Raw genomic sequence first — 115,343 nt, 5'->3', positions numbered from 1 at the left:
AGGAACCGCAGCACCAGGTTGCCGATGTTCATCCCGCCAAGCCAGCCATCAATGACCAGATACGGCGCTTCGATGCTGATGAAAATGCTCAGGGTGATCAGCGAGAAGATGTAGAAGACATCCCGGTTCTCGCCGCGCAGGGCGCTGGGGATTCGTGCGAGGGTAATCGCGAGGCAAACAACCAGCGTGACCCAGGGCAGGACAGCCGTCATCCGAGGTTCTCCCAAATTCTTTCAGTACGTTCGTGGTCTTGTTCTTGTCGGCGCAGTGTCTTACCGAGTGCCAGCAGCCGGTCGCCGGCCAGGGTCACCAGTGAACTCTGGGTCATGGCGTCCAAGGCTTTCCGCCGGGCATCCGGTGGCCACCCGGCCTCCGCTTCGGTGATGAGTCCGCCGGCCACCAGTCCTCCCGCGGGCCCCACCCCGGCAGCGCGGGAGGTTGCGACAGCGAGTTCGGGCGGAAGCCTGTTGGCTGTCAGGTGCGCCGAAAAATTCTGGGGAGCGATCCCGGTGGCGACACTGACGCGGTGCCGCAACTCGCCGTCGTCGATCGCGTCCACCCAGTTCCGCACGGACGTGGGGTGCGGTGGCTCCGAAAGGTGCGGGGCGGGGGCGGAACCTGGTTCGCTTCGCTCCACCACGGCCCGCAACAAGTCGATGGTGGCCACCTGGCTCACCAGTTCGCAGGGCGTCGGTGGGACGGGGTCGCCACGAAGATCGGAGTAGAGGTCGAAAGTCGAGAGCGCCTGTACCGGGTTGATATGGAAACCGCGACTGATGCTGACCAAGGTGGATTCGGCCACCTTGCCGCGAACCAGCTGCTGGGCAAGGGTGGTCCTCTTGATGCCGGCGATCCTGCAGACGTCAGCCGTGCTGGCATCGGGCGCAACGCCGTGAAGCCAGCGCTGGAACGCCTTGGACTGTAATGGCATGTGGAACTTTCAGGAATGTGTCGCAGGGGCGGCCCGGTTTCGCTCGGCGGGAAACCGGAAGTGGGAGTACGAATCGATTTTACGCTGACGCCACATTGAATTATGCTTGATGATTGAACCCGTTGGTCCGTACACCCCCCAAGTCCGGACCAACGGGTTTTTCCATGCCTGCGGGAATCGCAGCCTGATTCCCTGCGTTTCCTTGCTGGAGGATAGACACAATGACTGCAACCTTGGTAGCCAAGGATCTTGCCGGTGGTCACGGCCACCGCACACTTTTTTCGAAGCTTTCCCTCACCGTGGCGCCAGGCGACGTCGTTGGTGTGGTGGGCGCGAACGGCGCGGGTAAATCGACGCTGCTGCGCATCCTGGCCGGGGTCGACCAGCCGCAGGAGGGGACCGTCAGCCTCGCGCCGTCGGACGCTTTCGTGGGCTGGCTGCCGCAGGAACATGAACGTACGGAAGGCGAAACCATCGCCGCGTACATTGCCCGCAGGACAGGCTGCGCCAAGGCCACAACCGAGATGGAATCCACCGCCGAAGCGCTCGGATCCGGTGCTCCCGGGGCCGACGACGCCTACTCCCTTGCGTTCGACCGGTGGATGGCATCCGGTGCCGCTGACCTTGAAGACCGCATCCCGGCAGTCCTGGCCGACCTCGGCCTGGAACTGGGCACCGACGCGCTCATGACGGGGCTCTCCGGCGGGCAGGCGGCCCGCGTGGCATTGGCCGCGCTGTTGCTCAGCCGTTTCGATGTGGTCTTGCTGGACGAACCCACCAACGACCTCGACCTGGACGGACTGGCCCGGCTTGAGTCGTTTGTCCAAGGCCTGCGCGGCGGCGTGGTGCTGGTCTCGCACGACCGCGAGTTCCTGGCCCGGTGCGTCACCGCCGTCGTGGAACTGGACCTGGCACAGAACTCCGTTGCCGTCTACGACGGCGGGTACGAGTCTTTCCTTGAAGAACGCGCCATCGCCAAACGCCATGCCCGCGAACGTTACGAGGACTACGCAAACACCAAGGCGGACCTCGTTTCCCGTGCCCGCACCCAGCGTGAATGGAGCTCCCAGGGCGTCCGGAACGCCATGAAGAAGAACCCGGACAACGACAAGATCCGTCGTGCCGCCAGCACCGAATCCTCCGAGAAGCAGGCCCAGAAAGTCCGCCAGATGGAGTCCCGGATCGCCCGCCTCACCGAGGTGGAAGAGCCCCGCAAGGAGTGGCAGCTGCAGTTCAGCATCGGCCAGGCGCCCCGCTCAAGTGCCGTCGTCGCCACCCTGCGCAACGTCGTCGCGCGCCAAGGCGACTTCACGCTCGGGCCGGTGAGCCTCCAGCTCAACGGCGGTGAGCGGATCGGCATCACCGGCCCCAACGGTGCCGGTAAGTCCACTCTGCTCCGGCTGCTGCTGGGGACACAGGAACCGGACGATGGCGATGCCTCCATGGGTGCCTCGGTGGCTGTCGGCGAGATTGACCAGGCCCGCGGACTGCTCGACGGCGGCAGCAACCTTGGGGACGCGGTTGAAGCTGTGCTGGTGGACTGGAATGCTGCGGACGTCCGCACGCTCCTGGCCAAGTTCGGCCTGAAGGCTGACCACACGTCCCGGACAGTGGATTCGTTGTCACCGGGGGAGCGGACCCGTGCCGCGCTCGCATTGCTGCAGGCCCGCGGAGTAAACCTGCTGGTGCTGGACGAGCCCACCAACCATTTAGACCTTCCTGCGATCGAGCAGCTTGAAGAGGCACTGGAAAACTACGAAGGGGCGCTCCTGCTGGTCACCCACGACCGCCGCTTGCTCGAAAACGTACGGCTCGATTCGCGTTGGCACGTGGACAATGGCCACGTGCAGGAGCTCCATCACACCCCAAGCCAGGAGAAGTAACCATGAGCATGGACCGCGTGGCCTGGAGCTCGCTGTACAACATCACCACTGCCAAGTCCGGCTCCAAGCCGTTCTCGAAGGAAACACTGAAGCGGGTGATGGCTTTTGCCGCCCCGCATAAGGGCAAGCTCATTGCCTTCGTCATCGCTTCGATCGCCGGAGCGTTCCTGGCTGTCGCTACCCCGGTCCTTGCCGGCCAGGTGGTTGACGCGATCATTGCCAACGCCGGGGTGGGAACCGTCATCTGGTTGGCTATCCTGATTGCGATCGTGGCCGTTGGCGAAGCAGGCGTAGGTCTGCTGACGCGCTGGTTGTCGTCGATCATTGGCGAGGGCGTCATCGTGGACCTGCGCACCCGGGTCTTTGACCACGTGCAGCGGATGCCCATCGCATTCTTCACCCGGACCCGGACGGGTGCGCTGGTGAGCCGCCTGAACAACGACGTCATCGGGGCCCAGTCTGCCTTTGCGGGCACCTTGTCCGGCGTGGTCAGCAACGTGGTGGCGTTGGCCCTGACATTGGCGGTCATGCTCAACACCTCCTGGCTGGTCACTGTGCTGGCCATGGTGCTGCTGCCGATCTTCCTGATTCCCGCACGCCGGATGGGCTCCAGGCTGGCGGATCTCCGCCGTGAAGCTGCCGCCCACAACGCCGCCATGGGAACCCAGATGACGGAGAGGTTCTCCGCGCCCGGAGCCACTTTGGTGAAGCTCTTTGGCCGCCCGGATGAAGAGTCCCATGAGTTCGCCGCACGTGCCGGACGCGTCCGGGACATCGGTATCCGCACCGCGATGCTGCAGTTCACGTTCGTCACAGCTCTGACGTTGGTCTCGGCGTTGGCCCTGGCCTTGGTCTATGGCCTGGGCGGCTGGCTGGCGTTGGGAGGCCAGTTGGCTCCAGGCGATGTTGTGGTCCTGGCGCTCCTGCTGACCCGGCTGTACGCTCCGCTGACGGCCTTGTCCAATGCTCGCGTGGAAATCATGAGTGCTTTGGTTAGCTTTGAACGCGTCTTCGAAATCCTGGACCTGAAGCCCCTTATCACCGAGAAGCCGGACGCGGTTTCCGTGCCGGCTGGTCCGGTTGCGGTGGAGTTCGACAACGTCCGCTTCTCCTACCCGTCCGCAGATAAAGTCTCCCTGGCCTCGCTCGAAGAGGTTTCCACGTTGGACACCCGCGGTGGCGAGGAAGTCCTGCACGGTGTCAGTTTCCGTGTCGAGCCCGGCCAGACGGTGGCGTTGGTGGGTTCCTCAGGCGCAGGCAAGTCCACGGTGGCACAGTTGTTGTCCCGGTTGTACGACGTCGATTCCGGTGCTGTCCGGCTTGGCGGCCAGGCTCCCGGGACAGGCGTGGACGTCCGTGACATCCGCTTCGATTCACTGCGTGACACGCTGGGCATGGTCACCCAGGACGGTCACCTGTTCCACGAAACCATTGCATCCAACCTTCGCCTTGCCCGTCCCGACGCCACCGAGGACGACATGTGGGATGTGCTCAGGCGGGCCCGCCTGGAACCGATGATCCGATCACTGCCCGACGGCTTGGAAACAGTGGTAGGGGAGCGGGGGTACCGGCTCTCCGGCGGCGAACGGCAGCGGCTCACGATTGCCCGGCTGCTCATCAAGCAGCCGCGCGTCGTCATCCTCGATGAGGCAACGGCTGCGCTGGACTCCACCAACGAAGCCGCCGTGCAGGCGGCCTTGGGCGAGGCGCTCGAGGGGCGTACCGCCGTCGTTATTGCGCACCGTCTGTCCACCATCCGGGCAGCCGACGCCATCTTGGTGGTGGAGGACGGCAGGATCGTGGAGCGTGGCACGCATGCCGAGTTGCTGGCCGCCGATGGCCGCTACGCCGAGCTGTACCAAACCCAGTTCGCCGAAGCCACGGCGGTTGCCCAGGAAGCCGTCCCGGAGTTGTAACGCCTCCCGCGCCTTGCTTAGCTGCGACCTGCTTAGCTGCGACCTGCTTGGGCTGCGGCAAGGGCGGGGAGCACGTGGTCGGTCAGAAGCGGCGCAAGGTCCCCGGGCAGCGGCGCATGGAGGTCCAGCCAGCGGATCTCGGCGATCTCCGCCGAAGGGTGTGCCAACCAGGTTCCGGGGGCCGTGAACACGGTGGCTTCAATGGTGGTTTCAGCCTCGTTGGCGGCCGCAGCGAGCCAGACACCCACGGGTTTGAGCTCCTCGGGCGGCACGTCGATCCCGACTTCCTCCAACAGCTCGCGGGAAGCAGCCTGCGCCGCGGTTTCGCCGGCTTCGGGCTTGCCGCCGGGGTGCATGAACTTGTCTGTTCCGCGCTTCCGGACGGTAAGGAGGTGCCCGGCTTCGTTGTAGACGCAGACGGCGCTGACAATGATCAGGTTCATTTTTGCCTCTTCAAATGCGATTCGAGCAGCAGATCCTTCGCAGGACCACGGACATCCCAGGCGAAACTGAACGAATCCGGCCCCTCGTAGCTGTAACTGACGCGGTAGTCGTCGGGATCGCACCAGTGCTCGTCCTCATGGCCCTGCTCGGAGAAGCTCATGGTGTGGAAGGGCCTGCCGTCCGGGAAAAAGACATCCATCCGCTCGGGCGAGGTGCCAGGCTTCAGGAGGTATTCGCGGAATGCCGCGCCCGAATGGGTGGGCCAATGCATGGTTCCGTCTTCACGGTAGTCCAGGCCGCCGTCGGGGTTCTCCGTGTAACGCACGACGCCGGTAAAGGTACCGCGGGTGCCGGAAGCCCGGTCCAGGAGGGTCCGCTCCACGTGCCAGCTGCCGGCCAGGTAGGCCTGCAGGTCCGGGGTGGGCTGCTGGTGGTTCAAGTGCCCTCGATTGGAATCGAACCAACGACACCGGCTTTAGGAGAGCCGTGCTCTATCCACTGAGCTACGAGGGCCTGCGTCCATGGCATGAAACCCATTGCTGGAGCTCAGGGCCCGGACACGACTACAAGCATACAAGCTGCCGGGGCCGTGCCTGAACACGGCTAGGCTGGCGACCATGAAAGGGCACCTGACCACGGCGGCTCCCGCCGGATCGTTCCTACCCGATGTGCGAAGCGTCCGCGCGACCATTGGAGGCTGGGCGCAGCTGAGCGTCGTCCAGTACTTCGTGGCGGAGGCCGCGGTGATCCAGGCCTGGGCTGGTCCGGAGCCCTACAGCCGGGCAACCGGGTACATCAGCGACCTCGGGGCGGTGTCCTGCGGTGTCTACGAGGACAGGGCGGTGTGCTCGCCGTTGCATCTGCTGATGAACGCATCCTTTGTGGTGCAAGGCCTGGGGCTGGTCCTTGGTGCACTGTTCCTGACTGCCGGGCTCCTGTACGTCGCTGCGCGTCCGGGAATGCCTGCCCGCCGATTCCGGGACGCACCGAACACCCCGGCTCCCGTCCGCGTGCTGACTGTACCGTGGCTGTTGTCGGTCGCGGTCAGGGTCCTGACAGGGGTGGCCGGAGTGGGAACGGTGGTTGTCGGCCTGGTACCCGAGGACCTGGGTTCTCCGTGGCATTTTGCGGGGGCACTGATGTTCTTCATCGGCGGCGGGTTCACCCTGATCCTGCTTGCCGTCCTGTGGTTCCGGCAGACTCCGGTGAGTTGGTTCCTCGGCGCCTGCGGGCTGGTCTGCCTGGGGGCGCTCATTGCTGGGGGGATCACCCGTATGCATGTGCCCCAGCCCGGAACCCTGGAGCGGCTGATGGGCTATCCCGTCACGATTGGGTTGGCGGCGGCGGGCCTGGTGATCGCCCAGCGCGTGAGGCGGCACCGAAGGGAGCTCAAGGCGCGAGGTGTGCTGGGCGCCGGGCCTCGCACCCTTTCGCGCTGATCGCACCCGTCATCCCTGGTGCGCGTGGCGGGTAGTGGTGCGCCGCCGGCGAACAGGTGGTGCGCTGGGCGGGCAGGAGCGCGGAAAAATCAGGCGGGCTTGGCGTTCTTTCGCCCGAGGAACACCGCAGCCACGCCGCAGACGAGGCTCACCAGGAAAAGCACCCACGACGCGACCGTCACTGCGGAAGCCAAAGCCACCGCACCGGCGTCGGGCGTTTCGGCGGCAAGCATGGAATCGATGGCCACGTTCGACCACAGGTGGGCCACCGCGAACAGCAGCGGAGCGGCCCACATGGCCCAGCGCCAGGACTTGCGGGCCACGTTGGTGCCGATCAGCAACAGCCAACTGAAGCCGAAAATCAGCGGGAACAGCGTGCCGGCGGTCTTGTGGACATAGTTCAACTGGCCCCGCGCGGAGTCGTCCATCGCGGCGCGAAGCTGCGACACGTAGTCCTGCGAGAACCCGCCGATCAGCGAATCCGGCATGGCAAGGCCACCGGAGAGCTGCGTCATCTGGTTCAGGGTCAGCAGGTGCAGGTACCAGAACAGGAACAGGCTGGCCACGACGCCTGCGATCACAATGAGCTTGGAGTTGCTCTGGGCCTTCTGCGGGGTGCGCTGGGTGGTGGTGTTGATCACTGGCGGCAATGAGTGGTCCGGGACCGCCGCCTTTGCTCCGTGCTTCCTGATGCGCTGCGCTGGTGTCTTGGCCATGTCATTCATTATCCCGCCACATAAGCTGGACCCATGACCACCGGCAGGCACACCGCAACTGAACTCGATCCCGCACTCGACGATTACCAACTGGCCAGCGCCCTGGTCCGCGAAGCAGGCCAACTGGCGCTGCTCATGCGGATGGGCGGCCTGCAGGGTGAACGGAAGACGTCGGTGTCCGACGTCGTCACCGCAGCAGACCACGCGGCCGAGGCCTACGTCCTGGAACAGCTGCGGCGCTGCCGCCCGGATGACGGCATCCTCGGCGAGGAAGGCGCATCAGTGGCCGGCACCAGCGGCCGCACCTGGGTGATCGACCCCGTGGACGGAACGTACAACTTCCTGCACGGCTCCACATACTGGTGCTCGGCCATTGCGTTGAAGCGCGACTCGGGGGACACCACCGTGGATCCCGAGGTTCTCTTGGGTGCCATCTTCCAGCCGGAACTGGACAAGCTCTGGGTGGGTGGCCAGGAACACCCGGCAACCCTGAACGGGGAGCCGATTTCCGGTTCCGGGGACCGACTTGTCGGCGAGATCTGCGCGGCAACCTACATCCACCCCACCTGGCTGGCAGACCCCCGCACGGCCATGCCGTGGCACGCCGCCGCCATCACCGCCGCGTCCCTGCGCATGTTCGGTTCCGGTTCCTGCGACCTCGGCCGGGTCGCGGATGGCGAACTCGGATGCTGGTTCCAGCACAGTTGCCCGGAATGGGACTGGCTCCCCGGCAAGGCGATCGTCCGTGCGGCCGGCGGGGACACCGCCGTCGTGACAGTCAACGGAATGAACTGGTTCGTCGCGGGAGGCCCGACGGCGGTCCGCGACTTAAGCGCGGCCCTCACCTCAGTTCCCCAGTTTGCCTAGGAGCCCTATAGGGCGTTAACCCCTTCGGGTACCCCTGCGAACCGCCACCGTTTGCCCTTGTTACTTTGCACCGGGGGCGACTGCCCCCACGGTCTCAGCTGCAGAACAGCCCTGTCCTGCAGCGTTCGCAAGGGGGAAGTACTTGAACAGCAAGAGCAAGCTGTGGCCCACAGCCGTCGGCGTTACTGCCGTCTCGGCTTTGGCCATCGGCCTCGTCGCCGCACCCGCGGCAAATGCAGCACCCACTGACGTGATTTCGCTCGGCAGTGGACAGATCATCGATGGTTCCGTCCTGGCCATCCCGAACTTCGCCAACCTCGCCGCCAACGGCGCCGCAACCGCCCAGCAGGTAGGCACACCGCCTACCGGCCCGGCGGTCATCGAAGCCACCGACCCGCTGGACCTCAGCGCCGTCTTCGGCGTCGTCAACGTCGGTGCGGGCAACATTCCGCTGCTGCAGAACAACGGCATCATCCAGGTTGGTGCGGTCAGCCAGTACGGCAAGGCCGTCAACGATGGCTCCTCGGAAGCTTTTTCCGGCACCGTCAGTGGTGCTCCGGGACTGGTCACGCTTCCTGCGGGCCTCCCGACCTCCGGTGACCCGGCCATCCCGGCAGCCCGAATCACAGCCGGAACTGCCGCCATCCTCGGTGGCACCAACCTGGTGGACCTCACCATGGACATCTCCACCCTTGCCGCAGCAGCCAAGAAGGACCAGGGCGCTTCACCGCAGGGCGCCTACGCCGTCGCGGGCGTTTCGGCCAACGTTGGCGGCACGCTGGTGGGGGGCGTCTCCACAGCACTCACTCCGTTGCTGAACACCGCCAACGTGGCCTTGTCCGCTGTTGGCCTGCCCATCACCAACCCACTCGCCAGCGGCGTCATCCAGATCACCGAGGCTGACCTGCTGGCCGCGGCGGGTGTCGCAGACCTGAACTCGCTGCCGGCCGGTACCGATCTGGTCTCCTTCCTGCCCGCGGCAGTGTCCACCAAGATCCAGAGCATCCTGGCAACCACCTTGTCCAGCACCCGCGCGGCTGTTCAGGCACTGCCCGACACTCTTCCGCCCCTCGGATTGCCGAACGTCGCCAAGACTACTGCCTTGCTGGCAGTCACCACCCTGGAAACGGCAGTCAACGGGTTGGTAGGTGGCCTGAGCACCAGCCTGGTTACTCCGTTGGGCAACGCGTTGACGGCTTTGGTTTCGGCCAAGGTCAACATCCAGGAAACAGCACCCTCGGGTGCCTTCACCCAGCGCGCCTTGCAGGTTGGAATTGCCGGTGGCTCCATCGCCACTGTCAACCTCGCCAGCGCCACAGTTGGTCCGAACCTGGACGCAGCGGCCATCCCGCTGGTCAACACCGACACCATGGCCATCAGCGGTGGAGTGGCACTCCTGGCACTGCTCACCTGGCTGTTCGTTCGCTCGCGCCGCCAGACTGCGGTAGCTGCTGCCTGATCGCTGTGAGCGCATCAAGCACCAGCGAAAGGAGAACGCCTTATGTACGGCCATAACTGGACTGCAGGCGGCACGGCAGCCGGGGGCACCGCCCTCGCTGCTACCGGCGCCCCAACCCTCGGCTGGGTCATCCTGGTGGGTGTCGCACTGCTGATTACCGGCTTCGTGGTCCTGCGTAACAGCAGGCTCAAGGCTGCGAAGCGGGATACGGGCCCCAACCCGTAGCACTACCGGCGGGACGGCTCCTGCAAGGGCCGTCCCGCCACCCTGTCCTCCCATCCTGGCCGATCGGCCAAGCCCTAAGCATCGGAAATTCATGTCGGTACTCGAATCCGCCCAAGCATTGGCTTTTGTGCTGCTGGTGGTTTTTCTGTCGTACATCCTGGTGATCCTGGTCCCGTTCCTGCGGCGAAAGCCTGATCCCGAAGGCGATCCCGGCACCTTCTCCTGGCACGTCTTCATTCCTTGCCGTGACGAGGAAGTGGTGATCGGCAAGACCCTTGAACTGCTCAGGGCGCAATTCCCGCAAGCCCACGTCTGGGTTGTCGACGACGACAGCGACGACGCGACCGCGGAACTCGTCAGCGCGGCCTCCCGCCACGACGACATGATCCACCTGGTCCGCCGCCGGCGTCCGCTTGCCCGCACCGGCAAGGGCGACGCCCTCAACGCCGCATACCGCACCTTGGATTCCTGGCTGCCCGCCGGCGTCGACCGTTCTTCGGTGATAGTCCTGGTGGTCGACGCCGATGGCCACCTTGCTGACAACGCCTTCCGGCAGGCGGCCGGTCCGCTCGCCTTCGGCGACCCCGAAGTAGGTGCCGCACAGACAGCGGTCTGGATGTCCAACCTGGACGATCCCGATCTTCAGGGCGGCGCAGGCCGGGAACGGATCAGGCGCACGTTTGGCCGCTACCTGGTCCTGATGCAGGACATGGAATTCAGGACCACCATCGCGGCGATGCAGTCCCTGAGGCGGCACACGCTGACGGTTGGCCTGGGTGGCAACGGCCAATTCACCCGGCTGTCTGCTCTCGACGCGATCGCCAGGACCTCGGGCCAACCGTGGCACGGGGCATTGCTGGAGGACTACGAACTGGCCATCCACATCATGCTGGGCGGCTATAAGACGGTCTACATGCATGACACCCACGTTGCCCAGGAAGCGCTGCCGGACCTGCGCCGGCTCCTGACGCAACGGACGCGCTGGTGCCACGGCGGCATGCAGTGCAGCACCTACCTGAAACGGATCTTCGAGTCGCCGTACTTCAGCAACGTTGGCGCCATCGAATCCAGCTACTTCCTCATTCAGCCCTTCATCCAGATCATCGGGCTGGTGCTCTGGCCCACGCTGTTCATCACCATGGTGGCGCAGGGCGCCCTGACCATGGGCAGCTTTGTTGCGTGGATCTCGGCAGCGTGGTTCATCATTCCCTTGATCATCGCGACGGGCGTCCTGCCTTTCGCCCTCTGGGGGCTCGTGTACAGGCGGCACGTCGCTCCGGAGAAGAACTTCATGACCGGTATCGCGTGGGGCCTTGGCTATTGGCTTTACATGTACCAGAACTACGTCACCGTGCTGAGGGCCACGTACCGCCTCATCACCGGCCGCCAAGGGTGGGCGAAAACACGCCGCAACCATGAAGCCGACGTCAAACTACTAGCGAAGGAAGCCTAGTGGCTGCGAGCGCCAACCTCAGCGACATCAACGTTCCCCGGGGGCCGCGGGCCATCCCCGTGCAGAAGGCCCGTGGCGGAGGTGTGCTCGGGTTGCTGTTCCTGGCCGCCGCCACGGTGGCCATGCTGCAGCAGGAACACATCAGGGCAGCGGAAGCATGGCTGATGGCTGCGGTTTTCGATGGGATCCTGGGCGGGGCGTCCTACAGCGTGGACGACATCATCTTCCACAACGTGGGGGCAGGCCAGCCCTACGCCCTCATGGTCACCGGACTGTGCTCCAGCGCGGTCCTCCTCACTCCTATCGCCGCGTTGGCGGGGGTCCTGTTCCTGATGGGGCGGATTCCTGTGTCGCGGCTCATGCCTGCCACCCTGATCGCCCTGGCTATCGTCTGCCTGAGCAACGCAACCCGGTATTTCATGATCGCCGCAGCCCAACAGAGCTGGGGACAGCAGGGCTTTGACCTCATGCACCACTTCCTGGGTTCGTTCGTGGTGATCTTCGGCTTCGTGGCCGCCATCATCGTCCTGGTGCGCGCCGCCGTCGTCCGCAAGGACCGATCCGTTGCCAAGCGGAGGGGCCGGCGTGCGTCCTGAACTGCCGGCCGTGCTCCCGGCGCTCGCCATCGCTGCGGCTTTGATCCTGACCGGCTGCGGTGCCGGTCCCGCTACCGATGCGGAGGTTGGTGCGGTCTCCGGGGACAACGCAGTCCGCGTGGGCCAGTGCTACCTCATTTCAACACCGGAAGAGTATGGTGCCAGCAGCCATACGGGTCCGGCGGTTGCCTGTTCCGAGCCGCACACCACCCAGACATTCCTGGTGGCTACGGTGCCTCAGCCGCTGTCCGGGCAAGCGGAGCGTCCGCTCCACGAGCAACTCCAAAACCTCACTGCCCGTTTATGCCCGGCTACGGAACTGCGCAAGTACCTGGGTGGCGCCGAGCGCGACGCCACCACCGGCATGGCCATCACCGGGTACTATCCCACCCGCGCCGCCTGGTCGGCCGGGAGCCGGACTGTCCGCTGCGACGTCCTGACCACCAGGGCTGACCTGGCGCCCAGGGAGACCAGGGCCGATCTCAAGGACGCCCTGGCGAGGCCGGAATCCGCCCCGATCCGGCTTTGCTACACCCAGGAGATCACAGACGGCGTGCTGGGTTCCGAAGGCACTGACACCCCCTGTTCCGAGCCGCACACTACCGAGGATGTCAGTGCTTGGTTCGGGCAGGACGCTTCGCTGGTGCCTTTGGCGGCGCAGCAGGAACGCTGCCTTCCCTTTGTGCTCGACTTCCTGAAGGTGCATGTTCTGCCGGCGGATGTGGAAGTCCGGCCGATAGTCAGGATCGACGGCGGGGCCCGGGCTGTCCGCTGTGGCGTGGCACCGTTGCAGGGATCGGGGCCGGAGCCCTGGACCGGGACCCTTGCCCCTGGTGCCGGCTCTGTGAGTGCGGAGGCCGCGAATGGTTGAGACGACGGTTGGGAAATCAGCCACGATCGAGGACGCTGGGGAGTTCGCTCCTGTTCCCGTGCGGTCCGGCGTGGGCCCACGGCAGGGTGCCCTGCGTCTGGCAGGGAGGTTCCTCGCACGGACGTTCGGTCCCGGAGAGTTGTCACTGGGCGGGGTCCGTACCCCGGCCATCGTTGCTGGCTTGGTGTCCGCCCTGGCGATGCTGGTGCGGTTGTTTGTGCCGGGCCCGGTGGGTGTGGCCGACCAGGGCGATGGCAACGGCTTGGTCTGCTCGCTGGGCGTCAGTAACGTCCGGCCTTGGGACTACGCCGATTTCACGCGGTTCATTTACCCCAGCTGGACACCCCACCCGCTGGTGGGTGAGGCGTGCGGTGCTGCCGGATCCGGTGAGCCGGTGTACTCGTCCCAGCTTGCCTTCCTGTGGCTGGGGAAGCTGGTTACCCCGCTCTTTGGCTGGGGTGAGGGGCTGGATATGCGCGCAGTGGGCATCATCTGCTGCCTGGTTTTCGGCTTTTTGATCGCCGGGCTCGTTGTTGTGCTCCCGGGCCGTGCGAGCTTCCGGATCCTCATCGCCGCTTTGGTGACTGCGGTAATGGCGGATGGCGTCTTCGCTGATTTTTTCATCTCTCCCTACCCGGAGCCCGCAGCCTTCCTGGGAACGCTGGGTTTGTTGGTGGCCCTCTTGAACTACTGGAACGGGACCCGGAGCCGCTGGGTGACCATCCTGCCGGTGGCAGGTGCTGGCATCTTCACCATCGCGGCCAAGCCCGAGATGGTGTCGTGGCTGCCAGTGCTGGTCCTGGCCTTGCTGTGGTTGCCGCAGCGGACCGCTCGACGCGCAAGCCGCCGGGCACCGGAAGGCGGCACTTGGCATCGGTTTGCCCTGCCGGTGGTGGCGATAGCGGTCATTGCGGCTTTCGCGGTGGCTTTCATGGCCGTGCAACCGAAGCGCACCGCCGAGCTGAACCTCTACAACGCGGTTTTTGCTGAACTGCTACCGCACAGCCCCACCCCGGAGGAGGACCTGACCTGGTTGGGGCTCGATCAGGGATTTGTTGCTGCGAGTGGCACTACCGTCGCGTCACCGAGGTCGGCTGCCTTGAACCCGAAATTCCACGAGTTCCAGGAAGAGATGGGCGCCGGCAAACTTGCAGGTTTCTACCTCATCCACCCTGAACGGCTGATTGGGATGGGCGAACGCGGGATTACCGCCATGCTGACGCCTGAACTGGGCTACGTCGGTTCGTTCATGGAGGGACAGGGCCACGAGCCGTTCGCGAAGGACCACCGCTTCCCGGTTGTCTTGGGCCTGTTGACGGCACTGAAGGCGGCGCCCGTTGCTTTGGTGGCAATGCAGCTGCTGACGCTGCTCCTTGGACTCGCCGTGGCCTTCCGCAAGAAGGCCGCCGTAGGACGCCTGGCGGTGGTGGTGGTCGTGGCAGGGTGGCTGCAGTTCTGGGTGGTGGTGCTGTGGTCCGGGCAGCCCGAGATCTATCGGCAGCTACTGCTCTCAGGTTTCCACGCGGCTTTGTGTGTCCCGTTGCTGGTTGCACTGATCAGCATCCTCGCATCCGGGCCGGAGCGGGGACAGCAGCAAACGGCTTCCCAGGCCACGCCCGGATTACGTGATCCAGCCGTCAGCGCTTAGCTGATTCCGCAGGCTGATCACGTTGCTGAGCCTGATCCCGGCGGCCGCATACCGCTGCCTGATCCGATGCAGGTGGGCCTTGACGGTTTGTTCGCTGATGCCCATGGCATCAGCCACCCCACGCACAGGCAAGGCGTCGCTGCCCAGGTAGAGTTCGGCGAGGCGTTGTTCACGAAGCGACAGCTTGATCCGTTCCGGTGCCGTGTCCACCATGACCGCCGCGACTTCCGGGGGCACATAAAGCTTCCCGGCGGCCACGGCACGGATGGCGTGCTCTATATGCTGGGGCCCCGCGGCCTTTGGGACATACCCAAGGGCCCCAGCGGTACAGGCCGCCCCCGCGTCCCATCCGTCCAGCACAGCGGCAAGGACGACGACGCGAAGGCCCGCCCGTACCAAATGGCGCACGGCCGGTAGCAGGTCCTCCTGGCTGTCCAAGGTGCCCAGCACAGCAACCTCGATCTCTTCCGCGGCCCAGCCACTGCCCTGCTCGCTGGGCAGAAGGGCGGTGGAAGTTGCCTTGATCACCAGGTCCGGCGCGTTGCAACGGAGCCAGGCATCCAGTGTGTCGATCATCAATTGGTGGCGGTCCACCACCAGCACCCGGGTCACCATTGCCGGGGCGCTTTCATATGGACAAGGATGCTGGCACCGCCAGGATCCCTTTGGACTCGGGTGTCTCCCAGGGTTTCCAATTCGCTCCACAGGGCCGGGGTGCAGCGGCTGGGATTGAGGTTGCGCACCCTCCACGTGATGAGGATGCAGTCTTCCACGTCGGGTTCAAGAAAGACCTGGAGCTTACGATCGCCGTCCGCACCCCCGACCGGGGTGACACTGCCGTCGACGCTCCCGACCGGGGTGACACTGCCGTCGACGCTCCCGACCGGGGTAGCCAGGAGCATGGTCACTGCCAGGACCGCCGAACGCTTCGCTTGGGGGATGCGCTCCGCCAGGTCCGGCTGGGCCGCCACAGCCACCGTGGATTCCATCCGGGCCAGGCGCAACGCGGCGACGAGCCACGTGCCCGATTGCAGCAGCATCAACTGCCCCCTGAGTTGTGAGGCCAAAGCCTGCGCTTCTTCGGCCACTTTTGGATCCAGGGCAAGCTGTTGGTTCCTGGCCACCTTGGCGAACAGCTCCTGGATTTGGTGGTGCGTCTGTGCCAGCAGATCGGACGGCGAGAACACATCGGACGGCGAGTCGACGATTGGATCAGCGGGTGGTTCCTGCGGAGCGGGTAATGCGTCGCCTTGCCGGGACGCGGCCAGTTCCATACGACTTTGGATACTGATGACCGCCAAGGCTCCCAGAAGGCCCGGAATGAGGGTGATGAAGAAGATGAGGAGCCCTTCACCGGACCCAAAACGGGGCGTCGTAGCGTAATAGACGGCGCTGAGGACCGCGTTGACTCCCACCAGGACCAGGAAACCCATCAGGTCCCACCGCATGCTCAACAGAAAAACCAGGGCCGCCCCCATGAGGACGTTGAACGCCAACGCGGCGTAGCCGGAGTCCGCGGTGACCGTACTCGCCGTGGCAAGTCCGGAGGCGATGGACGTGCCGAGCCAGCCCAAGCGCAGCCAGGGCAAACGCGACGCCCTGGTCTTTGGATCCGAAGCGAACATCGCAAGAGTGAATCCCAGCAGGTCGAAGGCTTGTGCGCCCAGTCTCATGATGTCCCGGTCGCTTCCGTCCAGGGAGTTGGCGGAGGTGACAAAGGAGATCGACCAAACGGTCAGGGTCCCGGCCAAGAGGATGCTGCGGGACAGGAACAAGGGACCGGCTTTGCCCGAAATGTACGGATGTTCCGCCTTCATGCCGGGTCCGCGTTTCATGGTGCGTCCACGTCCAGGACCACGGTGGTGCCGCGGCCGGCGGCGGACAACACCCTGGCGTGGCCGCCCACATCGTTCATGCGCTGCACCACTGATTGCCGTAGGCCGAAGTGCTCCGCTGGCACAGCGTCTGCGTTGAAGCCGGAGCCCGCGTCGCTGATCAGCACCGAAACCGCTGAGCCCGACCGGGAGACGAGGACATCGACGTGGTCGGTGCCGGCATGCCGGGCAGCGTTGACCATGCACTCTTCTGCCGCGTCAACGAGAGCGCTCTGCAGGTTCTCCGGCAACGCGCCGGCCTCGCCATAGACCTCGACCGTGAAAAGCTTGCCGCTTTGGCGGGCGGCCCGGTCCCTCAGCACCTCGGCCAGTTCGGGAACCCCGGAAGGTTCGACGACGGCCATCCCCGCCTGGGTGCGCGGCCCGCCGTCGCCCCGCACTGCTGGGGCGACTGCGGCGTTAGGTGGGGTTGGCCCGGTAACCGGCCCGCCGGCGTCGTGCGTGGCGGAGGCCAGCAGGGCACGTAACTCGTCAGGATCGGCCCCGGCCCCGCCGCGGGCGAGCACTGTCAGCGTCCTCAGGGTCGTGTCGTGGAGGAGCCTGGCCTGGGCCATGGCGGCGTCGGCCGCATCCCGTGCCTGGGCCTGGGCGGTGGCGGATTCCTGCCGGATCGCCTGGTCATCGCAGTGGATGGCCACTGCCTTTGGTGCTGAATGGCGGATGACGAGCATGACGAACCAGGCGCCCAGGACCGTCAACGCGGTGGTGGGGCCCAAGCGGTGGATCACGGACACAGCGTAGGTGTGCCCGAATACCAACAGACCGAGGAACGCGGTAAACAGAACGGAGCGCCACGTGTTCCGTAACGCCAGGACCAGGACAGAGCTTGTAGCCAGAAGAACCGAATGTGCCAGGAGCAGGGAGTCGGAGTCCTGCCGGAACGTGACCCCGGTCAGAAGCTCGGACAAAGTGATCAGGGCCAGGACGGTGACAAGCCGGACGGGCCACGCATCGGTGCGGAGCATCGCAGCAAGGCAGGCGACGAGGACAACCACAACAGCGGTGGTGGCGGGGCTTCGCCAAGCGGGCCCGTCGCTGACCGGCCCGGCGTAGATCCATGCGGCCGCGACGAAAACGAAGCTGACCACGGCCCCGCCGCGGGCCAATAAATCCGAACTACCCAGAGCCTCCCGGCTGGCCACCGGTCGGTCGATCCATGCCCCCATGAATGTCTCCCCCGAAACGTGTCACCTAATATGGTGACGACCTAGGCAGAATCATATGTGGGGAGGTCTGAAATGCTGCGCTACCCACTATCCCGACCCACCATCGAAGTGGACATCGTCGAAGACCACGCGGTCCTGCGGGAGGGCCTCGCCCAGTGGATCCAAGCCAATGCCCCAGGGATCCGGGTTGTGGGAAAGTTCGCTTCCTGGGCCGAAGCTGCCGCCCACATCGGAGCCCTCTCGGATGTCGTGGTCCTGGACGTCCTGCTGGGCGACCATGTGCCGCTGCGCGCAAAAATCCAGGCAATCCTGTCCGCCGGACCCCAAGTGGTGGTCTGCAGCTCAGTCCTGGATCCAGCTGTCATGAGGCAGGCCATAGCGGCGGGCGCCCTGGCGTACATTCCCAAGACCGTGGCGGCCGGGGTGGTGGAAAGTGCGATCCGCAACGCAGCGCTGGGAGAGCCTTACATTACGGCGGAAGTCGCGGCGGCACTGGATTCCGAACGGTCCGGGCCGGTGTTGTCGGCCCGGGAACACCAGGTGGTGTCCCTCTATCTGGGCGGAACCGCGGGAACCCTTGCCGAGACGGCCAACGTCCTGGGGATCTCCGTCGATGGGGTGAAGAAGCACCTGGCTTCGGTGCGACGCAAGTTCCAGGACGGTCCCGAACCACTGACCAGGCTCGCACTCAGGGACAGGCTGGTTGCAGGAGGCTGGCTGGTGGAGGACCCAAACCACTAGTGCAGGGAAAGGCATGTAACCGGGGCCTGTGGACAACGCGCCGCTGACTGTCAGGGGCACCGCCTAGACTGGTAGGCACCATGGATATGTTGTTCGACCCCTACGCAGACGGACCCTTCAAAGCAGGCACCAAAGCCGCAGTCAAGGCTGCCCCGGAGCTCTCCGGCTCCGGTGGAGGCCTGGGTGGCGCCCGACTGCAGGAGGGCAACGGCGGCTCATCGGGCCCTTCCGACGGGCTTGCCTCGGGAGGGTGGAGCAACAACGGTGCGTCCGGCCTGCCGTCCGCGGATGCGCTCCTTCAAGGGTTGAACCCGCAGCAGGAAGAAGCGGTCAAGCACGCCGGGAGCCCCTTGCTGATCGTCGCCGGCGCCGGTTCGGGCAAGACCCGCGTCCTGAGTAACCGCATCGCCTACCTCATCGCCACTAAGCGCGCCCACCACGGCGAGATCCTGGCCATCACGTTCACCAACAAAGCCGCAGCAGAAATGCGGGAACGCATCGAGGCATTGGTAGGTGCCCGTGCCAAGGCCATGTGGATCTCCACGTTCCACTCATCCTGTGTCCGCATCCTGCGCAGGGAAGCTGCGAATGTCGGCCTCAACTCAAACTTCTCCATCTACGACTCCGCGGATTCGCTGCGCCTGATCACACTGGTGTCCAAGAACCTGGACCTGGATCCCAAGAAGTTCCCGCCAAAAGCCATCCAACACAAGATCTCGGCCCTGAAAAATGAGCTGATCGACGCCGACTCCTTCATTTCCTCGGCCAACCACAACGACCCCTTTGAGCAGGCCGTGGCAGAGGTCTTCAAGGGTTACGCCCAAAGGCTGCGCCAAGCCAACGCCATGGACTTCGATGACCTCATCGCGGAGACCGTCTACATGTTCCGGGCCTTCCCGGCGCTCGCGGAGTCCTACCGGCGGCGTTTCCGGCACGTCCTGGTGGACGAGTACCAGGACACCAACCACGCCCAGTACGCGCTGGTCCGGGAGATTGTGGGCCTGGGAAGCGATAGCGGGGTTGAACCGAGCGAACTGACGGTCGTGGGCGATTCCGATCAGTCCATCTACGCCTTCCGTGGCGCCGACATCCGCAACATCGTGGAATTCGAAGCCGACTACCCCAACGCCCGGACCATCAAGCTTGAACAGAACTACCGCTCCACCCAGAACATCCTCAGCGCCGCCAACTCGGTGATCTCACGCAACCCCAACCGCCAGGAGAAGCGCTTGTGGACTGCGGAGGGCGACGGCGAAAAAATCGTTGGCTACGTGGGCGAGAACGAGCACGACGAAGCCCAGTTCATAGCCAAGGAAATCGACCGCCTGCAGGACGAGGACGGGCTGCGCCCGGGCGACGTCGCCATCTTCTACCGGACCAACGCACAGTCACGGTCCATCGAAGACGTCCTGGTCAGAGTGGGCCTGCCGTACAAGGTTGTGGGCGGCACGCGCTTCTATGAGCGCAAGGAAATCAAGGACGCCCTGGCTTACCTGCGCGTCCTGGTGAACCCGGACGACGACGTCAACCTCCGCCGCGTACTGAACGAACCCAAGCGGGGGATCGGTGACCGTGCGGAGGGCGCTGTTGCGGCTTTGGCGGAGCGGGAACGGACGTCCTTCATGGCGGCCGCACGCCGGGCGGACCAAGCTCCGGGAATGGCCACGCGCTCGGTGAACGCGGTGCTCGGATTCGTGAAACTGCTGGATGACCTCGCCGAAGTTGCCTCGGGCTCGGGCGCTGCGGCAGCCCTGGAAGCGGTGCTGGAACAGACCGGTTACCTCGCCGGCCTGCGTGCCAGCAACGACCCCCAGGATGAGTCACGGGTGGAAAACCTTGCTGAGCTGGTTGCCGTGGTCCGTGAATACGAACGCGACAACCCCGAAGGCACGCTCGGCGAGTTCCTGGAACAGGTTTCCCTGGTGGCCGATGCCGACCAGATTCCGGACGCCCCGGGCGCAGACATCGACGCCGCAGTGGCAGAGGCCAAGCGCATGGGCGTGGTGACACTGATGACATTGCACACGGCCAAAGGCCTGGAATTCCCGGTGGTGTTCCTGACAGGCATGGAACACGGGATCTTCCCGCACCAGCGCTCGGCCACCGATCCCAAGGAACTGGCCGAAGAACGGCGCCTGGCATACGTCGGACTGACGCGTGCCCGCAAGCGGCTCTACGTCACGCGCTCCGAGGTCCGGAGCATGTGGGGCCAGAGCCAGTACAACCCTGCCAGCCAGTTCCTCGAGGAAATTCCCTCCGAGCTGGTGGAGTGGAAGCGTGAAGGCATGAGCCGCCAGGCCGGTGGCTGGGGAAGCGCCCCTATCGGCTCCAACCGTTACGGTGGTTCGTTCTGGGGCGCGGGCACTTCCCGGGGAGCCGCAGCCAGCCCCACCGCAGGTTTCGACGCCGACGTCCCTGCCGCCGTCGCACGCAACAGGGTGCAGCCACAGAAGGAAGTCATTTCCGTGGTGGTGGGGGACAAGGTCAACCACACAAGCTTTGGCAATGGCGTGGTTCTCGGTGTTGAGGGTGCAGGGGACAAGACGGTTGCCAAGGTGAAGTTCGACGTCGGCGAGAAGCGCCTGCTGTTGCGTTACGCGCCCCTGACCAAAATCGACGCCTAGGGCCTGCACGGCATAATAGGTGGCATGCGACGGACTGTATGGGGGATTCTTGCCGCTTTGATGGTGGTTCTGGCCTCGGGTTGTTCCTTTGCCACCAAGGACCCGGACTACGTTCCGCCGGCTCCGTTGCCGCCGCTGGAGCAGCTCCAGCAGGTCCCGGTCACAGAGCAGACCACCTTGTCCGCGGGCGAGGACGTGACCGCCTTCGTCACCGCTGACCGGAACATCGTCTGTGCCATGACATCCTCCCGCGGCGGGCACCTCAACCTGCCCTATGAGCCCAATACCTACTCGGACGCGGCGAACAACAAGTTCGCCGTAGTCCCGGTGGTGCATTGTGAGTTGGCCAAATACGGCAAGCCTGATGTTGCGGACATCGCCGACGACTGCGCCGGGACCGGCCTGGGCTACCTTGGCGGGACAGTGCTGCTGTCCCCGGACAAGGCGGTCTATGGCGCGTGCCGTTCCGGCGTAACACAAATGGAGTCCGAGTTCGGTCCCAAAGGAAGCCGCAACGGACCCATTTCCAAGCTGCGCGAACTGGCTGACGGGCAAAATATCGAGCGCAACGGTCTTCGGTGCTCGGCCTACAACAGCGGGGTCGCCTGCGGAAACGTCTCCGGGGGCGTGGCGTTCTTCGTAACCAGGGATGGGTACCAGCTGATTTCCGACGGCGGCAAAACGGTCCGCGGGACCCTGAAACACACGCCGTAGCTGGCCCCAGCCAGCCCAAAAACCGCTACTTTATGCGGTTTTTCTACATCCGATAGAAGTGTAAGGTTACTCACTTAACGGGTAGTGTGTAGCTGGCGGGACTCCCTAAAGGGCTAAAGTTCCGAGAGGACCTTACGCAATGTGACCGGCTTCAATCCGGTTGTTGACCGCGTACTCTCCGCAGCTGGCTATCGCGGTCATCGCGGTTCCCGGCTGAACAGAAAACTACTTCGACGTAGAAGGACACTAAACCGTGGACCTGTTTGAATATCAGGCGCGCGATATGTTCGAAGCGCACGGTGTACCCGTGCTCGCCGGCATCGTGGCGCACACTCCTGAAGAAGCAAAGGCAGCTGCCGAGAAGATCGGCGGCGTAACTGTCGTCAAGGCACAGGTTAAGGTTGGTGGCCGCGGCAAGGCTGGCGGCGTCAAGGTTGCCAAGACTGCCGAAGAGGCGCTTGAGCACGCCACCAACATCCTGGGCATGGACATCAAGGGCCACACCGTCAACAAGGTGATGATCGCGCAGGGTGCTGACATCGCCGAGGAATTCTACTTCTCGGTCCTCCTGGACCGGGCCAACCGCAACTACCTGGCCATGTGCTCGGTTGAGGGCGGCATGGAAATCGAGCAGCTTGCTGTCGAGCGTCCCGAGGCACTTGCCAAGATCGCGATCGACCCTGCTGTAGGCATCGACCAGGCAAAGGCCGACGAAATCGTCGCCGAAGCAGGTTTCGCTGAAGAACTGCGCGGCAAAGTGGCCGATGTCATTCTGAAGCTCTGGGACGTCTTCAAGAAGGAAGACGCAACCCTGGTTGAGGTCAACCCGTTGGTCCGTACCGGCGCTGGCGACATCGTTGCCCTTGACGGCAAGGTCTCCTTGGACGAGAACGCTGGCTTCCGCCACGTGCACCACGCCACGCTGGAAGACAAGGACGCAGCTGACCCGCTGGAGGCCAAGGCAAAGGCGCAGGACCTCAACTACGTCAAGCTCGACGGCGAAGTAGGCATCATCGGCAACGGCGCCGGTCTTGTGATGTCCACCCTGGACGTCGTTGCTTACGCAGGCGAAAACCACGGCAACGTGAAGCCGGCAAACTTCCTGGACATCGGCGGTGGAGCTTCTGCCGAGGTCATGGCCAATGGCCTGGACGTCATCCTGGGCGACTCCCAGGTCAAGAGCGTGTTCGTGAACGTCTTCGGCGGCATCACCGCTTGTGACGCTGTTGCCAAGGGCATCGTTGGTGCACTGGCCGAGCTCGGTACCTCCGCGAACAAGCCGCTGGTAGTTCGCCTCGACGGCAACAACGTCGAGGAAGGCCGCCGCATCCTGACCGAGGCCAACCACCCGCTGGTTACCCTGGCCGCCACCATGGACGAGGGCGCCGACAAGGCCGCCGAGCTCGCCAACGCAGCTAAGTAAGGGACCCGAGAATGTCTATCTACCTCAACAAAGACTCCAAGGTCATCGTTCAGGGCATCACCGGCGGCGAGGGCACCAAGCACACCGCACTGATGCTCAAGGCCGGCACCAACATTGTTGGTGGCGTCAACGCCCGCAAGGCCGGCACCACGGTCCTGCACGGCGACAAGGAAATCAACGTCTTCGGCACCGTCAAGGAAGCCATGGCTGAAACCGGCGCGGACGTTTCCATCGTCTTCGTACCGCCGGCATTCACCAAGGACGCAGTGGTTGAAGCCATCGAAGCCGGCATCGGCCTCGTTGTTGTCATCACCGAAGGTGTTCCGGTCCAGGACTCCGCCGAATTCTGGGCCCTGGCCCAGTCCAAGGTGGACGCTGACGGCAAGCAGGTTACCCGCATCATCGGACCGAACTGCCCCGGCATCATCACCCCCGGTGAAGCACTGGTTGGCATCACCCCGGCGAACATCACGGGCAAGGGCCCCATCGGCCTGGTCTCCAAGTCCGGTACCTTGACCTACCAGATGATGTACGAACTCCGCGACCTCGGCTTCTCCACCGCTATCGGCATCGGTGGCGACCCCATCATCGGCACCACGCACATCGACGCCCTGGCTGCGTTCGAGGCTGACCCCGAGACCAAGGCAATCGTCATGATCGGTGAAATCGGCGGCGACGCTGAAGAGCGCGCAGCCGACTTCATCAAGGCCAACGTCACCAAGCCGGTTGTCGGCTACGTGGCTGGCTTCACGGCTCCTGAGGGCAAGACCATGGGCCACGCAGGCGCCATCGTTTCCGGCTCTGCAGGCACCGCCCAGGCAAAGAAGGAAGCCCTCGAAGCTGCTGGCGTGAAGGTCGGCAAGACGCCGTCCGAGACCGCCAAGCTGCTGCGCGAAGTTTTCGCCACGCTCTAGCCTTCACGACTGACTGACGACGGCGGCCCGTCACCTTCCGGATGGAAAGGTGACGGGCCGCCGTCGTACTTTAAGCGCCCGTTGTGGGGCCTCTTGTGCGCGCTTTTCGGGTGTTTTGAGGCGCAGAGTGGGCCTCGCAATGTGGGTGCGCCCGTTGTGGGGCCTGTTCAGCATCCCCACCGCCCCCTAACCTCGCAAGCTCGGCCAGGGAACCCTGGCGTTGTGGGCCCTGCTGAGGATTTCTGGCGCAGAGTGGGCCTCGCAAAGTGGGTGCGCCCGTTGTGGGGCCTGTTGAGCGCGCTATTCGGTTGTTTTGCGGCGCAGAGTGGGCCTCGCAATGTGGGTGCGCCCGTTGTGGGGCCTGTTGAGCGCGCTATTCGGTTGTTTTGCGGCGCAGAGTGGGCCTCGCAATGTGGGTGCGCCCGTTGTGGGGCCTGTTGAGCGCGCTATTCGGTTGTTTTGCGGCGCAGAGTGGGCCTCGCAATGTGGGTGCGCCCGTTGTGGGGCCTGTTGAGCGCGCTTTTCGGTTGTTTTGCAGCGCAGAGTGGGCCTCGCAAAGTGGGGCAGGGGTCCGTCCGAATCTACCCGGGCGGGCCTTTGCTGTATCTAGGCTCGAAGTAGTTTGTTAGTATGTTAGGACAAACTATTCGAAGGGAATGCAATGCCACTTGTGCGAATCGACGTGAACCAGGGCCGCTCCGCGGAGGAGTTGACAGCCCTCAGCCGAGCCATCCACGACGCAATTCTGGGCGAGTATGGAATTCCGGAGCGCGACTACTTCCACATCCTCACCGAGCATCCGCAGGGGCAGATCGTGGCGCAGGATGCAGGGCTTGGCTTTGAGCGGACGGCTGGTGTGGTGATGATCCAGATCTTTACCCAGGAAGGTCGGAGCCAGATGGCCAAGAGCTCCCTCTTTGAAGCCATCGCGAGCCGTTTGGCGGCAGTGGGGGTCCGTGGCGAGGACGTCTTTGTGGGCTACGTCGAAAACACTGCGGGGGACTGGTCCTTCGGCTTCGGGCGCAGCCAGTATGTCACCGGAGAACTGGCTGTTCCGCGCAAGTAAAAGCAGTCTGTGTCATGTTGTAAATATGTCAGTACAAACCTTTGACAGGACATGAAATCTGGTGCAAAGTAGTCATGTGGCCCCGCTCACTGAGGGGTGGCAAGGCATCGGGGCCCAGCGCTCAGAGGTTCAGAGTTCACAAGAGAAAGGTCAACGATCATCGTGACCCACGAACTGCTCACAATCGGGCGCATCAGCGTTGATATCTACCCGAACGACATCGGAGTGGACCTGGAGGACGTGACGTCCTTCGGCAAGTACCTCGGAGGTTCGCCCTCCAACGTGGCTGTGGCGGCTGCCCGGCACGGACGTCGCACTGGCGTGATCACGCGGACCGGCGACGACGCATTCGGCACATACCTCCACCGGGAACTGCGCAAATTCAACGTGGATGACTCGTTCGTTTCACCCGTGACCCAATACCCCACGGCGGTGACGTTCTGCGCCATCAAGCCCGCAACAGACGAATTCCCGCTCTACTTCTACGGCCGCTTTCCCACGGCCCCGGACCTGCAGATCCAGGCCGAAGAACTCGACCTGGACGCGATCCGCGAAGCCAGGATTTTCTGGTCCACGGTGACCGGCCTGTGCCAGGAGCCCAGCCGCGGTGCACACCTCGCAGCACACCAGGCCCGCCCCCGGACCAGCCTGAAGGAAGGCCAGTTCACCATCCTGGACCTGGACTACCGGCCGATGTTCTGGAACTCCGAGGAAGAGGCGCGTGCCGAGGTCGCGAAGATCCTCCCGTACGCCACGGTGGCAATCGGCAACGACAAGGAGTGTGCCGTGGCGGTAGGCGAGGGGACGCCCGACGAGCAGGCGGACCGTCTGTTGGCAGCCGGTGTCGAGATCGCCGTCGTGAAGCTTGGCGCTGAAGGCGTGATGGCCAAGACCCGCTCCGAGCGTGTGGTCTCAGCGCCGGTCCCGGTGGAAACCGTCAACGGCCTGGGTGCCGGCGACTCCTTTGGGGGCGCGTTCTGCCATGGCCTGCTGTCCGGCTGGCCCTTGTCCGAAGTCCTGGACTACGCAAACGCCTCGGGCGCGATCGTCGCCTCCCGCGTTTCGTGCGCGGATGCGATGCCGACGCCGGACGAGGTCACCTCGCTGCTCGCCGAACGCGGCCGCCCCATTCCGGGTGCCACCTTTACCGAAGGAGCCGTGCGTTGAGCCCCAACGATGATCCCCGCCGCTACGAGCACCTGAGCCGGATCCGGCTCGAAGATCCGGACGCCGTCGCCCGCGCAGCTGCCACCCGCCGTCGGCATCCGGGCTTGAAGTACGGCCAGCAGAGCTTCATCGTCGCAGCGGACCACCCTGCCCGGGGAGCCCTGTCAGTAGGTTCCGAGCCGATGGCCATGGCTGACCGGCGCGACCTGCTTGACCGCTTGCAGATCGCCCTGGCCAACCCGGCTGTGGACGGGATCCTCGCGTCACCGGACATCATGGATGACCTCCTTCTCCTGGGTGCCCTGGAAGGCAAGCTGGTGTTCGGTTCCATGAACCGTGGCGGCCTGGCTGGCCTGGTCAATGAGTTCGATGACCGCTTTACTGGCCACACCGCCGCCGCCCTTGAGGCCCTCGGTGCAGACGGCGGCAAGATGCTCACCCGCATCTGCCTGGGCGACCCGGATACGGTTGCCACCCTTGAGGCCACAGCCAAAGCCATTGATTCGCTGGCCGAGCGCAAACTCATCGCCATGGTGGAGCCGTTCCTGTCCATCCGCGACGCCAACGGCAAGGTCCGCAACGACCTCCGCGCGGACGCCGTGATCAAGTCGGTAGGCATCGCCGAAGGTCTCGGATCCACCAGCGCCTACACCTGGATGAAGCTTCCGGTGGTGAAGGACATGGAGCGCGTCATGGCCTCCACCACCTTGCCCACCGTTCTTTTGGGCGGGGACCCGGACGGCAGCCAGGATGAAGTTTTCGCTTCCTGGCAGGCGGCCCTTGCACTGCCCGGAGTCCAGGGCCTCACTGTGGGGCGCACGCTGTTGTACCCGCACGACGGCGATGTTGCAGGTGCCGTAGCCACGGCCGCCTCGCTGCTGAACGCCCCGGCGCCCGCTGCCGCCGCCAACGCAAACGGCCATGCCTCCTCAGACCGCATTCCAGTGAAAGTATCGGAGTAAGACCAGTGGGAACAGCAACCCGTCGGATGACCGTGGCGCAAGCCGTGGTGGAGTTCCTGTCCAAGCAGTACACCGTTGACTCTGTTGATGGCGTTCAGTTCCGTGAGCGCTTGATTCCGGGGACGTTCGGTATCTTCGGCCACGGCAATGTGGCCGGCGTGGGCCAGGCCCTGAAGCAGTACCAGGCCGCGGATCCCGCGATCATGCCCTACTACCAGGGCCGCAACGAGCAGGCCCAGGTCCACCAGGCCGTGGGCTACGCCCGTCACACCCGTCGTCGCCAGACGTTCGCGATCAGCACCTCCATTGGTCCTGGCTCATCGAACCTGCTGACCGGCGCGGCGCTGGCCACCACCAACCGTTTGCCTGTGCTGTTGCTGCCCAGCGACACCTTTGCAACACGGGCTGCGGACCCCGTCCTGCAGCAGTTGGAGTTGCCGTACGCCTACGACATCACGGTGAACGACGCGTTCCGGCCGTTGTCGAAGTTCTTTGACCGGGTCTCCCGGCCGGAGCAGCTGTTCTCCGCGTTCCACCACGGCCTCCGGGTCCTGACTGATCCGGCCGAAACGGGCGCGGTGACGATTTCCCTGCCGCAGGACGTCCAGGCCGAAGCTTTCGATGTTCCCGAAGAGTTCCTGTCCGAACGTGAGTGGCGGATCCGCCGTCCCGAGGCGGAGGACGATGACATCCGCCGTGCCGTGGAGGCCATCCGCGCCGCGAAACGCCCACTGATCATTGCCGGCGGCGGTGTCCTGTACGCCTACGCAAATGACGAACTTTCCAAGTTCGCTGAGCTGACGGGAATCCCGGTGGGCAACACCCAGGCCGGCGTCGGCGTCCTGCCCTGGGACCACAAGTTCTCCCTCGGTGCCATCGGCTCAACCGGTACGACGGCGGCCAACGCCATCGCTGCCGAAGCGGACCTGATCATCGGGATCGGCACGCGCTACGAGGACTTCACCACCGCATCCCGTACGGCGTTCCAGAACCCGGACGTAAAGTTCGTGAACATCAACGTCGCGCCGATCGATGCCTACAAGCACGGCACGACGCTGCCGATCGTCGCCGATGCCCGCAAGGCGCTGGTGAAGCTCAACCAGGCCTTGGGCGGTTACCGCGTGGGTGCGGACTTGGAAGAGAAGGTTGCGGCGGAGAAGAAACGCTGGAACGCGATCGTGGACGAAGCCTTCGAAACCCGCTACACGCCGTTGCCTGCCCAGAACGAAATCATCGGCGCCACCAACAAGGCCATGGACGACCACGACGTTGTCATCTGTGCCGCGGGGTCGCTGCCCGGTGACCTGCATAAGATGTGGCGCGTCCGGGACCCGTTCGGCTACCACGTGGAATACGCGTACTCCTGCATGGGCTACGAAATCCCCGGCGGCCTCGGCGTCAAACGAGCAGCGCTGGCCGAAGCGGCAGCCGGTGGCCCCGACAGGGATGTGGTGGTCATGGTGGGGGACGGCTCCTACCTGATGATGCACACCGAACTGGTTACCGCCGTCGCCGAACGCATCAAACTGATCGTGGTCCTCATCCAGAACCACGGCTACGCGTCCATCGGTTCGCTGTCCGAGTCCCTCGGTTCCCAGCGCTTTGGTACCCAGTACCGGGTTCTGGACAAGGAGCAGCACAGCTTCGACGCCGGCGAGAACCTTCCCATCGATTTGGCCACCAATGCCGAGTCCCTGGGCGCGAAAGTCATCCGGATCGAACCGGGCGACAACGTCATCGAAGCCCTCGGTGCGGCGATCAAGGAAGCCAAGGCAGCTCCGGAGACCGGTCCGATCGTGATCCACGTCGAGTCCGATCCCTTGTTGGACGCCCCGAGCTCCGAGTCCTGGTGGGACGTCCCCGTCTCGGCAGTCTCCGAGCTGGAATCCACCCAGCAGGCCTACAAGACGTACACAGACCACAAGAGCCGCCAGCGCAAGCTGCTCGGCTGAATCCCAGACACACAGATCCCACAGACCACAAGGAAGTCCGCACATGTCGACGACGACCACACTGACCACCATCCACCACTTCATCAACGGCGCTGAAACCACGGGCGAGGGCGACCGTACCCAGCCGGTGTACAACCCGGCCACCGGCCAGGTCACCGCTGAATTGCGCCTGGCCAACGAGGCGGACCTGAACACCACGGTCGCAGCGGCCCGCAAGGCAGCCGATACCTGGGGTGACATTTCCCTGGCCAAGCGCACCGCCGTCTTGTTCAAGTTCCGTGAACTCGTCGCAGCCCACGTGGACGAGCTGGCAGAGCTCATCACTGCCGAGCACGGCAAGGTGCTTTCCGATGCCAAGGGCGAAATCGGCCGCGGGCTCGAAGTCATCGAGTTCGCCTGCGGTATCCCCACCCTGCTCAAGGGCGACTACTCGGACCAGGTGTCCACCGGGATCGACGTCTTCTCTTTCCGCGAACCCCTGGGCGTAGTTGCCGGCATCACGCCGTTCAACTTCCCGGTCATGGTTCCGTTGTGGATGGCGCCGATGGCCATCGCCACCGGCAACGCCTTTATCCTCAAGCCGTCCGAGCGCGACCCGTCCGCTTCGATGCTCCTGGCCAAGCTCTGGAAGCAGGCCGGCCTGCCCGATGGCGTGTTCCAGGTCCTGCACGGTGGCAAGGAGACCGTCGACGGCCTGTTGACGCACCCGGACGTGGATGGCATCAGCTTCGTTGGTTCCACCCCGATCGCCCAGTACGTCCATGAAACCGCCACCAAGCACGGCAAACGCGTCCAGGCATTGGGTGGGGCAAAGAACCACGCAATCGTGCTCCCGGACGCTGACCTGGACAACGCCGCCGACCACCTCGCCGCCGCCGCGTTCGGCTCCGCAGGGGAACGTTGCATGGCCATCTCGGTGGCCGTCGCCGTTGGGGACGCCGCGGACCTGATCGTGAAAAAGGTCGAAGAACGGGCTCTGGCCGTGAAGGTCAACAACGGCACCGAGCCCGACGCTGAAATGGGTCCGGTCATCACCCCGGCCTCCAAGGAACGCATCGTCAAGATCGTCACCGAAGCCGAGCAGGCCGGTGCAGCGATGGTAGTGGACGGCCGCGACCTCGTGGTCCCGGGCCACGAAGACGGCTTCTGGGTAGGTCCCACCGTGATCGACCACGTCAAAACCGAGATGACCGCCTATACCGAGGAAATCTTCGGACCCGTCCTGGTGGTAGTACGCGTCGATACCCTCGAGGACGGCATCAACCTGATCAACTCCAACCCGTACGGCAACGGCACCGCCATCTTCACCTCCAACGGCGCAGCAGCGCGGAAGTTCCAGCGCTCCGTCACCGTGGGCATGGTTGGTATCAACGTCCCGTTGCCCGTGCCGGTGGCCTACCACTCCTTCGGCGGCTGGAAGAATTCCCTCTTCGGCGACAAGCACATCTACGGCCCCGAAGGCGTCTCCTTCTACACCCGCGGCAAGGTCATCACGTCCCGCTGGCCCGAACCCACCCACGCCTCCGGCGCTTCCTACAACTTCCCCTCCAACTAAGTCCCCACCGCCGCAAAGGAAGACAACGCTGTCATGACCGACGTCGAGAACAAGCTCATCATTGGCACCGCACCGGACTCCTGGGGAGTCTGGTTTGCGGATGACCCCCAGCAGACCCCCTGGGAACGATTCCTGGATGAGGTTGCCGAATCCGGCTACAAGTGGATCGAACTTGGCCCGTACGGCTACCTGCCGAACGACCCCACACGCTTGGCTGAAGAACTCAAGCAGCGCGACCTCCAGGTCACCGCAGGAACCGTCTTCACGGCCTTCCACCGCGGTGCCGGCCAGTACGATGAAGCGTGGGAGCCGGCCCGCAAGGTCGCGGAACTGACCGCAGCCATGGGTGGAGAACACATCGTGGTCATCCCCGCCATGTGGCGCGACGACGTCACCGGCGAAGCTGTGGAGAACGGCGAACTCACGGACGAGCAGTGGGCGGACCTCTTCGCCGGCCACAACCGGATGGGCAAGGTCCTCCTGGAGGACTTCGGCCTGCACCAGCAGTTCCACTCCCACGCGGATTCACATGTGGGCGCGCAAAAGGACATCGAAACCCTGCTGGCCGCCACGGATCCGCAGTACTTGAACCTCTGCCTGGACACAGGACACGCGGAATACTGCGGAGCTTCCAGCCTGGAACTTATCAAGAACTACCCGGACCGCATCGGCTACCTGCACCTCAAGCAGATCAACCCACAGGTCCTGGCCGAAGTCAACGAGAAGAACATGACCTGGGCGGCTGCCAACCTGGCCGGCGTCATGACCGAGCCGCCGAACGGCCTCCCGGACCTGCGCGCAGTCATCGAAGCAGTCGAAGCGCTCAACCGGCCCATCTTCGGCATCGTGGAGCAGGACATGTACCCGGTAGCGTTCGATGTGCCGATGCCCATCGCCAAGCGCACCCGCAACTACCTGCTTTCCTGCGGTTCCCGTACCCGCGTCCAGTAGCACCCCACAAGAACCTCAAGAAGGATTGAAACAGTGACAAAGACTCTCCGCGTTGCCGTCATCGGCGCTGGCCGCATGGGTGCCGACCACATCAAGCGTCTCAGCACCCGCATCCACGGCGCTGAAGTGGCCGCCGTCGTCGACGTTGACCTCGCCAGGGCCCAGGCCGCCATCGAGGGTATCGACGGTGCCGTGGCACTCGCCAGCGCAGACGAAGCGCTCAACAACGGCGACGTGAATGCCGTGCTGATCGCCACTCCGGGCTTTCTCCACGAGGAAATTCTGTACAAGGCATTGGAGAAGGATTTCCCGATCCTGTGCGAGAAGCCATTGACCCCCGACGCCGAAAGCGCCTGGAAAGTTGTCCAGGCTGAGCAGGCTCTGGGCCACAAGCGCATCCAAGTGGGCTTCATGCGCCGCTTCGACGCCGAGTACTCGGCACTGGGCGCCATCATCCGCAACAGCGAATTGGGGGAGTTGTTGATGCTGCACCACCAGCACCGCAACCCCACCACGCCTGAGGGCTTCACCAACGAGATGCTGATCAACGACTCAGTAGTGCATGAGTTCGACGCCATCCGCTACTTCACCGGTGAGGAAATCACCTCCGTCCAGGTCCGTCTGGGCAAACCGACCCGCAGCGCACCCAACGGCCAGCACGACCCCCAGCATGTTCTGCTCGAAACCGAATCCGGTGTGCTGGCCGACGTCGAAATCTACGTCAACGCCAAGTTCGGCTACCAGGTGGCCACGCAGGCGTCCTTCGAGGATGGCATCGTGAGCATCGGCGGGGACAACGGCCCCTACGTCCAGGCAGCCGGTAAGTGGGGCGGCAATGTCACCCCAGGCTTTGAGGAACGATTCGGAGCAGCGTACGACGTCGAGGTGCAGGCTTGGGCGGACGCCGCCCTCCGCGGCGAAATCGGCGGACCTACCGCTTGGGACGGCTATGCCACGGCAGCATGCTGCGAGGCTGGTGTCGAAGCGCAGAAGTCGGGCGAAAAGGTCAAGGTCCAGTTGAACACCAAGCCGGACCTGTACAAGTAGGGGACTGAGCATGAAAATCGCCCTTGACCCCACACCGTTCCACCACAGCCACGGCCTGCTCGAATTCCCCCGGGTAGCGGCAGACCTTGGTTACAAATACCTGCAGATGACCCCGCATGCGGACCTCATCCCGTTCTACAACCATCCCAAGGCCGACGACGAGCTGGTAGGCAAGCTGAAAGCTGCGTGCAAGGATGCCGGCGTAGAGATCGCCTCTGTCCTGCCTGTCCTCCGCTGGTCCGGCCCGGATGAAGACGCACGCGAGGCAGCCGTCCGGTACTGGAAGCGGGCTATCCAGATCGCAGTGGACCTCGGCGTTCAGACCATGAACACAGAGTTCAGCGGCCGCCCGGAGAAGGCAGAAGAGTCCGAGCGTGCGTTCTACCGTTCCATGGAGGAACTGCTGCCGATCATCGAGCGCGAGGGCATGGACGTCCTGATCGATCCGCACCCGGACGACTTCGTGGAAGACGGATTGGCAGCTTTGCGCGTCATCCGCGGCATCAACTCGCCGAACATCGGCATGGTGTACGTGGCATCGCACACCTTCCACATGGGCAACAAGCCCCTGGAGATCATGCGGGCTGCCGGCGACAAGCTGCGGCTGGTGCACGTATCCGACACCATGGACCACCATGCGTCCCACGGCTTGCGGTACATCACCAATCCGCCGGGCAACGCGGTTCGCGTCCACCAGCACCTGAAGATTGGCGACGGGGACGTGAACTGGGATGAGTTCTTTGGCGGGCTGAAGGAAATCGGCTTCCTGGACAAGGAGAACACCGTCATGGTGTCATCCGTCTTTGCGGAGGATGAGAACGCCGAGGACGTGTCCCGGTACCAGCTCAAGACAATGATCGACTACGTCGCCAGGACAAAATGACGGTTGGTACGCTCCCCGTAACCCCAAAGAAAACCGGCAAGCCGGCCAACCCCAAAAAGTTCCTTCGCAAGGTGGCGCTGTTCTCCACGTTCGGCGGACTGCTGTTCGGCTATGACACCGGTGTGATCAATGGTGCCTTGCCGTTCATGCAGAAAGACCTGGGCCTGACGCCGTTGACCGAGGGCCTCGTCACTTCGATGCTGCTCTTCGGTGCGGCGTTCGGTGCCATCAGCGCCGGACGTTTGTCCGACCGCTTTGGCCGCCGCAGGACCATCATGGGCCTGGCCGTCATCTTCGCCGTGGCCACCGTCGCCTGCTCCCTTGCGCCAACCACGGAGCTGCTGGTGCTGGCCAGGACTGTCCTGGGCCTCGCCGTCGGCGGTGCCTCGGTGATCGTGCCGGTGTACCTGGCTGAAATGTCGCCTGCCGCGCAGCGCGGCAGGATCGTCACCCAAAACGAACTCATGATTGTGACGGGCCAGTTCCTGGCTTTCACGTTCAACGCGGTGCTCGGGAACCTGTTCCCTGAAGAGATGCACGTGTGGCGCTGGATGCTGGTCATCGCTACCTTGCCCGCCGTCATCCTGTGGATGGGGATGCTCGTACTGCCTGAGAGTCCCCGCTGGCTGGCGTCGTCGGGCCGGTTCAGCGAGGTGATGGACGTCCTGCGGCGGACCCGCGCCGCCGGTGACGTATCGGCTGAGTTCGACGACGTCCAGCGCGCCGCGCGCGAGGACTACCAGTCCCGGATGGGCACCTTCAAGGACCTGACCGTGCCGTGGATCCGCAGGATCTTCGTGGTGGGACTGGGCCTTGCCATCATCAACCAGATCAGCGGCGTCAACGCCATCATGTACTACGGCACGTCCATCCTGTCGTCCTCCGGTTTCGGCGACCAGGGCGCGCTCCTGGCAAATGTGGTCAACGGTGTGACTTCCGTGGTTGCCGTGATCGTGGGTATGTCGTTGATGACCAGGCTTCCCCGGAAGGCGATGCTCATTGCCGGGCTATCCGGTACCGCGGTGTCGCTCACAGCCATTTCGATCATCTCCGTCGCGGTTCCGGAGGGAACCCTGCGCGGGTACCTTGTCCTGCTGTTCATGGTGACCTTCCTGGCCTCCATGCAGTCGTGCATTGGTACGGTCACCTGGTTGACCCTGGCAGAGATCTTCCCGCTGCACGTGCGTGGGGTGGGAATGGGTATCTGCGTCTTCGTGCTCTGGATGTTCAACTTCCTGGTGGGCTTCTTTTTCCCGCAAATGGTTGCCTGGATGGGCGTCTCGGCGACGTTCCTGGTGTTCGTTGCGCTCCAACTGGTGGCCATCGGCTGGGTGAAACGCGCGATGCCCGAAACCAAGGGGAAGAGCCTTGAGGAACTGGAAGAGTTCTTCAAAGCCGGTTCACGACCGTAACGCAAGGCTTCAGAAGCACATAGCGAAGGCCGCCTGGAACATCCAGGCGGCCTTCGCTGTGTGGGTTACGCGCCGAACGGGAGCCGCGGATCGGTGTCCTGGCCTTCCCACGTTTGGCGGATCCAGCCGTGGTGGGGGTCGTCGCTGATGAGCCAGTCACGTACGCGGCCGGGGCCCGCCATGACGTTCAGGTAATACAGGTCGTAGCCTGGGGCGGCCATGGCCGGTCCGTGCCAACCATACGGGACCAGCACGACGTCGCCGGTGCGCACCTCGGCAGAGACGTCGATGGGACGCTCGTCGGAGGCGTAGACGCGCGCGTAGCCGATCGGATCCGTGTCCTCTGGTGCAGGGGACCCCGGGGCAACGCGGGTCTCAAAGTAGTAGATCTCCTCAAGGCTGGTCTCGCCGTCCTTCTCCTCATCGTGCTTGTGGGGAGGGTAGGAGGACCAGTTACCGGCGGGGGTGATGACCTCGCACACGATGAACCGATCGGCTTCCAGCGCAGCCGGCGTGCCAAAGTTGTGGACCTGGCGTGAGCAGTTCCCTGCTCCGCGGAGCTCCACCGGGGTTTCCTTGGCCGTGATCAGGCGGGTGGGATAGCCGGCTTTGGCGGGCGCCGTCGCAATGGCCACCCTGCCGCCGTCGTTCGAGCTGATGCTGACGGCCTTGTCGATCCCCGTGTACAGGACGTCACTTGGCCCGTGGAAAACCGACTGCCGTCCCGCGAGGCTGTACTCGCCGTCGTCGACCGTTACGGTGAAGGATCCGCTCAGCGGCACCACGATGCGCTCCTCCGGAGCGGCGGGAAGCTCGACGGCGGCACCTGCGGCGAGCGTCGCGACCTTCAGTCCCGTGTGGGCCCAGCCGTCTACGGCCAGGGTGGAGTCAGAGGTTCCCAGGGAGATGTCCCATTTACCGTCAGTGGCTGTTCCCAGCGGGTATACCCAGTTGGTCATGTGTGTGTCCTTGTTTAGCGCTGTACGAGTGTCATTTCAAAGCTGTAGGAGTCTGCGCGGTAGACGTGGTGGCCGGTTTCCACCATGCGTCCGGTGTCATCCACCGCGGTGCGTTCCATGGTGACCAGCGCCGACCCCACCTCGGCTTCGAGGAGGGGAGCCTGGTAGTCGTTGGCGATCATCGCGCCGATCCGTTGCGAGGCCAGCCGGAAGTTGACCCCGCCGCGGCGCAGGATCGCGTAGAGGCCTTCCTTGGCAAGCTGTGCCTCGTCCATGCTGGTGATGTCGTCGCGGACCCAGTTCTCCATGAGCGCCAAGGGCTTGCCACCTACTTTGCGCAGGCGGGTGAAGTGGTAGACCTTGGAACCGGCCGGCAGTTGCAGGGCTGTCAGGGTTGCCGCGTCGGCTTCAATGTGGGAGAAACTGAGGACGTCCGTGGTGGGCTTTTTGCCGTTGTTACTGAGGTCGTCATAGAGGCTGGAGAGTTCCAGGGGCCGGCGGACCTGGCTTGAAACCACCTGCGTTCCTACGCCACGCTTCCGGACCAGGAGCCCGGCCCGGACCAGTTCATCCATGGCTTTGCGCATGGTGGGGCGGGATAGGTTCAGCTGTGCCGCGAGGTCGATTTCGTTGTCCAAGCGGCTTCCGGGTTCCAGGATGCCGCTGTGGATGGCGGCCTCGATTCCTTGGACCACCTGATGGTAAAGCGGTACGGGGGACGAACGATCGATGCTGAGACTGAGTTGGTTCGCCACTGGATTCTCCTAGACGCCTGCTGAAGGCCGGCCGGGGGAGCGGGTCTGCGGCTCCTCTGCCGGATGGTAGCGTATGTCCGCTCATGTTCTCTTGATAGGACATACTGCCTTTTTCTGATGATAGCAGCCGCGGTAGGGCCGTCAAGGAAGGGGCCGGTTCGGCCTTCACGACAGCCATATTACGTTAAAACATCCTAATGTCAGGACAAACTATTGACAAAGTGTGAGGTCAGTCACCATGATCTGAGTAGCAGGTGTTCCGGATACGAGTCCCGGAAACCTGAAGCTGACATCAAAGGAGATAACGGTGGCAAAATTCTCATGGCGCAAAGCGGCGGTCGTCGCAGCAGTGGTTCCCCTGGTGGCACTGAGCGCCTGTTCAAGCCAGGGCGGCAAGCCGGCCGATAACGGCGGCGCCGCAGCCGCTGGCCAGGTGGCATCCACTGACCGGATCAAGATAGCGCTGATTACGCACGCGGCTGCCGGCGACACGTTCTGGGACATCGTCCGCAAGGGTGCCGAGGAAGCATCGGCGAAAGACAACGTTGAACTCCTCTACACCAGCGACCCTGAGGCCGGTCGCCAGGCGCAGCTGGTCCAGCAGGCCATTGACCAGAAGGTGGATGGCATCGCCGTCACCCTGGCAACCCCGGACGCGCTGAAGGATGTCCTCAAGAAGGCCACCGACGCGGGCATCCCGGTGGTAAGCCTCAACGCCGGCGAATCAGTCTCCAAGCAGTTGGGTGCCTTCACCCACTTCGGTTCCAACGAGCAACTTGCCGGCGAAGCAGTCGGCACCAGGCTCGCCTCCGAGGGGTACAAGCACCCCGTCTGCGTGATCCAGCAGCAGGGCCACGTCGGCCTTGAAGCCCGTTGCGCCGGTGTGAAGGCCAAGGTGCCCGCAACCGAAATCCTGTACGTGGACGGCAAGGACATGACTGCGGTCCAGTCCACCGCCACGGCAAAGCTCCAGGCCGCCAAGGACGCCGACGTCATCATCGGCCTCGGCGCTCCGATCACCCTGACCCTGCTGAAGTCCGTCACTGACGCCGGCAGCTCGTCGAAGGTTGCCAGCTTTGACCTCAACGCCGACCTTGCCCAGAAGATCGTGGACGGCGCCGTGATCTTCACGGTGGACCAGCAGCCGTGGCTCCAGGGCTACATGTCCGTTGACTCCCTGTGGCAGGCCAAGCGCGGTGGCTTCAAGATCGGTGGCGGCCAGCCCGTCCTCACCGGCCCAACCATCGTGGACAAGACCAACGCATCCGATGTCCTCAAGTTCGCCCAGCAGGGCGTCCGCTAGATCCAGGAACCAGGCTGCGCGGCGGCTCCCTGCCGCGCAGCCTGACCAACAAGGAGTCCTCCCCTATGGCAAACACAGCAACCCTGCCGCCGGCGCCGGCTACGGCCCCCGGCGATGAACGGATCGGGCGGCGCAGCCCCCTCCAGAAGTTCCTCGCAAGGCCCGAAGTTGGAGCGTTGGTGGGCGCGGTGGTCCTCTTCATTTTCTTCGCGTCCGTTTCGCAGACGTTCACCCAACCCAACGCACTTGCTACCGTGCTCTACGGCTCATCGACCATCGGAATCATGGCGGTAGGCGTGTCCCTGCTGATGATCGGTGGGGAGTTCGACCTCTCCACAGGTGTTGCCGTGATCTCCTCCGCACTCACTGCGTCGCTGTTCAGCTGGAACTTCTCCCTGAACGCCTGGGTCGGCGTGGGGCTGGCCTTGGTGGTCTCCCTGGGCATCGGTTTCATCAACGGCTGGATCCTCGTCAAAACCAAACTGCCCAGCTTCATCGTCACCCTGGCCACATTCCTGATGCTTACCGGCCTCAACCTGGCACTCACCCGCCTCATCGGCGGCAGCGTATCCTCGCCGTCGATCTCCAAGCTGGACGGCTTCGAATCAGCACGTGCGGTCTTCGCGTCCTCCGTCAGCATCGGCGGGGTGGAGGTCAAGATCACGGTCTTCTTCTGGATCGTCCTGGTTGCCGTGGCCTCGTGGATCCTGCTGCGCACCCGGATCGGGAACTGGATCTTCGCCGTAGGCGGCGACGCAAACGCCGCCCGCGCCGTGGGTGTTCCGGTAACAAAGACCAAGATCGGCCTCTTCATGGCCGTGGGCTTCTGCGGCTGGATTCTGGGTATGCACAACCTGTTCGCCTTCGACGCCGTACAGTCCGGCGAAGGAGTGGGCAACGAATTCCTTTACATCATCGCGGCCGTCATCGGTGGCTGCCTCCTGACCGGCGGCTACGGTTCCGCAGTTGGTGGCGCCATTGGCGCTTTCATCTTCGGCATGGCCAACAAGGGCATCGTGTACGCACAATGGAATCCGGACTGGTTCAAGTTCTTCCTGGGCTTGATGCTGCTGCTGGCCACCATCGTCAACCTCATCGTCAAGCGCCGGGCAGAGCTCAAGTAAGGGGCCGGAACAATGAACGCACAACAGATCGATCAGCAAACCCTGCTGAAAGGCGAGAAGGATCCCTTGACACACACACCGGTCCACCTGCTGTCCCTCGATGGAGTGGGCAAGCACTACGGCAACATCATCGCGCTGCGGGATGTCACCATGGCCGTGGACAACGGCCGTGTCACCTGTGTCCTGGGCGACAACGGTGCAGGCAAGTCAACCCTGATCAAGATCATCGCCGGCCTGCACCAGCACGACGAAGGCACCCTGCACGTGATGGGCGATGCCAGAAAGTTCAACTCACCAAGGGACGCGCTCGACGCCGGTATTGCCACGGTGTACCAGGACCTGGCAGTTGTTCCGCTGATGCCCATCTGGCGCAACTTCTTCCTCGGCTCTGAACTGACCAAGGGATTTGGACCGTTCAAGAGCATGGATGTCCAGAAAATGAAGGAGATCACGCTCAGCGAACTGGCCCAGATGGGCATCGACCTCCGCGATGTGGAGCAGCCCATCGGACAGCTGTCCGGCGGTGAGCGCCAGTGCGTGGCGATCGCGCGCGCCGTGTACTTCGGGGCCAAGGTCCTGATCCTTGACGAGCCCACTGCGGCACTTGGCGTGAAGCAGTCCGGCGTGGTGCTCCGCTACATCCTGCAGGCCCGCGACCGTGGCCTGGGCGTCATCTTCATCACCCACAACCCGCACCACGCTTTCCCCGTGGGCGACCGGTTCCTGTTGCTCAAGCGGGGCAAGTCGATTGGGTATTACGACAAGAAGGACATCACCCTGGATGAGCTGACGGCCCAGATGGCCGGCGGTGCAGAACTCGCAGAGCTGGCCCACGAGTTGGAGCAGCTCGGTGGCCACTCCGACGCCCTTGAGGAAGTCAAGGCCGAGGTGGCCGGTGTGGAGGAATCCGTTCCGGAAAACGCCACTAAGCGGCACTGACGCGGTAGCTGCTGAAAGTCCTGCCCGGAGCGCATGTTGGCTCCGGGCAGGACTGTTTTAGGCAAGGAGCCAACCCTAGCGAAGCGGCGCCGTGGTGCCCCGCAGGGCCAGGGTTGGCTCAATGAGCTTGCGCTCCGGTGCCAGTGTCGGATCCGCTATGCGGGCCAGTAGCCTGCGGGCGGAGTCCGCCCCAACAATGTCGCTGCGGTTGTCGATGGACGTCAGGTCCAGGAAACGCGACTTGGCCAAGGGGGAGTTGTCGTAGCCGATCACCGAAACGTCGGCAGGTACTGACAGGCCGCGTGCTTTGATGGCTGCGAAGGCGCCCAGGGCCATGGAGTCGTTCGCTGCGAAGATCGCAGTGGTGTCCGGATGGCGCTCCAGGAGCCGGCTTGCTGTCTCGTAGCCGTCTTCCTCCGACGTTCCGGTGGACTCGCTGATGACAGGCTCGACGCCGGCAGCTTCCACGGCGCGACGGTAACCGGCGCGCCGGTGTGCGGAGGCGCCGTCGGACCCTGAGACGTGGCCGATGCGGACGTGGCCCAAACCCAACAGGTGGTCGGCTGCCATGCTTCCGCCGCCGTCGTCATCATTGGTGATGAGGTCGGCGCCCTTCGGCACGCCTTTGCGCCAGCCGGCCACCACGGTGGGTACCCAGGTCTTGGCGAGCATGGCCTCGCTCGGTTCGGCGGCTATCACCAGCGCATCGACGTGCATGGCAAGCAGACCGTCTGTTGCTTCCTTGATCCGGTTTTCGCCCGGCCTGGAGTCCGCAAGCATCACCTGGTACCCAAGGTTTGAAAGGACTGATTCCATTCCACGGAGCAGGTCAACGAACCAGGGGTTCCGGTAGTCATCGATGACCAGGCCGATGCTTTTCGTGCTGCTGCTTGCCAGGGTGGTGGCGGCACGGCTCGGCCGGTAGCCCAGTTCAGTGATGGCGTCCCGGACGGCATTGCGGCGCTTTTCGCTGATTCTTTCGGGGTCTTTGAGGAACAGCGAAACCAACGACGGCGAAACGCCGGCTTGGGTGGCGACGTCGTAGAGCGTGGGGCGTCGGTTGTTGTTCAACGTATTGGCTGCCTTTCGTGTCCTCCCCCGAGGATAGTCCGTTAAGGATTGACAGGACATATAGACATGGTTACGCTCAAGTCCAGCGTAAAAATTGTAGCGCTACAAAATGCCGGACGATCCTCATGCGACGGCAGAATTTCGAAGGAGAAATCAATGGCTGAAAGCCTCGGCGTAGCCGTCATCGGAGCAGGCATGGCAGGCAAGGCCCACGCTGCCGCATACCGCACGGCATCCGCCCTCTATAGCCCCGTGCTTCCCAACATCCGCCTCGTTTCCATTGGCGACGTCAATGCCGAGTTCGGCTCCTTGGCTGCACGCCGATTCGGCTACGAACGCAACGACACGTCATGGCAGGCCATTGCCGAAGCCGATGACATCGACGTCGTCAGCGTGGTGATCGCCAACTCCCTGCACCGCGAGGTGGTTGAAGGCCTGCTCGCCGCCGGGAAGCACGTCCTCTGCGAAAAGCCGCTCAGTGACACCCTGGACGACGCCCGTGCCATGGCGGAAGCGGCACGCACCGCTGAGGCTGGTGGAGTCCTGGCACGCATCGGCTTCACCTTCCGCCGCACACCCGGCATCGCCTACATCCGCGAACTGATCCAAAATGGAGTGCTCGGAAATGTCCTGCACTTCAGTGGCCGGTACTGGACGGACTATGGTTTCAGCCCTTCGGCTCCCATGAGCTGGCGCTACAAGGGCGGACCCGGCTCCGGTGCGTTGGCCGACGTCGGAAGCCACCTGACGTATGTGTCCGAATTCCTGTGCGGCGACATCAAGTCCATCAGCGGTGGCAGGCTGTCCACTGCGATCGATAAGCGCCCGTTGCCACTGACCGCCGTGATGGGTCACGACCATGTTGCCGTCAGCGACACCTTCGAGGCCGTGGAAAACGACGACTACGCAGCCTTCAACGCCGAGTTCACCAACGGTGCCGGCAGCTTCGAAGTGTCCCGCGTTGCGGCAGGACACGCCAACAGCCTCCAATTCGAGGTCTTCTGCGAGAACGGCGGAGCCAAGTTCGACCAGCGCCGCCCCAACGAAATCCAGCTCTTCCTCAACGATGGCTCCGGCCTGCAAGGCGGGTACCGCCAAGTGATCCTGGGCCCAGGACACCCCTACATTGCTGGCGGCCTGGCCATGGACGCCCCGGAAGTCGGCTTCGGCCAAAACGATGCCTTCGGATACCAGGCACGGGCCTTCCTCGAAGAGGTCGCGGGCTTGGCCGAAGCGGACTCCCTGCCCCGTTGCGCGACGTTCGACGAAGGTGTCCGCAACATGGAACTCCTCGGCGCGGTCACTGAGTCCGCCCTGGACAACGGAAAGAAGATCACGCTATGAAGCTCGGGGTCTACAACGCGATCCTCCACGACCGTCCGCTTCCTGAAGCGCTCAAAGTCATCGCCGACCTTGGCCTGACTGGCATCGAGATCAACACCGGCGGATTCCTTCCCGCCGTGCATGTCCCCACGTTCGACCAGATCCTGGAAAGCGACGCCGCCCGCGACGACTACCTCGGGATCTTTGAGGGCACCGGTGTCTCGATTGCAGGCCTGAACTGCAACGGCAACCCCCTGCATCCCAAGCGGGAAATTGGCGAAAAGCACGCCGAAGACATCCGTCGTTCCATCCGCTTGGCCAGCCGGCTCGGCCAGGACCGCGTGGTGACCATGTCCGGGCTGCCCGGGGGAGAGCCGGGCGCCACCACGGTGAACTGGGTGGTCAACGCTTGGAACTCTGCGGCGCTGGACGTCCTGGACTACCAGTGGGGAGTGGCAGCAGCCTTCTGGAAGGAAACCGACCGGCTCGCCGCAGACCACGGCGTTAAGGTGGCCTTGGAACTGCACCCGCAGAACATTGTTTTCAATACTGCCGATGTCTACAAGCTTGTTGAGCTTACGGGAGCAACCCATGTGGGCGTTGAACTGGACGCATCCCACTTGTTCTGGCAGCAGATGGATCCCGTGGCGGTGGTCCGCGAACTTGGGCCGCTGGTCCTCCAGGCTGCGGCCAAGGACGTCCGGGTGAACAAGGACAACGCTGCGCTCTATGGCGTGCTGGACAACAGCTTCCGGCGCCTTTCCGCAGACGAGGACCGGACCAGCCTTGGTGGCGACGAATGGGCCAACGAATGGCCCAAGAACTCTGCCTGGGACTTCGTGGCCCTGGGCCGTGGTCACGACACCGCGTTCTGGACCGAGTTCCTCCGGGCCCTGCACGAGGTCGATCCGAACATGCTGGTCAATATCGAGCACGAGGACGTCTCGCTGGGTCGGATCGAGGGGCTCGAGGTCGCGGCACAGGTGCTTCGCGATGCCGACGCAGCCCTTGAGGCATCGTTCAACGTCCCTGCCTAAGAGTCCCGTGCTGCGTCCGGGGCGGCGGCTACGGCCCCCGCCCCGGACGCGCCGTTCACCGTTCCGTGTGCTGCACGCTGATGCTAGGCCTGGACCTTGACGGGGACGCCGGTCTCCAGGGATAGCTGTGCTGCGTCGGCTACCTTTGACGCAGCCACGGCGTCTTCGGGAGTGCAAGGATTCTTACTTTTGCCGAGCACAACCTCTACGAAGGCCGCCATCTCGGCCCGGTAGGCCTGGTCAAACCGCTCGGCGAACGTGGTGTGCGGAGTGCCATTCGGGAAGGTCACTGCGGGCTCGGCCGACCTCATCGCCATCTGCTGGTCCATTCCCACCAGCACTGATTGCTCGGAGCCTTGAAGTTCCAGGCGGACATCATGCCCGGCTCCGTTGTAGCGGCTGGCCGATACCGTACCCACCGTGCCGTCGTCGAACGTCACCAGAGCCAGGGCGGTGTCGACGTCGCCCACCTCACCGATGGCCGGGTCGCCGTTGTTGGAACCCTTGGCGTAAACTTCCACGATTTCCTTGCCGGTGAGCCAGCGAAGGATGTCGAAGTCGTGGACTGAACAGTCGCGGAACAAACCGCCCGACGTTTCCAGGAACTCCACCGGCGGCGGGGTCATGTCGCAGGTGACAGCCCGAAGTGAGTGGATCCAACCAAGCTCCCCGGCCTCGTAGGCCCGCTTGGCCTCCAAGTACCCGGCATCGAATCGACGCTGGTGACCGATTTGGACGATGCCCGACTTCTCGCTGATGTAGTCGAGGACGGGTTGTGACTCCGGAACATTTACGGCCACGGGCTTTTCGCAGAAGACCGGGATGCCTGCGTCCACCCCTGCGCGGATGAGTCCAGGGTGAGTGGCTGTGCCTGTCGCAATGACCAGGCCGTCCACGCCGGACGTGATGAGCTCCTCCACCGATCCCAGGAATTCGGCGCCCACGCTGGTCGCCACTGCGCGGGCATGGTCCTCTGCCACATCCGTCAGTTTCAGGCTCACGTGGATGCCGTCCGGGTTGAGGGCCTCGTTGAGTGCGCCGATGTTCTTGGCATGCATCACGCCGATCCGGCCTACGCCTACGAGGCCGAGGGTCACGTTCTTGGTCATTTCTGTCTCCGTCGGTGCAGCAGAAGGTCATCTCCTGAGAGGGATTCCTGAAGTGAGACTAGAGGTTGTCAGATTGTCCTGTCAAACATTGGGTGGGGATGTGAGTGAGCGTCTGGCTGAAGGGGTGGGGATGTGAGTGAGCGTCCGGCTGAAGGGGGTGGGATGCGGGAGAGGGTGTGGACATGGCTGACGCGGGCCGAAGAGTCTGGGGGAAAACTCCGACCCGCGCCAGGTTCATGGGGCCGGTCAGGCGATGATCTTCATCGCCTGCCAACCGGTACCGAGGCTGGTGGGTGGAACGTTGATGAACGTTCCGCTGCCCGAGCCCGGATACAGCCACAGGGTGTCTCCGATGCGGCCGAGAACGTCATTCTTGGCGTCGCCGTCCAGGTCCCGGGGCCCTGCCATCGATGTTCTGTTGTCCCAGCCCGTGGAGATCTGCTTCCACGGCAACCAATCGCTGGCTCCATCGCCGGGATAGAGCCAGAGTGCGCCGGTATCCGTGCGCCGGGCCAGCACGTCTGCTTTACCATCTCCATTAAAGTCCCCTGTGCTGAAGATTGCATTCATGACATTCCAGCCCGTTCCCACCGTGGTGGGCGCCCTGAGCCCGCCGCTGCCGTTCCCTGCGTAGAGGCGGAGGTCGCCGGTGCTGCGCCGGGCCATGATGTCGGGAATGCCGTCGCCGCTGAAGTCCCCGGGGGAGAACAGCTGGGTCATGGCACTCCAGCCGGTACTGATCTGCGAGCGCGCACCGAAGCCCCCGGCCCCGTCACCCGGATACAGCCACAGGACATCGCCTGCGCGGGCTACGACGTCGGACTTGCCGTCCTTATTGAAGTCCCCGGGGGTGATGGCATCAGTAACGGTGGACCAGTCCGAGGCTGGTATGGCAAGCTTCCTGGCCTGCAGGCCGCCAGCGCCGTCACCCGGGTACAGGTACAGGTTTCCGGTCGCATCGGAGGCCAGGACGTCGGCTTTGCCGTCACCGTCGAAATCATGGGCCGACGGCGGCCCGGCCGCTGGAACGCTGTACGTCTGGGTACCGACGGCGGAGGTGTTGCCGGCGGTGTCCACTCCGATGTATTTGAGCACCAGTGGCGAGTTGCCCATCACGATTGGAGTCGCGTACTTGAAGTTCGTGGCGCTCTCCGTTGCCGTCGGCGTGCTGCCATCGGTGGTGTAGTAGATGGTTGTCCCAGCCTCATTGGCAGACAGCGAAATGGTGGCTCCACTGGCCAACGGACGGCTGGTGGGATTGGCCGTCACTGTGGGAGCCGTGGTGTCTGCCGGGACTGTGTAGGTCTGCGAGGCGACGTCGGAGGCATTGCCGGCAGGGTCGGTAGCGAAGTACTTCAGCGTCATGGGGCCGGTGCCCGGGAACGTGATCGGAGCGGAGTACACCAGCCCGGCCGTCACCGGATCCGTGCCGTCCGTGGTGTATTTGATCACCGAATTCGTTTCATTGGCCGTCAAAGTGATCGACGTACCGGCAGCGTACGCACCTCCCGCCGGGTTGGCGGTCACGACTGGTTTGGTGGTGTCCGGTCCCGTGGAGTAGGTCTGCGTGGCCACTGCGGACGCGTTGTTGGAGCTGTCCACTGCGAAGTACTTCAGGGTCAGCGGGCCGTCAATGGTGATGCTTGCCGTGTTCGGGTAGCTCACCTTCGTTGGAGTCGACGTCGTGGGCGTGGACCCATCGGTGGTGTAGTAGATGGTCCCGGGCTCATTGGTTGAGAGGGTGACCTTCTGCCCAATGTCATAGGTTCCGCCTTCAGGTGTGGCTGTGACTATGGGGGCGACGGTGTCAGCGGTGATGTACGCCTCGAATTCGGCCAGGCCCACGTTGGTGGTGGAACTGCTGACGGCGGTGATGTTGAACCGCAGGGAGCTTACCGTCCGGGCCGGAAAGTTGACGGTCAGGCCCGAGCCGTTGTTGGGCAGTGCCGGAACCGGGACGGTGCTGCCGTCAGAGAACTGCAGGTTGCCGCCCGTCACCTGGTCGCTGGCTACCGGCCTGTCGAAGAGCGTCACGGCGTTGATGGTGCGTGCCGGGGAGAAGTTGTATTGGATCCAGCTTCCGGCCTTCCCACCGTTGGTTACCCATTCCCGGCTTGCGTCCATCGGGGATCCCCAGGCGTAGCCGTCGCGCGCCTTCTCCGGGCTCTGTGCCGAGGCTTTCTGCGAGGACGCAGACACGGTGGTGCCGGGGGACTTGGCTGCGTTGCCGGTCCACTCGATGGCGGTGATGTACTGCCGTTTGAGCCAATCGCTGTAAGGCGGGGCAGGGCATGGCGTATCGCAGAGGTATTTGTCGAAGTCGGCGAAACGGACAAACGCGTTCACCTTCGCCGTGAGCTCGGCACCGGTCACGTTCTGCGCGTACTCGTCGATGACGTAGGCGTCGTAGGCGGAGGAAGTATGCGGCCCTGTGTACGAGCGGGTTGCCAGCTGGGCGAACTTCGCTGTTGCCCAGTGGTCGCTGTGGTCATAGGGATCGTTGAAGTTCCCGGTCCAATCCTGGGTACGGAAGGTGGTGGGCCGGAAATTCTTGACCAGCGTGTTCAGCGTGGTTTGAAACTGCTCTTTGGTGTAAGTGGCAGAGCCATCCACGGGACGGATGGAGGACAACCGGCCGTCCCACAGTTTAAGGATGCTTTGGCCCCCGTACCGTGAGCTTCCTTTACCGTTGGGAAAGCCGTCAGGGAGCCGCAGGTACACCACGGAAATGGTGGGGGCATCCCTGAGGGTATAGACGCTGATGGCGCGGCCGGGAACGCCGGCGTCGGAGGTCGTCCACGAATTGGCCACCCCCGCCATCATTGCGTACGTTGCCCGGATGCCGTCTTCCAGGCTGTTCCAGTAAGCAGGCCCCTCGCCCGCTTCCCCGGCGGTTGTGTAGACGGTCTGGACGCAACGCTTGGCTTGGATATCGCGCATGAAGTCCGGGCTGATGAAGATCAGGTCGTCGTCAGTATGGGCCACGATCTGCATGGCGCCACCGGTACCCGGGCAGGGCGGAACGGCCGCAGAAGCCGGCGCGGTGACGCCAAGCATCAGGCCTGAAACGGCAACGGAAAAAGCGGCAAGCCATGTCAGTAATCGATGGCTTGCGGAAAAAAGTGGGGTCATGACACGGAAACGGGGACGGCGAAAGTGTTTTGGACGGTCCACAACCATGCTCCTTCGAGCAGATGTTGGGCCCCCCAGCCGGCGAACTTTACGACGCCCCCAGAGCGTCATCTGAATGAAGTTATGTACTCGGCCCGCTCTCGAGAGAGCCATGGGCGTCGTAATGCGAGTTACTGTACTCCTTCGGTCCGGGCATGGGTAGGGTTCAGGCCACTACGCTGAAACCATGAATCGCACCGGAGCTTTGAACCCGAGTCCGCGGACACTCGACGTCGAAAGTGTGGTCCACTTCGACCGGCTGGTGGCCGCAGGGGCCGGGTCGATGCACGGTTGGCACGCGCAGTCTTTGGACCTCCGTGGACATTCGCGTGAGCTTAAGGCCCTGGACCCCCAGGGCGCGATCTTCCTTGGCTGCACTTTCGACGACGGCGTGGAAGAGAGCCTCCGACGCCGCGGGGCGCTCATCTTTCCCAAGATGCAGGGAATCCCGTTCGACCCCTACCGGGGGAGCCTCTACTCGGCCGACGAGCTCTACCATGACATTTCCGCCACAGAGTACGAGGCCACCCTGGATGCCAGGATTTACCAGTGGAGCATCCTGCCCGGGCAGCGGAAGAGCCTGGATGCCACCCTTGCTGCCGCCCTGCACGACCATGCGATCGGTGATGCCCTGGACGAACTGTTGGATCAAGGCGCCCTGTCAGACCGCAAACTGGTGGGAGTCATGGGTGGGCATGCCGCCCAGCGCGGGACCCGCGAATTCGCCGACGCTGCCCGGTTGGGACGGCTCCTGGCCAAAGCCGGCTTCGCCGTCGCCACCGGCGGTGGTCCCGGTGCCATGGAAGCGGCCAACATGGGCGCCTACTTGAGCGGACTGCCCGACGCCGATACCGCAGCCGCGCTTGACACGCTCGCCCAGGTACCCGGGTTCAGGCCGTCCGTGACAGCGTGGGCGCGCCAGGCGGCAGCCGTCGTTCAACAGCATCCGCGAGGCACTCCGACGCTTGGCATCCCCACGTGGTTCTACGGACACGAACCTCCCAACCTGTTCGCCACCCACATCGCCAAATACTTCGCCAACGCCGTCCGCGAAGCCATCCTGCTGGAACTGTGCAATGGCGGGATCGTCTTCCTGCCGGGGGCGGCCGGAACTGTGCAGGAGATCTTCCAGGATGCGTGCGAAAACTACTATGGCGCGCCCGAAACCATCACGCCCATGGTGCTGGTGGGACGCGACCACTGGGAGCGGACCTTCCCGGCCTGGCCAATGCTTCAAAGCCTGGCCGCCGGAAAGCCCATGGAAGGCCGGATCTTCCTGGTGGACAGCGTGGAGGAAGCGCTCGCGGTTGTGACCGGGCACTGAGGAAGCTGCTCAGAAGTCCTTGCTGCAGGCGCCTGAGCCAAGTTGGGCCAGCCCGGTAAGGTCGCCGGCTGCGTACTCCCGAACCCAGGATGCTTCGTCGAACATGAGTTGGCGCGGGTCGCTGACGTGGTCCAGTCCCACAAGATGCCCCAGTTCGTGCATGATGACAGCCACGCCTATTTCCTGGCCGTGGGGAGTGTCGATGATCCCGGCGAACTGGGGAGCGTCCAGGGAGAGCGTGCCGGTGACGTACGCCTTGTAGCCGTTGCTCAGGCCAATGGAGGAGCTTCCGCCAAGGCCCACGGTCTGTCCGGCCAGGCGGGGGACCTGCTCCGGTGTGCTCCACGCGATCAGCACCGGCGCCCAACGGTCTCCGTACCTCGCGGGCTGGTACCCGGACCTGTTGGTGGAAGGAACCTCGGAGCTGGGACCGTCGTAGATAAATTTCAGTCCGGTAGCGAGGCTCACCTGCCGGATGGCTTCCTCCACCATGGCCTGCCAGGAAGCCGGCGCAAGATCGGAGTTGACCACGTAGTGGATGGGCCGGCAGGGCGAATAGGCCAGCGGGGTCCCGTCCTCCTTGACGGCCAGGAACTTGTACGAGGAGCTGGTCTTCTTCAACGGCGCAGGTTTGCCAAGGGGTGCGTCGGCTTCCTCGAGTCCGGGTGGAGGATCCTGGCGCTGCCCAAAGGGCACCACCCCGGGCCGTGGTGGTTGGCCTTGGACAAGGGGCGAGCCGGTGACGAGTTGTTGGAGTTCGCCGCTGAAGTAGGCGCCCGCGCAGACGAGTCCGAGGATGCCGAAGAAGAACAGGATGGCGGCGATGCTGCTGTGCTTGATGGGCGGCCTGACAGGCGGATCTTCGGGCGGACGCGCAACCACTGGGAGGAAATTCGGCCGGGGAGGATCATGGTCTGGCCACTTGGACGACCCAAAAGGTTCCATGGAACCCCCTGACGTAGCGGCCGCGACGGGTGGTGGGGGCGCCGCCGTCGACCGTAACCGTCAGCATAAGTCCGGCGACGCCGCGAGTCCATGGCGCGACTGCTGGAAAGCGAAGCTTGTCAGATGTCCTTGCGGCAGGGTGCCGATGCCAGCAGGTGCAAGCCGTTCAGGTCGCCGGCGGCAAGCCCGTCCGGTGCCCCGATTTCCGGGTACATGAGTTGGATGGGATCGTCCACGTGGTCCAAGCCCATGACATGCCCCAGCTCGTGTTGCATGACCGCCAGCACGTAGTCCGCGCCTCCGCTGGACATCAGCTCTGTCACCTGTGGGGTGTCCAGCTCCAAGCTGCCGGTGATGTAGCTTTTGGGGCCGTTGTTGAGGGAGTACATGGTGCTGCCGCCAGTACCGATCACTTTGTCGGCCAGGGCCGGTGCGACCTCCGGCGTCGTCCAGGAAATCAGGAGCGGAGCCCACCGGTCTCCGTATTTGGCGGGTTGGTAGGGTTCGCGGCGCTCAACCGGCAGCTCGTCGGTGGTGCCGTCGTTGACGAACTGGATGCCGGACGCAGCAGAAATGTTCGCGATGGCGGTGGTCAGCAGCGCGTCGGATCCTTCCGGTGCGGTTGCGTTGTTGACGACGTAATGCAGCGGCCGGCAGGGCGAGTACCCTACGGGAGTGCCGTCGTCGTTGGTCGCCAGGAACTTGTAGGAATCGTTGGTGGTTCCGGGCGCCGGCGGTGAGGCCAGCGGGGCGTCTGCTTCCTCAAGCCCCGGCGGCGGTGCGTCAACGGGGCGGGCGGCTTTCCCTTGCCCCTGGCTCCCTTGCTGCGGCGTGCCGGGCACACCCGCCCCGGGAAAGAGCGCTGTAATGCGGGGGTCGCCGTGCAGGTAACCGCTGACCAGGACGGCAATGACGGCCGCGACGACGGCCAGGAGGACACCGCGGAGAACACGCAAAGCAGTTCCCGTGCGCCGGTGCCTGGGCACACGCACTTCTTCCCGCTCCGGGTCCACGGCTCTCCATTCCTCACGCCCTGGTCACGCGGGGCAGCGCGGAGGACGAACCAACAGTACGGGCTGCGGCCGGAGCCGTCCAACTCAGACGATCGCTGCGCCGAAGAGCAATCCCAGTCCGTACGTGGCGGCTGCCGCTCCCAGGCCGATCGCAAGCTGCCGCAGGCCGCGGCTGAGGGGCGATGTACCGGACAGAAGGCCGACGACGGCGCCGGTCGCCAACAGCGCGATGCCCACCAGGACACCGGCCACCATGAGCGCCGCGACACCGGTCATGCCGAACAGGAACGGCAGGATGGGGATGATGGCGCCCGAGGCGAAGAAGCAGAAGCTGGACAACGCTGCGCCCCAGGCTGAGCCCACGGATTCGTGCTCGTCCTCGGCCGGCTTCTCGGGCTGCAGGGAAAGGCTGGGATCGCAATCGCAGCTGAACAATCCCATGCGTTCGGCGGCCCGGTGCTCGGCCGCTTCCTGGGTCATGCCGCGGGCCAGATACACCAGAACCAGTTCGTTGTGCTCAATGTCCAGGGACGGCGCAGCGGTAAGCGTGGCCTGCGTGGGGAGGGTGGCGTTGAGCAGTTCCCGTTGTGAGCGCACGGAGACGTATTCTCCTGCGCCCATGGAAAGGGCTCCGGCCAGCAAACCCGCCACGCCGCTCATCAACACCACCGGGCTGGGCACTCCGGTGGCGGCCATACCCATGACCAGGGAAAGGTTACTGACCAGGCCGTCGTTCGCGCCAAAGACTGCGGCGCGGAAGGTGCCGGACAACCTGTTCCGGCCACGGGTTGCGAGCCCGCGGACCACTTCTTCATGGATCTGCTCATCGGCCACCATGGCTGGCGTTGCGGCCGGCTCGGTGCCGTAGGGGGAGCGGCCTTCGGCCCGCTGCGCCAAAGCGAGCACGAACACCGATCCGAAGTTGCGGGCCAGGAAGCCCAGGAACTGGCTGCGGCCGGACGCCGCCTTGGGCATTCCTGCGTGCTCCCCGAGGAGCTTGAGCCAGTGGGCTTCGTGCCTGCCTTCGGCCTCGGCCAAGGCCAGGAGGATCTGGCGTTCTTCGCCGTCCCGGCGTTGGGCGAGTTCCCGGTATACGGCGGCTTCGGCCCGCTCGTCCGCCAGGTACTGACGCCAACGCCTGATGTCCGAGGACGTCGGCGCGGTTTGTGGTGCTTCGGCCTCTTGCGGGGCTTCGGTTTCGTTGATGGGGTCCGGAACGGGGCTCGACGGACCGTGGGATTCCTGGTGCTGTTGCACTTTTTCTCCTGTGCTGGGTGGGGTAGTTGCGGCCCCATTGCACGCCCCACACTACCGGTTATTCTCGGGGATTTTTGGCTGGTATTCCTCAACCGGAATGTTCGGTGCACCGTAATTTCGGCCCCTTGACCGGTCCGTGGGCCGGTGCTCAGATGGAATGACAGGGGCGGGGTCTCCCGCGCAAGGTCATCGGGTCGTTCGCGGCCCAAGGGACGGAGGTTGCATCATGAACACCACCGAATCACACGCCAATTACCCGGAGCGGGCAACTGTGGAGTCCGACCCGGCCTACGACTACGCGGAGGACCAGGAAGTGGACGAGCCCTGGGTGGAGGAAGTGGACGCACCGGAGGATGACGAACGGGTGGTCCCGATCGATGAAACAGACGACTTCCGGGAGGAAGACGAAGAGGATTAGGCAGCTTGCTCCGGGAAGGTAAAGTGCCTCGGCAGCCCCATGGGCTTCCCGACGGCGGCAACGGTCACCGTCAGAGTCCCTGACGCAGCGCACCATTGGGTGGGGCGGACGGCCTGCGCAAGCGCCCGGGCGATCAACCGCGGATCGGGGTGCCGGACCGTCACGCTCTTCGCTCCGGTCGCTATGGTGACGATCCCCAGGAAGAGGTCGACGGCGGGGATCACCGTAACCTTGCTGGCTGCGGGTTCGGCGGGGGTGCCGGTTTTTTGCGAGTCGGGTTTCTTCGCGCCGGTAGTTTGGGCGCCGGGTGCCGGCGACGTGGGGGCTTGGCTGCTGTCGGCGTGGTACGGCAAGGTACTTCTCCTTGGGGGAGTGCTCTTGCCCGCTCGGTTGTCTTGGGTCCGGGGCGGGCCGCTTCCTCATCCGAACCACCCGTGAACATGGGGTTGGTGTGTGGCCAGTCGGAGCTTGGCACCACATCTCTTGAAGCTGGCACAACACTACCGCACGCGGCGCTCTCGTTGTGGGGCTCGCTCTCTTTCTGGGGCGCTCTCTCGTTGTGGGGCCTGCTCTGCAGCGTTGGATGGAGTTAGAGCCCGCAGAGCAGGCCCCACAACGAGTACTTTCTGGGGGTACAGCAAAACGGCGACGCTGCCCCGTGAGGGGAGCGCCGCCGTCGGGCGTTGCTTTGTGTCGCTTGTCCTGCGTGTTCGGGTCAGTAGGCCTTATTGGAGCTGACCGGGTGTGCTTCGACCGGCAGTTCCTCGGAGATCGCACCTGCCACGCGCTTGTCCCAGGCGGCCCGGACTGCGGGGTCGGTGCGCGGCGTCAGGAGCGAGATGACCACGTAAACGAGGAATGAGGCCGCCAGGCCGTAGTAGATGGGTTCGTTCGCGTAGACGCCGTCTTCGCTGGGGATGACTCCCACGGCGAACATGATCAGCAGGGCCAGGGTCAGCACCGAGCCGACTGCCATGGACCATGCAGCCGCGATGCCTGTGCCGCGCTTCCACACCAGGCCGCCGAGGATCGCGACCAGGAGTCCGCCTACCAGGATGTCGTAGGCGATGGTGAGGGCCACCACCACGTCCTGCGCGGCCATGGAAATCAGGACCGCAACGATGCCCAGGCCAAGGACCCAGTATCGGTTTGCCTTGACGTCGTGCTCGGGGTTTTCGGTGTCGTCAGTGTTGATGGTCTTGCCGAACCAGCTGGCCACGAACGGGACGACGTCGGCGCGCGCAACCGTTGCGGCGGCGATCAGGGCGCCGGAGGCGGTGGACATCATGGCGGCGACAGCCGCTGCCATGACCAAGCCACCGATGCCCACGGGGAGGATGTGGGTTGCTACCTCTGCGTACACCACGTCCTTGCCGAGGTTTGCGACGTCGATATCCGGCAAGGCCACGCGGGCTGCCAGGCCGATCAAGGCACCTGCGATGCCGTAGAGGATGCAGTAGACACCGGCCGTGGCGCCGCCCCAGCGGGCAACGGTGGGGGTCTTGGCGGTGAAGACGCGCTGCCAGATGTCCTGGCCGATCAGGAGGCCCAGCGTGTAAACAACGAAGTACGTGATGATCGTCTGGGTACCGATGCCGTCGATCTGGAAGAAGCTGTCCTTGAGGCGCCCACGGATGCCGTCCATGCCGCCCGCAGCGTTCATGACGAACGGCAGCATCAGGAAGAAGATGCCCACGGTCTTGATGATGAACTGCACCTGGTCAGCCAGGGTGATGGACCACATGCCGCCAATGGTTGAGTAGACCAGCACGATTGCCCCGCCAACGGCGATTGCCAGCCAGCGTTCCCAATCGAAGAGCACCACGAAGATGGTGGCGTAGGCGCCAGTGGACGTGGCGCACAGCATCAGGGTGTACGCGAGCATCACGATGCCGGATGTCTGCGTGGCCTTGCTGCCGTAGCGGAGGCTGAGCATCTGGGAGACGGTGTAGATCTTCAGGCGCTGGATGGTGCCGGCGAAGAGCAGGCTCAGCAGCAGCACACCGGCGCCGATGGCCACCACGAGCCACATACCGGAAATGCCGAACTTGTAGCCCAGGCCGACGCCGCCGACGGTGGATGCGCCACCGAGGACCACCGCGGCCATGGTGCCTGTGTAGAGGAAGGGGCCAAGGCGGCGGCCGGCCACCAGGAAGTCGCTGTTGTTCTTGGTGCGGGACTTGCCCCACCAGCCGAACGCCAGCATGGCGAGCAGGTACACCACCACGATTGCGATGTTTATAGCCGAAGATTCCATGAACGGTCCTTGGAGCTGATGCACGGAGGTTGGGGATTTCGACGATACTCCTGCGAAGGGTCGAAGTCTCCGTGCTGACGATTGGAGATTGGGGAGGGTGTTGTATGCCTCACAGACAACACTTGTTGCCTCAGAGGATATGTTGTGATGGGAGTAACAGTCAAGATGCTTAAGTCATGCTTCGGCCGTTTCTGGTCCTCCTTTTGCGCGCTCCGGCTACTATTGCTCCAATGACAGGGCCACATGACAGGCCTGAAAGGTTCGTGAATGAAGGCTCTCCCCGTTGAACCAAGCAACGTTCCAGTTGCCATCGGTTCCAGAATCCGCGCAGCCCGGCAGGCGCAACGACTCACCATCGAGCAGGTGGCAGACGCTACCGGTCTGACCAAAGGGTTCCTCAGCCGCGTGGAGCGGGACCTGACATCGCCGTCGGTCGCGTCGCTTGTCACGCTGTGCCAGGTTCTGTCCGTCTCCGTGGGGGACTTGTTCGCCGCGCCGGAAACCCACCTGACCAAGCGCGACGACGGCCCCCGCATCTCCCTGGGTGGCCAAGGGATCGTGGAACGCCTGCTGACCGCGCGCTCCGAGCGTCGCCTGCAGATCCTGCAGGCCACCATCGAACCCCGCGGCCGCGGTGAGAACGAGCTGTACGCAGTGGATTGTGACGTGGATGTCCTGCATGTGGTCAAGGGCCGGATCAAGCTCATCCTGACCAACGAGGAATACGACCTCGCAGAAGGCGATACCCTTTCCTTCCCTGGCCGGGAGCCTCACACCTGGATCAACCCCACGGACGAAACCGTCGAAGTGCTCTGGGTCCTGGTGCCCGCTGCGAGCCGGTAGTTCTTTCCTCTTCGCGCGGAGCCTCTGTGCTCCTTCCCGGTTGCCTCGCTTCCGGGGGTTCCCGGTGATCCTTTGCCCTGTAATTCCGGGGTTTGCTTGGACTTACTTGCTGACCAATCGGGGAGGAGCGTTGCGCCGCCGTTCCAGCACTGCCCGGATTTCCGCTATGACCCGGCCCGGTTCGTACCAGACGGCCTCCGGCGGGTAGCGGAGGACGGAGAATCCCTTAAGCGTGGACGCGTTGTTGCGGAACAGATCCCGACGCAGAGCTGACCGGTCCGCATGGAAAGCGAAGCCATCCACCTCGACAATGAGCACTCCTTCGATCAGGAAATCCACGCGGCCGATGCCCGGGAGTTGCACTTGAGCATCGTAGGCAATGCCATGGCTTTTTAGGAGGTGTTGGGTATCGACTTCCACGATGGACTCGGCCCGTAGGTCGAGTTCTTGAAGTATCAGCAGTGATGGGCGGGATTTGTGGGCGCTGAGTTCGCCCCGCAGCAAGGCCAAAGGGACTCCGCGGAGCCGGACAGCTGAAACTGCCATCGCTGCTGCCGCATTGGGTTGGAGGCACCCCAGTGAGTGAATCACCGCATCCTCGACGCTTGCGAGCGGAAGTACAGGATCGGCGTCGAACCTTATGGTCCGGTGCCGCACGAAACCTGAGCCGTGGCCGTGATCGCAAGCCAAATGGTGTTGTTCGGGCGGGTTCCTGAGCCACAGGCCGTAATAGCTGGCTGCGCTGGCGCACGTAACTTTGGCGTTGTTCCGATTGCCGTGGCAAATTCCGGTTTGCAACCCTTGAGCATGAAGACGCCGCGTCGAGGTTGCTTGGCTCCCTGTTCTGGCAGCCGGGAAATTTCCGCGCGTGAGTAGCCTGCGGCCAGAAGTTGCCTGGTGCGGGCAACCCCTCCGATTGTCTGTAAGTACTGGATGGCGTCCATCCAGCCAGTCCAGTGGGCTCGAGGGGCATTGGGAATGCGGGAATCGCCGCATGTGGGAAACGTGGGCGGCTGTCCGGATGGTTGTGCCGGCGTTCCTCCCCGTTTGGACCAGTCCGCAGCTGCGTTCCTCCCCGTTTGCTTTGACCCAGGAGGCCCAAGGCCCCAGGGCGAGCACGGAAACCCGGGATCCATGCGTGCCCTTCCCGCCCAGCAACTGGGGAGGAGCGAGGCGCAGGCGGCGGCCAACTGGGGAGGAGCGCGGCGGGGGAGGAGCTAGCCCACGTGGACCCAGGGCCGGCGGGTGATGTCCGGCTCCGCTTCCCGCAACACTTCGCGCGTTACGGGCGCGATTTCGCCCTCGCCGAAGAACAGGAACTTGCTGAGGTTGGAGATCGGGTTGCCCTCGGTCCAGCGGAAGTAGATGTGCGGCATCAGGCCGGTGACATCGCGAATGTGCAGCAAGACGGCGGCCAGGGTATTGGGCACGTTGTTGCTGTGCACTTCCAGGATCTTGAAGCCGTGCCTCTCCTTGCCCACCACCTGCAGTTCCTGCTCAAAGTCGGAGCTGTCGTCCACGATGATCTCGATGAACACTGCGTCGCAGTCGACGGGAAGGTGGTTTGCCTGTTGGGCGTGCTGGAGCTTTTCCCGGTAACGGTCCGCGCTCACGTGCTTGGGTTCGTGGGCGATGATCCGGACCGGCCCCTCGGCATGGTTGGCCGTGAACTCCAGCGCTTTCTCGTCCAGCTTGATATGCGTAGCCCGCAGTTCGAACGCCCGGCGCATGCGGGAGATGAAACTGACCACCATGATGCCGACGATGAAGAGGGCCGCGATCTTCAGGCCATCCGGGCGTTCGATGGAGTTGACCACCGTGGTGTAGACGAAAACCAGGGAGATGATGCCGAAGCCGATGAACTGTGCCCGCTGCTTCTTGCGCCGCGCGGACAGGGTCACCGCGATGGAAGCGGAGGTGATCAGGACAAGTACCCCGGTGGCATAGGCGCCGCCCTGGGCGTTGACGTCGGCCTGGAAAATGATGGTCACGATGAAGGCGATGACCGTGAAGACCAGGACCAGTGGGCGCAGGGCGCGGGCCCAGGCGGGAGCCATCCCGTAGCGGGGAAGGTAGCGCGGCACGAGGTTGAGCAAACCTGCCATGGCTGATGCGCCGGCGAACCAGAGAATCGCGATGGTGCTGACGTCGTAGACCGTTCCGAAGCCGTCACCCAGGAACCTGTGGGCGAGGTAGGCGAGCGCGCGGCCTTCGGCTTTGCCCCCGGATTCGAATTCGGCCGCCGGAATAAGCATCACTGTGGTGAAACTGGAGGTGATGAGGAACGAGCTCATGATGATGGCTGCTGTCGTCAGGAGCCGATGGGCACCCTTGATGCGTCCCACAGGGTTGGCGTCAGTGTCGGACGGATAGCCCTTGATCTGCGGCATGACGGCCACGCCGGTCTCGAATCCGGACAGGCCCAGGGCAAGCCGGGGGAAGACCAGGAGCGCCAGGGCGACCATCATGATGGGGTCGCCGTGCGAGGTTGTCAGTGCTGTCCACCAGTTGGTGACGACGTGTGCTTCGGTGAAGAGATGCCCAATGGAAACCGAAATCACCACCAGGTTCAAGGCCAGGAACGCAGCCACCAGGACGACGGCCACATTGATGGCCTCCTTAAAACCGCGAAGGAAGACCACGCCCAGACCAGCAATCAGCGCCAGGGTGATGACGACGTGCTGCCCTTCAAGAAAGTCCGGTGCGAAGGGGTTCTCGATGAGGTGGGCGGTGGCGTCTGCGGCCGACAAGGTGATGGTGATCATGAAGTCGGTGGCAGCGAAGCCCAGGAGCGCCAGGACGAAAAGCTTGCCGCTCCAGCGGGGGAGGAGGCGCTCCAGCATGGCAATGGAGCCTTCGCCTCGGGGGCTTTCCCTGGCCACCCTGCGGTATACGGGCAACGCGCCGGCCAGGGTTGCCACCACTAGGAGCAATGTTGCCAGGGGGGAGAGCAGGCCCGCTGCCAACGCCGCGATGGCGGGCTGGTAGCCGAGCGTGGAGAAGTAGTCCAGGCCGGTGAGGCACATGACCTTCCACCACGCCTGCGGCTTGTGCGACTCTGAGGGCTGGCCGTGGGGGCCTTGCCGTTTGCCTGATGTGTCCGGCATTCCTTCCAGCAGCCAGGGCTTGAGCTTGAAGGAGTCTTTTTGCCGGTTGGCCGGATCGGCCGGAGGCCTCGACAGGGTGGTCACGGTGTCCTTTCGCGCAGCACGGTGCTGCTCCCGGTCGAGCGTAGGACCGCCGTCGACGCCGAAACCCCGGTTTTTATGGAATCTTTACGCCTGCTGTGATGGGCGTCTCAAGCTGAGGCAAAGTTGTAAACAGATGATGCTTATTAGGCAACTTCGAGTGTATGATGGGTGTCACAGTCACAGATTCACCCCCGATCCACTAAGGAGTGGCGCATTTTGGAAGAGCTCCGTATTGAGGCCAACGGCAACCTTGGTCCCATCGATTCGTCCCGCATCCCGCGCTATGCCGGTGCCGCCACCTACGCCCGCCTGCCCCGCCTTGACCAGGTAGCAAAGGCTGACGTCACAGTTGTTGGCGTTCCGTTCGACTCAGGCGTCTCGTACCGCCCGGGCGCGCGCTTCGGCGCCAACCATGTGCGTGAGGCCAGCCGCCTGCTGCGCCCGTACAACCCCGCCTGGGATGTCAGTCCCTTTGAAAACATCCAGGTCGCCGATGCAGGCGACATGGCTGTGAACCCTTTTAACATCAACGAGGCCATCGAGACCATCCAGCAGAACGCCCTGGACCTCACCGCCAACGGCAGCAAGCTGGTCACCCTCGGTGGCGACCACACCATCGCGCTGCCCCTGCTCCGTGCCGCGGCCGAGCGCGCCGGCGAACCCATCGCCATGCTCCACTTCGACGCGCACCTGGACACCTGGGACACCTACTTCGGTGCCGAGTACACCCACGGCACCCCGTTCCGCCGTGCCGTGGAAGAAGGCATCCTGGACACCGAAGCCATTAGCCACGTTGGAACCCGCGGTCCGCTGTACGGCAAGAAGGACCTCGACGACGACCACCGCTTCGGGTTCGGAATCGTCACCTCCGCGGACGTCTACTACCAGGGCGTCCTGGAGACGGTCGCGAAGATCCGGGACCGCATCGGCAACCGCCCGCTGTACATCTCCGTGGACATCGACGTCCTGGATCCGGCGCACGCACCCGGCACCGGTACCCCCGAGGCCGGCGGCATCAGCAGCCGTGAACTCCTTGAAATCATTCGCGGTTTCCGTGGAATGAACCTCGTTGGCGCGGACATCGTCGAGGTTGCTCCCGCCTACGACCATGCAGAGATCACCGGTGTTGCCGGAAGCCATGTTGCCTACGAGCTCGTCACCCTGATGGCAGACAACGCCGTCGAGGGTGATCGACTGGGTGCCCCCAACGGCTACGCCCAGCAGGCCCTGGGTGCCCGCATCGAGGAGCTCGCGAAGGCCTCGGGAGAGCAGCGATGATCGATTTCGATCCGGGTACAGCAGCCCCCACCAAGGGCACCAACCAGCGCAATGGCGGGGACCTCGTCGTCGAGACCCTTGAAGCGCTGGGCGCGAAGACTGTTTTCGGTATCCCGGGCCAGCATGCGCTGGGCCTCTTTGACGCCATGGGCCGCGGCAACCTGCATTTCGTATCCTCCCGGGTGGAGAACAACTCGGCGTTCGCCGCTGACGGCTATTCCCGTGCCACAGGGGAGGTGGGTGTGCTGTTCCTGTCGACGGGTCCCGGCGCGCTGACGTCCTTGGCCGGTCTCCAGGAGGCCTACGCCACCGGTGTTCCGATGGTGGTTGTTGCCAGCCAGATCCCGCTCGATGGTTTGGGCGCACGCCGCAAGGGCATGCTGCACCAGCTTGATGACCAGAAGGCCTCGGCTGCGAACGTCACCAAGAGCCAGCGCCTGATCCAGCACGCTTCAGGCATTCCGTCGGCTATCCAGGATGCGTGGACCGAGGCGATTTCCTCGCCGCAGGGTCCGGTGTGGATCGAGATCCCGCAGAACGTCCTGCTGGACCCGATCATGGTCCCGCCGGTGGAAGACGCATTGGCCGAGGCCTTCGACAATCCGCCCCGCGTTGAGCTCGTGCGGGAGGCCGTGAAGTGGCTTTCGACGGCGGAACGTCCGGCGATCATCGCCGGCGGCGGTACCCGCCGTGGCCGGGCCGAGAAGTCTCTGCTCTCCATCGCCGAGCAGCTCCGTGCGCCGGTGATCTGCACACCCGGCGGCAATGGTGCATTCCCGTGGAACCACGAACTGTCCTTGCAGTCCTGGATTGAGGACCGGTACATGACCGATGTCCTCGAAGACGCTGATGTGCTGATCGTGATCGGCTCATCCTTGGGCGAGGTCACTTCCAACTACTTCACGTTCGAACCGCGAGGCCGGATCATCCAGATCGACGCCGAACCACGCGTCCTCGAGTCCAACCGTCCCGGCCTGGGCATCCGCGCCGACGCCGGACAGGCACTCGCGGCCCTGGACGAAGCGCTCTCAGAGGCAGGCGCCGGAACAGCGAACAAGCGGGACTGGCACGGAAGCAGCCCGGAAGACGTGGTCAAGGAGTCCCTGGCCAAGGTGAAGGCACGGCTGGAATCCCAGGACCTGGCCAAGGAACTGAAGTTCATGTCGGACATCCGTGAGGCTGTTCCGGCGGACATGCAGACGTTTTGGGACATGACCATCTCCGCGTACTGGGGCTGGAGCTGCTGGGACGCCCGGCAGGGCCAGTTCCACTCCGCCCAGGGCGCAGGCGGCCTCGGCTACGGTTTCCCCGCGGCGATCGGCGGGGCTGTGGGCTTGGAAACCACCGGCAAACCGAGCCGTGTGCTCGCTGTGTCCGGTGACGGTTCCTCGATGTACTCAATCTCCGAACTCGCCACGGCCAAGCAGCACAACGTCCCGGTCACGTGGCTGATCGTGGATGACGGTGGCTATGGGATCCTGCGCGAGTACATGGTGGGGGCCTTCGGCCAGGCCACCGCCACGGAACTCGCCCGCCCGGACTTCGTCAAGCTTGCCGAGTCCTTCGGTGTCCCGGCCCGCCGGGTTGCCCCGGAGGAAGTGGGGGACGCGCTCAAGGCGTCCTTCGAAGCGGACGGACCCAACGTCGTCGTGGTTGAAACGCTGCTGAAGATGTTCGGCCCCACGCACCTGGACGACTAAAACGCCAACAGTCAGCCCCCGCACGGAACACCGTGCGGGGGTTTTCTGCGTTGTGGGGCCCGCTCTGCTCCCCAAATTCGTTCATTGGGGCGCAAAGCGGGCCCCACAACGCCTCCACGAATCCCATCATTAGTTTCCCAAAGCAATCAATATGAGTTATAGTTGCTTTAGGCAAACAAAAAAGGGGTGTGTCTCCATGTCCGTCGGTTCTGCCACCGCAACCGATCTTGTTCATCAAATCTTCGATCTCCAACGAACTCTGCGTTGCGTGGTGACTGCCCATATGGCCCGCGTTCCCGACGTCGGAATGGCGCTCCAAGGTGTCATGCGGTTCATCGGCGAGGGGGACGCCCGCGCGACGCAGCTCGCTTCGCGCTTGGGTGTCAGCGCCCCGGTCCTGAGCCGGCATATCGCGGAGCTCGAAGAGCTCGGCTTTGTGGTCCGGCGGCCCGATCCGGCAGACGGCCGGGCGCAATTGCTCGCCCTCACGGAAAAGGGTGCGGCGAAACTGCACGAATTCGAAGAACAACGCAGCGTGAGACTGCGGGATTACCTGGCGGATTGGAGCGAGGCTGACGCCCTCGAGGCCTCCCAGGTGCTCAACAAACTCACAGAGTCCCTCAAGGACTCAATCCGGGCAACGGCGGCCGGCTCCATCACAACAAACCAGACAGCTTAGGAGCCCGGAATGGCTAAACCAACACAAACCCCGACGGCGGTGGGCGCACCAGCAACTGCTGCCGCGCCCATGACGCACCGCCAGATCATGGAAGCCTTGACCGGCCTCCTCGCGGCATTCTTCACGGCGATCCTCAGCAGCACGATCGTCGCCAACGCACTGCCAACCATCATGTCCGAGCTCAAGGGCACCCAAACGGACTTCGCGTGGGTCATCACGGCAGCGCTCCTGGCGAACGCTGCCACCACGCCCATCTGGGGCAAACTCGCTGACCTCTTCGACAAGAAGCTCCTGGTCCAGCTGAGCATCATCATCTTCGTGGCGGGCTCGGTCATGGCCGGCTTGTCCGAGACCATCCCGCTGCTGCTGACCGCACGCGTCATCCAAGGTATCGCGATGGGTGGCCTTACAGCCCTGGCGCAGGCGATCATCGGATCCATGATCCCGCCGCGCGACCGCGGAAAGTACTCGGGTTACATGGGCGCTGTCATGGCAGTCGGCACCGCTGGCGGCCCGCTGCTGGGTGGCTTCATTGTTGACAGCCCGCTCGGCTGGCGCTGGACATTCTTCGTCTGTGTTCCCTTGGCCGTTGTGGCACTGATCCTCCTCCAGATCACCCTCAAGATTGAGCACATCAAGCGCCCCGCCAAGATCGACTGGCTTGGTTCCATCCTCCTGACCTCGGGCGTCAGCCTGCTGCTGATCTGGGTTTCCTTCGCCGGTAACCCGGACTACTACGACTGGTTCTCCTGGCAGTCCGCGCTCATGGTCGGCGGCGGCGTGGCCTTGCTTGCCCTCCTGGTGTTCGTGGAAACCAAGGTTGCCCAGCCGATCATCCCCTTGAAGATCATCTCCGAGCGCACCACTGCACTGGCCATCGTTGCTTCGATCGCCGTCGGTATCGCCATGTTCGGTTCCTCCACCTTCCTGGGCCAGTACTTCCAGGTGGCCCGTGGTGCTACGCCTACCGAGGCCGGCCTGCTGACGCTGCCCATGATCGCCGGCAACCTTATTGGTTCCGTGGCATCGGGTGTGCTGATCAGCCGCTTTGGTAAGTGGAAGAGGTTCCTGATCGCAGGTTCGGTGCTGCTCATCGGTGGCCTGGCCTTCGCCGGCACCATGGACCACACCACGGAACTCTGGATCGTTGCCATCTACACCGGCGTGTTCGGCCTCGGCCTGGGCATGCTGATGCAGAACCTGGTGCTGGCCGTACAGAACACCGTCCAGGCCAAGGACATCGGAACGGCAAGTGCTTCGGTGGCATTCTTCCGGTCGGTGGGCGGCGCGATCGGTGTCTCCGTCCTCGGTGCCATCATGTCCAACCACGTGAAGGACCTTGCCGTGGAAGGAATGGCCGCTGCGGGCATTCCGGTCCAGGGTGGCGGCTCCGGGGCCAGCATGGACCTAGCCGACATGCCTGCGCCCATCGCCGACATCATGCGGGCTGCATACGGCGACGCAACTGCACAGATCTTCCTTATTTCCGCCATCATCAGCGTGGTTGCCCTCCTGGCCGTTCTGTTCATCAAGGAACGTCCACTGCGCCGCACGGTTGATGCCGCTCCCGAAAAGGAACTGATTGCCACGGCCTCCGGCGATGCTGGAATGTCCCTGGACACGTCGTCCCTGGACGCCGTAAAGACCGACGACGGCGGCAGCGGCCTGGGTGCCGAACGCCCCGCCGGTGGGGCGGACCGCCAGATTCCGAAGCAGGATTCCGGATCCGACCTGGACCTGGAATTTGCCCGGATCCTCACCCAGGAACGTCCCCACGCCGCGGGTGACGTCAAGGAAGTCCAGGAGCAGCTGTCCCGGACGCAGTACGTCCTGGCCGAACAGCAACTGCAGCTCAGCCGAGCCAATGTTGAACTGCAGGCACGCCTGCGGGAGCAGCAGGCAATCGCAGAGCAGCAGGCCGCCACTGCCGAAGAGTTGGCAGCCATCCGCAAGGAGCTCAAGCGCGAACGCAGGCAACAGGAGCGTATGGCACTGCTGCTTCTTCAGGGAGCCGAAGCCCGTGCCGACCACGGTAAGCACGCCGGCTAATCCGACCACGGATCCCGTCCTTGTGTGAAACACCCGGCGTAATACGTGGGCCGTGACGAACAAGGGCGGGACAGTAAGCGCCGGCTGGGTAACCCGGCCGGCGCTTTGCTGCGTTCCAACCTGCCTGTCGCTGGGCCAGATGCACCGGCGGGAGCACCCGGGACACGGGAGATACTCCGCTGGGATGATCTTTTCCCTGGGTCGTTTCGCCACAGCAAAGTATTTCGTACAGTGGGGAGGCTAATACTGTCAGCCCTTGCTGCCAAACTTCTTCCTGTCTCATTCACGCACTCTTTCTAAGGACCCGTGGGCATGCTTGTCACCCTTATACGGCGCTATTCCAAGCCGTATTTGCCGCAGATAGCGGCCGTGCTGTTCTTTCAGCTGGCCTCTACCATTGCCACGCTCTACCTCCCCAGCCTCAACGCCAAGATCATCGATGAGGGTGTCTCCCGCGGGGACACCGACTTCATCTGGCAGACCGGTGCCCTCATGCTCGCGGTGGCCCTGGGACAAGTGCTCTCCGCCATCATCGCCGTCTACTTCGGGGCCCGGGTGGCCATGGCCATCGGCCGCGATCTTCGGCGCAGCGTTTACCGTCAGGTCAGCGGTTTCTCGGCGCAGGATGTCAACCGTTTCGGTGCCCCCACGTTGATCACCCGCGGCACCAACGACGTCCAGCAGGTCCAGATGCTGGTTCTGATGGGCCTGAACTTCATGGTTTCGACACCCATCATGTGTGTTGGCGGCATCATCATGGCACTCCGCGAGGACCTCAGCCTCTCCTGGCTTGTCTGGGTCTCGGTCCCGGTCCTCGTCGCAGTGGTGGGTTACCTCGTGGTCCGCTTGATGCCCTTGTTCCGCTCCATGCAGACCAAGATCGACGCCATCAACGGTGTGCTCCGTGAACAGATCATCGGCATCCGCGTGGTTCGTGCGTTCGTGCGTGAGCCCCACGAAGCCAAACGCTTCGGTGATGCCAATGACGAGCTGACCGCGGTGTCCGTGAAGATCGGTAACCTGTTCGTCCTGATGTTCCCGGCCATCGGGATGATCCTGCACCTCTCCACGGCCGCTGTGCTGTGGTTCGGTGGCCAGCGCGTGGACTCCGGCGACATGCAGGTTGGCGCGCTCACGGCGTTCCTGCAGTACCTGCTCCAGATCCTCATGGCCGTCATGATGGGTACGTTCATGGCCATGATGATTCCGCGTGCCTCCGTCTGCGCCGACCGTATTGGTGAGGTGCTCGACGTCGAGCCTTCCATCCATAACCCAACCTCACCGGTGGTGCCCGCTGAGAAGAAGGGACGTGTCGAGTTCCGCGACGTCACCTTCAAGTACCCCGGCGCCGAGGCACCCGTACTGAGCAACATTTCCTTCACGGCAGAGCCGGGCAAGACCCTGGCCATAATCGGTTCAACGGGTGCCGGCAAGACCACCCTGGTTTCGCTGCTGCCGCGACTCTACGACGTCGCTTCAGGTGATGTACTGCTCGACGGCGTACCCGTCACCAAGATGGACGCCTCGGAGATCACCAGCCGCGTCTCGGCTGTTCCGCAGAAACCGTATCTGTTCTCGGGCACGATCGAGCACAACCTTCGTTTCGGGAAGCCGGATGCAACTGACGAGGAACTGTGGGATGCGCTGGAAACGGCGCAGGCCAAGGGCTTTGTGGAGGAGAAGTCGTCCGGCTTGAACCGACGCATCGCCCAGGGCGGAACCAACGTCTCCGGCGGGCAGCGCCAGCGTCTGTCCATTGCCAGGGCCCTGGTCACCAAACCCAACGTCTACCTGTTCGACGATTCCTTCTCCGCCTTGGACGTTGCCACCGATGCCCGGCTCCGGAAGGCCCTCAAGGCCAAGACGAAGGACGCCACGGTCATCATCGTGGCCCAGCGTGTCTCCACCATCGGCGGACGCCGACGAAATCCTGGTCCTGGACAACGGCCGGATCGTGGACCGTGGAACGCACGACGAACTGCTGGAAACGTCGCCCACGTACCAGGAAATCGTTGAATCACAGTTGAGCGTGGAGGAAGTGGCATGAGCGGGCAGAACCAGCAGAAGAAGCGCGGCTGGGCTGCCAAGGCAGAAGCCGCCAAGAATGCCAAGGCGACAGCCGAGGCCCAGGTCGCAACCGAAGTGCTTGAGGACGAAGACTTCGTAGAAGAGGAATACGTCCCCACAGAGGCTGATGGCGGCATGTTCGGCGACGTTCCGGCCAAGAAGGCCAAAGCGTTCTGGCCGTCGGCGAAGCGGCTCATGGGCCTGCTGAAACCCGAAAGTGTCGGCGTGTACATCGTGATCAGCCTGGTGGTCGTCTCGGTGGTCCTGAACGTCATTGCCCCCAAGGTCCTCGGTAGTGCCATGGACGTCATCTTCGGCGGCGTCGTGGGGAAGCAAATCCCGCAGGGCGTCTCCCAGGAACAGTTCGTCGAGCTTATGCGCCAGCAGGGCCAAGGCAACTTTGCGGACATGGTCTCCAAGATGGAACTCACCAACGGGATCAACTTCCCCAAGCTGACGTTCCTGATTTCGATCGTGCTGCTGATGTATTTTGTGGCCAACATCTTCCTCTGGGCACAAGGGTGGCTGCTCAACAGAATCGTCATGCGGGTCATCAAGAAGCTCCGCAACGATGTCCAGGCGAAGCTCAACAGGCTCCCGCTGAACTACTTCGACACCCGCCAGCGTGGAGACATCCTGTCCCGCGTGACCAACGACGTCGACAACGTCCAGCAAGGCCTGCAGCAGGCATTCTCCCAGTTGGTCAGCTCCGTGCTGACGGTGCTGGGCATTACGGTCATGATGTTCATCGTCTCCTGGGAATTGGCGTTGATCGCGTTGATCGCCCTGCCGCTCTCCGGCATCCTGGCAGGCGTCATCGGTGCCCGCAGCCAGAAACTGTTCGCGGCACAGTGGAAGAACACCGGCGCTTTGAATGGCCAGATCGAGGAAGCGTTCTCCGGCCACGATCTTGTGAAGGTGTTCGGCCGCGACGCCGACATGCTGGAGCGCTTCGATGAGAAGAACAACGAACTCTACAAAGCATCGTTCGGTGCCCAGTTCGTCTCGGGCGTGATCTTCCCGGCGATGAACTTCGTGTCCTACCTGTCCTATGTTGGCATCGCCGTCGTGGGTGGCCTGCGGGTCGCGTCGGGCTCAATGAGCCTGGGTGACGCCACGGCCTTCATCCAGTACTCGCGTGAATTCACCCAGCCCCTGGGCCAGATCGCCGGCATGGCCAACATGCTGCAGTCCGGCGTTGCTTCTGCCGAGCGGGTCTTCGAGTTCCTCGATGCCGATGAAGAGATCGAAGAGACCGGCACGCGCCACCTGCCGGCCAAGACCGACGGCCACGTTGAATTCGAGCACGTTTCCTTCAGCTACGTGGAGGACAAGCCGTTGATCGAGGACCTCTCCTTCAGCGCTGAGCCCGGGCACACGGTAGCCATCGTCGGACCAACCGGGGCGGGTAAAACCACACTGGTCAACCTGGTCATGCGTTTCTACGAGCTCAATGCCGGCCGCATCACACTGGACGGCGTGGACATCAAGGACCTCAGCCGTGCCGAGCTGCGCTCCAAGGTGGGCATGGTGCTGCAGGATGCCTGGCTGTTCGGTGGAACGATTTACGACAACATCAAGTACGGCAAGTTGGACGCCACGGAAGAGCAGATCATGGAGGCGGCCAAGGCTACCTACGTGGACCGTTTCGTACGTGCCCTGCCGGACGGTTACCAAACCATCATCGACGAAGAAGGCAGCAACGTCAGTGCTGGTGAAAAGCAGCTCATCACCATCGCGCGCGCGTTCGTGTCCGACCCGTCCCTCTTGATCCTGGACGAGGCGACAAGCTCTGTGGATACCCGGACCGAGCTGTTGCTGCAGAAAGCCATGGCGGCACTGCGTACTGACCGGACCAGCTTCGTTATTGCCCACCGGCTCTCCACTATCCGCGACGCCGATACCATCCTGGTCATGGAGAACGGCAAGATCGTGGAGCAAGGCAACCACGCACATCTGCTCACCCTGCAGGGCGCGTACTACCGGTTGTACATGTCGCAGTTCGCGGGTGAGCAAGAGACCGCGGTGGACGATTCGACGGCGGTGCACAGCTGAGCACGGAATTGCCGGCTACCGGAGCATCCGCCACGCCCCAGCGCATTGAGGTCCTCGTGCCCATGCGTTGGGGCGACATGGACGCCTACGGCCACATCAACAACGTCCAGATCGTGCGCATGCTCGAGGAAGCCCGTATCGCAGCCTTCGGGCCTCCCCGTGGTGCGGGACTCCCTGGGGTTGAGCCACCGGCAGCTCTTTTCAACGATGTTGACGAGGGCACCATGACCCTGGTTGTTGAACACAAGGTCCGCTACGTCCGGACGCTGGAATACCGCAATGTTCCGGCCGTCGTGGAGATTTGGGTGGGCGCCATCAAAGGGGCCAGCTTCGATCTGCACTACGTCATCAAGGACCCGGTCACCGGGGAGGAGTGCGTCAAAGCCAGCACGCACCTGGCCTTCGTCGCTGAGGCCAGCGGCCGCGTCCTCCGGCTCACTCCTGAACAAAAGGAGCAGCTGGGACGCTACCAGGCTCCCTGACGTCAAGCACGCGTGCGGCCCCCGGGATACGTTCCCGGGGGCCGTTCGCGTAGGCGAACCCACGGGCACGTAGAGTTTCAGCATGAAACTTGAAATAGCCGTAGTGAGTGCTGCCGGAGCAGGGATCGCCGCCTCGGAAGGCGCGGACCGCATCGAACTGTGCAGCAGCCTGGAACTTGGTGGCATCACGCCCAGCCAGGGCCTCATGGAAGCCAGCCTGGAACACGTCGACGGCCGTTTGGAAATCCACCCGCTGATTCGATGCAGGCCCGGCGATTTCCGGTATTCCGCCTCGGACGTGGACACCATGGTGCATGAGATCCGGCACTTGCTGGCCCAAGGTGCGCACGGGGTTGTGGTGGGAGCGCTCACGGGGGCCGGCGAGCTGGATGTCCGCATCCTGCAACGCCTGGCGGACGCCGCCCGGGACGCCAACCAGGACGCCGAATTGACGTTCCACCGGGCCATCGATCAGTCCAAGGACCCGCTGGGCGCCTTGGAGCAGCTCCTCGAACTGGGATTCACGCGGGTCCTCACCTCCGGGCACGAAGCCACGGCAGGAGCGGGCCTGCCTACTTTGGCCGCCATGGCAGAACGGGCCGGAGCTGACCTGCAGATCATGGCCGGTGGGGGATTGGCGCTGGAGGACATCCCTGCCATGCACAAGGCAGGCCTTTCGGCTGTTCACTTGTCAGCCAAGAGGACTGTCTCCACCCTCGGCGAGGGAACGATTTCCCTCGGCGCCCAGGATGGCAACGATCCCACGGCCTACACCGTCACCGACCGCGAAACCGTTCGGGCCGCCAAAGCGATGGTCAACGCATTGAACGGCGCCGAAGCTTAACCAGGCCGCCGCCGTCCAGCCCAGTGCGGGCGAAATTCCAGTGAGTACGCATCGTAATGACCCTTTACAGAGGGTGCCGCAACGCCAATGATTGAAGGATTCACCAACTCGGTGAAAAGCCCCGGAAGCTACCTTCAGGAGTCCCCAGCGATGCCGCTGCCCTCGCCGGTTTCATCGGCCCCCGCCCACCCCCTTCCATCTACCAGCAGCAGCCCCGGACATCCGGAGGTGGAGTGCGGCATCGGGGAGTGGGACAAGCTGCTGTACGGAAACCATCGCTTCGTCATTGAGGTCGGTACAACGCACACCCACACCGAGGGAGCCGAAGCAGCAGGCAGGGCACACCGTGTGGTTCTGCCGTGGCGCCGGCAGGACCCCGAGCCGGCAACGGTGGAGGTCATTGTTGTCTCGGCGCGCTCCGGAGGCAGGGTCAGGAACCTCACGGTGGAGCAGGCTACGAGGGAGTCGGGAACCCTGGTGTTCGAAGCCATCGACGGTGCCGGCATCTACTTCGTCTACTACCTGCCCTACGCAATGCTCGGGAAACCCCATTATCCGCAGGCGCAGTACCTCCCGCGGCGGCCGGCCGCGGATCCGGCGTGGGCGGCCGCCGTCGGGGGTTCTGCGTGGGCGCCGGAACGCGGGCTGCCGCGCGCTGAGGTTCTGCGCTACGAGGCCGCCAGTGAGCGGGACTCGTTCGCGCCGATGAACTTCACGGCGAGCGCCATCGAACTGGAATCACTCCACGCGCGGCACCCCGGAGAGGCCTTCCTGGTGTTCCCCGAGGACCGCCTGAACCCTGTTTCCATGCGGGCGGACCTGCCCGCGCACTGGGTGATCAACGGCCCATCGGACACGTTCCGGGCCGCAGCAGAACCAGGCGAGGACTACGTGGTCCAGCTCGGGTTGTATGCGCAGCGAGACCTGGCAGGGGTCTCCGTTGAGGTCGCGTCAGCATCGGGCGGACACTGCATCAACACCGACGGTGTGGACCGACTGGGCCGGCCGTGGCATAGGACCCTGGACGTTCCAGCGGGGACGGTACTGGCCTTGTTCGTTATCCTCCCCATCCCGAAGCACGCTGCCGGGACCACTCACTATGCGTCGATCACGGTCAGCGCGACGGGACACCCAGCGCGGAATGTCGAGGTCGCGCTTGATGTCCTCCCAGAGGAAGAGGCGGACCCGGTGGTCAGCGCGGGCGGTTTCGGCGACCCGCGCTACCTCCGACGCCTCGCTTGGCTGGATTCGGCCGTGGCTCAGGACTCGGAGCTCGTGGCGCCGTTCACCGCAGTAACGCTCGACGAATCCGCCAGGACCCTCGGAACCCTGGGCAGGACGCTGCAGCTGACGGAATCGGGACTTCCGGCCCAGGTAACCTCAACGTTCACCGCCGCTGTGACGTCAACTGAAGGTCCCGCCGTCGAGCTTCTCAGTGCGCCCATCCGGTTGGACGTGGACGGTGTGGAGTGGACGCATTCGCCGCTTGAGTTCAAGCGGGAAGGCCCGGCCCGAATCTCGTGGCGTTCCAGGTGGACCGCCCGGGCAGGTCAACGTACTGCCATGTCGCTCGAGTTGAAGGGCGTTCTCGACGCCGACGGAACAGTGACGTACGGCCTGCGCCTCACGCCCGGGTCGACGTTCGCAGCGGGCGACGTCGGCCTGCAGTTGGCGCTCCATCGGGCCGCGGTTCCGTTCGCAATGGGTTTGGGCGTGCCGGGCGGACGGCGGCCTGAAACCCTTGACTGGACGTGGGACGTCGCAACGAGGAACCAGGATTCGCTGTGGTTGGGTGGGGTGAACGCCGGACTCCAACTGGCTTTGCGGGACGGCAGCTACGAGCGTCCGCTCAACACCAATTTCTACCGCGAAAAACCGTTGGTGGAACCGGCGTCGTGGGCCAACCGGCAGGGCGGCACAGTTGGGGGCGGGGTGAGCCTTCGGACTTCCGGGGACGAGGTCGCGGTCCGCGCAGCCAGTGGTGCCCGAACCATGGAAGCGGGCCAGCCACTGGACTTCGACTTCCGGCTCCTGCTGACGCCGTTCAAACCCATCGAGCCCGGAAAGCACCTGGGCAAACGCTACTTCCACGAGCCCGCCGAACCTTCCGACATCAAAGCTGCCGGAGCCACGGTGGTCAACATCCACCACGCAACAGCACCGGCACCATACATCAACGACCCCCTGCTCAGCGTCGAACGGCTGCGGAAGTACGTGGCTGCTTGTCACCAGAGCGGACTCAAGGCCAAAATCTACAACACCGTCCGGGAGCTCACTTTCCACAGCCCGGAGCTGCTGCCTCTACTGCAGCTCGACCATGAGATCTTCAGCGACGGCCCCGGGGCAGGCCACATCTGGCTACAGGAACACGCCGGCAGCGGCTACGTGTCCGCGTGGTTCGCGCCGAACGTCGAGGACATCGCAGTGGTGACCACAGGCGAGTGGCGGTGGGAGAACTTCTACGTGCGCAGCTTGCAGGAACTGGCCATGGGAGATGACGGGATCGACGGTATCTACCTGGACGACATCGCCTACGACCGGCATGCAATGTTGCGCGTGCGCAAGGTCCTCGAGAGGGCCTGCGCGACGCGGGGTGTGGTTGGACCGGAGATCGACCTCCACTCGGCCAACCAGTTCACAGCGCATGACGGGTACGCGTCCTCGGCCAATCTGTACATGGAGCAGCTGCCCTATGTGGACAGGCTATGGCTGGGGGAGTACTTCGACTACGACAACACAGACCCCGACTACTGGTTGGTGGAACTGTCCGGCATTCCTTTTGGCCTCATGGGCGAAATGTTGGAAGGCGGGGGAAACCCATGGCGTGGCATGGTGTTCGGCATGACCGGCCGGGCCCCCGCCGTCGATAACCGCCCACTCTGGGAGTTCTGGGCAGCCACCGGCCTGGAGGGCGCGCAGATGCGGGGCTTCTGGGACCCGCAATCACCCGTCCGCACAAGCCATCCGGATGTTCTGGCCACCACTTGGCTCACGGAGCGCGGAATGGTTGTGGCGCTCGCATCATGGGCCGGGCAAACTGAGGACGTGACGTTGATATTCGACGACGACGCCCTCACCTCCTGGGGGCACGGCGCTGCCGCCACCGGCCGTCGCATGGAAGCGCCCGCGATCCGCGGCTTCCAGCCAGCCGCGGAGTACGCCCCCGGCCAATCAATAACCATCGAGCCGCAGCGCGGCCTCCTTCTCTGGATCGGATTCTGACGTGGCACACACAGCAACTTCCAACCTGACCGTCACCACCATCCCGCTGACCATGGCCGAGCTAGGCCCCCTGAATCCCCTGCCTGTGGTCGCAGCCGAACTGGACCAGCCCTACACCGTGGGCGAGGGCATCCCTGAGGAACTCCAGGCCTCGGCCCGTTACGGTCTGGTGCCCAACGTCTACCCGTACCTGATGCAGGACGGCTACAGCCGGGAGGCAGCACCCAAGGAGGTGCCCGCCGTCGTTCTTGAAAACAGCAAACTGAGGGTGACGGTCCTTCCGTCGCTGGGCGGCCGCATCTGGGAACTGTTCGACAAAGCCACCGGCAAACAGTTGCTCCACACCCACGACGCCCCGCAATTGGCCAACATCGCGCTGCGCAAGGCGTGGTTCGCGGGCGGACTGGAGTGGAACATCGGCACCCGTGGCCACTCGCCCACCAGCTGCGATCCGCTGCATACGGCGATCGTCCACACGCCTGACGGCAAGCACATCCTTCGGATGTGGGAGTACGAACGGCTGCGCGAAGTGGTGTTCCAAGTGGACATCTGGCTTCCCGAGGATTCGGCCGTGGTGTTCGCGGCCGTCCGGCTGCGAAACCCCAACGACCACGACGTCCCCATGTACTGGTGGAGCAACGCAGCCATCCCGGAAACCGAGCGAACCCGAGTCATTGCCCCGGCCGACGAGGCCTTTGGCAGCGACTACACCACGGACATCACCCGCGTCCGGCCCACCAGCCACGAAGGCTACGACGGAACCTGGCCGGTCAACAGCCCGCATGCAGCCGACTTCTTCTTCGACATCGACCCCGGCGAGCGGCGCTGGGTGGTAGCAGCAGACGACGACGGCGACGGGCTGGCGATGCTGTCCACGGGCCTCCTGCGCGGGAAGAAGCTGTTCGTCTGGGGCCAGGGCCAAGGTGGCAAACGGTGGCAGGAGTGGCTCAGCCCCGGAGCAGGGCCCTACGCGGAGATCCAAGCGGGCCTGGCGCAGACACAGTTCGAACACCTGGTGATGCCGGCCGGCGCGGAGTGGGCCTGGGTGGAGGCATACGGTAACGGGCATCTGGACCCTGAAGCTTCGCATGGCGCGGACTGGGGTGCTGCAGTGGCCGATGCAAGCGCGCGCCTGGAAGAGCTGCTGCCCCACGATGATCTTGAGGCCATGCTTCCGGCCGCCATCACGAATGCCGACGTCCCGCCGTCGAAAATGCTCCTGTTCGGCAGCGGCTGGGGTGTGGTGGAACGCGCCCGGCGGCTCAAGGCAGGCAGGCGCTGGATCGACGAAAGCGGGACCCCGTTCGTGGACGAGAGTGTCACGGAGGAACAGGAACCCTGGCTTGGGCTTCTTCACGGAAAGGCGTTCGACGGCGCACCCAGTTACGTTGCCGGGGCGGATTGGGAGGAGTTGCTGGCCGGGCAGCACAGCCCCGAGGCAGAGTTCCACCTGGCCACCATGAAGCACGCACGGCAGGACCTCGAAGGCGCAAAGGAAGGGTACCGGAAGGTCCTTCAGGCCAAGGGGGTGCGGAGGCGCACCAAGGCGCTTGCGCACCGCGGACTTGGCCTTGCCCTGCTCGCGGTCGGCCGCGATGAGGAGGGGCTCTCTGAGCTGCGGGACGGGGTGGAAACCGATTCCTCCGCTACTGCCTTGCTCTCGGAGGCCGTCACTTTGGGTATCAGGCATGGCGATCCCACTATGGCCTTGGACCTGGCGGAGTCGGCACCGAAGGAGGGGGCCGCCGTCGGGCGCTTGACGTTCCTCAAGGCGCTCGCGCTCGCAAGGGGTGGCCACGCAGCCGAGGCCGCCGCGATACTGCGCAACGGCGTCGAAATTCCGGACCTCCGGGAGGGCGAAGACGCGATTTCGGCGCTGTGGGAGGAAGTGTGCCCAGGTGAACCCGTGCCGGCGGCGTACCAGTTCGGCATGCACTGACGGGAGCGCCGGCCCGGGCCGCGAACCTGTGGATATCCAGATGCTTGCTTAAGCCAAACAGGGTAAGTTGGCATGGTGATTCCCTCCGTAGAACCTGCCCTTGACCGCGCCCCCGGAGTCTCCAAGGAGATCGAGGACGCGGCCTGGTATGTGCTCGGTCCGGCGCTGAAAGGGAGACCGTCGGCGCTGGACGGACGGACGCTGACGTGGACATCGGACGCCGCCGCGGAGCTGCTTGAACGGCTCGAGCGCGGGGTGGGAGACTCCAAGGCGCCCATGATGACCAACCTGCGCCACAACCTTGACGGTGCCTCGCGGGAGGCCAAACTCCTGGCCGTTGAACTGCTGTTCCTGCAGTCCCTCCCGCTCGCCCACGAGGTCAAGTCCCTGAGGGTGAAGCGTGCCCGGGTTGCCGAGGCAGCATCGTGGGTTGAGCCGCCTATAGAGCTCCCGGAGGAACTCTATGAGGGCATGACGGACCATGGCGTCATCCGTGACCGGACCGCGGAATTCAACTGGACCATCTGGGACCACCTGAAGTGGCTGTGCCGTTTTGTGGCGCACGTGGACAGCCAAAGCACAGCAACCATCAGCCAGGCGCTCGCGGACCCCTTGGCCTTCCACGAACTTGCGGCCGGCACACCTGGGGACCAGCCCGCCCTGCGCCGAAGCATCGAGTACCTGGTGTGGCCAAGCTACTTCGAGCCTGTGGTGGCGGACGTCGAACGGCAAGAAATCAGGGACGCTTTCGCGTCGCTGGTGGGCGGGGCCAAGGGCGAAACGGACGAGGACATTACCGCGGACATCCACCGCATCCGCTTGCACCTGGACGAGCAGGCCGGGCAGCGCATCGACTGGTACGCGCGCCAATTGGTGAGCCAGTGGCGGAAGGTGGGGGACCCGGGTCGTCGTTCCTGGCTCCTGCGCACGCACCACGACAACGCCGATCTTCTGGCTTCATGGGTTGCCGAAGAAAAGGCCACCCTGGATGTTGAGCACCTGCGCACGCTCACTGCGGGAGTTACCGCGGGGGTGGTCCAGCATGCCGTGGACGAGGACTACAAGCATCTTGGCTATGTTGAACGGGAAGACACCAAGACGGCCGTCTTTGCGTTCCTGACCGTCATGAAACCGGGCGACCTCACCCTGTACCAGCACGCCGGCCGGGTGCGGGTCGGTGTGGTTCTCGGTGAACCGGAGCACCACGAGGACAACCGGCGCATCCGCCGCAAGGTCCGCTGGTTCGATGACAGCTACGCCATTCCGGAACTTCCGCGCCACGCCCAGCGGCAGCTCTCCACCCCGGGCATCCTGGTGGACGTCACCCGGGTCATCCAGGCGCTGCAGGAACTGCTTCCGGTGGAGGCCGAGACCGACGGCGAGGACGAAGCGCCGCCAACCGCCGTCGTCGAGGTTGTCCAGCAAGGTTTTCGTCCCCTGACTGAAGAGTTCGCGGCGTCCCTGCACATGGACCTGGAACCCCTCCAGGAGATCGCTGAACTGCTGGAGGAAAACCGCCAACTGGTGCTCTACGGCCCCCCGGGAACAGGCAAGACGTACCTGGCCAAGCACCTCGCCGCCGAACTCGCAGGCGACCACACGGACGAGCGCGTGAAGCTGGTCCAGTTCCACCCTTCCTACGCCTACGAGGACTTCTTCGAGGGGTACAGGCCGGACAAGACCGACGACGGCCAGGTTTCCTTCAAGCTCGTCGCCGGACCCCTGCGGCGCCTCGCTGAGGAAGCGGCCAAGCCAGAAAACGCGCACAAGCCGTACTTCCTGATCATCGATGAGATGAACCGTGCCAACCTGGCCAAGGTGTTCGGCGAGCTCTACTTCCTGCTGGAGTACAGGGACGACCGCATCTATCTCCAGTACAGCCCCAACGAGCCCTTCAGCTTGCCCGACAACCTCTACATCATCGGCACCATGAACACCGCGGACCGTTCAATCGCCATGATGGATGCTGCCATCCGCCGTCGTTTTGCGTTCATCGAACTGCACCCCAAAGAGGAGCCGATCCGTGGCACGTTGCGCCGGTTCCTGGAAGCGCGCGGCCTGGATACGCTCAACGCCGACCTCCTCGATGCGCTGAATGACGCGATAGACGACTGGGACCGTGACCTCATGATCGGGCCGTCGTATTTCATGAAGAACGCGGCCCAGAATCCCGCGGGCCTGCGCCGCATCTGGAAGTACGAGCTCATGCCGTTGCTGGAGGAGCACTACCACGGGCAGCTGAACCGGGCACAGTTGGAAGAACGCTTCGGCCTGGAACAGTTGCTGGGACGTCTTGCAGCCCGCTAACGCCATCCCGCCGAAGCCCGGCCGGGCTCCTGCGAGTGCCCGCCGCGGACCATCGGGTCCACGGCACATTGTCATGGACGAGCTCTCCGGCGGAGTAGTGGACAAGCTGGATCCCGAATCGGCGGCGTTTATCAACGCCAGCGGACTGGCGAAGGCATCGCCCATGGGCATGGGCCTCTACCGGATAGAACCGGTGGGCAAGGTGGGCTCCGTGCGCACGGCCACGGTGCAGTTGGAAGTCCGGCCCAAGGACCGCCTTGGCCTGAACCGGCTGCTTTTCCTGCTCAGCTACGCCGGCGAGCAAGGCTTCCGCGACCAGTCGGTGGAGGCCGTGGAGCACCCGGACTTGTGGAGCGCGCTGGCTGAGTCGCTGGCCCAACTTGCGGACAAGGCACTTAGCAGGGGCGTCCTCCAGGGCTACCTGACAGTGGACGAATCGCTGCGGACGGTCAAGGGCCGCATCCGCATCTCGGACCAAATCTCCCGCCGCCCCGGAATGATGGTTCCGTTGGAGGTGTCCTACGACGAATTCACGGAGGACATTGCCGAGAACCGGATTCTTCGGGCCGCCTTGGAGCGGATGGGACAGGTGCCCGGTGTCCGGCCCGACGTCCTGAGCCGCTTGCGTCAGCTTAAGGGCAAGCTCGACGCCGTCACCCGCCTTCAGCCCGGGGCTCCGCTTCCGCCGTGGCGGGCCAGCCGGATGAACCTCAGGTACCACCCGGTGCTGCGCCTCTCCGAGGTGATCCTGCGCAACGCCTCCGCCGAAGCCGGTGTGGGCAAACAGCAGAGCGCCTCCTTCGTGGTGGACATGGGCAAGGTTTTCGAAGAGTTCGTTGGCGCAGCCCTGCGAAGTGCCATGAGCGCGCATCCGGGAGAGACGCGGCTCCAGTACGGAGCCCTGCTCAACGAGGCCGTCCGTGACTCCGACCGCATCACCGTCCGGCCCGACGCCGTCCACTTCCTGGGCGGCCGTCCCGTGGTGGTGTACGACACCAAGTACAAAGCCGCCTCCGACGCCGGTGCCTCCTTGAGTGCCGACCACTACCAGTTGCTGGCCTACTGCACCGCGCTCAGGGTTCCCACTGCCTGGTTGGTGTATGCCGGTTCGGGGGAAATGAAACTGCGCCGGATCCTGAACACGGACATCGACATTGTGGAGTATCCGCTGGACCTTTCCCGGCCTCCTGCGGAAATCCTGGCATCGGTGGCTGACCTCGCCGAACAGTCGTGGGGAGAAGTGGTGCGCCAGGCTGTGGCGGGTGGACCGCCGTCGGACTAGCCTGAAAGGAACCTATCCGGAGTGGAGGAAAAACCATGGCTCGCAAGAAATCGTGGCGGGATATGAGCAAGGGCCAGCGGATCTCCGTGGTGGCCAGCGGCGTGGTGAACATGGCGTTGCTGGTGGCCGCGCAGCGGAGCATCGCCAAAACCCCGGACGCCAATATCCGGGGCAGGAAGGGCTTGTGGCGGGCCGCATCCTTCATCAATTTCTTCGGTCCCGTCAGCTACTTCCTGTTCGGCCGGCGTCGTGACTCGGCCTTGGTGGGAGGATCACCGGCCAAGCGTTGAGCCTCAGGCGGGCACCTTCACCGTGAAGGTCGTGCCGCGGCCCGGTTCGCTTTCCAAGGTAATGGTTCCTCCGTGGGCTTCAACGATGGCCTTGCTGATGGGCAGTCCCAGCCCCACCCCAGGGATAGCGCTGTTGCGGACGCCGCCGGCACGGAAGAACTTGGTGAAGGCCTCGGCCTGCTCTTCTTCGTTCATGCCCATGCCGGTGTCGGTGACACGGCAGAAAACGAAGTCCTGGTCTTCCCACGCAGCTACCTCGACGTCTCCACCGTCTGGGGAGTACTTGATCGCATTGGACACCAGGTTGTCCAGCACCTGCGCAATCCGTGACGAGTCGACGTGCGCCTCCAAGGCGTCCGGGAGGTTCATGGATAGCCTGATCCCGGCCTTAGCTGCCCGGGGTTCGGCGGAGGAAACACTGCCCCGCACCAGTTCCGCGACGTCCACGGCATGTGGCTGGATGGCTATTTGGCCCGAGCGGACAGCCAGGAGGTCCGAGACGAGGGTGAGCAGCCGTTCGGCGTTGCGCCGGACAATATCAAGCTGCTTTCGGGACCTCGCATCCAACACATCAGGATCGTCAAGGATCAGTTCAACGTAGCCCAGGATGGACGTCAGGGGAGTGCGGAACTCATGGGAAACGTTGGCCACAAAGTCGTCCTTGGCAGCCAACGCGTTCACCAACTCCGTGACATCGCTGAACACCACCACTGACCCGGCAAACTTCCCGGCATCGTCCACCATGGGGCGGGCGCTGGCGGTGAAGGCACGCTGGTCCTTGCCGTCGCCGAGCCACACCAGCTGGTCGGTGAACCGTTCGCCCAGTACAGCACGGCGCACTGGGCGGCGGTCGGCCGGCAACGGGGTGGTGCGGTCGGTGTCGAAGATGAGCAGCTGGGATTCGTTGGGGTCGTCGTTGTCCGGGGGAGTCGCCAAGGCGTGGGTCTGCCGTTGGCGACGGTTCATGAGGATGTCGTGCCCGTCCCCGTCCACCGCCACCACACCCAGCGGCAAAGCCTCCATGACAGTGTTCAGGAGCCGCTCCTGCTTGGTGCTGACATCCAGTGCTTCCTTGAGTGCCTCGTCCTTCTGCTCCATGGCTCGCTGTTGGCGAACCATGCTCAAGGTCAGGACGCTGACCGACACGCCGATGCCAAGAATGAGTATGGGGAACAGGAGCGGCTTGGTCAGGGCCTGTTCCGAGAGGTCACCCCGGGCGAACAATGGGGACCACACGATGACCAAGGGGCCAATGAAGGACAGGGCTATGGCCAGCTTCGGGTAAAGCCCGGACGCGCACAGCCAAATGACCGGCAGTACCACAAGGACGCTGAGGCCAGTGAGTGCTTCCTGCCCGCCCTCCCGGCCGAACGCGATGGACACCATGTCCAGGATGGGGATGGCCAGGAAGCTGGCAAAGGGAAGCCTGTGCCACGGCACAATGATGCACAATGCCAACAAAAAAGCCTGGCTGAGCAGGAAGATCAGGAACAACGGATTTTCGAGTGTGGCCGGAAAAAACAGCCAAACCAATACAGCCGACAAGCAGACACATACCGATAACGGCAATTGGCTGAGGACTACCCGCATCCGCAGGGTATGTTCATGGAAGGAGCGCTGAAAGATCAACAATTTCTTCTTTTCGCCAATATCCCAAAAAGAAGGGCCGGTCATGGCACATCCACCACGGATGCAGAAGAAATTTGGTTCATGAGATCAGCCTAACCATAACGGATATACTTCTGAGGTTATCGAAGGGGCTGAGGGGCAGCGATGAGTGAAGTACGTGTGGGGTTGGTCATTGAAGATGACCAGGATATCCGCGAATTGGTACGTGTGGTTCTATCCCAGGCGGGGTTTGATGTCCACACTGCGTCCACGGGATCTGCCGGCGTCATGTCGGCCCGCGAGTTGAATCCGGACGTCATCACATTGGACCTCGGCCTTCCCGACATCGACGGTTTTGAGGTCGCGCGCCAAATCCGCAAGTCCTCGGACGCCTACATCATCATGCTCACCGCACGCGCTGAAGAACTCGATACCCTCATGGGCCTCGAAGCCGGCGGCGACGACTACCTCACCAAGCCATTCCGTCCCCGCGAGCTGCGCGCCCGTGTGGAGGCCATGATGCGAAGGCCCCGCGCGTCGTCGGACACCAGGAGCGCGCCGGACGAAGCCGATCCCGAGATGGCCCATAACGGCCTGTCCGTTTCCGCGGGCTCACGCACCGCCGTGCTGAATGGCAAAGAACTCAAACTGACCCGCACCGAGTTCGACCTCTTGCTGGCCTTGCTGGAGACAGGCCGGATTGTGCGGACCAAAGCCGATCTGGCGCGCCGCCTCAGGAACGAACCATACGACGTCGGAAGTTACGTCAGCGACGCCGATGAGCGTGCCGTTGAGGTACATATGGGCAACCTGCGGAAGAAGCTTGGGGACAGCATCCAGGCACCGCGTTGGCTGGAGACGGTCCGAGGCGTGGGATACCGGCTCGCACCACCGGTGCAGAGCAACTAAGGCGCTTCGTCACAGAACCGCGCTTGGTTACAGAACCGGAGATTCCAGCTCCGCGATGGTGCCAAACACGTATTGCTCGATCCGGGTCACCAGGGGCCTCAGCTCCTTGAGGTGGTTCTCGTTGGGCAAGAGGCGGAGGTTGATCTCCAGTTCCTGTGCCAACGACTCCAGGCAGATCGCGCCTACCATGTGGCTGGAGGTCTTGAGGCTCAACACTGCGTCCATGGCATCTTCCATGTCTAGGTTGTCCAAGGCGGCATGTAGCCGCGAAACCCGCCACGGCAGCAGGGATACGTAGTTCCTGACGAATGCGCTGATGATGCCCGGGTCGCCGCCAAGCTCGGCCTGGAGGGCGATGAGGACCGTGCGATCCACCAGGACTTCGGTGCATTCGCCGTACTCAGACACCAAACCCCTCCCGCCTCCAAACAATCGATTCACGATTCAACAGTAGGACCCGCAGAACTGCCCACGCGCCAGAAATCCAAAGCTTGATCCAATCTTGAGCGGACTCAGAGGCAGTCTTGATCGCCGGGCCGGAAAGTGATGAGGAGCAGGTTGGGGGTCACTGATCCGGGGATGTCAGCCTTGAACCAAGGAGCGGAAACAGCATGGACAGTGGGGCTCGAATATCACCGGCACTCATGGTTGTGATTGTCGTTTGCATGACCATCCTCCTGGGCATCGGCGGTACCGCCGCGTTCGCCCTCTGGGAGCAGAGCTCTCATGGCGCCGGTGTTGAGCACGTTGGTGAATCAGCCCCGACAACCACCTCCGCCCGCTAGCCACTGCCCGCGTCGAGGTAACCGGTCAGCCGCTCTTCGAGCATCGACCGGTTTCCGAGCTCGCATTCCCACACGGTCAGTACATCCCAACCCGCAGCGAGCAACAGCTCCCGTTGCCTTGCGTCGCGCTCCCGGGTCCGGGAACGTTTGGCTTCCCAGAACTCCGCGTTGGCCGCCGGGGCATGCAAGCCAACCTTGCAGTCGTGAAAATGCCAGAAGCAGCCGTTGACGAAAATGACTTTTCGCTTGCCCGCGAACACAAGGTCCGGGCGGCCGGGCAGCTTGGTTGACCCGACCTGTCCATGCAGCCGATACCTGTAGCCCTTGGCATGCAGCAGCCTGCGGACCAGCAGTTCGGGCTTGGTGTTCTTCCCCCGGATTTTGGACATGTTGCGGCTGCGCTGCTCCTGCGTCAGACGGTCCCGGCTTTCGCCCATGGATCCAGCCTACCCAGTGAGTTTTGAACAGATGCCGTTTTAGGAAGCGCTTTGAGGGGCCGGATCTGCACCAAACCGCGTGAAGCCATGCCGCGAACACTCCGCCGTCCAGCCCGTCGGAGTCACCTGGACCTTCATCCTCCTTCGACACTCCCAGCAGTAGCGTGGCGGTTCCATCGCCAACTGCTGCCGGCAGCTGTGGTGGGGGTCCGACGTCGGAATGTCGCCTGGCGCTGCCGGCGCGTCTGCGACGCCGCCGCAACGGCCGCAGTAGCCGGTTGTCACAGGGACTTCTGGAATTCCTTGATGGGCATGTTCAGCTCCACCAGGAGGTTCAGGTCGGCATTGGCAGGCCGGCCCAGCGTTGTCAGGTAATTGCCGACGATCACCGCGTTGATGCCCCCGAGCAGTCCATCGCGGGTGCCAAGATCTCCGAGCGTCAGCTCGCGGCCGCCGGCGTAGCGGAGCACGGTGCGGGGCATGGCGAGCCGGAACGCGGCGATGGCACGGAGGGCATCCTTGCCGTCCATGATTCCTTGGTTTTCCAAGGGTGTCCCGGGACGGGGGTTGAGGAAGTTCAGCGGGACTTCGTGCGGTTCCAGGGCGGCCAGCTGGACGGCCAACTCTGCGCGCTGGGCCACCGATTCACCCATGCCGATCAGGGCGCCGCAGCACAGTTCCATGCCGGCTGCCTTGACCATGGCGCAGGTTTCCAGCCGTTCCTCGTAGCTGTGTGTGGTGACCACCTCCGGGAAGAAACTGCGGGCCGTTTCGAGGTTGTGGTTGTAGCGATGCACGCCCCACTCCGCCAGCTGGTCCACTTGGCGCTGCGTGAGCATGCCCAGGGAACAGGCGATGTTGATGTCCACTTCTTCGTTGATGCGGTCGATCGCGAACTTGATCTGGTTCATCAGTTTGATGTCCGGACCACGGACGGCTGCGACGATGCAGAACTCGGTGGCGCCGGTGGCGGCGGTTTCCTTGGCTGCCTTGACGAGCTCGGGGATGTCCAGCCAGACGCCACGGACAGGGGAGTCGAACAGGCCGGACTGGCTGCAGAAGTGGCAGTCCTCGGGGCACCCGCCTGTCTTGATGGAAATGATGCCTTCCACCTCGACATCCTCCCCGCAATGTTTGAGCCGCACCTCGTGGGCCAGTTGCAGGGCTGCCGGGATGGCGTCGTCGGGGAGTTCGAGGATCTCGATGAGCTGCGCCTCGTCCAGGCCCTCACCGCGTTCCAGAACCTGTTGTCGGGCGGTGTCCAGGATGGCGTAACTGATGGCTTCGGTGGTCATGCCTTGACGGTATCCGTGCAGGTCATCGTCGATTTTGTGGGTTGCGCACAAAGCCTGATCGGGGATTTTGGTGGTGGCACGCGGGGCCGCTGATACAGAAGTTACAGATGCGAAACACGCACGTGACGGAATTGACGCGCTGCATTACTAGCGTCGTGGGCGAGGCACCCTCCCCGGACGAAAGCGACCACGCATGAGTGACGACAAGACCAGTACCGCCATATTGGAGCCGACGACGGCGGCAAGCACCGCCGTCGGAATCGGCACCGCCGGCACACCGACGCAAGGCAACGCCGACGCATTGAGTGCCGCGAAGGAGAGCCTGGAGGATTACACGCTCCGGTTCGCCCCGCGCTCTTACAGGAAGTGGAGCGCCGGAGTGGTGGCCACCAGTGCTCTGGGTGGCATTGCCTACCTGGCCGACTTCTCGATCGGCGCGAACATCGGCATCGCCTACGGAACAGTGAATGCGATTTTCGGCATCATCGTGGCCGCCGTCATCATCTTCGCCACGGGCTTCCCCTTGGCCTACTACGCGGCCCGGTACAACATCGACCTGGACCTGATCACCCGCGGCTCGGGATTCGGTTACTACGGCTCGGTGGTCACCAACATCATCTTCGCCACGTTCACCTTCATTTTCTTTGCCCTCGAGGGCTCCATCATGGCCCAGGGCCTGCAGCTGGGCTTGGGCATCCCGCAGTGGATCGGCTATGCAGTGTCCACCATCATCATCATCCCGCTGGTGATCTACGGGATGAAGACGCTGGCCACCCTGCAGGTGTGGACCACACCCTTGTGGCTGCTGCTGATGGTTGTTCCCGTGGGGTATCTGCTCCTTTCACACCCGGAAAGCATCGATGCGTTCTTCGCCTTCACCGGCGCGTCAGGCGAAGGCGGCCCCAACCTGGCCTCCGTCATGCTGGCGGCCGGTGTTTGCCTGTCCCTGATGGCGCAGATTGCCGAGCAGATCGACTACCTCCGCTTCATGCCACCCAAGACCGCGGAGAACAGGGGGGCTTGGTGGCGTGCAGTGATCCTGGCCGGACCGGGTTGGGTGATCTTCGGAGCCATCAAGCAGATCATCGGCCTGTTCATTGCGATCTACCTCATCGCCAAGCTCGACCCAGCAGCAGCAGTCCACGCCAATGAACCCGTCCACCAGTTCCTGGGCGTCTACGAGGAAATGATGCCGGCCTGGCTCGCGATGACCCTGGCCGTCGTGCTTGTGGTGATTTCGCAGATCAAGATCAACGTCACCAACGCGTACTCCGGCTCCCTGGCCTGGACCAACTCCTTCACCCGCATCACCAAGACATACCCGGGCCGGATGGTCTTTGTTGTGGTGAACCTGGTGATCGCGCTGATCCTCATGGAGTCCAACATGTTCGAGTTCCTGAACACCATCCTGGGCTTCTACGCCAACTGCGCCATGGCCTGGGTGGTCACGGTGGCCTCGGATATCGCCATCAACAAGTACCTGCTGAAGATATCGCCCAAGGTTCCCGAGTTCCGCCGCGGGATGCTTTATGCGGTGAACCCGGTGGGCTTCGTGTCCATGCTGGTTTCCGCGGGAGTTTCGATCGCCGTCTTCTTCGGGGCCTTCGGTTCTGCCGTGCAGCCGTTCTCGCCGATTTTCGCGGTGGGCTTGGCCCTGGTGTTGCCGCCGGTGTTGGCTTTGGCGACGCGCGGTCGGTATTACCTGCGGCGCACAGATGACGGAATCGACCTTCCCATGTTCGACGCCGACGGCAACCCGAGCGACGCCAAGCTCCTGTGCCACGTCACCGGCATCGAGTTCGAACGCCCGGACATGCTCCGCTCCGCTCAGGACGGGCCCGACGGCGAACCCCGGTTTATCTCGTCCCTCGCCTTGTCCACGGACAAGTCGGGCGAGTTGGTCCTGCCAGCCCAGAAGTAGATCCTCCCGGCTAACACGAACGCCCGGCCTCCCCATCGGGGAAGCCGGGCGTTGCGCTGTGTGGTTATTGCTGGTGGATTACTTGTCGAAGACGTCCTTGGCGGCGTCCTTGACGTTCTCTCCGGCCTGCTTGGTCTTGGCTGCCGCCTGGTCAGCGGCTCCTTCGGCCTGCAGTTTCTCGTTATTGGTGGCGTCACCCAAGGCTTCCTTTGCCTTGCCGGTGACTTCCTGTGCCTTGTTGCTGATCTTGTCTCCGAGTCCCATGGGCCCTCCTTCGATGTAATCCAACTCTGACAATCGCTAGGCTATCTAGCGATTCTGGATGTTTCCTGAAAGTCCGTGAAGTGCCGGCTGCCTATGGCTTGAGGACTACCTTGATACACCCGTCCTGCTTCTTCTGGAACTTTTGGTACAGCTCCGGTGCCTCATCCAGGGAGCCGGTATGGGTGACCAGCCGCATGACGCCAAGCGGATCGGCGTCGTCCTCTACCAGGGGGAGCAGCTGGTCAGTCCAGCTGCGAACGTTGCATTGGCCCATCCGCAGCTGGATCTGCTTGTCGAACATGGTCATGAGCGGCATGGGGTCCGCCTGTCCGCCGTAGACGCCGCTGAGCGAGATGGTCCCTCCGCGGCGGACTACGTCGATGGCGGTATGCAGTGCGGCAAGACGGTCCACGCTCATGGTCTCCATGGCGACCTGTGCCGGTTTGTCCGGGAGCAAGGACACGGCCTTGTGCAGGAAAGACGCCACGGGTGAGCCGTGGGCTTCCATTCCTACAGCGTCCACCACCGAGTCCGGCCCGCGTCCCAGTGTCTCCTCCCGGATCATGCCGGCGACGTCCGGGCTGTAGTCCATGGTTTCCACCCCATGCTGTTCCGCCATGGCCCGGCGCTCGGGCACCGGGTCTACGCCGATGACCCGGAACCCTTTATGGACGCCGATCCTGGCAGCAAACTGGCCCACCGGACCCAGTCCGAGCACCGCGAGTGTGCCGCCCTCGGGAACGTTTGCGTAGTCCACAGCCTGCCAGGCGGTGGGAAGGATGTCGGAAAGGAAAAGGTAGCGCTCATCGGGGGCGTCGGATTCGACTTTGACCGGGCCGTAATCGGCGAACGGGACCCGCAAGTACTGCGCCTGTCCACCAGGAACGGAGCCATAGAGTTCCGAATATCCGAACAGGGCAGCTCCCGAATTTTTGGCGGTGATCTGAGTGGTTTCGCACTGTGACTGCAGGCCTTGGTTGCACATGAAGCAGCGCCCACAGGAAATGTTGAAAGGCACCACCACGCGATCGCCCTTCTTCAGGCGGTGGACTTCCGAGCCCACCTCTTCCACGATTCCCATGGGTTCGTGGCCGATGACGTCGCCCTGATGCATATAGGGGCCCAGGACCTCGTAAAGGTGCAGGTCTGAGCCGCAGATGGCCGTCGACGTGATCCGCACGATCGCATCCGTGGGGTCTTGAATGGTGGGGTCCGGTACGTCAATGACGCTTACAGAGCGTCGGCCTTGCCATGTCACTGCTTTCACAACTGGTTCTCCCTGCTGTTTGGCTGGAGCTGTCCCTCGCTGCAGGAGACCTTCCCAGCGAATCAGAGTTGATACCAGGGCACAAGGCCACTCGACCTCGGACAATGTGCTTGCATCCAGAAACTAGTAAGTAAGCTGACCATTAGTTACGATAGTGGCAGGGAGAGTTCTCGGGCAGGGTTGACCAAGGAGAGATGAGATTGTCGATGATGAGAAATCCGTTGATTCCTGGCTCCACGCCGCGTCCTAAGGCACAGGCGCTGTTGTGCGGCAAATGCAATTCCACGGACCACCTGGACCTTGAGACGATCGAGTCCATAGAGCCGCATTCCGGCGAACTGCTGGTCTCCGTGTCCTACACCTGCCTGGCCTGCGAGTCCTCATATGCGCATACCGCCGCGTTCCATGACGTTGCTGCCGTGCTGAACCGCAACGGAACCGTCTCCGGACTGTTGCAATTCGGCGGACAGTACTTCCACTGCGGTGAACCGATGCAATTCTCAACGAACTCCGCACGCAGCGTGTACGCACCGCTTTCCACCGAAGATACCGATGACGGCCTCATGGACGTTTACCTGAAAACCCGGGTTCTCCAGTGCCGCTGTGGTTTCCGAATGGAACTCCCGGCCTAGGCAGACACATCGTTTGGAAGGATCCCACAGGGGTACATCCTCGGTAGCAACTACAGCGTGGGCAACGGGCGGCGCCCCCAAAAGCCGCACATCAGGGAGGTAATCCAGATGGACACAGGACAACTGGTGCTGATCATCGTCATCGCCGTCGTCGTTATCGCCGCTGTCGTGATCGCGGTCGTCGTCGGGCGCCGGAAGAAGGCTGAAGTCAACCGTCACCGCGCCGAAGAGCTGCGGGAGAAAGCCGCCGAGGAGGCCATTGGCGCGCACCAGGCCAAGGCCGAATCCGCGCAGGCCGAAGCCAATGCCCTGCAGGCCGAAGTGGAGGCCAACCGTCTCCGCAAGGAAGCTGAACGGCATGCGGAGAAAGCCGAAGAGGCCCGCGGGCGCGTCGACGAGCATCTTCGCCACGCAGACAAGCTGGACCCGAATGCCAACGACCGTTCCAACGGCTCGGCCCGATTGGACGAATCGACCACCGATCGCACCAATGCGGCAGAAGGGGAGCGTTTGACCCGCGACAGGTCCGATCGCAACGGTTCAGTTCGGGAGGGTTCAACGCGCGACGGCGATCGGAACCAATAGTTTCAACGGGGAAACGGAGGCAGGAAAGTGAGCATCGTGGTGAGGCGAACAGGTCAGGAGGTGCGTGCGGCCGGGTCCAAGGCGAGCCGGCACGCCGTGGATGTGGTTCTTGGGCACTTGGGCGAAATCGGTCCAGCGGTTGCTTCCCTGCGCCGGGAGTCCTCCAGGCTCGCCGAATGGGGCGAAGAACTGGCGCGTGTCCGGCGACGGGGTGGGACCGTGTTCGCTGCCGGCAGCGACGGTTCATCGCATGAAGCCCAGAGGTTCACTTCGGAGCTCGCGGCCCACGACCCCGGGGGTGGCTCCGGTTTCAAAGCCATCTACATTCCCAAAGGAGCTGACGGGGCCGCTGCCAGCATCAGCGCCCAACTCTCTGATCAGGTCCGCCGAGGCGACATCGTTGTCCTTCTGGCTGCCAAGGGCATCACCGAGGACCTGCGGGACGCTGCTGCCGCTGCCAAGGCAGGCGGTGCCCGCGTTTGGGCGCTCACCGGCCACGAGTCCAAGGATCTCGCCGACTCCGTGAACGAGGCCATCTGCATCAACACCGACCCGCCTCACGCTGAGGAAGCGCACCTCGTGGCGGTCCTGGCCCTCTGTGAATGCTTCGACGATGCCCTGAAGAACATCAAGCCTGAGTAGCTCGGGCGCGCTTCATGGCGATTGGGTTGCGGCTCTGTCACCCTTGAGCTCGTGAAGACTGCCGTTCTAACCTACGTTTCCATCCTGGCGCTGTCCGGACTCGTGGCCCTGAGCGTTCTCGGGGCCGTCCTGCTTCAGAAGGAAGACCCTCGAGGTATCGCGGTCCTGGCACTCGTCGTCGGCGGTCTCCTGATGACGTTCATCCTTGCAGTGATTCAGGGCGTCAAGGCAAAGCCAGGCAAGGTTACAGCGCACGAAGCTGCGTTCAATACCGTCACTACTTCTGCGACAGCTGAGTATCCGCATTCTGCCTCGGCAGTGTGGTCATTGATCAAGCCTGCGGAATCAGCGACCCTGCTGAGCGAGAACGTGATCCAGGCGGTCTCCGTACCTGGGTTACCAGATGGCCCAGGGGAGCGGCAGTGCTTTTTCCTCAGGAACGGTCAGATCGAGGTCATCGAAGTTGTCGAGGAAATTCCCGGGCGAATGGCGGTAACCCAAGCACTCTTTCCACCAAGTCCTGTGTCGCAAAGAACCACCTATCGTTTGGATGCCACCGCCGCAGGCTGTCGGTTGACTGTGGAAGACTGCGTTGAAGTTCCGGTTGATATTTCCATCGACCAGGAAGCCGCCCAGGATCATCGTAAAACTTTCCTGGCTCGCGTAGGTGAGCTTCTGGACGCGTGCTCCGCCCGGGATGCCGGCCCCTCTGTGTGATCTCCGCCTCACACGGAATAGTTGCAGACGCCATGCAGTTGCCCAGAGTGAACCTGATTCATTCTGAAAGGATCCGCGCATGCTGTTTTCCCCCCTGGCCCTCGGCGAGCTTGAACTGTCCAACCGATTGGTAATGGCCCCCCTGACGCGCCTTCGCGCAGGTGAGCAAGGAATTCCCGGTTCATTGATCGCAGAGCATTACCGCCAGCGGGCGTCCCTCGGCTTGATCGTCAGCGAGGGAACCTACCCGACCCCCGCAGGCCGGTCCTACCCGGGCCAGCCGGGACTCGTCACTGAAGAGCAGATCGCCGGTTGGAAGCAGGTCACTGAAGCCGTTCACGCAGAGGGCGGCCGCATGTTTGCCCAGATCATGCACGGTGGACGTGTTTCGCACGCCGACATCACTGGCGGTGTTGAGATCGTAGGCCCCAGCGCCGTCGCCATCGAAGGCGAAGTCCGCACGCCCAACGGCAAGCAGGCCTACCCGGTGCCCCGCGAACTGCGCACCGATGAACTCCCGGGCGTCATCCAGGAAATCGTCACCGCTTCCAAGAATGCCATTGAGGCAGGTTTCGACGGCGTTGAACTCCACTCGGCCAACGGCTACCTGCTGCATGAGTTCCTCGCCCCGAACTCGAACGTGCGCACGGACAGCTACGGTGGCTCCCCGGAGAACCGTGCCCGCTTCGTGATCGAGACCGTCAATGCGGTTGTCGAAGCCCTCGGTGCCAACCGCGTCGGCATCCGGATTTCTCCGGAGCACAACGTCCAGGGCATCGCCGAGGTAGATGCCGCGGACGTACGCGCTACGTACGAGGTCCTGGTGGACTCCATCGCACCGCTCAACCTGGCCTACCTGAGCATCCTGCACCACGACCCCAAGGGCGCCCTGGTCCAGGACCTTCGTGAGCGTTTCAACGGAACGTTCCTGGTGAACACCGGCTTCAGCGAGATCACCACCCGCGAGGAAGCCGTGGCCATTATCGAGGACGGACTGGCCGACGCCGTAGTGGTGGGTCGTCCCGCCATCGCCAACCCGGACCTCGCCCGCCGCTGGCGCGAGAGCCTTCCGCTCAACGAGCCGGATGCGTCCACCTTCTACGCTGAGGGCGCCGAGGGGTACACGGACTACCCGTTCTACGCTAACTAAGCTGTACGAAACCCACGACGTCGGCACCCAACCCGGGTGCCGACGTCGTGGTTTAACGCGTGGTTTGGGCGGAATGTGACGGGGGCGCCTGCCCTGTCAGACGTCGGCGTTCCTATAGGATTTGTGGCATGCCTGATCCTTCCGTCGCCCGCGCCGGCTTCCCCGTCAGCCGCCAAGTGCTGGCCGACCACGTCTACGAAGCCCTCCTGGAATGGCTCATGGACGGCAGGCTGGAGCCTGGCGCGGCCGTCAGCATCGACGGCATGGCGCGGGAACTCGACGTTTCGCCCACCCCGGTCCGCGAGGCATTGGCCCGGCTGGAGCACACCGGAATGGTCCGGCGCGTCGCTTTGAAGGGTTATCGGGTGGCGCCGGTCTTCACCCGCGAGGATTTCGCTGAGCTCATGGAAGCGCGGCTGTCCATCGAACCGGTCAATGCCCGCTTGGCTTGCTCGCGCATGACACCCGACGGCCTGGACGCACTTAAGCAGGCCGTGGAGGACCTGAAAACGGCACCCCGCGGTGGAACATTTGCCGAGTACCGCAGCTACCTGGAGGCCGACGAGCGCTTCCACCAGCTCATTGCCGCGCAGGCCAACAACCAGTTCCTGCTCGCGGCCTACAACACCCTGGGCGGGCAGATCCAACGGTTCCGGCTTTTCGGGGGAGTGGGCATCACCGATGCCGAGCAGGCGATCGCCGAGCACCAGGCCGTGCTGGACGCCATGCTGAGCGGGGACCCGGAGAGGGCTGCGGACATGATGGTCGATCACGTGGAGAAGGTGCGCGGCCGGGCGATGGCTGACGCGCCCGAGGACTAAGTCCGCGTTCCCTTTCGGGCTGCGCGCCTGTTCCCGCCCTGGGCACCCGTTAGTGGCTCGCGGCGCACCCTTTCGCGCCGAGCGCGCCCGTGGTTACGGGTGCGCCGGGCGGAAAAGGGCGCCCCCACCAAGCACACCCAGCACAAGGCGTGACCCCCTTCACATACATATGTATGACATATAGGATCTAGGAAGTTTTCAAAAAGGGTTGACAGCATTGCTCGTATCGTAAATCCTATAGGAAACAGGATTCCACGAAGGAGTGATCATCATGGCGTACACCGCCGAGAATTGGCCCATCACCGCGGCCCTCCTGCAATTCCCCGGCACCGACGCCGAGGGAACACAGGTCAACGATGCCGACGCTTCAGTGTGGGCCTCCGTCCTCCAGGAAGTGAAGGACGCAGGTTTCGCGAACGCAGACCTCACCGACAGCTGGGTCCGACCAGGAGACCTCAGCAAAGAGCGCCTGGCTGAGTTCAAGCAGACCGCTGCCGACGTGGGCATTGGGGTTCCCGTCATTTCCGCGATCCGGCGCAGCGTCATCCACCACACGGACTGGGCAGACAACCTCGCCTACAGCCACCGCACCATCGACGCCGCCGCGGAGCTCGGGTGCGAAGTAGTCTCATTCGGCCTGCACCAGGCCATCACGCCGGAGCAGCAGAAACAGCTCTGGTTCTGGACCGTCGAGGGCTACAAGGACCCCGTGGGGGACAAGGAAGCCTGGGGCAACGCTGTCTCCCGTCTCCGTGAACTTGGCAAGCACGCCGCAGAGGCAGGCATCCTTCTCTCGCTGGAAATGTACGAGGACACGTACCTCGGCACTGCAGACTCCTCGGTCCAACTGGTCCAGGACATCGGCCTGGACAACGTGGGCCTCAACCCGGACCTGGGCAACCTCATCCGCCTTCACCGTCCCATCGAGGATTGGCGCGAAATGGTGGAAAAGACCCTGCCCTACTCAAACTACTGGCACATGAAGAACTACATCCGGGACGAGGACGTGGCCCGGGACAGCTACATCACCATGCCGGCTCCGATGGAGAGCGGGCTCATCAACTACCGCGAGGCTTTCAAATTCGCGCTGTCGGTTGGTTTCCAGGGCATCCTCTGCACCGAGCACTATGGTGGCGACGGCCTGAGCGTCACGGCCGGCAACCAGGACTACCTGCGCAGGCACGTCCTGCCGAAGTCCGACGGCTATGCACTGGGCACCAGCCAGGTAGCGCAGGGACGCCAGGAACCAGCTACCCAGCTGGCAGGAGTCTAGGAAATGACACAGATTTTCGACAATCCGGCAGACTTCGCCGATGAAGCACTGGACGGCTTTGTTGCCGCCAACCGTGGCTACGTTGCCCGGGTGGACGGCGGCGTGGTCCGCTCCACCGAAGTTCCGTCCGGCCAGGTAGCACTGGTGGTCGGCGGCGGTTCGGGTCACTACCCGGCCTTCGCCGGTCTGGTCGGCCCCGGCCTGGCAACTGGCTCCGCATGCGGCAACATGTTCGCTTCACCGGCAGCGGGACAGGTGTACCGGGTGGCCAAGGCAGCCAACGCCGGAGGCGGTGTCCTCCTGAGCTACGGCAACTACGCCGGCGACGTCCTCCACTTCGGCCAAGCCCAGCTGCGGCTCAACGCAGAGGGCATCGAAACCCGCACCGTTACCGTCACCGACGACATCGCCAGCGCTCCCATCGACCAGCTCGAGAGGCGCCGCGGTATCGCCGGAGACCTCACGGTCTTCAAGATCGCAGGAGCTGCGGCCGAAGCGGGACTGGACCTTGACGACGTCGAGCGTTTGGCCATCAAGACCAACTACCGCACGCGTTCGCTCGGCGTGGCCTTTGACGGCTGCACGTTGCCCGGTGCCAAGGATCCGCTGTTCCATGTGCCATCCGGGCAGATGTCATTGGGGCTCGGTATCCACGGCGAACCAGGAATCTCCGAGCACCCCATGCCCACGGCTTCCGAGCTTGCCGAACTCCTGGTGTCAAAGCTGCTCGCCGACAAGCCCGAGGACGCCGGTGACCGCGTGGTCGCCATAGTCAACGGACTGGGCACCGTGAAATACGACGAACTCTTCCTGCTCTTTGGCAAGGCCGAGAAGCTCCTCACCGCTGCGGGACTCACGGTGGTGGAACCCGAATGCGGTGAGCTGGTGACCAGTCTGGACATGTCCGGCCTCTCGCTCACGCTCCTGTGGTTGGACGAGGAACTGGAACAGTACTGGGCTGCGCCCGCCGATACCCCGGCGTTCCGCAAGGGAAGCATGGCCCCGCGCGCACCACGCGCCGAGGCGATAGTCGACGACGCCGGGACGGCCGACGTCGAACAGCCCACCGCGGCGGCCGCGGAACTCGGGCGGCAGGCCGTAGCCATCCTCGCCCAGGTGCGGGATGTGGTGGTGGAGCACGAAGAGGAACTAGGGAAGCTGGACGCCATCGCCGGAGACGGCGACCACGGGATCGGCATGCGCCGCGGTGTCGACGCGGCCGCTTCGGCCGGGGAAGCAGCAACTGGTTCGTCCGTGGCCCGCGTTCTGACCACGGCCGGTGAAGCCTGGAGCGAGCGGGCCGGTGGGACGTCGGGCGCGCTGTGGGGGTCTGCAGTGATCGCAGCCGGACAGTCGCTCGGCAACCGCGACAGTTACGCGTCGGAGGACGCAGCCGCAGCGGTGAAGGCCTTCGTGCGTGCTATTACCGAACTCGGCAAAGCCGACCCCGGTGACAAGACCATGGTGGACGCGCTCCTGCCGTTCCGGGACACTTTCCTGGCAGAGCTCGACGGCGGTGCTCCCGTTGACCGGGCGCTGGCAGTCGCCGCCGCGGCGGCCGAGTCCGCTGCCGCCGGGACCGCTGAACTGAGGCCGCTGAAGGGCCGTGCCCGTCCGCTCGCCGAAAAGAGCCTCGGCCATCCCGATCCCGGCGCGGTCTCCTTCGGACTGATCGTCACAAGAATCTCCAGCCACATCGATTCACTACTGGCCGCCGCCACTTCCGCGGCCCCGGCCGGAAACGGAGCCTGAACATGAGCAACAACCAAGGCTGGCGCATCGTCGTCGGCAATGACGAAGCCGGCGTTGAGTACAAGCAGGCACTCCTGGCCCTCCTGGAAGCGGATCCGCGTGTAGCGTCCGTGACGGATGTGGGAGTGGGCTTCAACGATTCCACGGCCTACCCGCACGTTGCCGTTGACGCCGCCCGCAAGGTGGCAGCGGGCGAAGCCGACCGGGCGCTGCTGATCTGTGGCACCGGACTGGGCGTGGCCATCGCGGCCAACAAAGTGCCCGGCATCCGTGCGGTAACCGCCCACGACAGCTACTCCGTGGAGCGGTCCGTCCTCAGCAACAATGCGCAGGTCCTGACGCTCGGCCAGCGGGTGATTGGCTTGGAACTGGCCAAAAAGCTCGTAGGGGAGTGGCTGGACCACCGCTTCGACCAAACCTCATCCTCCGCCGCGAAGGTGGATGCCATCTGCTCCTATGAGCCCGACTACACGAAGGCAGTCTGACCATGACCATTTCTGAAGCAAACGCAGAGCCTGCCAGCAACGCAGCCCGGAAGATCGCCGTCGTCGGTTCCGGCTACATGGGCGGCGGCATCGCCCAGGTCCTGGCCCTCGGCGGAGCGCGCGTGGCGCTGGCTGATGTTTCCGCCGAAGTGGCGCAGAAGAACTACGACAGGTTGTTGGAGGAATCGGAGCAGTTCATCGCCGACGGACTTTTCCCGGCCGGGTCCACGGAAATCCTCAAGCAGAACCTGTGGGCTGCCAAGGACATTGAGGAAGCCGTGGCCGATGCCGACTTCATCGAAGAAGCCGTCCCTGAGGTCCTGGAGATCAAGCACCAGACCCTTTCGCGGATCAGCGCCGCGGCCCGGCCGGATGCCCTGATCGGCTCGAACACGTCCACCATTTCCATTGCGGACCTGGCCGAAGCCGTGATCAACCCCGAGCGCTTCCTGGGTGTCCACTTCTCCAACCCGTCGCCGTTCATTCCCGGCGTCGAGATCATCCCTCACGCTGAAACCTCTGCCGCAACAGTGTCCGCCTCCCGCGACCTCGTCCACGCAGCCGGCAAGCAGACCGCCGTCGTGAAGGACGTCACCGGGTTTGTCCTGAACCGCCTGCAGTACGCGCTGTTCCACGAGGCGGCCCAACTGGTCGAGCAGGGGATCGCAACAGCGGACGACGTCGACACCCTGGTGCGTACGACCTTCGGCTTCCGCTTGCCGTTCTTCGGTCCGTTCGCCATAGCCGACATGGCCGGTTTGGATGTGTACAACTTCTGCTACAAGTCGCTGCAAACGGGCTTCCCGGAGCGCTTCGCGACGCCGAAGATCCTCTCGGACCTGGTCGAGGCAGGCAAGCTGGGCACCAAGACCGGCTCGGGCTTCCTCAACGTACCCGCCGAGCGGACCCCGGAGCTCATCGCCTATCGCAATAAGGCCTACGTGGCCATGCAGAAGCTCATTGAAGAGCTTGGCCCGGCCCCCATCAACTAACACTTCACAGGAGAAGACCCATGACTTTCCCAGAATCACGCACCGCAATTGTCACCGGCGCAGTGTCCGAGCGCGGCATCGGCCGGGCCACCGTCAACTACCTGGCGGCCGAGGGCTGGAACATCGGCATCATCGACCTTGACGACGCTGCCTGCAAGCTCGCTGCCAAGGAAATCGCCGCAGCATTTGGCGTGCAGGCCCACGGCGTGGGCGCGAACGTGGCCAGCGAAGCCGAAGTCCGTGCGGCCATTGACGAACTCGAAGCTGAACTGCCCCAGATTGTCGCTCTGGCCAATGTTGCAGGCGTCAGCTCGCCCATCGGCTACCTTGAACTTGAACCGGCTGAGTGGGACCGGGTCCTCAACATCAACCTCAACGGTGTCCACTATGCAACCCGTCGCGTGGCTGAATCCATGGTCAAGAACCGGATCGGCCGGATCGTGAACATCTCTTCCGTTTCCGCGCAACGCGGCGGCGGCACCTTCTCCAAGACCCCGTACTCGGTAGCCAAGGCCGGCGTCCTCGGCCTTACCCGGGCAACAGCCCGCGAACTGGGCGAGTACGACATCACCGTCAACGCCATCTCTCCCGGCCCCATCGACACCGACATCATGGGCGGCACGCTGAGCCAGGAGCGCAAGGACGAACTCACCAAGGACCTCGTGGTGAACCGGGTGGGCTCCACCCGGGACATAGCCGCCGCCATCGCCTTCCTCATCAGCGAGGACTCCGGATACATCTCCGGCCAGACGCTGAATGTGGATGGCGGACTGTACATGCACTAGGACAGCCATGCGGACCTGGACCAGAGAACGCAAGATCTACCTTGCCGTGGGCATTCTCGCCTGCGCCGTGGGCATGGTGCTCATTTTCTTCCCGCGCTGATAGCGCCGCACCCATCAATTTGCTGTCACTCAAAGAGGAGTTTCAATGTCAGTAACCGCCAATTCCACCAAGGAGTTGCTGGATACGCCGGTCCTCAAATCGGCGATCTCCAAAGCATCCCGTCGGCTCATGCCGATGCTTGTCATCCTGTACGTGGTGGCTTTCCTGGACCGTACCAATGTTGGCTTCGCCGAAGCTGCGCTGGAAGTGGACAAGGGCATCACGGCAGGGGCATACGCCCTGGGTGCCGGTATCTTCTTCATCGGCTACGCCCTGTTTGAAATCCCCAGCAACCTGCTGCTCACCAAGTTCGGTGCCAAAGTGTGGCTGGCACGTATCGCGATCACGTGGGGCATCGTGTCGGCCTGCTTCGCGTTCGTGCAGGGCGAGACGTCCTTCATCATCCTTCGATTCCTGCTGGGTGTTACCGAAGCAGGGTTGTTCCCCGGCGTCATCATGTTCCTCGCGGCCTGGTTCCCGAATAAGGTCCGCGTGAAAATGTTCGCCATCTTCTACCTGGCCCAGCCGTTCTCGCAGATGATGGGTGCGCCGCTGTCCGGTTGGCTCATCAACATCGGCGACCAGGTTCCCGGCGTCGCAGGCTGGCAGGTCATGTTCTTCGTTGAAGGCATGCTCGCCGTCCTGGCCGGTGTGGCAGCCTACTTCTTCCTCATCAACAGCCCGCAGGACGCCAAGTTCCTCTCGAAAGAGGAAAAGAAGGCCTTGTCAGACGTCATGGCACTGGAAGACACGGTCAAGGAAGAAACAGGTCCCAAGGGCGTGCTGGCTTCCATGCGCAACGGCAAGGTCTGGTACTTCACCGTCATCTACTTCTGCCTTCAGATCGCCGTCTACGGTGTCACCTTCTACCTCCCGCAGCAGGTGGCTCAGCTCACCGGCCAGAAGGTGGGCCTGGCCGTTGGCCTGATGGCTGCCATTCCGTGGTTCTTCGGCATCTTCGCCTGCTACTTCATTGGCAAAGCGGCCAACACTGTTGCCCGCCGACGCCGCTGGGGCACCGCGCTGTTTGTCTCCACTGGCCTGTGCATCTTCGGCTCCGCCTGGGCTGGTGCCAACCACTTGCCGGCCATCGGCATCATCTTCATCACTCTTGCGGTGTGCAGCTTCCTGGCGACGGGCCCCATCTGCTGGTCATACCCGACGGCGTTCCTCACCGGGACCGCGGCCGCTGCCGGTATCGGGCTGATCAACTCGCTCGGAAACCTGGGCGGATTCGTCGCACCAATCCTGCGGACTACCGTCAACGAGGTCACGGCTTCGGATACCGGCACCATGGGTGTCTACGCCTTGGGTGTCCTGCCGTTCGTGGCGGCCCTGATGATGTTTGGCACCCGCGCCTTCACCAACAAAGCCGACGAACTGCTGGGCAAGTAGAAAATGCGCCCAGCTGCCTCCTCACCTTCGCCTGACGTCCTTTACATAGGGGTCAGCACCAAGATGTACATGGGCTACGCGCATTCCCTGGCGTGGTTGGAGCAGTTGGTGGCGGAAGTCGACGCCCGCCCGGCCCTTGCGGCCGGGCGGGTGGTCCCGTTTGTGATCCCGTCGTTTCCTGTATTGCCCGCCGCGGCCCCAATGACGGCAGGTTCTCCTCTGCTGCTCGGCGCGCAGAATTGCGGATGGGCCGACGGGCCGTGGACGGGGGAAGTCTCTCCTTCGATGCTGGCTGAGCTCGGTGTGGGCCTTGTTGAGGTCGGCCACGCGGAACGGCGGCGGCACTTCGCCGAAGACGACCGTGTGGTGGCGCTTAAGGTCAGTGCCGCTGTCGATGCTGGCCTCACTCCGCTGTTGTGCGTGGGGGAGCCTAACATGGTGGAACCGGAGACGGCCGCAGAGACAGTGTTTCGGCAGATCACGTCAGCGGTGTCCGCCGACTGGTCAGCGGCCGCCAAACTGGTTATTGCGTATGAACCGGTCTGGGCGATTGGTGCCCCCGAGCCAGCGTCCGCCGCCTATGTTTCCCGCGTGGTGGCTGCCTTGCGGGACTCGCTCGGTCAGCAGGGACTGGGCGGGCTACCCATCATTTATGGGGGATCGGCCAAGCCGGGGCTGCTGCCTCAACTTACCGGGGTTTCCGGGCTCTTCCTGGGCCGCTTTGCGCACGACGCCACGAACTTCGGCCTTGTGCTGGACGAAGCATTGCGTTTCAGTACGGCAGAGGTCCTTAACGGGACTCTGTAGGGTCGTCAGCTGTGTTCACACTCCGCTGGCACAGGGCAACGAAGCCGCCCAGATTCTCCAGTCCCTCCGGATGGGTGGGGAGGTAGTTGGTCAGTTCAGGCGAACGCACGACGACGGCCCGCCACTTGCCGCGGGACACCGCCACATTGATCCGGTTGCGCAAGAGCAGGAACTCCATGCCCCGGGGAACCTCGGCGGCTGCCGAGGCGGCCATGGACACGATGACCACCGGTGCTTCCTGCCCTTGGAACTTGTCCACTGTTCCTACCCGAACGTGGAGAAGGCCCGCGGCCCGGAGCTCATGCTTGATGAGTTGGACCTGGGTGTTGTAAGCCGCGACTACCAGGATGTCGGATTCCTGCAGTGGCTTCGGCTCCGGGGCTTGCGAGGGGTCCAGCCATTCCAGTCCCAAATGGTCTTGGACTTGCCTGACCACTTCGGCGGCTTCTTCGGGCGAATTGCTCGAGTTCCCGGCGTGCGGGACATAGACGCAGGAGATCCCGGGACTCGCCCCTTCCAAGTGGCGTTCCTTGGCGGCAGGCGCTGCCTCGAGCCGGTTGTCGTACGAGAGCTCTGAGACTGCGCTGCACAGTTCGGGATGCATGCGCCAGGACAGGGCCAGGAAATAGCCCAGTTCCCGCGGCAAGGTATTGTAGCCATCGGACAGCCAGCCAAGCGCCGACTCGTCGACGGGTTCGGGATGTTTGCCCTGCGTGACCTGCGGCAGCTGCTGCGGATCGCCCAGGAGCAGGAGCCGTTTGGCTGCACTACTTACTGCCATGGTGTTAGCCAGGGAGAACTGGCCTGCTTCGTCGATGACCAATAAATCCAAGGAACCGGCCGGGACCTCCTTGCCAACCATGGTCCAGGCCGTCCCGCCGATCAATGCTCCGCCCGGCTTGGCGAGCAAGTCCTCAACGTTGCCTTTGCCGCAGTGCATCCATGGCACGGGGTTATCGTGCTTGACTTCCTTGGCAACCTGCCGGGGGTCCAACCCTGCTTTCTCCACTGCGGCGCACAGCATGTTTTCCACCACGGCGTGCGACTGCGCCACGACGCCCACCTTCCAGCCTTTGGCTACGAGCCGTGCCAGGACGTGGGCACCCACGTGGGTCTTCCCACTCCCCGGAGGTCCCTGCACGGCAAGGTAGGAATCGTCCAGGTCGGTTACGGCCGCAGTGATGGCGTCAACGTATCCGTCAGGCCCGGATTCCACGCGAGGCAGAGCGTCCAGGCTCCGTAGCTTGGGCGGCCTTCTCCGCACCAGGTCCAAGGCCGGGTCCTGTGGCCAGTCCGGCAGGGCGTCCTTGAGCTGTGTTGCCAGCGCGGCGAGGGCTGCCCGCTGGCCTTTCGTAGCGATGGGCGGATCCGGAGTCAGGGCAATGGGCAGTTGGCTGAACGCACTGGAGTCCTTGCGAAGGCCTTCGGTGATGGTGACCGTTTCGAAGTCCTGGTCCTCGCCAACTTCGGTGACCAGGGTCCCGTTCCAGCCGGCACGGCCCAGCACGGCCGATTCCTTCCCCTGCAAGCCGTCCGGAAGGGGCGAGCCATACATTCTGAAGTACTTCTTGCCGGCCTCGAGTCCTGCTCCGTCCCCCGAGCGGCCATAGAGCTTCACCGTCCGCGCTGGGTTGCTCCGGGGTGTCGGCTTGGCCCAGTCCTGGAGCAGCTCAGCGTGATCCACCACAAAGAGATCACGCTCATCCGGCCACTGCGAGGTGGGCTTTTCCAGTCGGTCGAAGTGCCCCCACCAATGCTGCTTGTCCTCGCGGCGGTGGTAGCCCACTCCAGCTGCGACGATGCCAATGGCGCGCGCGTCCGCGGTGGATTTCCCATCCTCCGGTAGGCCGGCCAGGTAATCGAACAGGGATTTTTCTTCCGGGGCTGCTTCGTACTTCTCGGGTTCGGTATCAGTCGGAGCTGCTTCGTCCGATCCGCCGGCCGGCTGGATGGAGCGTTCGGCAGCCCGCTCCAGCAACCAGTTGCGCAGCTCCAGGGTAGAGAGGCAGTCGTATTCGTTGTAGTCCCGGATGCCCTCGAGGATTGCCGCCGCAGCGTCTGCTTCGCCAGTGTCCCGCGCCGTGCAGAAGTCCGCGTAGGCAACCACGGAGGCACCGGCGTCGGTGACGTCCCCGGATCGCAGGTGCTGGCCCATGTACAGCGGTTCCAGTTTCTTGATGCTGTACGAGTTCTCGGAGACCCGGATGCTGTGCCGGACGGTGTCGAAAAGGTCCACCAGGACGCCCTCGCGCAGGAGGTCGTCGACGGCGGACTCGCCCACCACGTGCGTCAGGGAAAGGTTCCTGAGCGCCGTCTTTTCGTAGGCCGCGTAGTGGTAGATGTGCATCCCCGGATACTGTGCGCGACGTTTGGCCACGTAGTCCAGGAAAGCCACGAACGCATGGCCTTCCTCGGCACGCGAGTGCGCCCAGAACGGCTTGAAGACCGGGGTGCCCCCAGGTTCCGCTGGATTCTCGATGACGCCGAAAAGGTACTCAAGCCCCCACTTCCCGGTGACAGGGTCCTGCCAGAGGGGGTCGCCTTCGAAGTCGAAGAAGATGTCGCCCGGGTCCGGCACGGGGAGCCTGCCCAGAGTGTTGTCGGGAAGCACTGTGTAACTCACTGACTTGGCTTCGCCGGACTTGTCCGTGTAATTGACCGTTCCATCAGGTGTGCCTGTGCCGGTCTGCAACTGGGCTTGCTCCCGGAGCCTGAGGAACATCGGGTCGCCGTCGGCAGGAGATGCTGCCAGTTGGTCGATGGTGGTGATTCCGGCCTCGATCAGCTTCCTCCGTCGGCTGATGCGCATTCCTGCCACCATCAGGAGGTCCCGGTGGAGCTGGACCTGCTCTGCGCAGTAGTCGCAGCGGCCGCATGCGGAGTAGCGGGCGTCACCCCATTCGATGGGCCCGGGCTCCGCCATGTGCGCAGCGGTCATGCCAAGGAATCGTTCGCGGCGCTCGCGGAATACCGGGAGGACCTGCGATAAAGGGTGGTCGCTGTGGACGCGGTTGCCCAGGACCAAGGTGATCGTGGGGTCAGGGGTGATGCCGGCCTGCAGCATTTGATCCCCGTACGCGGCCAATTGCAGCAAGGCCGTGACTTTCGCATGCCGTGCCAGCTTGGTGTCAAAGACTGCGTACATGCCACCGGGACGCTTCACCAGGAAGTCCGAACGGCCGTGGAACCGGCCATCGAAGAAGGCGGCCTGGAATACGATGTCCGCGCCGGATTTGAGGGCGTCGATGGATTCCGCATGCTTGGCCGAAAGGGTGGTGCGGTCCATCGCGTCGGCGGGGACGACGTCGTAAACGCCTTTTCCTGTCGCCGGGTCCCAGTGGCCGAACTCCGCCACGAAGTCATCGAGCACCTTGTGCTCGTGGACGTCGCCCAGCGTTGCGGTGCGCTCCAGCATGGCGTCGGGCGGAAAGTCCGGCTTGGGGGTCCGGCCCAGCTTTTCATCGAGCTTCCGGAGCAACTGGTACTCGCAGGTTGCAGCGATGACGAGGTCGCTGGCGGAAAAGACCAAGTCCTGCGGGGCGCCTGCGGTCTCGGAATCGAGAAAGAACACTGCGACCCACCTTCCTTCCATGCCATGGTTAAACCCTTGCAGCCAAGCTATCAGCGGGCCCCGACAATTTAGCGTGGAAGCAATTTAGACTTCACGCATGACTGAAACAGCCCAAAGCGCTGACCCGGCTTTTGAAGCCGCGTTCCAGGCCGCGCAAAAGAGCCTCAGCGAAGGTGGGATCCCCATCGGAGCTGCCTTGGCCCGTGACGGCGAGGTTATTGCCACCGGACACAATGAACGCGTGCAGCACGGCGATCCGATTGCGCACGGCGAGATGTCCGCACTGCGCGCCGCGGGACGGCAGAAAAGCTACCGCGACACCACCCTTTACACCACCTTGGCGCCATGCGCGATGTGCACGGGAACCATCATCCAGTTCAAGATTCCACGGGTGGTAGTCGGCGAAGCGGAGACCTTTCCCGGCGAGTTCGACCTCCTCCGGTCACGCGGCGTTGAGGTGGTGGTTCTGGACGATCCCCGGTGCGTGGACATGATGCGGACGTTCCAGGAAAAGCACCCGGAACTGTGGGCCGAGGACATCGCTGAAGAGGCCGATCGAGCGTAGGCTTGGCTTCATCGGCGCTGAGCCGAAAGACTCATCCCCAAGGCCCCGCGTCGGTAATCCAATCGATGAAGGAGGATCCATGAGTGTCGTACGTGAATTCATGTCAACGGATTGCCAGTGCATCGAAGAGGATAAAACTCTTCAGGATGCCGCCATGCTGATGAGGGACCTGGACTGCGGCTCACTTCCCATCTGCGGCCGGGACGGCAAGCTCACTGGTTTCATCACCGACCGCGACATTGTGGTCAAGTGCCTGGCTGAGGGTAAGGACGCCCGGGAAGTCCGTGCCGGGGACCTCGCCACAGGCAAGCCCCATTGGGTTGACGCGGATGCCAACGTCGACGACGCCATTGCCATGATGGAAGAGCATCAGGTGCGGCGCCTGCCGGTCATCAGCGACCACAAACTGGTGGGCATCATCAGCCAGGGCGACATTGCCCGCCACCACTACGCGGAAGATCGCCTCGGTGAAATGGTGGAGCACATCTCCGCCAAGGAGCACATGGCCCACTAGGCCCCGCCTATCGCGGGCAGCCTGTCACCATCCCCAGCCGCCGCGAGGCACCCCTTCCGGGGGAACGCCTCGCGGCCCGTCTTTTGCTCCAACTACACCACTAACCGGGCCGCAGGGATAGGCCCGCAGGATGCCGGACCTGAAACTGTCGGCCGGGTGAGGCAAACTGTCATGGTGACTTCAAATCTCCAACACCAGTCAGCCGACTCCGCCATCCACACCCAGATCGCCGAGGAACTCGGCGTCAAAGCCTGGCAGGTCAAAGCCGCGGTGGAACTGCTCGACGCCGGATCCACCGTTCCCTTCATCGCCCGCTACCGCAAGGAAGCCACCGGGACGCTCGATGACACCCAGCTCCGCGACCTTGAGGAGCGCCTCAGGTACCTGCGGGAACTGGAAGAACGGCGCAAGTCCGTCCTCGAGGCGATTGCCGCCCAAGGCAAGCTGACCCCGGAACTGGAAGCCGCCGTCGTCGGTGCTGACACCAAGGCGCGGCTGGAAGACATCTACCTTCCCTTCAAATCCAAGCGCCGCACCAAAGCCCAGATCGCCCGCGAAGCCGGGTTGGAACCACTCGCTGACGCCCTGCTTGCCAACCCGCAGCTGGATCCCACCACCGAGGCCGCCAAATACCTGAATGCCGAGCACTCCATCGAGGACGCCACCACAGCGCTTGCGGGTGCGCGAGCCATCCTGGTGGAGCGCGTCGGGCAGGATGCGGACCTGGCTGAGGACCTCCGCGAACGGCTCTGGAAGCAGGGCCGGATGGTGTCCCGCGTGAAGAAAGGCATGGAGGCCGAGGGCCAGAAGTTCAAGGACTACTTCGAATTCACCCAGGTGCCGTCGGGGATGCCGTCGCACCGCGTGCTGGCACTCCTGCGTGGTGAGAAGGACGGCGTCCTTGAACTGGACCTCGCCGAAGCCGACCCCGCCGACGACGACGCCCTGGCCGCCGCCCGCGGTAAGTATGAGAACGCTGTGGCCAAGTGCCTGGGTGTTTCCAACCAGGGCCGGCCCGCCGATACCTGGCTGACACAGACCGCTCAGCTTGCCTGGCGCGGACGTATCCTGGACCGTCTCACAACGGACCTTCGTGGTCGAATGTTCGCCGACGCGGAAGATGAAGCCGTGCGCGTTTTCGCTGCCAACCTGCGCGACGTCCTCCTGGCCGCCCCCGCGGGAAACCGCGCAACGCTGGGCCTGGATCCTGGACTGCGGACCGGGGTCAAGGTCGCGGTGGTAGACGGAACCGGCAAGGTGGTCACTACAGACACCATCTACCCGCACGCACCCGCGAAGAAGTGGGGCGAAGCACTGGCCACCCTCGGCCGGCTCGCCAAACAGTACAACGTGGAACTGGTGGCGATCGGCAATGGGACGGCCTCCCGGGAGACGGACAAGCTGGCAACCGAGCTCATCAAATCCCTTGAGGCAGCCGGGTCCAAGGGAATCCAGAAGCTGGTGGTCTCCGAGGCTGGAGCATCCGTGTACTCAGCATCCGCGCTCGCAGCTTCCGAGCTTCCGGGGATGGATGTGTCGCTCCGAGGTGCCGTGTCCATTGCCCGCCGCCTGCAGGATCCGCTGGCGGAACTGGTCAAGATTGAGCCGAAGTCCATCGGTGTGGGGCAATACCAGCACGACGTCACCGCCGCCAAGCTTGATCGATCCCTGGATGCCGTGGTGGAGGACTGTGTGAACGCCGTGGGTGTGGACGTCAACACTGCCTCCCCGGCGCTGCTCAGCCGGGTGGCCGGCGTCGGGCCGCTGCTCAGCGAAAATATCGTGGCTTACCGGAACGAGAATGGTCCGTTTGCCAAGCGAAGCGACCTCAAGAAGGTGCCGCGCCTGGGCGCAAAGGCCTTCGAACAGTGCGCAGGATTCCTTCGGATTACCGGGGGAGCGGAGCCACTGGACGCCTCCAGCGTTCACCCCGAGGCGTACTCCGTGGCCCGAAAGATCCTGGTCGCCGCCGGCGGAGGACCCGCCACGGCCTTGGACCCGCAGGCCTTCGTTGATGGCACTTTTGGCCTTCCCACGGTCAAGGACATCATGTCGGAGCTCGAGAAGCCGGGCCGTGATCCCCGGCCGGCGTTCAAAGCGGCGTCGTTCTCCGAAGGCATCGAGAAGATCTCCGACCTCAAGCCAGGCATGATCATGGAGGGCACTGTTACCAACGTTGCCGCGTTTGGCGCGTTCGTGGACGTGGGAGTGCACCAGGACGGTTTGGTCCACGTCTCGGCCCTGTCCAACAAGTTCGTGTCGGATCCGCGCGAGATCGTGAAGTCCGGCCAAGTGGTCAGGGTCAAGGTCCTTGAGGCGGATCCCGAGCGCAAACGCATCTCACTGACGTTGAGGCTCGACGACGAACCCGGCACCGGGGGCGGCCGCACCTCCGGCGGGCGTCTTCAGGTGATGGCCAGCGTCCTGGGGGACAGCAGGGCCAGCGCGGCGGCCAGCCCGCTCAGCGAGGTCAGGGCGATCGCCGGGGTAACCAGGGTCGCCCCCAGCAGGGTGGACAGCGTCAGGGCAAGCCTCAGCAATCCCAACCCGCGCCCGCCAACACGGCAATGGCCGAGGCGCTGCGTCGGGCAGGACTGGGGAAGTAGGCCTCGCCCGCCCACAAATCCCGCCCTTGTTTGTGTGCCTTGCCGTTCTACGGTGAGGCTGACGAACAAGGGCTGGGTTCTGTCTGGACGGGGGACTCGTGGGCTACGCGCCTGCGGTCCTGGCGTTCCCCAAGGTTGCTTCGTGTGGCTGCAGGGCTGCGGGAAGCCAGCGAACGATCCGCGCAAAGGCTTCCCGCCGGATGGGTTCGGGCGACAGGAAGATGTCGTGGAGCGCGTTCGGCAGCCGGCTGATGGTGACGGTGTCCGCAAGGGAAAGTGACCGGTGGGCTACGGCGTCGACGTTGAGGGCCACGTCCGCGGTGAGTGCGTCGGCGGACCATTTTGGCTGCAAGTAGCTCTTGTCCGAGAGCATCACCAACACCGGAACGTCGATGCCCAGACCGGCCGCGACAGTCGCCTGTCCACGGAACACCGCATCCAGGAACGCGGGTGTGAGGGGGAATCCGCGGTCCGGACGCCACTCAAGGTTGTAATCCCACTCGCCGTCCAACGAAGCGGAAACGGCCCGGGTGTAGATGCCCGGGTCCACCGGTGGCAGCGGCGCCAACGGATGAAGCCGGGCGTGGAGTCCCACCAAGGGCGCGATAGCGCGTCTGCCGAGTTCGGTAGCTTGGAACTCCAGCCAGGGACTGTTGAGGATCAGTGCCGAAGCCATGCCAGGGTGGCGGGCAGCCCAGAGACTGAGGGTGAGTCCTCCGGTGGAGTGGCCCAACAGAATGAGTGGCCGCTCCGAAGCGCCTGAACGGCCCATGGCCTCCAGCGCTGCGTCAATGTCGGCGTCGTAGTCGTCCAGGCTGGTAACGAACCCTGGAACCAGTCCGGGCCGGAGGCTGCGGCCATAATTGTGCAGGTCCAAGGCGAAGAAGCGCGCGCCGGCGTTATGCCAGAACTCGGCCACATGGCGTTGGAAAAAGTAGTCGGACCAGCCGTGCACGTACAGGACATCCGCATCGAGCCCGCCCACTTCAGGCGGCGCCCCGACGTACCTCACCAAAGTGGCGACAGCGCCGCCGTCGAGCTCCAAGGTCTGTTGCTCAAAGCCGGCACCAAGTATGTCCGGAACCCATGCCCCGGTCATGAAGTCTTCTCTTTCTGCCACGGCCAACGCCCGGTGATTTCGAGTTCCAGCGAGAAGCTCAGGAAAGTCCGGATCAGCACGATGATCGCCAATACCCCGACGCTCTCGAAGGTGGGGGTGACGGCGACGGTTCGGATGATGTCGGCGGCCACCAGCAGTTCCAGGCCCAGCAAGATTGACCTGCCCAACAACTGCCGGTAGGCGCGGTACGGGGAGAACGGTTCCAGGCCGCTGGCGCGTTTGGGTTGGTATCCACGGAGGGCCATGGGGATGGACACCAAGGCGCCGATCACCATCACCGCCACCCCGGCGAAGTCCATGTACCGGCCGACTGCTTCGATGATGTGCTGGAAATCCATGGCCCTCCCCGGTTAGGTGCGTGCCTCCACCGTCTCACAAACAAGCGACGGCGACAGTCAGGTCCCCTAGCTACGGAACCCGGCTGCCGCCGTCGTGAACGAGCAAAAGCTACAGCGCGGGCGCCGGGACCCGGAAGAACACGCGGGGATCCTGCAGGAGCGCCGGGTAGTCGAAATCGGAGCGCTTGATCACGTTGGTGACCTCGAAGTCGCGGGCGAAGCGTCCGTCAACGGTGATGGGGCGTCCCTGGATGAGGCCGACGGCGAAGACCTGGCCGCCGTCGAACGGGACGGCAACCTCGGTTTTGCCGGGAAGCGTGTTGAACGCCTGATCCTGGGCCTGGCGCTTGCGGGTGGGCTTCTTCTCCTTCGGCGCGGCGGGACGCTTCTTGGGCCCACCAACCTGCCTGCGGGACTTCTCCTCGGCGTACACGAACTCGTAATCGTCGGTGTCCGAAACGGGCTTCGACTTCCCGTGCGGGGGCATGCTGACCGTGGTGAGCTGCTCGGGACGGATTTCCTCCGCCGGGGCGCGCAGGATCCAGAGGCTGTCCTCTTCGGGTTCCTCGGGGTGGAACTCGTGCTTGGGTTCCGGCCACACGTATTCCAGCTTTTCGTCGGTGCCGGGGAACAGCTGCGTGTAGAACTTGGGGTCCTTGCCGATCAGCTTGGAGCGGTGGCTGAGGTGCAGGTCCTCGTGTCCGAGCCATGGCGGCATGATGATCCTGGAGGCGTAGTCCGGGTGGGCGGCCTGAGGTGCGAACTCCGCGATATTGGTGCGCGTGTTGTCCGGGTGGCCCCGCTCCATCCACTCGTCGGCCATCGCCAGCCCGTACAAGGTGAGCGCCGGGACGTGGCCCATCCACATGCGCACGGCCGGGTGTGACTGCCAACCGTACTCCGGGATCACCAACGCGCGGAGGACCTGGAGTGCTTCGACGCGCTGTTTGCCGAGCCTTGAAGTGTCGAGCGCCGCGGCACTCTCACGGAAATCGGCGAAGGGGAGGAAAGTCTGCATCCTTTCAGTTTGAGGGTGCCGGGCTTGAGAACCAAGTTGAGTGCTCCGGGACACGTGCGCCGATGGGGCCTAGAGTTGTCGGGTGGAAACTTTTGGCGAGAAAACGACGACCACGGCGCCCCCGGTTGCCGAACTGCACCTGCACATCGAAGGGACCCTCCAGCCAGAGCTCATCTTTGCTTTGGCCGAACGCAACGGCATGGAACTGCCGTACGAAGACATCGAGGAACTCCGCGAAAAGTACGAGTTCACCGATCTGCAGTCCTTCCTGGACCTCTACTACGCCAACATGGCAGTCCTGCAGACCGAGCAGGACTTCACCGACATGACCCGCGCCTACCTGGAGCGGGCGGCAGCCGGGGGAGTTCGCCATGCGGAAATCATGATGGACCCCCAAGCCCACGTCTCCCGCGGCGTTGCCCTGGAAACCTGCGTGAACGGCGTGGCCAACGCCTTGGCTACCTCGGAAGAGGACTTCGGCGTTTCGACCCTCCTCATTGCAGCTTTCCTGCGGGATATGTCCGAGGATTCGGCCCTTGAGGTGCTGGACCAGCTCCTGGCCATGCACGCACCCATCGCCGGCATCGGGCTGGACTCCGCAGAGGTGGGCAATCCGCCGTCGAAATTTGAACGCCTGTACCAGCGCGCGGGCGAGGCCGGACTGCGCAGGATCGCACACGCGGGCGAGGAAGGACCGGCGTCGTACATCACCGAGGCGCTGGACGTCCTGCACGTCGAACGGATCGACCACGGCATCCGCTGCATGGAAGATACCGACGTCGTGCAGCGGCTCGTCGCCGAGCAGGTGCCGCTGACCGTTTGCCCGCTGTCCAACGTGCGCCTGCGCGCGGTGGACAAGCTGGAAGACCATCCGCTCCCGGAAATGCTCGCCATCGGCTTAAACGTTTGCGTGAATTCAGATGACCCCGCCTACTTCGGTGGGTACGTGGATGACAACTTTGAGCAGTTGGTCAAGGTCCTGGAATTCTCGGTACCGGAGCAGGCAACCCTGGCCGCGAACTCCATCCGGTCCTCGTTCGCCAGCGACGCCCGCAAAGCGGCGCTGTTGGACGAGGTTACGGAGTGGGTTAAATCCTCCGTTCCGCACCCCTGAGGCTCGCTTGGGCACGGCAGCCGAGACCCGTAGATCAGTTGCGGCGAATGTGATGTCACACTCGGTCACGACACACGGTGTTTACCTTCAGCAGTCGTGGGAATTAACAAATCATTGGCAAACTGCTGTGGAGTAACCACCGTTGAAGGAGAAGCATGGGCGCGAACACCGCCGAGAACACCAACCTTCGTCTGAAGGCCGTACTGGACATCCTCGCCGAGAGCGTGTGGGCCGGAACTTCGCTGAACGCCGGGGAGGTGTTGGCCGAGGCGATCGCCCGCGTTCCGTTCAACGATCACGAAGCCGAGCTCCTGAGCGGCGGTATTCCCCGCGGCCACAAGACCCTGACATCGGCTTCGGCGAAACTGGTCAAGGCTGGGTGGCTGGTCAAGGGCCGGTCCGGGTGGACCATTCCCGAGGACGGCTTGCGCGCCACAGTCGCTTTCCCTGATGTGGCGGCTTTCGCGGCAGCGCTCGACGCCGGAACTCCGGTACCAGCCGACGTTCCGGTTCCGACCGCCCCGCCTGTGAAGCCTGCGGCGAAGAAGGCAGCTACCAAACGCGCTGCAGCCAAGAAAGCGGCTCCTGATGAAGTGGCTGAGCCGAAGGTTGCCGCTGCAAAGGTCTCGGCCCCCAAAGCGAGGGCGGCTGCTGCCAAGGCGGAGCCGGCCGCGAAGAAGTCACCGCGCAAGGCGCCGTCGAAAGCTGCGGCGGCTCCCGCCGTCGAGACCGTCCCGCAGCCCGATGCCGTCGCGGTTGCGGGCGACTTCAACACCATTCTGGGCGCACCCGAGGACTGGGCGCCGCAGTACGACGAAGCCCAGATGGAGTTCAACCCGTTGGTGCAGGTGTGGACGCTGACAGCTGATCTTCCGGCCGGGCACTACACCTACAAGATCGCCTTGAACCGTTCGTGGGATGAGAACTACGGTGCGTTCGGTGCCCGCGACGGTGCCAACCACGAGTTGAACCACGACGGCGGTCCCGTCACCATCACGTACAACCACGTGACCCGGGACATCGTGGTCGGCTAGCTCTTTCCTTTGCTGGATCCCGCCCTTGTTCGTGGCGCCTCCCGTTGTACGGGGTGCGTGACCAACAAGGGCGGGACTCGTTAAGGTGGGTCCATGGCAGCAGACACGGTCCGGGTTACCGCACGCATTTCCGGCGTGGTGCAAGGCGTGGGTTTCCGCTACTGGACTGCCCGGAGTGCCGACGAACTTATGCTCACAGGGACCGTGCGGAACGCTTCAGATGGTTCGGTGGAACTCGTGGCCGAGGGGTCCGTGGAACGTGTTGAGCGTTTCACGAGCTGGCTCCATTCCTCGAACGCCCCGGGCCGGGTGGAGAACGTCGACTTCCAGGTTTCCGAGGCCACCGGGGAGTTCGACGACTTCCGGATCGTTGGGTAGCAGCGCTAATTTCCCGGTGACGCAGTCATGAGCCCGGACTCCTTCGCAGCCATGAGGAGTTCTTGGTCGTAGGCCACCACCGCGTCCGCCTGCAATCGGATGGCGGTTGCGAGGTGGATTGCGTCTGCGCTCCTGAGCTTCCCGGGGAGGGCCGAGGCATACATTAGGTCCGAGCGAGTGACATCAACAAGATTGATGCCCGTGAGGACATTGTTGACTTGGTCAAAGGGCAGGTTGCGGCGGCGTGCTGCGCAATGAAGCTCGGTATAGAGGAGCATTGACGTCACCAAATGGCCGCCGGCCGCACGGACATCGTAGAGGTGGGCGGCCAGTGCCACGGATTCGCGTTCCTCCACCACAAGCTTCAGAATCGCGGATGTATCGGCGTAGACGATCACCGATCGCCACGCAGATCGGCCAGAATCTCGGCCGTGGACATCTCACTTTGAACCCGCGGCAGGATACGAAAATCGACTGGCGAATCAGAGGCTGGCCGCACGCTGCCTGCTCGCAGGAGACGCTCGAACGGGGATGCGGACGGCGGAATAAGCGTAGCGGCGACCTCGCCATTGTTGGTGACGTCGATGACCTCACCGTTCTTGACGCGTTCGAGTATCTTGCTGCTTTGATTGCGCAGTTCGCGGTGGGGAATAGTTGTCATGGTTAGCCTCCGTAGCAATCGTAGCAGCCGAGAGCGATGGGGCTCGATAACATCGGCAAAAACGCAATCGGCGGACTATGCAGTGGCGGAACCTGACGCGAGCGAGGTCCGCGTCGCCTCGATGTAGTGCTCCAGTGACTTCAGCGCAGGCTGGGACGAAGCATCACGCACTGCGTCCGCGCCAACAGCATTTGCCACGGCCAGCGCGTGAGCGTAGTCGAGCCCGGTTTGCAGCGCCAGGACCAGTGCGGCGCAGAAGGCATCGCCGGCTCCGATGGTGTTGGCAATGTCCGTGACACGCACGGCGGGAGCTTCGGCAACCCGTTCGCCGTCGACGAAGATCGCCGAGCCGTCGCCACCGTACGTGACGGCCACCAGCGGGGCGTTCTTCAGCGCGGGGATCAGCTCATATTCGGTCTCGTTCACGATCACCAGGTCGCAACGCTCCAGCAGTTCAGGAAGGATGGGTGCCGCGGGGGCTGCGTTCAGCACAAAGAATCCTTTGGTGGCCTGTGCTGCCTCGAGGACAACTTCCTGGTCCACTTCGAGCTGGCACAAGACGGCCTCGTCCTCGCCAAAGCTCACGTTTTCCAGGCTCACGGACGCGTTGGCGCCGGGGCACACGACGATCTGGTTTTCGCCGTCGCTGTCCACCAGTACCAGCGCGGTGCCGGTGGCTTCGTCCACGGCAGCGATGTCCCGAACGTCGACGCCGGCACCGGCCATTGCCTCCAGAAGTGTCCGCCCGGCGTCGTCCCGCCCTACTGCCCCCACCATGCGGGAGCTGCCTGCGAGCCGGGCTGCGGCGACTGCCTGGTTGGCGCCCTTGCCCCCTGGTTGCTGCCGCAGGACAGCTCCGCCCACCGTCTCGCCCGGCGAGGGGAGCCGGCTGGCGGTGGCCGTGATGTCGAGGTTGATGCTGCCCACCACGGTGAGTGTGGGCGCGGAGGACTGAACGGGCGTGCTCATGGGAGGTCCTTTTCGGGAAGGTTTCAGGAGGACTGGATGACGGAAAGGTGCCCGGCCTTAGCGGCTACGAGGCATTTGGCGAGGTAGAAGGGGGAGCCGTTCCGGCGCACGTATTGGGTGAGGACCAGTACAGGATCGGAGGGGCGGAGTCCCAGGAGTTTGGCTCGGCTTGGACCCGCGGTGCTGAGGCTGATTTCGCATTCGCCGGGGCCAAGGGTCACGCCGGGTAGCCCGCCCAGTACTTCCAGCAGCGTGGAGGCAGAAAGTGTTGGTGCTTCCGCGGCCTCTGTCAGGGGAGCGGCTTCGGGTATTTCCTGCGACACGTTTTCCTGCAGGTGGGCCACGGGTTCGCCGTCGCGGATGAGCACGCTTTCCCAGAACCAGACGTCCTGGGCCGGCTCCACGCCCACACCCGGTGCCACGAATTCCGAGGCGGGCTGTTTGATGGCGGCCACCCTTTTAACTTGGATGTCCTGGTCCGGGCCACCAAGTAGCTGATCGAAGGGCCGGATGTGTTCGATCCCGATCCGTGGCAGTGAATCTGCCACGAAGCGGCCCACCCCTCGGCGGGCGCGGGTGAGGCCGTCTTCTTCCAGCAGCATCAGCGCTTCCCGGATCACAGTACGGCTGACGTCCATCATGATGCCCAACTCTGTCTCCGTTGGAAGCAACGAGCCCGGCGGCAGGACCTTGGTCCTGATGGCCTCGGCGATGCGGGAGTATGCCGCGACGCGCAACGGCTGCCCTGGTTGGGTAGCGATGGGGCGGGACAGGAATTTGACGGCGTTGTCGGTCAAGGGTGCCTCACTTGGGATGGGTTACCGATACTGTACCGGATCGATGTGACAGGTTGCACAAGCTCGTAATACATGCTTGTATAACAACTCACATCTCGTGGCGCCGCCCCGCGCCCTCGGACAAAGGAGTTTGATGTGAACATCCCCACCGCCACAGGCACGCAGGCTGGAGACCCGCAGTCCCCAGCCTCAGCCGACACCGGAGCAGCCGGCACAAAGACTGACGCGGGTCGCGTCCAGGGCAAGGCCGCCGCCCTGCTGATCACCACCCTGGTGCTTGCCGTCCTGGCGTTCCAGCTGAACGCCAGCATGATCACCCCTGCCCTCCCGCACATCGGCTCCTTCTTCGGTGAGTCCCCGGAAGCCGTAGCCCAAGTGCAATCCATGTTCTTCCTTGCTGGTGCCATTTCAGGTCCAGTGATCGGGCGCTGGAGCGACTTCATCGGCCGGCGCAACGCACTCCTGCTGGTCCTGGCGATCATGGGTGCCGGTACGGTGCTGTGCATCTTCGCCCCGAGCCTGCCGTTGCTGGTGGCCGGCCGCTTCATGCAGGGTGTTTCGAGCGCCATCTTCGCTCTCTCCTACATCGTCCTGAACGAGTACCTGCCGGCCCGGCTCTTCGGTACATCCATCGGCATTATCGCGGCCATCAACGGTGGCGTCGGTGGCGTGGATGGCTACTTCGGCGGGCTCATGGCAGAGACCCTGGGCTTCCAGTCGATTTTCGTCGCCGTGCTGGTACTGGCCGCGATCGCCGTCGTCTGTGTCATCAAAGTGGTCCCGGGCGGCAAGTCCGCCGTCGCTCCGGGCCGGATGGACTGGTGGGGAGCGGGATCGCTGTCCGTGTTCCTGGTGTTCATCACGTACTTCGTATCCACGGGTT

The 115,343-nt window shown here is 63.8% G+C and carries 99 protein-coding genes, 1 tRNA gene, 2 pseudogenes and 1 riboswitch (2 of these 103 running past the window's edge); of the genes and pseudogenes, 67 read left to right on the top strand and 35 right to left on the bottom strand.

Features of this window, described 5'->3' with window-relative positions; all coding sequences use genetic code 11:
• Together NEK97_RS05500 and NEK97_RS05495 are read right to left on the bottom strand one after the other, a co-directional pair.
• Window positions 1-212, bottom strand: the start of a protein-coding gene (locus NEK97_RS05500; RefSeq protein WP_257368901.1) for a hypothetical protein. 496 nt of this gene lie to the left of the window's left edge; only the first 212 of its 708 coding nucleotides appear in the window; the start codon lies at window positions 210-212; its stop codon lies off the left edge, out of view.
• Window positions 209-931 carry a hypothetical protein gene (locus NEK97_RS05495; protein WP_235518969.1) on the bottom strand — a complete coding sequence of 241 codons (723 nt, stop codon included), beginning with the start codon at window positions 929-931 and terminating at the stop codon, window positions 209-211. The genes NEK97_RS05500 and NEK97_RS05495 overlap by 4 nt, the downstream gene beginning before the upstream one ends.
• 221 nt (window positions 932-1,152) lie before the next feature.
• On the opposite strand from NEK97_RS05495, the gene NEK97_RS05490 reads away from it, so the two are divergent.
• Window positions 1,153-2,814 carry an ABC-F family ATP-binding cassette domain-containing protein gene (locus NEK97_RS05490; protein WP_257368900.1) on the top strand — a complete coding sequence of 554 codons (1,662 nt, stop codon included), beginning with the start codon at window positions 1,153-1,155 and terminating at the stop codon, window positions 2,812-2,814.
• A gap of 2 nt (window positions 2,815-2,816) precedes the next feature.
• Entirely contained in the window at window positions 2,817-4,730 is a 1,914-nt protein-coding gene (locus NEK97_RS05485) for an ABC transporter ATP-binding protein (protein ID WP_257368899.1), read from the top strand.
• A gap of 32 nt (window positions 4,731-4,762) precedes the next feature.
• On the opposite strand, the gene NEK97_RS05480 is transcribed toward NEK97_RS05485, so the two are convergent.
• The 3 genes from NEK97_RS05480 to NEK97_RS05470 all read right to left on the bottom strand — a co-directional run bounded on the left by NEK97_RS05480 (window position 4,763) and on the right by NEK97_RS05470 (window position 5,687).
• Window positions 4,763-5,173 carry an NUDIX domain-containing protein gene (locus NEK97_RS05480; protein WP_257368898.1) on the bottom strand — a complete coding sequence of 137 codons (411 nt, stop codon included), beginning with the start codon at window positions 5,171-5,173 and terminating at the stop codon, window positions 4,763-4,765.
• Window positions 5,170-5,613, bottom strand: a complete 444-nt coding sequence (locus NEK97_RS05475) for a DUF6314 family protein (protein WP_257368897.1) — start codon at window positions 5,611-5,613, stop codon at window positions 5,170-5,172. Before NEK97_RS05475 ends, NEK97_RS05480 begins: the two co-directional genes overlap by 4 nt.
• Before the next feature lies 1 nt (window position 5,614).
• Window positions 5,615-5,687 (bottom strand) — tRNA-Arg (locus tag NEK97_RS05470).
• A 104-nt stretch (window positions 5,688-5,791) separates the two neighbouring features.
• On the opposite strand from NEK97_RS05470, the gene NEK97_RS05465 reads away from it, so the two are divergent.
• On the top strand, window positions 5,792-6,613 hold the full coding sequence (locus NEK97_RS05465; protein WP_257368896.1) for a hypothetical protein: 822 nt from the start codon (window positions 5,792-5,794) through the stop codon (window positions 6,611-6,613).
• An 89-nt stretch (window positions 6,614-6,702) separates the two neighbouring features.
• Here the strand turns inward: NEK97_RS05465 and NEK97_RS05460 are convergent, their stop codons facing one another.
• Complete coding sequence (locus tag NEK97_RS05460; protein WP_257368895.1) at window positions 6,703-7,329, bottom strand: hypothetical protein; 627 nt, start codon at window positions 7,327-7,329, stop codon at window positions 6,703-6,705.
• 33 nt (window positions 7,330-7,362) lie between these two features.
• On the opposite strand from NEK97_RS05460, the gene NEK97_RS05455 reads away from it, so the two are divergent.
• From NEK97_RS05455 to NEK97_RS05425, 7 genes are all read left to right on the top strand, one after another.
• Window positions 7,363-8,196 carry an inositol monophosphatase family protein gene (locus NEK97_RS05455; protein WP_257368894.1) on the top strand — a complete coding sequence of 278 codons (834 nt, stop codon included), beginning with the start codon at window positions 7,363-7,365 and terminating at the stop codon, window positions 8,194-8,196.
• 142 nt (window positions 8,197-8,338) lie between these two features.
• A complete protein-coding gene (locus NEK97_RS05450; protein ID WP_257368893.1) occupies window positions 8,339-9,655 on the top strand; it encodes a choice-of-anchor G family protein in 1,317 nt (438 codons plus the stop codon).
• Between the two features lie 42 nt (window positions 9,656-9,697).
• On the top strand, window positions 9,698-9,880 hold the full coding sequence (locus tag NEK97_RS05445; protein ID WP_235518994.1) for a hypothetical protein: 183 nt from the start codon (window positions 9,698-9,700) through the stop codon (window positions 9,878-9,880).
• A gap of 91 nt (window positions 9,881-9,971) precedes the next feature.
• Window positions 9,972-11,333: a glycosyltransferase family 2 protein gene (locus NEK97_RS05440; protein ID WP_257368892.1), complete on the top strand. Its 1,362-nt coding sequence runs from the start codon at window positions 9,972-9,974 to the stop codon at window positions 11,331-11,333.
• Window positions 11,333-11,929, top strand: a complete 597-nt coding sequence (gene xrtS / locus NEK97_RS05435) for an exosortase S (RefSeq protein ID WP_257368891.1) — start codon at window positions 11,333-11,335, stop codon at window positions 11,927-11,929. The genes NEK97_RS05440 and xrtS overlap by 1 nt, the downstream gene beginning before the upstream one ends.
• Window positions 11,919-12,800, top strand: a complete 882-nt coding sequence (locus NEK97_RS05430; protein WP_257368890.1) for a septum formation family protein — start codon at window positions 11,919-11,921, stop codon at window positions 12,798-12,800. The genes xrtS and NEK97_RS05430 overlap by 11 nt, the downstream gene beginning before the upstream one ends.
• Window positions 12,793-14,448, top strand: a complete 1,656-nt coding sequence (locus NEK97_RS05425; RefSeq protein ID WP_257368889.1) for a hypothetical protein — start codon at window positions 12,793-12,795, stop codon at window positions 14,446-14,448. The genes NEK97_RS05430 and NEK97_RS05425 overlap by 8 nt, the downstream gene beginning before the upstream one ends.
• Here NEK97_RS05425 and NEK97_RS05420 read toward each other — a convergent pair.
• Genes NEK97_RS05420 through NEK97_RS05410 form a run of 3 tightly spaced genes read right to left on the bottom strand, consistent with a single transcriptional unit; the run spans window position 14,422 to window position 17,509 of the window.
• Window positions 14,422-15,063, bottom strand: coding sequence for a response regulator transcription factor (locus tag NEK97_RS05420; protein WP_257368888.1), 642 nt, complete (start codon window positions 15,061-15,063; stop codon window positions 14,422-14,424). The two genes, NEK97_RS05425 and NEK97_RS05420, sit on opposite strands and share 27 nt — an antisense overlap.
• The gene (locus tag NEK97_RS05415) at window positions 15,057-16,283 is read right to left on the bottom strand and encodes a hypothetical protein (protein WP_257368887.1); all 1,227 of its coding nucleotides are present in this window, start codon (window positions 16,281-16,283) and stop codon (window positions 15,057-15,059) included. The genes NEK97_RS05420 and NEK97_RS05415 overlap by 7 nt, the downstream gene beginning before the upstream one ends.
• Window positions 16,280-17,509 carry a sensor histidine kinase gene (locus tag NEK97_RS05410; RefSeq protein ID WP_257368886.1) on the bottom strand — a complete coding sequence of 410 codons (1,230 nt, stop codon included), beginning with the start codon at window positions 17,507-17,509 and terminating at the stop codon, window positions 16,280-16,282. Before NEK97_RS05410 ends, NEK97_RS05415 begins: the two co-directional genes overlap by 4 nt.
• 72 nt (window positions 17,510-17,581) lie before the next feature.
• Here NEK97_RS05410 and NEK97_RS05405 point away from each other — a divergent pair, with 72 nt between their 5' ends.
• The 14 genes from NEK97_RS05405 to NEK97_RS05340 all read left to right on the top strand — a co-directional run bounded on the left by NEK97_RS05405 (window position 17,582) and on the right by NEK97_RS05340 (window position 34,920).
• The gene (locus NEK97_RS05405; RefSeq protein WP_257368885.1) at window positions 17,582-18,250 is read left to right on the top strand and encodes a response regulator transcription factor; all 669 of its coding nucleotides are present in this window, start codon (window positions 17,582-17,584) and stop codon (window positions 18,248-18,250) included.
• A gap of 80 nt (window positions 18,251-18,330) precedes the next feature.
• A complete protein-coding gene (gene pcrA, locus NEK97_RS05400; RefSeq protein WP_257368884.1) occupies window positions 18,331-20,874 on the top strand; it encodes a DNA helicase PcrA in 2,544 nt (847 codons plus the stop codon).
• A gap of 24 nt (window positions 20,875-20,898) precedes the next feature.
• Window positions 20,899-21,588: a hypothetical protein gene (locus NEK97_RS05395; protein ID WP_257368883.1), complete on the top strand. Its 690-nt coding sequence runs from the start codon at window positions 20,899-20,901 to the stop codon at window positions 21,586-21,588.
• A 253-nt stretch (window positions 21,589-21,841) separates the two neighbouring features.
• Complete coding sequence (gene sucC, locus NEK97_RS05390) at window positions 21,842-23,011, top strand: ADP-forming succinate--CoA ligase subunit beta (protein WP_257368882.1); 1,170 nt, start codon at window positions 21,842-21,844, stop codon at window positions 23,009-23,011.
• Between the two features lie 11 nt (window positions 23,012-23,022).
• Window positions 23,023-23,925, top strand: coding sequence for a succinate--CoA ligase subunit alpha (sucD, locus tag NEK97_RS05385; RefSeq protein WP_235519026.1), 903 nt, complete (start codon window positions 23,023-23,025; stop codon window positions 23,923-23,925).
• Window positions 23,926-24,586: 661 nt separating this feature from the next.
• Window positions 24,587-24,991 (top strand): tautomerase family protein, encoded by a 405-nt coding sequence (locus NEK97_RS05380; protein WP_257368881.1) that lies wholly within the window; start codon window positions 24,587-24,589, stop codon window positions 24,989-24,991.
• 162 nt (window positions 24,992-25,153) lie between these two features.
• The gene (gene iolC / locus NEK97_RS05375) at window positions 25,154-26,158 is read left to right on the top strand and encodes a 5-dehydro-2-deoxygluconokinase (protein ID WP_257368880.1); all 1,005 of its coding nucleotides are present in this window, start codon (window positions 25,154-25,156) and stop codon (window positions 26,156-26,158) included.
• Window positions 26,155-27,120 (top strand): deoxyribose-phosphate aldolase, encoded by a 966-nt coding sequence (locus tag NEK97_RS05370; protein ID WP_235519031.1) that lies wholly within the window; start codon window positions 26,155-26,157, stop codon window positions 27,118-27,120. The genes iolC and NEK97_RS05370 overlap by 4 nt, the downstream gene beginning before the upstream one ends.
• 26 nt (window positions 27,121-27,146) lie before the next feature.
• Window positions 27,147-29,072 carry a 3D-(3,5/4)-trihydroxycyclohexane-1,2-dione acylhydrolase (decyclizing) gene (gene iolD / locus NEK97_RS05365; RefSeq protein ID WP_257369024.1) on the top strand — a complete coding sequence of 642 codons (1,926 nt, stop codon included), beginning with the start codon at window positions 27,147-27,149 and terminating at the stop codon, window positions 29,070-29,072.
• A 43-nt stretch (window positions 29,073-29,115) separates the two neighbouring features.
• Window positions 29,116-30,627, top strand: coding sequence for a CoA-acylating methylmalonate-semialdehyde dehydrogenase (locus tag NEK97_RS05360; RefSeq protein ID WP_257368879.1), 1,512 nt, complete (start codon window positions 29,116-29,118; stop codon window positions 30,625-30,627).
• 33 nt (window positions 30,628-30,660) lie between these two features.
• The gene (locus NEK97_RS05355; RefSeq protein WP_235519036.1) at window positions 30,661-31,578 is read left to right on the top strand and encodes a sugar phosphate isomerase/epimerase; all 918 of its coding nucleotides are present in this window, start codon (window positions 30,661-30,663) and stop codon (window positions 31,576-31,578) included.
• A gap of 33 nt (window positions 31,579-31,611) precedes the next feature.
• Window positions 31,612-32,625 (top strand): Gfo/Idh/MocA family protein, encoded by a 1,014-nt coding sequence (locus NEK97_RS05350; protein ID WP_235519037.1) that lies wholly within the window; start codon window positions 31,612-31,614, stop codon window positions 32,623-32,625.
• A gap of 10 nt (window positions 32,626-32,635) precedes the next feature.
• A complete protein-coding gene (locus tag NEK97_RS05345) occupies window positions 32,636-33,508 on the top strand; it encodes a sugar phosphate isomerase/epimerase family protein (RefSeq protein WP_257368878.1) in 873 nt (290 codons plus the stop codon).
• Window positions 33,505-34,920: a sugar porter family MFS transporter gene (locus tag NEK97_RS05340; protein WP_235519039.1), complete on the top strand. Its 1,416-nt coding sequence runs from the start codon at window positions 33,505-33,507 to the stop codon at window positions 34,918-34,920. The genes NEK97_RS05345 and NEK97_RS05340 overlap by 4 nt, the downstream gene beginning before the upstream one ends.
• Before the next feature lie 65 nt (window positions 34,921-34,985).
• Here NEK97_RS05340 and iolB read toward each other — a convergent pair whose 3' ends face one another.
• Both iolB and NEK97_RS05330 read right to left on the bottom strand, forming a co-directional pair.
• Window positions 34,986-35,879: a 5-deoxy-glucuronate isomerase gene (gene iolB, locus NEK97_RS05335; protein WP_257368877.1), complete on the bottom strand. Its 894-nt coding sequence runs from the start codon at window positions 35,877-35,879 to the stop codon at window positions 34,986-34,988.
• Between the two features lie 14 nt (window positions 35,880-35,893).
• Window positions 35,894-36,634 carry a GntR family transcriptional regulator gene (locus NEK97_RS05330; protein ID WP_235519041.1) on the bottom strand — a complete coding sequence of 247 codons (741 nt, stop codon included), beginning with the start codon at window positions 36,632-36,634 and terminating at the stop codon, window positions 35,894-35,896.
• Window positions 36,635-36,941: 307 nt separating this feature from the next.
• Here NEK97_RS05330 and NEK97_RS05325 point away from each other — a divergent pair, with 307 nt between their 5' ends.
• From NEK97_RS05325 to NEK97_RS05315, 3 genes are all read left to right on the top strand, one after another.
• Complete coding sequence (locus NEK97_RS05325) at window positions 36,942-37,937, top strand: substrate-binding domain-containing protein (RefSeq protein ID WP_257368876.1); 996 nt, start codon at window positions 36,942-36,944, stop codon at window positions 37,935-37,937.
• Window positions 37,938-38,002: 65 nt separating this feature from the next.
• A complete protein-coding gene (locus NEK97_RS05320) occupies window positions 38,003-39,061 on the top strand; it encodes an ABC transporter permease (RefSeq protein ID WP_211712910.1) in 1,059 nt (352 codons plus the stop codon).
• 12 nt (window positions 39,062-39,073) lie between these two features.
• A complete protein-coding gene (locus tag NEK97_RS05315) occupies window positions 39,074-40,000 on the top strand; it encodes an ATP-binding cassette domain-containing protein (RefSeq protein WP_211712911.1) in 927 nt (308 codons plus the stop codon).
• A 75-nt stretch (window positions 40,001-40,075) separates the two neighbouring features.
• On the opposite strand, the gene NEK97_RS05310 is transcribed toward NEK97_RS05315, so the two are convergent.
• Window positions 40,076-41,071 carry a LacI family DNA-binding transcriptional regulator gene (locus NEK97_RS05310; protein WP_257368875.1) on the bottom strand — a complete coding sequence of 332 codons (996 nt, stop codon included), beginning with the start codon at window positions 41,069-41,071 and terminating at the stop codon, window positions 40,076-40,078.
• 156 nt (window positions 41,072-41,227) lie between these two features.
• Here NEK97_RS05310 and NEK97_RS05305 point away from each other — a divergent pair, with 156 nt between their 5' ends.
• Complete coding sequence (locus tag NEK97_RS05305; RefSeq protein WP_257368874.1) at window positions 41,228-42,415, top strand: Gfo/Idh/MocA family protein; 1,188 nt, start codon at window positions 41,228-41,230, stop codon at window positions 42,413-42,415.
• Window positions 42,412-43,431: a sugar phosphate isomerase/epimerase gene (locus NEK97_RS05300; protein ID WP_257368873.1), complete on the top strand. Its 1,020-nt coding sequence runs from the start codon at window positions 42,412-42,414 to the stop codon at window positions 43,429-43,431. Before NEK97_RS05305 ends, NEK97_RS05300 begins: the two co-directional genes overlap by 4 nt.
• A gap of 83 nt (window positions 43,432-43,514) precedes the next feature.
• Here the strand turns inward: NEK97_RS05300 and NEK97_RS05295 are convergent, their stop codons facing one another.
• Complete coding sequence (locus tag NEK97_RS05295; RefSeq protein ID WP_257368872.1) at window positions 43,515-44,540, bottom strand: Gfo/Idh/MocA family oxidoreductase; 1,026 nt, start codon at window positions 44,538-44,540, stop codon at window positions 43,515-43,517.
• 246 nt (window positions 44,541-44,786) lie between these two features.
• Complete coding sequence (locus tag NEK97_RS05290) at window positions 44,787-47,597, bottom strand: chitobiase/beta-hexosaminidase C-terminal domain-containing protein (protein WP_257368871.1); 2,811 nt, start codon at window positions 47,595-47,597, stop codon at window positions 44,787-44,789.
• A 301-nt stretch (window positions 47,598-47,898) separates the two neighbouring features.
• Between NEK97_RS05290 and NEK97_RS05285 the strand changes: the two genes are divergently transcribed.
• Window positions 47,899-49,035 carry an LOG family protein gene (locus NEK97_RS05285; RefSeq protein ID WP_257368870.1) on the top strand — a complete coding sequence of 379 codons (1,137 nt, stop codon included), beginning with the start codon at window positions 47,899-47,901 and terminating at the stop codon, window positions 49,033-49,035.
• A 9-nt stretch (window positions 49,036-49,044) separates the two neighbouring features.
• Here NEK97_RS05285 and NEK97_RS05280 read toward each other — a convergent pair whose 3' ends face one another.
• From NEK97_RS05280 to NEK97_RS05270, 3 genes are all read right to left on the bottom strand, one after another.
• The gene (locus tag NEK97_RS05280) at window positions 49,045-49,917 is read right to left on the bottom strand and encodes a matrixin family metalloprotease (protein ID WP_257368869.1); all 873 of its coding nucleotides are present in this window, start codon (window positions 49,915-49,917) and stop codon (window positions 49,045-49,047) included.
• A 182-nt stretch (window positions 49,918-50,099) separates the two neighbouring features.
• Window positions 50,100-50,993, bottom strand: a complete 894-nt coding sequence (locus NEK97_RS05275) for a matrixin family metalloprotease (protein ID WP_257368868.1) — start codon at window positions 50,991-50,993, stop codon at window positions 50,100-50,102.
• A gap of 84 nt (window positions 50,994-51,077) precedes the next feature.
• Complete coding sequence (locus tag NEK97_RS05270) at window positions 51,078-52,250, bottom strand: VIT1/CCC1 transporter family protein (protein ID WP_374111510.1); 1,173 nt, start codon at window positions 52,248-52,250, stop codon at window positions 51,078-51,080.
• Window positions 52,251-52,476: 226 nt separating this feature from the next.
• Between NEK97_RS05270 and NEK97_RS05265 the strand changes: the two genes are divergently transcribed.
• On the top strand, window positions 52,477-52,668 hold the full coding sequence (locus tag NEK97_RS05265; RefSeq protein WP_235519049.1) for a hypothetical protein: 192 nt from the start codon (window positions 52,477-52,479) through the stop codon (window positions 52,666-52,668).
• Here NEK97_RS05265 and NEK97_RS05260 read toward each other — a convergent pair.
• Both NEK97_RS05260 and NEK97_RS05255 read right to left on the bottom strand, forming a co-directional pair.
• Window positions 52,665-53,021, bottom strand: coding sequence for a hypothetical protein (locus tag NEK97_RS05260; protein WP_257368867.1), 357 nt, complete (start codon window positions 53,019-53,021; stop codon window positions 52,665-52,667). The two genes, NEK97_RS05265 and NEK97_RS05260, sit on opposite strands and share 4 nt — an antisense overlap.
• Before the next feature lie 16 nt (window positions 53,022-53,037).
• A riboswitch (SAM riboswitch) is annotated at window positions 53,038-53,157 on the bottom strand.
• 226 nt (window positions 53,158-53,383) lie between these two features.
• Complete coding sequence (locus NEK97_RS05255) at window positions 53,384-54,925, bottom strand: sodium:solute symporter (protein WP_257368866.1); 1,542 nt, start codon at window positions 54,923-54,925, stop codon at window positions 53,384-53,386.
• Window positions 54,926-55,192: 267 nt separating this feature from the next.
• Between NEK97_RS05255 and NEK97_RS05250 the strand changes: the two genes are divergently transcribed.
• Window positions 55,193-55,768, top strand: coding sequence for a helix-turn-helix domain-containing protein (locus NEK97_RS05250; RefSeq protein ID WP_235519052.1), 576 nt, complete (start codon window positions 55,193-55,195; stop codon window positions 55,766-55,768).
• 102 nt (window positions 55,769-55,870) lie between these two features.
• Here the strand turns inward: NEK97_RS05250 and NEK97_RS05245 are convergent, their stop codons facing one another.
• Window positions 55,871-56,566 (bottom strand): endonuclease domain-containing protein, encoded by a 696-nt coding sequence (locus NEK97_RS05245; protein WP_257368865.1) that lies wholly within the window; start codon window positions 56,564-56,566, stop codon window positions 55,871-55,873.
• Window positions 56,567-56,985: 419 nt separating this feature from the next.
• Window positions 56,986-58,959 carry an amino acid transporter gene (locus NEK97_RS05240; protein WP_257368864.1) on the bottom strand — a complete coding sequence of 658 codons (1,974 nt, stop codon included), beginning with the start codon at window positions 58,957-58,959 and terminating at the stop codon, window positions 56,986-56,988.
• Between the two features lie 216 nt (window positions 58,960-59,175).
• On the opposite strand from NEK97_RS05240, the gene speB reads away from it, so the two are divergent.
• The 13 genes and pseudogenes from speB (at window position 59,176) to NEK97_RS05175 (ending at window position 79,153) form a co-directional block, all read left to right on the top strand.
• Window positions 59,176-60,237: an agmatinase gene (gene speB, locus NEK97_RS05235; protein ID WP_257368863.1), complete on the top strand. Its 1,062-nt coding sequence runs from the start codon at window positions 59,176-59,178 to the stop codon at window positions 60,235-60,237.
• Window positions 60,234-61,937, top strand: coding sequence for a thiamine pyrophosphate-binding protein (locus tag NEK97_RS05230; protein ID WP_257368862.1), 1,704 nt, complete (start codon window positions 60,234-60,236; stop codon window positions 61,935-61,937). The genes speB and NEK97_RS05230 overlap by 4 nt, the downstream gene beginning before the upstream one ends.
• Window positions 61,938-62,133: 196 nt before the next feature.
• Window positions 62,134-62,616, top strand: a complete 483-nt coding sequence (locus NEK97_RS05225; protein WP_257368861.1) for a MarR family winged helix-turn-helix transcriptional regulator — start codon at window positions 62,134-62,136, stop codon at window positions 62,614-62,616.
• A 9-nt stretch (window positions 62,617-62,625) separates the two neighbouring features.
• Window positions 62,626-64,665, top strand: coding sequence for an MFS transporter (locus NEK97_RS05220; RefSeq protein WP_257368860.1), 2,040 nt, complete (start codon window positions 62,626-62,628; stop codon window positions 64,663-64,665).
• Window positions 64,666-64,977: 312 nt separating this feature from the next.
• Window positions 64,978-66,712 (top strand): annotated as a pseudogene (locus NEK97_RS05215) (ABC transporter ATP-binding protein).
• A complete protein-coding gene (locus NEK97_RS05210) occupies window positions 66,709-68,787 on the top strand; it encodes an ABC transporter ATP-binding protein (protein ID WP_306672811.1) in 2,079 nt (692 codons plus the stop codon). Before NEK97_RS05215 ends, NEK97_RS05210 begins: the two are co-directional and overlap by 4 nt.
• Before the next feature lie 62 nt (window positions 68,788-68,849).
• Window positions 68,850-69,269 (top strand): thioesterase family protein, encoded by a 420-nt coding sequence (locus NEK97_RS05205; protein WP_235519731.1) that lies wholly within the window; start codon window positions 68,850-68,852, stop codon window positions 69,267-69,269.
• A gap of 82 nt (window positions 69,270-69,351) precedes the next feature.
• Window positions 69,352-70,113 (top strand): copper homeostasis protein CutC, encoded by a 762-nt coding sequence (locus tag NEK97_RS05200; protein ID WP_257368859.1) that lies wholly within the window; start codon window positions 69,352-69,354, stop codon window positions 70,111-70,113.
• Between the two features lie 87 nt (window positions 70,114-70,200).
• Complete coding sequence (locus NEK97_RS05195; RefSeq protein ID WP_257368858.1) at window positions 70,201-73,335, top strand: glycoside hydrolase domain-containing protein; 3,135 nt, start codon at window positions 70,201-70,203, stop codon at window positions 73,333-73,335.
• A 1-nt stretch (window position 73,336) separates the two neighbouring features.
• Window positions 73,337-75,274 carry a DUF5107 domain-containing protein gene (locus tag NEK97_RS05190; RefSeq protein ID WP_257368857.1) on the top strand — a complete coding sequence of 646 codons (1,938 nt, stop codon included), beginning with the start codon at window positions 73,337-73,339 and terminating at the stop codon, window positions 75,272-75,274.
• A 72-nt stretch (window positions 75,275-75,346) separates the two neighbouring features.
• Window positions 75,347-77,581 (top strand): McrB family protein, encoded by a 2,235-nt coding sequence (locus NEK97_RS05185; protein WP_257368856.1) that lies wholly within the window; start codon window positions 75,347-75,349, stop codon window positions 77,579-77,581.
• A 73-nt stretch (window positions 77,582-77,654) separates the two neighbouring features.
• A complete protein-coding gene (locus NEK97_RS05180) occupies window positions 77,655-78,863 on the top strand; it encodes an McrC family protein (RefSeq protein WP_257368855.1) in 1,209 nt (402 codons plus the stop codon).
• 35 nt (window positions 78,864-78,898) lie between these two features.
• Entirely contained in the window at window positions 78,899-79,153 is a 255-nt protein-coding gene (locus NEK97_RS05175) for a hypothetical protein (RefSeq protein ID WP_257368854.1), read from the top strand.
• Window positions 79,154-79,156: 3 nt separating this feature from the next.
• Here the strand turns inward: NEK97_RS05175 and NEK97_RS05170 are convergent, their stop codons facing one another.
• The gene (locus NEK97_RS05170; RefSeq protein ID WP_257368853.1) at window positions 79,157-80,827 is read right to left on the bottom strand and encodes a cell wall metabolism sensor histidine kinase WalK; all 1,671 of its coding nucleotides are present in this window, start codon (window positions 80,825-80,827) and stop codon (window positions 79,157-79,159) included.
• A gap of 99 nt (window positions 80,828-80,926) precedes the next feature.
• Between NEK97_RS05170 and NEK97_RS05165 the strand changes: the two genes are divergently transcribed.
• Entirely contained in the window at window positions 80,927-81,670 is a 744-nt protein-coding gene (locus NEK97_RS05165; protein ID WP_257368852.1) for a response regulator transcription factor, read from the top strand.
• 27 nt (window positions 81,671-81,697) lie between these two features.
• Here NEK97_RS05165 and NEK97_RS05160 read toward each other — a convergent pair whose 3' ends face one another.
• From NEK97_RS05160 to bioB, 3 genes are all read right to left on the bottom strand, one after another.
• Entirely contained in the window at window positions 81,698-82,078 is a 381-nt protein-coding gene (locus tag NEK97_RS05160) for an Hpt domain-containing protein (protein ID WP_257368851.1), read from the bottom strand.
• A gap of 373 nt (window positions 82,079-82,451) precedes the next feature.
• Window positions 82,452-82,892 carry a very short patch repair endonuclease gene (locus NEK97_RS05155; RefSeq protein WP_257368850.1) on the bottom strand — a complete coding sequence of 147 codons (441 nt, stop codon included), beginning with the start codon at window positions 82,890-82,892 and terminating at the stop codon, window positions 82,452-82,454.
• Between the two features lie 281 nt (window positions 82,893-83,173).
• A complete protein-coding gene (bioB, locus tag NEK97_RS05150) occupies window positions 83,174-84,187 on the bottom strand; it encodes a biotin synthase BioB (RefSeq protein ID WP_257368849.1) in 1,014 nt (337 codons plus the stop codon).
• Between the two features lie 193 nt (window positions 84,188-84,380).
• Here bioB and NEK97_RS05145 point away from each other — a divergent pair, with 193 nt between their 5' ends.
• A complete protein-coding gene (locus NEK97_RS05145; protein WP_257368848.1) occupies window positions 84,381-86,108 on the top strand; it encodes a cytosine permease in 1,728 nt (575 codons plus the stop codon).
• 78 nt (window positions 86,109-86,186) lie between these two features.
• Here NEK97_RS05145 and NEK97_RS05140 read toward each other — a convergent pair whose 3' ends face one another.
• Both NEK97_RS05140 and NEK97_RS05135 read right to left on the bottom strand, forming a co-directional pair.
• Window positions 86,187-86,372, bottom strand: coding sequence for a CsbD family protein (locus tag NEK97_RS05140; protein ID WP_211712941.1), 186 nt, complete (start codon window positions 86,370-86,372; stop codon window positions 86,187-86,189).
• A 91-nt stretch (window positions 86,373-86,463) separates the two neighbouring features.
• Complete coding sequence (locus tag NEK97_RS05135) at window positions 86,464-87,639, bottom strand: zinc-dependent alcohol dehydrogenase (protein ID WP_257368847.1); 1,176 nt, start codon at window positions 87,637-87,639, stop codon at window positions 86,464-86,466.
• Between the two features lie 194 nt (window positions 87,640-87,833).
• Here NEK97_RS05135 and NEK97_RS05130 point away from each other — a divergent pair, with 194 nt between their 5' ends.
• The 13 genes from NEK97_RS05130 to NEK97_RS05070 all read left to right on the top strand — a co-directional run bounded on the left by NEK97_RS05130 (window position 87,834) and on the right by NEK97_RS05070 (window position 99,775).
• A complete protein-coding gene (locus tag NEK97_RS05130; RefSeq protein ID WP_257368846.1) occupies window positions 87,834-88,271 on the top strand; it encodes a hypothetical protein in 438 nt (145 codons plus the stop codon).
• Between the two features lie 108 nt (window positions 88,272-88,379).
• A complete protein-coding gene (locus tag NEK97_RS05125) occupies window positions 88,380-88,856 on the top strand; it encodes a hypothetical protein (RefSeq protein WP_257368845.1) in 477 nt (158 codons plus the stop codon).
• A 27-nt stretch (window positions 88,857-88,883) separates the two neighbouring features.
• Window positions 88,884-89,498, top strand: a complete 615-nt coding sequence (locus tag NEK97_RS05120) for an SIS domain-containing protein (RefSeq protein ID WP_235519074.1) — start codon at window positions 88,884-88,886, stop codon at window positions 89,496-89,498.
• Between the two features lie 51 nt (window positions 89,499-89,549).
• The gene (locus NEK97_RS05115; RefSeq protein WP_257368844.1) at window positions 89,550-90,215 is read left to right on the top strand and encodes a hypothetical protein; all 666 of its coding nucleotides are present in this window, start codon (window positions 89,550-89,552) and stop codon (window positions 90,213-90,215) included.
• 79 nt (window positions 90,216-90,294) lie between these two features.
• Entirely contained in the window at window positions 90,295-91,365 is a 1,071-nt protein-coding gene (locus NEK97_RS05110) for an alkene reductase (protein WP_257368843.1), read from the top strand.
• Between the two features lie 128 nt (window positions 91,366-91,493).
• Window positions 91,494-92,186 (top strand): GntR family transcriptional regulator, encoded by a 693-nt coding sequence (locus tag NEK97_RS05105; RefSeq protein WP_257368842.1) that lies wholly within the window; start codon window positions 91,494-91,496, stop codon window positions 92,184-92,186.
• Window positions 92,187-92,457: 271 nt separating this feature from the next.
• Window positions 92,458-93,459, top strand: a complete 1,002-nt coding sequence (locus NEK97_RS05100; protein ID WP_257368841.1) for a sugar phosphate isomerase/epimerase — start codon at window positions 92,458-92,460, stop codon at window positions 93,457-93,459.
• Window positions 93,460-93,462: 3 nt separating this feature from the next.
• Complete coding sequence (dhaL, locus tag NEK97_RS05095; protein WP_257368840.1) at window positions 93,463-95,211, top strand: dihydroxyacetone kinase subunit DhaL; 1,749 nt, start codon at window positions 93,463-93,465, stop codon at window positions 95,209-95,211.
• A gap of 2 nt (window positions 95,212-95,213) precedes the next feature.
• Window positions 95,214-95,696 (top strand): ribose-5-phosphate isomerase, encoded by a 483-nt coding sequence (locus NEK97_RS05090; protein WP_257368839.1) that lies wholly within the window; start codon window positions 95,214-95,216, stop codon window positions 95,694-95,696.
• A 2-nt stretch (window positions 95,697-95,698) separates the two neighbouring features.
• Window positions 95,699-96,688, top strand: a complete 990-nt coding sequence (locus NEK97_RS05085; protein WP_257368838.1) for a 3-hydroxyacyl-CoA dehydrogenase family protein — start codon at window positions 95,699-95,701, stop codon at window positions 96,686-96,688.
• Between the two features lie 20 nt (window positions 96,689-96,708).
• Window positions 96,709-97,473: an SDR family NAD(P)-dependent oxidoreductase gene (locus tag NEK97_RS05080; protein WP_257368837.1), complete on the top strand. Its 765-nt coding sequence runs from the start codon at window positions 96,709-96,711 to the stop codon at window positions 97,471-97,473.
• A 145-nt stretch (window positions 97,474-97,618) separates the two neighbouring features.
• Window positions 97,619-98,968 (top strand): MFS transporter, encoded by a 1,350-nt coding sequence (locus NEK97_RS05075; RefSeq protein WP_235519083.1) that lies wholly within the window; start codon window positions 97,619-97,621, stop codon window positions 98,966-98,968.
• A 3-nt stretch (window positions 98,969-98,971) separates the two neighbouring features.
• On the top strand, window positions 98,972-99,775 hold the full coding sequence (locus NEK97_RS05070; protein WP_257368836.1) for a triose-phosphate isomerase family protein: 804 nt from the start codon (window positions 98,972-98,974) through the stop codon (window positions 99,773-99,775).
• On the opposite strand, the gene NEK97_RS05065 is transcribed toward NEK97_RS05070, so the two are convergent.
• Window positions 99,759-103,346 carry a bifunctional RecB family nuclease/DEAD/DEAH box helicase gene (locus tag NEK97_RS05065; RefSeq protein WP_257368835.1) on the bottom strand — a complete coding sequence of 1,196 codons (3,588 nt, stop codon included), beginning with the start codon at window positions 103,344-103,346 and terminating at the stop codon, window positions 99,759-99,761. The genes NEK97_RS05070 and NEK97_RS05065 overlap by 17 nt on opposite strands.
• A gap of 97 nt (window positions 103,347-103,443) precedes the next feature.
• On the opposite strand from NEK97_RS05065, the gene NEK97_RS05060 reads away from it, so the two are divergent.
• The 3 genes and pseudogenes from NEK97_RS05060 (at window position 103,444) to NEK97_RS05050 (ending at window position 107,031) form a co-directional block, all read left to right on the top strand.
• Window positions 103,444-103,911, top strand: a complete 468-nt coding sequence (locus NEK97_RS05060) for a nucleoside deaminase (RefSeq protein ID WP_257368834.1) — start codon at window positions 103,444-103,446, stop codon at window positions 103,909-103,911.
• A gap of 79 nt (window positions 103,912-103,990) precedes the next feature.
• Complete coding sequence (locus tag NEK97_RS05055; RefSeq protein WP_235519087.1) at window positions 103,991-104,425, top strand: CBS domain-containing protein; 435 nt, start codon at window positions 103,991-103,993, stop codon at window positions 104,423-104,425.
• A gap of 171 nt (window positions 104,426-104,596) precedes the next feature.
• Window positions 104,597-107,031: pseudogene (locus NEK97_RS05050) on the top strand (Tex family protein).
• Window positions 107,032-107,134: 103 nt separating this feature from the next.
• Here the strand turns inward: NEK97_RS05050 and NEK97_RS05045 are convergent.
• The 3 genes from NEK97_RS05045 to NEK97_RS05035 form a co-directional block, all read right to left on the bottom strand.
• Window positions 107,135-108,130, bottom strand: coding sequence for an alpha/beta hydrolase (locus tag NEK97_RS05045; protein WP_257369021.1), 996 nt, complete (start codon window positions 108,128-108,130; stop codon window positions 107,135-107,137).
• Window positions 108,127-108,489, bottom strand: a complete 363-nt coding sequence (locus tag NEK97_RS05040; protein WP_235519090.1) for a DUF1622 domain-containing protein — start codon at window positions 108,487-108,489, stop codon at window positions 108,127-108,129. The genes NEK97_RS05045 and NEK97_RS05040 overlap by 4 nt, the downstream gene beginning before the upstream one ends.
• Before the next feature lie 109 nt (window positions 108,490-108,598).
• A complete protein-coding gene (locus tag NEK97_RS05035; protein ID WP_257368833.1) occupies window positions 108,599-109,507 on the bottom strand; it encodes an MSMEG_6728 family protein in 909 nt (302 codons plus the stop codon).
• 82 nt (window positions 109,508-109,589) lie between these two features.
• Between NEK97_RS05035 and NEK97_RS05030 the strand changes: the two genes are divergently transcribed.
• The 3 genes from NEK97_RS05030 (at window position 109,590) to NEK97_RS05020 (ending at window position 112,033) form a co-directional block, all read left to right on the top strand.
• Window positions 109,590-110,621 (top strand): adenosine deaminase, encoded by a 1,032-nt coding sequence (locus NEK97_RS05030; RefSeq protein ID WP_257368832.1) that lies wholly within the window; start codon window positions 109,590-109,592, stop codon window positions 110,619-110,621.
• Between the two features lie 155 nt (window positions 110,622-110,776).
• Window positions 110,777-111,655 carry a glycosidase gene (locus NEK97_RS05025; protein ID WP_235519093.1) on the top strand — a complete coding sequence of 293 codons (879 nt, stop codon included), beginning with the start codon at window positions 110,777-110,779 and terminating at the stop codon, window positions 111,653-111,655.
• A 93-nt stretch (window positions 111,656-111,748) separates the two neighbouring features.
• Window positions 111,749-112,033, top strand: coding sequence for an acylphosphatase (locus tag NEK97_RS05020; RefSeq protein WP_257368831.1), 285 nt, complete (start codon window positions 111,749-111,751; stop codon window positions 112,031-112,033).
• A gap of 5 nt (window positions 112,034-112,038) precedes the next feature.
• Here NEK97_RS05020 and NEK97_RS05015 read toward each other — a convergent pair whose 3' ends face one another.
• The 4 genes from NEK97_RS05015 to NEK97_RS05000 all read right to left on the bottom strand — a co-directional run bounded on the left by NEK97_RS05015 (window position 112,039) and on the right by NEK97_RS05000 (window position 114,460).
• A complete protein-coding gene (locus NEK97_RS05015) occupies window positions 112,039-112,431 on the bottom strand; it encodes a type II toxin-antitoxin system VapC family toxin (protein WP_257368830.1) in 393 nt (130 codons plus the stop codon).
• A complete protein-coding gene (locus tag NEK97_RS05010) occupies window positions 112,428-112,694 on the bottom strand; it encodes a type II toxin-antitoxin system Phd/YefM family antitoxin (RefSeq protein WP_235519096.1) in 267 nt (88 codons plus the stop codon). Before NEK97_RS05010 ends, NEK97_RS05015 begins: the two co-directional genes overlap by 4 nt.
• A gap of 75 nt (window positions 112,695-112,769) precedes the next feature.
• Window positions 112,770-113,663, bottom strand: coding sequence for a ribokinase (locus NEK97_RS05005; RefSeq protein ID WP_257368829.1), 894 nt, complete (start codon window positions 113,661-113,663; stop codon window positions 112,770-112,772).
• A 23-nt stretch (window positions 113,664-113,686) separates the two neighbouring features.
• Window positions 113,687-114,460 carry a GntR family transcriptional regulator gene (locus tag NEK97_RS05000; RefSeq protein WP_257368828.1) on the bottom strand — a complete coding sequence of 258 codons (774 nt, stop codon included), beginning with the start codon at window positions 114,458-114,460 and terminating at the stop codon, window positions 113,687-113,689.
• 135 nt (window positions 114,461-114,595) lie between these two features.
• On the opposite strand from NEK97_RS05000, the gene NEK97_RS04995 reads away from it, so the two are divergent.
• Window positions 114,596-115,343, top strand: partial view of an MFS transporter gene (locus NEK97_RS04995; protein ID WP_257368827.1) — the 5' portion only. The gene runs 713 nt beyond the window's last position; 748 of the gene's 1,461 nt are visible here — the first part of the coding sequence; it begins with the start codon at window positions 114,596-114,598; its stop codon lies off the right edge, out of view.

The organism is Paenarthrobacter sp. UW852, assembly GCF_024608385.1.
Classification (GTDB): Bacteria; Actinomycetota; Actinomycetes; order Actinomycetales; family Micrococcaceae; genus Arthrobacter.
This window is presented reverse-complemented; position numbering and strand designations above follow the sequence as displayed.

What these genes read in the sequence shown, in the direction of transcription:
- NEK97_RS05345 (WP_257368878.1), top strand. Translation starts at nt 32,636, where the DNA reads ATGAAAATCGCCCTTGACCCCACACCGTTCCACCACAGCCACGGCCTG.
- NEK97_RS05085 (WP_257368838.1), top strand. Translation starts at nt 95,699, where the DNA reads ATGACCATTTCTGAAGCAAACGCAGAGCCTGCCAGCAACGCAGCCCGG.
- NEK97_RS05025 (WP_235519093.1), top strand. Translation starts at nt 110,777, where the DNA reads ATGGGCGCGAACACCGCCGAGAACACCAACCTTCGTCTGAAGGCCGTA.
- NEK97_RS05300 (WP_257368873.1), top strand. Translation starts at nt 42,412, where the DNA reads ATGAAGCTCGGGGTCTACAACGCGATCCTCCACGACCGTCCGCTTCCT.
- NEK97_RS05225 (WP_257368861.1), top strand. Translation starts at nt 62,134, where the DNA reads ATGTCCGTCGGTTCTGCCACCGCAACCGATCTTGTTCATCAAATCTTC.
- NEK97_RS05425 (WP_257368889.1), top strand. Translation starts at nt 12,793, where the DNA reads ATGGTTGAGACGACGGTTGGGAAATCAGCCACGATCGAGGACGCTGGG.
- NEK97_RS05220 (WP_257368860.1), top strand. Translation starts at nt 62,626, where the DNA reads ATGGCTAAACCAACACAAACCCCGACGGCGGTGGGCGCACCAGCAACT.
- NEK97_RS05110 (WP_257368843.1), top strand. Translation starts at nt 90,295, where the DNA reads ATGCTGTTTTCCCCCCTGGCCCTCGGCGAGCTTGAACTGTCCAACCGA.
- NEK97_RS05195 (WP_257368858.1), top strand. Translation starts at nt 70,201, where the DNA reads ATGATTGAAGGATTCACCAACTCGGTGAAAAGCCCCGGAAGCTACCTT.
- NEK97_RS05180 (WP_257368855.1), top strand. Translation starts at nt 77,655, where the DNA reads ATGGACGAGCTCTCCGGCGGAGTAGTGGACAAGCTGGATCCCGAATCG.
- NEK97_RS05040 (WP_235519090.1), bottom strand. Translation starts at nt 108,489, where the DNA reads ATGGATTTCCAGCACATCATCGAAGCAGTCGGCCGGTACATGGACTTC.
- NEK97_RS05105 (WP_257368842.1), top strand. Translation starts at nt 91,494, where the DNA reads ATGCCTGATCCTTCCGTCGCCCGCGCCGGCTTCCCCGTCAGCCGCCAA.
- NEK97_RS05480 (WP_257368898.1), bottom strand. Translation starts at nt 5,173, where the DNA reads ATGAACCTGATCATTGTCAGCGCCGTCTGCGTCTACAACGAAGCCGGG.
- NEK97_RS05495 (WP_235518969.1), bottom strand. Translation starts at nt 931, where the DNA reads ATGCCATTACAGTCCAAGGCGTTCCAGCGCTGGCTTCACGGCGTTGCG.
- NEK97_RS05395 (WP_257368883.1), top strand. Translation starts at nt 20,899, where the DNA reads ATGCGACGGACTGTATGGGGGATTCTTGCCGCTTTGATGGTGGTTCTG.
- dhaL (WP_257368840.1), top strand. Translation starts at nt 93,463, where the DNA reads ATGACACAGATTTTCGACAATCCGGCAGACTTCGCCGATGAAGCACTG.
- NEK97_RS05320 (WP_211712910.1), top strand. Translation starts at nt 38,003, where the DNA reads ATGGCAAACACAGCAACCCTGCCGCCGGCGCCGGCTACGGCCCCCGGC.
- NEK97_RS05185 (WP_257368856.1), top strand. Translation starts at nt 75,347, where the DNA reads ATGGTGATTCCCTCCGTAGAACCTGCCCTTGACCGCGCCCCCGGAGTC.
- NEK97_RS05170 (WP_257368853.1), bottom strand. Translation starts at nt 80,827, where the DNA reads ATGACCGGCCCTTCTTTTTGGGATATTGGCGAAAAGAAGAAATTGTTG.
- NEK97_RS05100 (WP_257368841.1), top strand. Translation starts at nt 92,458, where the DNA reads ATGGCGTACACCGCCGAGAATTGGCCCATCACCGCGGCCCTCCTGCAA.
- NEK97_RS05075 (WP_235519083.1), top strand. Translation starts at nt 97,619, where the DNA reads ATGTCAGTAACCGCCAATTCCACCAAGGAGTTGCTGGATACGCCGGTC.
- NEK97_RS05175 (WP_257368854.1), top strand. Translation starts at nt 78,899, where the DNA reads ATGGCTCGCAAGAAATCGTGGCGGGATATGAGCAAGGGCCAGCGGATC.
- NEK97_RS05205 (WP_235519731.1), top strand. Translation starts at nt 68,850, where the DNA reads ATGCGTTGGGGCGACATGGACGCCTACGGCCACATCAACAACGTCCAG.
- NEK97_RS05255 (WP_257368866.1), bottom strand. Translation starts at nt 54,925, where the DNA reads ATGGAATCTTCGGCTATAAACATCGCAATCGTGGTGGTGTACCTGCTC.
- NEK97_RS05290 (WP_257368871.1), bottom strand. Translation starts at nt 47,597, where the DNA reads ATGCTTGGCGTCACCGCGCCGGCTTCTGCGGCCGTTCCGCCCTGCCCG.
- NEK97_RS05045 (WP_257369021.1), bottom strand. Translation starts at nt 108,130, where the DNA reads ATGACCGGGGCATGGGTTCCGGACATACTTGGTGCCGGCTTTGAGCAA.
- NEK97_RS05165 (WP_257368852.1), top strand. Translation starts at nt 80,927, where the DNA reads ATGAGTGAAGTACGTGTGGGGTTGGTCATTGAAGATGACCAGGATATC.
- NEK97_RS05295 (WP_257368872.1), bottom strand. Translation starts at nt 44,540, where the DNA reads ATGACCAAGAACGTGACCCTCGGCCTCGTAGGCGTAGGCCGGATCGGC.
- NEK97_RS05415 (WP_257368887.1), bottom strand. Translation starts at nt 16,283, where the DNA reads ATGAAACGCGGACCCGGCATGAAGGCGGAACATCCGTACATTTCGGGC.
- NEK97_RS05305 (WP_257368874.1), top strand. Translation starts at nt 41,228, where the DNA reads ATGGCTGAAAGCCTCGGCGTAGCCGTCATCGGAGCAGGCATGGCAGGC.
- NEK97_RS05445 (WP_235518994.1), top strand. Translation starts at nt 9,698, where the DNA reads ATGTACGGCCATAACTGGACTGCAGGCGGCACGGCAGCCGGGGGCACC.
- NEK97_RS05360 (WP_257368879.1), top strand. Translation starts at nt 29,116, where the DNA reads ATGTCGACGACGACCACACTGACCACCATCCACCACTTCATCAACGGC.
- iolB (WP_257368877.1), bottom strand. Translation starts at nt 35,879, where the DNA reads ATGACCAACTGGGTATACCCGCTGGGAACAGCCACTGACGGTAAATGG.
- NEK97_RS05340 (WP_235519039.1), top strand. Translation starts at nt 33,505, where the DNA reads ATGACGGTTGGTACGCTCCCCGTAACCCCAAAGAAAACCGGCAAGCCG.
- NEK97_RS05490 (WP_257368900.1), top strand. Translation starts at nt 1,153, where the DNA reads ATGACTGCAACCTTGGTAGCCAAGGATCTTGCCGGTGGTCACGGCCAC.
- pcrA (WP_257368884.1), top strand. Translation starts at nt 18,331, where the DNA reads ATGGATATGTTGTTCGACCCCTACGCAGACGGACCCTTCAAAGCAGGC.
- NEK97_RS05090 (WP_257368839.1), top strand. Translation starts at nt 95,214, where the DNA reads ATGAGCAACAACCAAGGCTGGCGCATCGTCGTCGGCAATGACGAAGCC.
- NEK97_RS05155 (WP_257368850.1), bottom strand. Translation starts at nt 82,892, where the DNA reads ATGGGCGAAAGCCGGGACCGTCTGACGCAGGAGCAGCGCAGCCGCAAC.
- NEK97_RS05460 (WP_257368895.1), bottom strand. Translation starts at nt 7,329, where the DNA reads ATGGCCAAGACACCAGCGCAGCGCATCAGGAAGCACGGAGCAAAGGCG.
- NEK97_RS05420 (WP_257368888.1), bottom strand. Translation starts at nt 15,063, where the DNA reads ATGGTGACCCGGGTGCTGGTGGTGGACCGCCACCAATTGATGATCGAC.
- NEK97_RS05250 (WP_235519052.1), top strand. Translation starts at nt 55,193, where the DNA reads ATGAAGGCTCTCCCCGTTGAACCAAGCAACGTTCCAGTTGCCATCGGT.
- NEK97_RS05035 (WP_257368833.1), bottom strand. Translation starts at nt 109,507, where the DNA reads ATGCAGACTTTCCTCCCCTTCGCCGATTTCCGTGAGAGTGCCGCGGCG.
- NEK97_RS05005 (WP_257368829.1), bottom strand. Translation starts at nt 113,663, where the DNA reads ATGAGCACGCCCGTTCAGTCCTCCGCGCCCACACTCACCGTGGTGGGC.
- NEK97_RS05020 (WP_257368831.1), top strand. Translation starts at nt 111,749, where the DNA reads ATGGCAGCAGACACGGTCCGGGTTACCGCACGCATTTCCGGCGTGGTG.
- NEK97_RS05485 (WP_257368899.1), top strand. Translation starts at nt 2,817, where the DNA reads ATGAGCATGGACCGCGTGGCCTGGAGCTCGCTGTACAACATCACCACT.
- NEK97_RS05140 (WP_211712941.1), bottom strand. Translation starts at nt 86,372, where the DNA reads ATGGGACTCGGAGACAAGATCAGCAACAAGGCACAGGAAGTCACCGGC.
- iolD (WP_257369024.1), top strand. Translation starts at nt 27,147, where the DNA reads ATGACCGTGGCGCAAGCCGTGGTGGAGTTCCTGTCCAAGCAGTACACC.
- NEK97_RS05315 (WP_211712911.1), top strand. Translation starts at nt 39,074, where the DNA reads ATGAACGCACAACAGATCGATCAGCAAACCCTGCTGAAAGGCGAGAAG.
- NEK97_RS05210 (WP_306672811.1), top strand. Translation starts at nt 66,709, where the DNA reads ATGAGCGGGCAGAACCAGCAGAAGAAGCGCGGCTGGGCTGCCAAGGCA.
- NEK97_RS05080 (WP_257368837.1), top strand. Translation starts at nt 96,709, where the DNA reads ATGACTTTCCCAGAATCACGCACCGCAATTGTCACCGGCGCAGTGTCC.
- NEK97_RS05465 (WP_257368896.1), top strand. Translation starts at nt 5,792, where the DNA reads ATGAAAGGGCACCTGACCACGGCGGCTCCCGCCGGATCGTTCCTACCC.
- NEK97_RS05405 (WP_257368885.1), top strand. Translation starts at nt 17,582, where the DNA reads ATGCTGCGCTACCCACTATCCCGACCCACCATCGAAGTGGACATCGTC.
- NEK97_RS05125 (WP_257368845.1), top strand. Translation starts at nt 88,380, where the DNA reads ATGGACACAGGACAACTGGTGCTGATCATCGTCATCGCCGTCGTCGTT.
- sucD (WP_235519026.1), top strand. Translation starts at nt 23,023, where the DNA reads ATGTCTATCTACCTCAACAAAGACTCCAAGGTCATCGTTCAGGGCATC.
- NEK97_RS05285 (WP_257368870.1), top strand. Translation starts at nt 47,899, where the DNA reads ATGAATCGCACCGGAGCTTTGAACCCGAGTCCGCGGACACTCGACGTC.
- NEK97_RS05055 (WP_235519087.1), top strand. Translation starts at nt 103,991, where the DNA reads ATGAGTGTCGTACGTGAATTCATGTCAACGGATTGCCAGTGCATCGAA.
- NEK97_RS05200 (WP_257368859.1), top strand. Translation starts at nt 69,352, where the DNA reads ATGAAACTTGAAATAGCCGTAGTGAGTGCTGCCGGAGCAGGGATCGCC.
- NEK97_RS05265 (WP_235519049.1), top strand. Translation starts at nt 52,477, where the DNA reads ATGAACACCACCGAATCACACGCCAATTACCCGGAGCGGGCAACTGTG.
- NEK97_RS05410 (WP_257368886.1), bottom strand. Translation starts at nt 17,509, where the DNA reads ATGGGGGCATGGATCGACCGACCGGTGGCCAGCCGGGAGGCTCTGGGT.
- NEK97_RS05130 (WP_257368846.1), top strand. Translation starts at nt 87,834, where the DNA reads ATGAGATTGTCGATGATGAGAAATCCGTTGATTCCTGGCTCCACGCCG.
- NEK97_RS05230 (WP_257368862.1), top strand. Translation starts at nt 60,234, where the DNA reads ATGATCGATTTCGATCCGGGTACAGCAGCCCCCACCAAGGGCACCAAC.
- NEK97_RS05060 (WP_257368834.1), top strand. Translation starts at nt 103,444, where the DNA reads ATGACTGAAACAGCCCAAAGCGCTGACCCGGCTTTTGAAGCCGCGTTC.
- NEK97_RS05010 (WP_235519096.1), bottom strand. Translation starts at nt 112,694, where the DNA reads ATGACAACTATTCCCCACCGCGAACTGCGCAATCAAAGCAGCAAGATA.
- NEK97_RS05440 (WP_257368892.1), top strand. Translation starts at nt 9,972, where the DNA reads ATGTCGGTACTCGAATCCGCCCAAGCATTGGCTTTTGTGCTGCTGGTG.
- bioB (WP_257368849.1), bottom strand. Translation starts at nt 84,187, where the DNA reads ATGACCACCGAAGCCATCAGTTACGCCATCCTGGACACCGCCCGACAA.
- NEK97_RS05355 (WP_235519036.1), top strand. Translation starts at nt 30,661, where the DNA reads ATGACCGACGTCGAGAACAAGCTCATCATTGGCACCGCACCGGACTCC.
- NEK97_RS05070 (WP_257368836.1), top strand. Translation starts at nt 98,972, where the DNA reads ATGCGCCCAGCTGCCTCCTCACCTTCGCCTGACGTCCTTTACATAGGG.
- NEK97_RS05380 (WP_257368881.1), top strand. Translation starts at nt 24,587, where the DNA reads ATGCCACTTGTGCGAATCGACGTGAACCAGGGCCGCTCCGCGGAGGAG.
- NEK97_RS05145 (WP_257368848.1), top strand. Translation starts at nt 84,381, where the DNA reads ATGAGTGACGACAAGACCAGTACCGCCATATTGGAGCCGACGACGGCG.
- NEK97_RS05455 (WP_257368894.1), top strand. Translation starts at nt 7,363, where the DNA reads ATGACCACCGGCAGGCACACCGCAACTGAACTCGATCCCGCACTCGAC.